This window comes from Pseudomonas sp. HPB0071, assembly GCF_000478505.2.
In the GTDB taxonomy this organism is placed as follows: domain Bacteria; phylum Pseudomonadota; class Gammaproteobacteria; order Pseudomonadales; family Pseudomonadaceae; genus Chryseomonas; species Chryseomonas luteola.
The window spans coordinates 2,645,287-2,760,629 of the sequence record NZ_KI517367.1; the positions used below are offsets into that span (position 1 = coordinate 2,645,287).

General features: G+C 55.9%; 96 protein-coding genes and 1 riboswitch (2 of these 97 only partly in view). Of the genes, 60 read left to right on the top strand and 36 right to left on the bottom strand.

Annotated elements, in window-relative coordinates:
• The 8 genes in view from tatC to ubiE are tightly spaced (at most 55 nt apart) and all read right to left on the bottom strand, a layout consistent with a single transcriptional unit that may run on beyond the window.
• Positions 1-683, bottom strand: partial view of a twin-arginine translocase subunit TatC gene (tatC, locus tag HMPREF1487_RS12475; RefSeq protein WP_010797011.1) — the 5' portion only. 109 nt of this gene lie to the left of the window's left edge; 683 of the gene's 792 nt are visible here — the first part of the coding sequence; the start codon lies at positions 681-683; the stop codon falls past the left edge of the window.
• Positions 680-1,081 (bottom strand): Sec-independent protein translocase protein TatB, encoded by a 402-nt coding sequence (gene tatB / locus HMPREF1487_RS12480; RefSeq protein WP_010797012.1) that lies wholly within the window; start codon positions 1,079-1,081, stop codon positions 680-682. Before tatB ends, tatC begins: the two co-directional genes overlap by 4 nt.
• A gap of 9 nt (positions 1,082-1,090) precedes the next feature.
• Positions 1,091-1,333: a twin-arginine translocase TatA/TatE family subunit gene (locus HMPREF1487_RS12485; RefSeq protein ID WP_010797013.1), complete on the bottom strand. Its 243-nt coding sequence runs from the start codon at positions 1,331-1,333 to the stop codon at positions 1,091-1,093.
• Positions 1,334-1,352: 19 nt separating this feature from the next.
• Entirely contained in the window at positions 1,353-1,685 is a 333-nt protein-coding gene (locus HMPREF1487_RS12490) for a phosphoribosyl-ATP diphosphatase (protein WP_010797014.1), read from the bottom strand.
• Positions 1,678-2,079, bottom strand: coding sequence for a phosphoribosyl-AMP cyclohydrolase (gene hisI, locus HMPREF1487_RS12495; protein ID WP_010797015.1), 402 nt, complete (start codon positions 2,077-2,079; stop codon positions 1,678-1,680). Before hisI ends, HMPREF1487_RS12490 begins: the two co-directional genes overlap by 8 nt.
• A gap of 55 nt (positions 2,080-2,134) precedes the next feature.
• Positions 2,135-3,733: a ubiquinone biosynthesis regulatory protein kinase UbiB gene (gene ubiB / locus HMPREF1487_RS12500; RefSeq protein WP_010797016.1), complete on the bottom strand. Its 1,599-nt coding sequence runs from the start codon at positions 3,731-3,733 to the stop codon at positions 2,135-2,137.
• 3 nt (positions 3,734-3,736) lie between these two features.
• On the bottom strand, positions 3,737-4,354 hold the full coding sequence (locus HMPREF1487_RS12505; protein ID WP_010797017.1) for a ubiquinone biosynthesis accessory factor UbiJ: 618 nt from the start codon (positions 4,352-4,354) through the stop codon (positions 3,737-3,739).
• On the bottom strand, positions 4,354-5,124 hold the full coding sequence (gene ubiE, locus HMPREF1487_RS12510; protein WP_010797018.1) for a bifunctional demethylmenaquinone methyltransferase/2-methoxy-6-polyprenyl-1,4-benzoquinol methylase UbiE: 771 nt from the start codon (positions 5,122-5,124) through the stop codon (positions 4,354-4,356). The genes HMPREF1487_RS12505 and ubiE overlap by 1 nt, the downstream gene beginning before the upstream one ends.
• 192 nt (positions 5,125-5,316) lie before the next feature.
• On the opposite strand from ubiE, the gene HMPREF1487_RS12515 reads away from it, so the two are divergent.
• Positions 5,317-5,595 carry a polyhydroxyalkanoic acid system family protein gene (locus HMPREF1487_RS12515; protein ID WP_010797019.1) on the top strand — a complete coding sequence of 93 codons (279 nt, stop codon included), beginning with the start codon at positions 5,317-5,319 and terminating at the stop codon, positions 5,593-5,595.
• Between the two features lie 3 nt (positions 5,596-5,598).
• Here the strand turns inward: HMPREF1487_RS12515 and HMPREF1487_RS12520 are convergent, their stop codons facing one another.
• From HMPREF1487_RS12520 to HMPREF1487_RS12545, 6 genes are all read right to left on the bottom strand, one after another.
• Positions 5,599-5,970, bottom strand: a complete 372-nt coding sequence (locus HMPREF1487_RS12520; RefSeq protein ID WP_010797020.1) for a gamma-butyrobetaine hydroxylase family protein — start codon at positions 5,968-5,970, stop codon at positions 5,599-5,601.
• Between the two features lie 63 nt (positions 5,971-6,033).
• Positions 6,034-7,377 (bottom strand): ATP-dependent protease ATPase subunit HslU, encoded by a 1,344-nt coding sequence (gene hslU / locus HMPREF1487_RS12525; RefSeq protein WP_010797021.1) that lies wholly within the window; start codon positions 7,375-7,377, stop codon positions 6,034-6,036.
• Positions 7,378-7,396: 19 nt separating this feature from the next.
• On the bottom strand, positions 7,397-7,924 hold the full coding sequence (gene hslV, locus HMPREF1487_RS12530) for an ATP-dependent protease subunit HslV (protein WP_010797022.1): 528 nt from the start codon (positions 7,922-7,924) through the stop codon (positions 7,397-7,399).
• Positions 7,925-8,010: 86 nt separating this feature from the next.
• Entirely contained in the window at positions 8,011-8,706 is a 696-nt protein-coding gene (locus HMPREF1487_RS12535) for an SPOR domain-containing protein (protein WP_010797023.1), read from the bottom strand.
• Between the two features lie 10 nt (positions 8,707-8,716).
• Complete coding sequence (gene argS, locus HMPREF1487_RS12540; RefSeq protein WP_010797024.1) at positions 8,717-10,456, bottom strand: arginine--tRNA ligase; 1,740 nt, start codon at positions 10,454-10,456, stop codon at positions 8,717-8,719.
• 129 nt (positions 10,457-10,585) lie between these two features.
• Positions 10,586-12,805, bottom strand: a complete 2,220-nt coding sequence (locus tag HMPREF1487_RS12545) for a primosomal protein N' (RefSeq protein ID WP_037030742.1) — start codon at positions 12,803-12,805, stop codon at positions 10,586-10,588.
• 161 nt (positions 12,806-12,966) lie between these two features.
• Between HMPREF1487_RS12545 and rpmE the strand changes: the two genes are divergently transcribed.
• Both rpmE and HMPREF1487_RS12560 read left to right on the top strand, forming a co-directional pair.
• Positions 12,967-13,185, top strand: a complete 219-nt coding sequence (rpmE, locus tag HMPREF1487_RS12550; RefSeq protein WP_010797026.1) for a 50S ribosomal protein L31 — start codon at positions 12,967-12,969, stop codon at positions 13,183-13,185.
• Between the two features lie 514 nt (positions 13,186-13,699).
• Positions 13,700-14,968 carry a malic enzyme-like NAD(P)-binding protein gene (locus HMPREF1487_RS12560; protein WP_010797028.1) on the top strand — a complete coding sequence of 423 codons (1,269 nt, stop codon included), beginning with the start codon at positions 13,700-13,702 and terminating at the stop codon, positions 14,966-14,968.
• Between the two features lie 47 nt (positions 14,969-15,015).
• Here HMPREF1487_RS12560 and HMPREF1487_RS12565 read toward each other — a convergent pair whose 3' ends face one another.
• Positions 15,016-17,442 (bottom strand): penicillin-binding protein 1A, encoded by a 2,427-nt coding sequence (locus HMPREF1487_RS12565; protein WP_010797029.1) that lies wholly within the window; start codon positions 17,440-17,442, stop codon positions 15,016-15,018.
• Positions 17,443-17,623: 181 nt separating this feature from the next.
• Between HMPREF1487_RS12565 and HMPREF1487_RS12570 the strand changes: the two genes are divergently transcribed.
• The 11 genes from HMPREF1487_RS12570 to hemE all read left to right on the top strand — a co-directional run bounded on the left by HMPREF1487_RS12570 (position 17,624) and on the right by hemE (position 33,231).
• Positions 17,624-18,688 carry a pilus assembly protein PilM gene (locus tag HMPREF1487_RS12570; protein ID WP_010797030.1) on the top strand — a complete coding sequence of 355 codons (1,065 nt, stop codon included), beginning with the start codon at positions 17,624-17,626 and terminating at the stop codon, positions 18,686-18,688.
• Positions 18,688-19,275, top strand: a complete 588-nt coding sequence (locus HMPREF1487_RS12575; RefSeq protein WP_010797031.1) for a PilN domain-containing protein — start codon at positions 18,688-18,690, stop codon at positions 19,273-19,275. The genes HMPREF1487_RS12570 and HMPREF1487_RS12575 overlap by 1 nt, the downstream gene beginning before the upstream one ends.
• Positions 19,272-19,895, top strand: a complete 624-nt coding sequence (gene pilO / locus HMPREF1487_RS12580) for a type 4a pilus biogenesis protein PilO (RefSeq protein ID WP_010797032.1) — start codon at positions 19,272-19,274, stop codon at positions 19,893-19,895. Before HMPREF1487_RS12575 ends, pilO begins: the two co-directional genes overlap by 4 nt.
• Positions 19,892-20,416 carry a type 4a pilus biogenesis lipoprotein PilP gene (pilP, locus tag HMPREF1487_RS12585; RefSeq protein ID WP_010797033.1) on the top strand — a complete coding sequence of 175 codons (525 nt, stop codon included), beginning with the start codon at positions 19,892-19,894 and terminating at the stop codon, positions 20,414-20,416. The genes pilO and pilP overlap by 4 nt, the downstream gene beginning before the upstream one ends.
• A 9-nt stretch (positions 20,417-20,425) precedes the next feature.
• A complete protein-coding gene (gene pilQ, locus HMPREF1487_RS12590; protein ID WP_010797034.1) occupies positions 20,426-22,552 on the top strand; it encodes a type IV pilus secretin PilQ in 2,127 nt (708 codons plus the stop codon).
• A gap of 5 nt (positions 22,553-22,557) precedes the next feature.
• On the top strand, positions 22,558-23,076 hold the full coding sequence (gene aroK / locus HMPREF1487_RS12595) for a shikimate kinase AroK (protein WP_037030744.1): 519 nt from the start codon (positions 22,558-22,560) through the stop codon (positions 23,074-23,076).
• Positions 23,077-23,125: 49 nt separating this feature from the next.
• Positions 23,126-24,229, top strand: coding sequence for a 3-dehydroquinate synthase (gene aroB, locus HMPREF1487_RS12600; RefSeq protein WP_010797036.1), 1,104 nt, complete (start codon positions 23,126-23,128; stop codon positions 24,227-24,229).
• Between the two features lie 10 nt (positions 24,230-24,239).
• The gene (locus tag HMPREF1487_RS12605) at positions 24,240-25,844 is read left to right on the top strand and encodes an SPOR domain-containing protein (protein WP_010797037.1); all 1,605 of its coding nucleotides are present in this window, start codon (positions 24,240-24,242) and stop codon (positions 25,842-25,844) included.
• A 214-nt stretch (positions 25,845-26,058) separates the two neighbouring features.
• The gene (gene gltB, locus HMPREF1487_RS12610) at positions 26,059-30,507 is read left to right on the top strand and encodes a glutamate synthase large subunit (RefSeq protein WP_010797038.1); all 4,449 of its coding nucleotides are present in this window, start codon (positions 26,059-26,061) and stop codon (positions 30,505-30,507) included.
• Positions 30,508-30,609: 102 nt separating this feature from the next.
• The gene (locus HMPREF1487_RS12615; RefSeq protein ID WP_010797039.1) at positions 30,610-32,028 is read left to right on the top strand and encodes an FAD-dependent oxidoreductase; all 1,419 of its coding nucleotides are present in this window, start codon (positions 30,610-30,612) and stop codon (positions 32,026-32,028) included.
• Positions 32,029-32,163: 135 nt separating this feature from the next.
• Positions 32,164-33,231 carry a uroporphyrinogen decarboxylase gene (hemE, locus tag HMPREF1487_RS12620; protein ID WP_010797040.1) on the top strand — a complete coding sequence of 356 codons (1,068 nt, stop codon included), beginning with the start codon at positions 32,164-32,166 and terminating at the stop codon, positions 33,229-33,231.
• Between the two features lie 54 nt (positions 33,232-33,285).
• On the opposite strand, the gene HMPREF1487_RS12625 is transcribed toward hemE, so the two are convergent.
• A complete protein-coding gene (locus tag HMPREF1487_RS12625) occupies positions 33,286-34,602 on the bottom strand; it encodes an MFS transporter (RefSeq protein ID WP_010797041.1) in 1,317 nt (438 codons plus the stop codon).
• Between the two features lie 160 nt (positions 34,603-34,762).
• On the opposite strand from HMPREF1487_RS12625, the gene HMPREF1487_RS12630 reads away from it, so the two are divergent.
• A complete protein-coding gene (locus tag HMPREF1487_RS12630) occupies positions 34,763-35,668 on the top strand; it encodes a LysR family transcriptional regulator (protein WP_010797042.1) in 906 nt (301 codons plus the stop codon).
• Here HMPREF1487_RS12630 and selO read toward each other — a convergent pair.
• From selO to HMPREF1487_RS12645, 3 genes are all read right to left on the bottom strand, one after another.
• Complete coding sequence (selO, locus tag HMPREF1487_RS12635) at positions 35,652-37,112, bottom strand: protein adenylyltransferase SelO (RefSeq protein WP_010797043.1); 1,461 nt, start codon at positions 37,110-37,112, stop codon at positions 35,652-35,654. The two genes, HMPREF1487_RS12630 and selO, sit on opposite strands and share 17 nt — an antisense overlap.
• Before the next feature lie 54 nt (positions 37,113-37,166).
• Positions 37,167-40,490: a mechanosensitive channel MscK gene (gene mscK / locus HMPREF1487_RS12640; RefSeq protein WP_010797044.1), complete on the bottom strand. Its 3,324-nt coding sequence runs from the start codon at positions 40,488-40,490 to the stop codon at positions 37,167-37,169.
• A gap of 93 nt (positions 40,491-40,583) precedes the next feature.
• A complete protein-coding gene (locus tag HMPREF1487_RS12645; RefSeq protein ID WP_010797045.1) occupies positions 40,584-42,320 on the bottom strand; it encodes a potassium/proton antiporter in 1,737 nt (578 codons plus the stop codon).
• A 154-nt stretch (positions 42,321-42,474) separates the two neighbouring features.
• Between HMPREF1487_RS12645 and HMPREF1487_RS12650 the strand changes: the two genes are divergently transcribed.
• The gene (locus HMPREF1487_RS12650; RefSeq protein ID WP_010797046.1) at positions 42,475-43,320 is read left to right on the top strand and encodes a 23S rRNA (adenine(2030)-N(6))-methyltransferase RlmJ; all 846 of its coding nucleotides are present in this window, start codon (positions 42,475-42,477) and stop codon (positions 43,318-43,320) included.
• 56 nt (positions 43,321-43,376) lie between these two features.
• On the opposite strand, the gene HMPREF1487_RS12655 is transcribed toward HMPREF1487_RS12650, so the two are convergent.
• The 3 genes from HMPREF1487_RS12655 to aceE form a co-directional block, all read right to left on the bottom strand.
• A complete protein-coding gene (locus tag HMPREF1487_RS12655) occupies positions 43,377-46,064 on the bottom strand; it encodes a putative bifunctional diguanylate cyclase/phosphodiesterase (protein WP_010797047.1) in 2,688 nt (895 codons plus the stop codon).
• A 349-nt stretch (positions 46,065-46,413) separates the two neighbouring features.
• Positions 46,414-48,408 (bottom strand): dihydrolipoyllysine-residue acetyltransferase, encoded by a 1,995-nt coding sequence (gene aceF, locus HMPREF1487_RS12660; RefSeq protein ID WP_010797048.1) that lies wholly within the window; start codon positions 48,406-48,408, stop codon positions 46,414-46,416.
• Positions 48,409-48,435: 27 nt separating this feature from the next.
• Positions 48,436-51,081 carry a pyruvate dehydrogenase (acetyl-transferring), homodimeric type gene (gene aceE, locus HMPREF1487_RS12665; RefSeq protein ID WP_010797049.1) on the bottom strand — a complete coding sequence of 882 codons (2,646 nt, stop codon included), beginning with the start codon at positions 51,079-51,081 and terminating at the stop codon, positions 48,436-48,438.
• A gap of 232 nt (positions 51,082-51,313) precedes the next feature.
• On the opposite strand from aceE, the gene glnE reads away from it, so the two are divergent.
• The 14 genes from glnE (at position 51,314) to HMPREF1487_RS12735 (ending at position 68,306) form a co-directional block, all read left to right on the top strand.
• Positions 51,314-54,283: a bifunctional [glutamate--ammonia ligase]-adenylyl-L-tyrosine phosphorylase/[glutamate--ammonia-ligase] adenylyltransferase gene (gene glnE, locus HMPREF1487_RS12670; protein WP_010797050.1), complete on the top strand. Its 2,970-nt coding sequence runs from the start codon at positions 51,314-51,316 to the stop codon at positions 54,281-54,283.
• A 13-nt stretch (positions 54,284-54,296) separates the two neighbouring features.
• Positions 54,297-55,220, top strand: coding sequence for a branched-chain amino acid transaminase (locus tag HMPREF1487_RS12675; protein ID WP_010797051.1), 924 nt, complete (start codon positions 54,297-54,299; stop codon positions 55,218-55,220).
• Between the two features lie 59 nt (positions 55,221-55,279).
• Positions 55,280-56,314 carry a lipopolysaccharide heptosyltransferase II gene (waaF, locus tag HMPREF1487_RS12680; RefSeq protein WP_010797052.1) on the top strand — a complete coding sequence of 345 codons (1,035 nt, stop codon included), beginning with the start codon at positions 55,280-55,282 and terminating at the stop codon, positions 56,312-56,314.
• On the top strand, positions 56,315-57,382 hold the full coding sequence (waaC, locus tag HMPREF1487_RS12685) for a lipopolysaccharide heptosyltransferase I (protein WP_010797053.1): 1,068 nt from the start codon (positions 56,315-56,317) through the stop codon (positions 57,380-57,382).
• 73 nt (positions 57,383-57,455) lie between these two features.
• A complete protein-coding gene (locus HMPREF1487_RS12690) occupies positions 57,456-58,577 on the top strand; it encodes a glycosyltransferase family 4 protein (protein WP_037030748.1) in 1,122 nt (373 codons plus the stop codon).
• Complete coding sequence (gene rfaP, locus HMPREF1487_RS12695) at positions 58,574-59,380, top strand: lipopolysaccharide core heptose(I) kinase RfaP (RefSeq protein WP_010797055.1); 807 nt, start codon at positions 58,574-58,576, stop codon at positions 59,378-59,380. Before HMPREF1487_RS12690 ends, rfaP begins: the two co-directional genes overlap by 4 nt.
• Complete coding sequence (locus tag HMPREF1487_RS12700; protein ID WP_010797056.1) at positions 59,380-60,111, top strand: lipopolysaccharide kinase InaA family protein; 732 nt, start codon at positions 59,380-59,382, stop codon at positions 60,109-60,111. Before rfaP ends, HMPREF1487_RS12700 begins: the two co-directional genes overlap by 1 nt.
• Positions 60,108-60,863 carry a lipopolysaccharide kinase InaA family protein gene (locus tag HMPREF1487_RS12705; protein ID WP_010797057.1) on the top strand — a complete coding sequence of 252 codons (756 nt, stop codon included), beginning with the start codon at positions 60,108-60,110 and terminating at the stop codon, positions 60,861-60,863. Before HMPREF1487_RS12700 ends, HMPREF1487_RS12705 begins: the two co-directional genes overlap by 4 nt.
• On the top strand, positions 60,860-62,311 hold the full coding sequence (locus HMPREF1487_RS12710) for a lipopolysaccharide kinase InaA family protein (protein ID WP_010797058.1): 1,452 nt from the start codon (positions 60,860-60,862) through the stop codon (positions 62,309-62,311). The genes HMPREF1487_RS12705 and HMPREF1487_RS12710 overlap by 4 nt, the downstream gene beginning before the upstream one ends.
• A 4-nt stretch (positions 62,312-62,315) precedes the next feature.
• Positions 62,316-64,073 (top strand): carbamoyltransferase family protein, encoded by a 1,758-nt coding sequence (locus tag HMPREF1487_RS12715; protein WP_010797059.1) that lies wholly within the window; start codon positions 62,316-62,318, stop codon positions 64,071-64,073.
• Entirely contained in the window at positions 64,057-65,208 is a 1,152-nt protein-coding gene (locus HMPREF1487_RS12720; RefSeq protein WP_010797060.1) for a glycosyltransferase, read from the top strand. Before HMPREF1487_RS12715 ends, HMPREF1487_RS12720 begins: the two co-directional genes overlap by 17 nt.
• Before the next feature lie 45 nt (positions 65,209-65,253).
• Positions 65,254-66,210, top strand: coding sequence for a glycosyltransferase family protein (locus HMPREF1487_RS12725; RefSeq protein ID WP_010797061.1), 957 nt, complete (start codon positions 65,254-65,256; stop codon positions 66,208-66,210).
• A 48-nt stretch (positions 66,211-66,258) separates the two neighbouring features.
• Positions 66,259-67,338, top strand: a complete 1,080-nt coding sequence (locus HMPREF1487_RS12730) for a hypothetical protein (protein ID WP_010797062.1) — start codon at positions 66,259-66,261, stop codon at positions 67,336-67,338.
• A 68-nt stretch (positions 67,339-67,406) separates the two neighbouring features.
• The gene (locus HMPREF1487_RS12735) at positions 67,407-68,306 is read left to right on the top strand and encodes a glycosyltransferase family 2 protein (RefSeq protein WP_010797063.1); all 900 of its coding nucleotides are present in this window, start codon (positions 67,407-67,409) and stop codon (positions 68,304-68,306) included.
• Here the strand turns inward: HMPREF1487_RS12735 and HMPREF1487_RS12740 are convergent.
• On the bottom strand, positions 68,303-69,514 hold the full coding sequence (locus HMPREF1487_RS12740; protein ID WP_010797064.1) for an O-antigen ligase family protein: 1,212 nt from the start codon (positions 69,512-69,514) through the stop codon (positions 68,303-68,305). The genes HMPREF1487_RS12735 and HMPREF1487_RS12740 overlap by 4 nt on opposite strands.
• Positions 69,511-70,170, bottom strand: a complete 660-nt coding sequence (locus HMPREF1487_RS12745) for a lipopolysaccharide kinase InaA family protein (RefSeq protein WP_010797065.1) — start codon at positions 70,168-70,170, stop codon at positions 69,511-69,513. The genes HMPREF1487_RS12740 and HMPREF1487_RS12745 overlap by 4 nt, the downstream gene beginning before the upstream one ends.
• Positions 70,171-70,416: 246 nt before the next feature.
• On the opposite strand from HMPREF1487_RS12745, the gene msbA reads away from it, so the two are divergent.
• Genes msbA through hldE form a run of 4 tightly spaced genes read left to right on the top strand, consistent with a single transcriptional unit; the run spans position 70,417 to position 76,067 of the window.
• A complete protein-coding gene (msbA, locus tag HMPREF1487_RS12750) occupies positions 70,417-72,246 on the top strand; it encodes a lipid A export permease/ATP-binding protein MsbA (protein ID WP_037029990.1) in 1,830 nt (609 codons plus the stop codon).
• Positions 72,243-73,142, top strand: a complete 900-nt coding sequence (locus tag HMPREF1487_RS12755) for a GNAT family N-acetyltransferase (protein WP_010797067.1) — start codon at positions 72,243-72,245, stop codon at positions 73,140-73,142. Before msbA ends, HMPREF1487_RS12755 begins: the two co-directional genes overlap by 4 nt.
• Positions 73,142-74,590, top strand: a complete 1,449-nt coding sequence (locus tag HMPREF1487_RS12760) for a PIG-L deacetylase family protein (protein WP_010797068.1) — start codon at positions 73,142-73,144, stop codon at positions 74,588-74,590. Before HMPREF1487_RS12755 ends, HMPREF1487_RS12760 begins: the two co-directional genes overlap by 1 nt.
• A gap of 49 nt (positions 74,591-74,639) precedes the next feature.
• On the top strand, positions 74,640-76,067 hold the full coding sequence (hldE, locus tag HMPREF1487_RS12765) for a bifunctional D-glycero-beta-D-manno-heptose-7-phosphate kinase/D-glycero-beta-D-manno-heptose 1-phosphate adenylyltransferase HldE (RefSeq protein ID WP_010797069.1): 1,428 nt from the start codon (positions 74,640-74,642) through the stop codon (positions 76,065-76,067).
• Between the two features lie 15 nt (positions 76,068-76,082).
• On the opposite strand, the gene HMPREF1487_RS12770 is transcribed toward hldE, so the two are convergent.
• The 4 genes from HMPREF1487_RS12770 to HMPREF1487_RS12785 form a co-directional block, all read right to left on the bottom strand.
• Positions 76,083-76,976: a hypothetical protein gene (locus HMPREF1487_RS12770; RefSeq protein WP_010797070.1), complete on the bottom strand. Its 894-nt coding sequence runs from the start codon at positions 76,974-76,976 to the stop codon at positions 76,083-76,085.
• A gap of 41 nt (positions 76,977-77,017) precedes the next feature.
• Complete coding sequence (locus tag HMPREF1487_RS12775; RefSeq protein WP_010797071.1) at positions 77,018-77,827, bottom strand: aldo/keto reductase; 810 nt, start codon at positions 77,825-77,827, stop codon at positions 77,018-77,020.
• Positions 77,824-78,999 (bottom strand): NAD(P)/FAD-dependent oxidoreductase, encoded by a 1,176-nt coding sequence (locus HMPREF1487_RS12780; RefSeq protein WP_010797072.1) that lies wholly within the window; start codon positions 78,997-78,999, stop codon positions 77,824-77,826. The genes HMPREF1487_RS12775 and HMPREF1487_RS12780 overlap by 4 nt, the downstream gene beginning before the upstream one ends.
• 66 nt (positions 79,000-79,065) lie before the next feature.
• Complete coding sequence (locus HMPREF1487_RS12785; RefSeq protein ID WP_010797073.1) at positions 79,066-79,398, bottom strand: DMT family transporter; 333 nt, start codon at positions 79,396-79,398, stop codon at positions 79,066-79,068.
• 83 nt (positions 79,399-79,481) lie between these two features.
• Here HMPREF1487_RS12785 and HMPREF1487_RS12790 point away from each other — a divergent pair, with 83 nt between their 5' ends.
• Entirely contained in the window at positions 79,482-80,366 is an 885-nt protein-coding gene (locus tag HMPREF1487_RS12790) for a LysR family transcriptional regulator (protein ID WP_010797074.1), read from the top strand.
• A gap of 69 nt (positions 80,367-80,435) precedes the next feature.
• Positions 80,436-81,713, top strand: a complete 1,278-nt coding sequence (waaA, locus tag HMPREF1487_RS12795) for a lipid IV(A) 3-deoxy-D-manno-octulosonic acid transferase (RefSeq protein WP_037030751.1) — start codon at positions 80,436-80,438, stop codon at positions 81,711-81,713.
• On the opposite strand, the gene HMPREF1487_RS12800 is transcribed toward waaA, so the two are convergent.
• On the bottom strand, positions 81,702-83,162 hold the full coding sequence (locus HMPREF1487_RS12800; RefSeq protein ID WP_010797076.1) for a TolC family outer membrane protein: 1,461 nt from the start codon (positions 83,160-83,162) through the stop codon (positions 81,702-81,704). The genes waaA and HMPREF1487_RS12800 overlap by 12 nt on opposite strands.
• Before the next feature lie 117 nt (positions 83,163-83,279).
• Positions 83,280-83,407, top strand: a riboswitch (TPP riboswitch).
• A gap of 82 nt (positions 83,408-83,489) precedes the next feature.
• Here HMPREF1487_RS12800 and thiC point away from each other — a divergent pair.
• On the top strand, positions 83,490-85,367 hold the full coding sequence (gene thiC, locus HMPREF1487_RS12805; RefSeq protein ID WP_010797077.1) for a phosphomethylpyrimidine synthase ThiC: 1,878 nt from the start codon (positions 83,490-83,492) through the stop codon (positions 85,365-85,367).
• 110 nt (positions 85,368-85,477) lie between these two features.
• The gene (gene cytX, locus HMPREF1487_RS12810) at positions 85,478-86,752 is read left to right on the top strand and encodes a putative hydroxymethylpyrimidine transporter CytX (protein ID WP_037029994.1); all 1,275 of its coding nucleotides are present in this window, start codon (positions 85,478-85,480) and stop codon (positions 86,750-86,752) included.
• A 41-nt stretch (positions 86,753-86,793) separates the two neighbouring features.
• On the opposite strand, the gene HMPREF1487_RS12815 is transcribed toward cytX, so the two are convergent.
• The gene (locus tag HMPREF1487_RS12815) at positions 86,794-87,543 is read right to left on the bottom strand and encodes an RsiV family protein (RefSeq protein ID WP_010797079.1); all 750 of its coding nucleotides are present in this window, start codon (positions 87,541-87,543) and stop codon (positions 86,794-86,796) included.
• A gap of 195 nt (positions 87,544-87,738) precedes the next feature.
• Here HMPREF1487_RS12815 and HMPREF1487_RS12820 point away from each other — a divergent pair, with 195 nt between their 5' ends.
• From HMPREF1487_RS12820 to HMPREF1487_RS12865, 10 genes are all read left to right on the top strand, one after another.
• The gene (locus HMPREF1487_RS12820) at positions 87,739-88,359 is read left to right on the top strand and encodes an NUDIX domain-containing protein (RefSeq protein ID WP_010797080.1); all 621 of its coding nucleotides are present in this window, start codon (positions 87,739-87,741) and stop codon (positions 88,357-88,359) included.
• Entirely contained in the window at positions 88,350-88,805 is a 456-nt protein-coding gene (locus HMPREF1487_RS12825; RefSeq protein ID WP_010797081.1) for a DUF1249 domain-containing protein, read from the top strand. Before HMPREF1487_RS12820 ends, HMPREF1487_RS12825 begins: the two co-directional genes overlap by 10 nt.
• A 280-nt stretch (positions 88,806-89,085) precedes the next feature.
• Positions 89,086-89,901: a 3',5'-cyclic-AMP phosphodiesterase gene (cpdA, locus tag HMPREF1487_RS12830; RefSeq protein WP_037029997.1), complete on the top strand. Its 816-nt coding sequence runs from the start codon at positions 89,086-89,088 to the stop codon at positions 89,899-89,901.
• Between the two features lie 68 nt (positions 89,902-89,969).
• Positions 89,970-90,578 carry a YqiA/YcfP family alpha/beta fold hydrolase gene (locus HMPREF1487_RS12835; RefSeq protein ID WP_010797083.1) on the top strand — a complete coding sequence of 203 codons (609 nt, stop codon included), beginning with the start codon at positions 89,970-89,972 and terminating at the stop codon, positions 90,576-90,578.
• Between the two features lie 5 nt (positions 90,579-90,583).
• The gene (gene parE / locus HMPREF1487_RS12840; RefSeq protein WP_010797084.1) at positions 90,584-92,482 is read left to right on the top strand and encodes a DNA topoisomerase IV subunit B; all 1,899 of its coding nucleotides are present in this window, start codon (positions 90,584-90,586) and stop codon (positions 92,480-92,482) included.
• Positions 92,483-92,496: 14 nt separating this feature from the next.
• Positions 92,497-93,468, top strand: coding sequence for an esterase-like activity of phytase family protein (locus HMPREF1487_RS12845; RefSeq protein WP_371106379.1), 972 nt, complete (start codon positions 92,497-92,499; stop codon positions 93,466-93,468).
• On the top strand, positions 93,465-93,992 hold the full coding sequence (locus HMPREF1487_RS12850) for a retropepsin-like aspartic protease family protein (RefSeq protein ID WP_037030000.1): 528 nt from the start codon (positions 93,465-93,467) through the stop codon (positions 93,990-93,992). Before HMPREF1487_RS12845 ends, HMPREF1487_RS12850 begins: the two co-directional genes overlap by 4 nt.
• Before the next feature lie 5 nt (positions 93,993-93,997).
• The gene (gene parC, locus HMPREF1487_RS12855) at positions 93,998-96,250 is read left to right on the top strand and encodes a DNA topoisomerase IV subunit A (protein ID WP_010797087.1); all 2,253 of its coding nucleotides are present in this window, start codon (positions 93,998-94,000) and stop codon (positions 96,248-96,250) included.
• Between the two features lie 104 nt (positions 96,251-96,354).
• Entirely contained in the window at positions 96,355-97,062 is a 708-nt protein-coding gene (locus HMPREF1487_RS12860; RefSeq protein ID WP_010797088.1) for a PqiC family protein, read from the top strand.
• Positions 97,063-97,146: 84 nt separating this feature from the next.
• Complete coding sequence (locus HMPREF1487_RS12865; RefSeq protein WP_010797089.1) at positions 97,147-97,725, top strand: LON peptidase substrate-binding domain-containing protein; 579 nt, start codon at positions 97,147-97,149, stop codon at positions 97,723-97,725.
• Between the two features lie 9 nt (positions 97,726-97,734).
• On the opposite strand, the gene HMPREF1487_RS12870 is transcribed toward HMPREF1487_RS12865, so the two are convergent.
• Complete coding sequence (locus HMPREF1487_RS12870) at positions 97,735-99,057, bottom strand: bifunctional DedA family/phosphatase PAP2 family protein (protein ID WP_010797090.1); 1,323 nt, start codon at positions 99,055-99,057, stop codon at positions 97,735-97,737.
• A gap of 241 nt (positions 99,058-99,298) precedes the next feature.
• Between HMPREF1487_RS12870 and HMPREF1487_RS12875 the strand changes: the two genes are divergently transcribed.
• The 12 genes from HMPREF1487_RS12875 to lipA all read left to right on the top strand — a co-directional run bounded on the left by HMPREF1487_RS12875 (position 99,299) and on the right by lipA (position 110,351).
• The gene (locus tag HMPREF1487_RS12875; protein ID WP_010797091.1) at positions 99,299-100,558 is read left to right on the top strand and encodes a glutamate-5-semialdehyde dehydrogenase; all 1,260 of its coding nucleotides are present in this window, start codon (positions 99,299-99,301) and stop codon (positions 100,556-100,558) included.
• Positions 100,558-101,202 (top strand): nicotinate-nucleotide adenylyltransferase, encoded by a 645-nt coding sequence (gene nadD / locus HMPREF1487_RS12880; protein WP_010797092.1) that lies wholly within the window; start codon positions 100,558-100,560, stop codon positions 101,200-101,202. Before HMPREF1487_RS12875 ends, nadD begins: the two co-directional genes overlap by 1 nt.
• A gap of 21 nt (positions 101,203-101,223) precedes the next feature.
• Positions 101,224-101,574: a ribosome silencing factor gene (rsfS, locus tag HMPREF1487_RS12885; RefSeq protein ID WP_010797093.1), complete on the top strand. Its 351-nt coding sequence runs from the start codon at positions 101,224-101,226 to the stop codon at positions 101,572-101,574.
• 8 nt (positions 101,575-101,582) lie between these two features.
• Positions 101,583-102,050 (top strand): 23S rRNA (pseudouridine(1915)-N(3))-methyltransferase RlmH, encoded by a 468-nt coding sequence (gene rlmH / locus HMPREF1487_RS12890; RefSeq protein ID WP_010797094.1) that lies wholly within the window; start codon positions 101,583-101,585, stop codon positions 102,048-102,050.
• An 18-nt stretch (positions 102,051-102,068) separates the two neighbouring features.
• Positions 102,069-103,958 carry a penicillin-binding protein 2 gene (gene mrdA, locus HMPREF1487_RS12895; RefSeq protein ID WP_010797095.1) on the top strand — a complete coding sequence of 630 codons (1,890 nt, stop codon included), beginning with the start codon at positions 102,069-102,071 and terminating at the stop codon, positions 103,956-103,958.
• Positions 103,959-103,996: 38 nt separating this feature from the next.
• Positions 103,997-105,100: a rod shape-determining protein RodA gene (gene rodA, locus HMPREF1487_RS12900; RefSeq protein WP_019364043.1), complete on the top strand. Its 1,104-nt coding sequence runs from the start codon at positions 103,997-103,999 to the stop codon at positions 105,098-105,100.
• A 17-nt stretch (positions 105,101-105,117) separates the two neighbouring features.
• Positions 105,118-106,137 (top strand): lytic murein transglycosylase B, encoded by a 1,020-nt coding sequence (gene mltB, locus HMPREF1487_RS12905; RefSeq protein ID WP_010797097.1) that lies wholly within the window; start codon positions 105,118-105,120, stop codon positions 106,135-106,137.
• The gene (locus tag HMPREF1487_RS12910) at positions 106,134-107,135 is read left to right on the top strand and encodes a septal ring lytic transglycosylase RlpA family protein (protein WP_010797098.1); all 1,002 of its coding nucleotides are present in this window, start codon (positions 106,134-106,136) and stop codon (positions 107,133-107,135) included. Before mltB ends, HMPREF1487_RS12910 begins: the two co-directional genes overlap by 4 nt.
• A gap of 70 nt (positions 107,136-107,205) precedes the next feature.
• Positions 107,206-108,366 carry a D-alanyl-D-alanine carboxypeptidase family protein gene (locus HMPREF1487_RS12915; protein WP_010797099.1) on the top strand — a complete coding sequence of 387 codons (1,161 nt, stop codon included), beginning with the start codon at positions 107,206-107,208 and terminating at the stop codon, positions 108,364-108,366.
• A 59-nt stretch (positions 108,367-108,425) separates the two neighbouring features.
• The gene (locus HMPREF1487_RS12920) at positions 108,426-108,704 is read left to right on the top strand and encodes a DUF493 domain-containing protein (protein ID WP_010797100.1); all 279 of its coding nucleotides are present in this window, start codon (positions 108,426-108,428) and stop codon (positions 108,702-108,704) included.
• Positions 108,704-109,345: a lipoyl(octanoyl) transferase LipB gene (gene lipB / locus HMPREF1487_RS12925; RefSeq protein ID WP_010797101.1), complete on the top strand. Its 642-nt coding sequence runs from the start codon at positions 108,704-108,706 to the stop codon at positions 109,343-109,345. Before HMPREF1487_RS12920 ends, lipB begins: the two co-directional genes overlap by 1 nt.
• A gap of 73 nt (positions 109,346-109,418) precedes the next feature.
• Positions 109,419-110,351: a lipoyl synthase gene (gene lipA, locus HMPREF1487_RS12930; protein ID WP_085985617.1), complete on the top strand. Its 933-nt coding sequence runs from the start codon at positions 109,419-109,421 to the stop codon at positions 110,349-110,351.
• Between the two features lie 47 nt (positions 110,352-110,398).
• Here lipA and HMPREF1487_RS12935 read toward each other — a convergent pair whose 3' ends face one another.
• The 5 genes from HMPREF1487_RS12935 to leuS form a co-directional block, all read right to left on the bottom strand.
• On the bottom strand, positions 110,399-111,718 hold the full coding sequence (locus HMPREF1487_RS12935; RefSeq protein ID WP_010797103.1) for a lytic murein transglycosylase: 1,320 nt from the start codon (positions 111,716-111,718) through the stop codon (positions 110,399-110,401).
• Between the two features lie 88 nt (positions 111,719-111,806).
• Positions 111,807-111,965 (bottom strand): alternative ribosome rescue factor ArfA, encoded by a 159-nt coding sequence (gene arfA / locus HMPREF1487_RS12940; RefSeq protein WP_010797104.1) that lies wholly within the window; start codon positions 111,963-111,965, stop codon positions 111,807-111,809.
• Between the two features lie 50 nt (positions 111,966-112,015).
• Complete coding sequence (gene holA / locus HMPREF1487_RS12945; RefSeq protein WP_010797105.1) at positions 112,016-113,074, bottom strand: DNA polymerase III subunit delta; 1,059 nt, start codon at positions 113,072-113,074, stop codon at positions 112,016-112,018.
• Between the two features lie 36 nt (positions 113,075-113,110).
• Positions 113,111-113,719 (bottom strand): LPS-assembly lipoprotein LptE, encoded by a 609-nt coding sequence (lptE, locus tag HMPREF1487_RS12950; RefSeq protein WP_010797106.1) that lies wholly within the window; start codon positions 113,717-113,719, stop codon positions 113,111-113,113.
• Between the two features lie 23 nt (positions 113,720-113,742).
• Positions 113,743-115,343, bottom strand: the 3' portion of a protein-coding gene (gene leuS, locus HMPREF1487_RS12955; protein WP_010797107.1) for a leucine--tRNA ligase. 1,006 nt of this gene lie beyond the right edge of the window; the window shows 1,601 of its 2,607 coding nt (coding positions 1,007-2,607); its start codon lies beyond the right edge, outside the window; it ends in the stop codon at positions 113,743-113,745.

Genomic DNA, 115,343 nt, shown 5'->3' on the forward strand with positions numbered 1-115,343 from the left:
ATGGGAATCGCCAGCATGGTCTGGGAAAGCACATCCGGTGGCGTCAGGATCATGCCTACTACGAAGCATCCGATAATGACGTACGGACGTACCTTCTTGAGGTAGGCCACATCGACGATACCGATCCAGATCAGCAGAACGGTTGCGACAGGGATTTCAAAGGCAGCGCCAAATGCAAAGAATAGCGTCAGTATGAAATCCAAGTAGCTGTTCAGGTCCGGCATCATCATGGCGCCTTCCGGCGTGATGCTTGAGAAAAAGTGGAAAATCAGCGGGAAGACCAGGAAATAGGCAAACGCCATTCCAGCGTAAAACAGCAAAATACTTGAAATCAGCAAGGGAAGCGCGACGCGCTTTTCATGCTTGTAAAGACCTGGCGCAATGAATCCCCAGACCTGATAAAGGATGACGGGCATGGCCAGAAAAAGGGAAACAATAAGCGTCAACTTGAAGGGCGCAAGGAACGGCGACGTGACGTCTGTCGAGATCATCGTGGCGCCTTCGGGCAGAAACCTGCGGATAGGTTCCGACGCGAAAGCGTAGATCTTCTGGGCGAAGTAGAACAGACAGGCGAAAATCAGGAACGTCGCCAGCACACAGCGCAGCAAGCGTGACCGCAGTTCAGTCAGGTGAGAGACCAGAGGCATTTCCTGGTCTTCATATTCAGGTTTTTTTTCGCTCATGGGGCTCGCGGTGGAGAAGGCTGATCCTTTGACTCGCTGGCGGGCGGAGTCACGTTACTGGGCGGAGCCGATTTGACGACAGGTAAGTCATCCTTGACGACAGATGAGTCATCGCTAGGCGGCGTAGGTGTTTCAGCCGACGGTGCTGGATTACCTGTCTCCTGGCGGGTCTTGTCGCGTTGCTCCCAGGACAAGAGATTCTCAGTGTGAAGCTGGCGCCGTATTTCGTCGGCACCAATTTCACGTTCCACCTCTTGCCGTATGTTATTGAAGCTACGCTTGAGACGACCGATCCACAGGCCTGCAGTGCGTGCAGCGCCTGGCAGGCGCTCTGGGCCTAAAACCAGCAAGGCGACCAGGCTTATCAGGGCTAACTCACTGAAGCTGATGCCAAACATAATAGGTACTCAATCCTTACGGGCGGGCTCTTCAACCTTGTGGTGTTGAGCGTCAATCGTATGGGGCTGATTGAGTGGAGGCTTCTGCTGATCTTGCGCAGGCTTCTCCTCTTCTTCCGTATTCATCGCCTTACGGAAGCCCTTGATCGACTCGCCTACATCGGTGCCTAGGGTTTTAAGGCGTTTGGTACCAAATACCAGTACCACAACGATCAGGATGACGATCCAGTGTTTCCAGTCAAAAATACCCATAACATTACCTCATCAAGAATCAGGATTCGGATCGAGCAGCTTTTTCAGCGTGTCCAGATAGCCCAAAGCGGCGATCCAATTCATCAAGCACTGCCTGCGGATGTTGGCCTAGCGCAGCCAGCATGACCATACTATGAAACCAGAGATCTGCTGTTTCATAGATAAGGTCCGTCGAGTCTCCATTGCTGGCCGCATCTTTGGCCGCCAGGATGGTTTCTATGGATTCTTCTCCTACCTTTTCAAGGATCTTGTTCAGCCCCTTGTGGTAAAGGCTGGCGACATAGGAGCTTTCAGGCGCTGCGCCCTTGCGGGATTCAAGCACCTCTGCAATTTTGTTTAGCGTATCACTCATGGCTATGACCTGGCGTGTATATCGCGTCGGGATCTTTCAGAACCGGATCAATCGTTTTCCAGGCTCCCTCTTCAAACCGACGATAAAAACAACTTTCACGTCCTGTGTGACAGGCAATACCACCTAACTGCTCAACTATGAGGATGACGACATCAGCATCGCAGTCCAGACGCAGCTCATGCAGCTTCTGTACATGACCCGAGTCCTCCCCCTTACGCCATAGCTTACGCCTTGAACGTGACCAATAGATGGCACGATTCTCAGCTACCGTCAAAGCGAGGGACTCACGGTTCATCCAGGCCATCATCAAGACGCGCCCGCTCTGATAATCCTGAGCGATTGCCGGTACGAGTCCGTCACTGTTCCAGTTGATTTCTTCAAGCCAGTCTTTCATGGTCTACCCGGCAAATTACACACATTATTAGTCTGACAGCGCTGGCACGACCTGCCTAGCCACGAATGACCAGATAGATGCCTGTTACCAGCATGATCCAGGCGGGCCAGCCTTCAGGCGTGGACTGAAATCCAGTCTGGAAGGCACCGCCAATCAGCAGGACTCCAAATAGCCGGGGCAACCAGGCGTTGTCTCGTCTTCCCCACGGGTTGGGTGGATCATTGCGATGGGGTTGGGTGATGCGCTCCAGTGTGTCACGGGTCATCTGGGCCAGGTGCGGGATCTGCTCGATCTGCTGCTGGATATTGCGTAGTACCTGGGTAGGTCCCATGCGCTGGCGCATCCAGCGCTCAAGATAGGGTTTGGCTGTCGCCCACAGGTCCAGGTCAGGATAAAGCTGGCGTCCAAGCCCTTCAATATTCAGAAGCGTTTTTTGAAGCAGTACCAGCTGAGGCTGAATCTCCATGTTGAACCGGCGTGCCACTTGGAACAGACGCAGTAGCAATTGGCCAAACGAAATATCTTTCAGTGGTTTTTCAAAAATCGGCTCGCACACAGTTCGAATCGCTGCTTCGAACTCGTTGACCTGTGTAGTTGCCGGCACCCAGCCTGAATCGATATGGAGCTGGGCCACCTTGCGGTAGTCGCGCTGAAAGAACGCCATCAAGTTTCTGGCCAGATAATTCTGATCCTCAGGTGTAAGGCTCCCGATGATGCCGCAGTCTACCGCGATGTATTTCGGATCCCAGGGGTGCGCCGTACTGACAAAGATATTGCCAGGATGCATGTCCGCGTGGAAAAAGCTGTCGCGAAACACCTGGGTAAAAAAGATCTCGACCCCTCGCTCGGCCAGGAGCTTGAAATCTGTGCCTTGGTCTCGCAGGGCATTCAGGTCAGTCACAGGGATGCCATAGATGCGCTCCATGACCAGTACCCGAGGGCGGCACCAGTCCCAGTAAACCTGCGGAACGTAAAGCAGAGAAGAGTCTTCGAAGTTTCTTCTGAGCTGACTGGAGTTGGCTGCTTCACGTAAGAGATCGAGCTCATCGTAGATGGTCTTCTCATAATCCGTGACGACTTCGACGGGGTGCAGACGGCGCGCTTCGGCCGAAACGCGTTCTGCCATACGTGCCAGCAGAAACAGCCAGGCCAGGTCTTGAGAAATAACAGGCTTCAGGCCTGGTCGCACGACCTTGACGACTACCTCTTCACCTGTTCGGAGCTGTGCTGCATGTACCTGAGCGACGGAAGCGGAGGCCAGCGGCGTGATATCGAAGCGGCTGAAAACCTGGGCAATGGGCGCGCCCAGTTGAGACTCGATCAGCGCAATGGCTTTCTCCCCAGGAAAGGGAGGAACCTTGTCCTGGAGAAACATAAGCTCATTGGCCACGTCTTCCGGTAAAAGATCGCGGCGCGTAGAAAGAATCTGGCCAAACTTGATGAAAACAGGGCCCAGACCTTCTAGCGCAAGGCGCAACCGAGCACCTCGGGACAGCGACTTGCGAGGGCGAGGCAACCAACGCCATGGCAGAAAGTAACCTGTCAGGCGTAAATACCAGGGCAGTGGAAGCGCATAAACCAGATCATCCAGGCGGTAGCGAACAACAACCAGGAAAATACGCAGCAGGCGTCGAAGGGCAGCAAACAGCTTCATTGGTTATTTATGTCTGCGTTGAGCAAGGCGGGCGATACGCGCCTCGAGACGATCTACAGTTAGACGCAAGGCATCGATTTCCGCAAAGCGAGCATCACCTTCCCGACGTCCAACCAGGGTGCGACTTTCTTCAGATAGCCAGTCAGACAGGCTTTGACGCAAACTCTCATGGCTTTGATCCGTCCACCCGCGCCCTTTTCGGACGAATTGTCCAAGCAGTGCAGCAGGCACTGGACCCAGCCAGCGAGAGAGCTCGTATTCCCAGTCCAGCTCCAGGCTCTGCAGGATATCGGATAGCTCTATCAGTGCTGCACTATCCCCCTCAAGCGTTACATCGGTGCTGTGCAAGATCGCTGTTTTGTTCTGACTCAAGGCCAGCTGAGCCAATCGAGACGCAGGTGCTTTCAGCGTGCAGTCGACTTCTGCTTCATGGTGGGCGGCAAAATGCAGACCATCATAGGCCGGAAGGATGAACAGCGTGAAACGGGGAGCCGCACAATCTATGGCAATGACCTTGCCTTGCAGGCGTGCAAGACGGCGGCCCGCCACAGCGTCCATTGCCAGTAAGGGATTCAGGCCGCGCTCCAGCGCAGCCAGTACGGCCTGGGTCAGTAGGATCATCAGGGTTTTATGCCACGGTGCAGGGCAACAATGCCACCTGTCATATTGTGGTAGGTCACGCGCTCAAATCCAGCGGTTTCCATCATGGCTTTAAGCGTGTCCTGATCAGGATGCATGCGAATCGACTCCGCCAGGTAACGGTAACTGGCCGAATCATTGGCGATCAGCTTGCCCATGAACGGCAGAAGGCTGAAGGAGTAAGCATCATAGGCCTTGGACAGGAGCTGGCTGGTCGGCTTGGAGAACTCCAGTACCAGAAGACGCCCGCCCGGCTTGAGTACGCGTAGCATGGATGCGATAGCGGCTTCCTTGTGGGTCACGTTACGCAATCCAAAGGCGATGGTCACACAATCAAAGTGATTATTTGGGAAGGGCAGCTTTTCAGCATCTGCCTGTACGAAGCTGACATTGTTGGCAATACCTTCGTCCATCAGGCGATCACGACCGACCTTTAGCATCGAGTCGTTGATATCTGCCAGCACGACCTCACCACGTGGGCCCACCAGGCGGGAAAACTGTTTAGTCAGGTCGCCTGTGCCGCCAGCAATATCCAGCACGCGGTTACCACTTCGAACCCCGGACAGTTCGATCGTGAAACGTTTCCACAAGCGATGAACGCCTGCAGACATCAAGTCATTCATCACGTCATATTTGGCTGCAACCGAGTGGAACACTTCGGCCACTTTTTGAGCTTTCTGACTTTCCGGCACACTCTGGTAGCCGAAATGAGTGACGGGATCGGCCTCCGGGCCCTTGCGCTGATCGCTCATGACGCTTCACCTGCATTTGAATAAGCAACCATTCTAGCAGTGCTGATGCGCTGAGATGTCCATTCTTGCCGGATAAAGTCATTAGAAAATAGGTATTCCATGAGATGGGTCATCCTGACTTGGTAGTTCTCGTGCTTTTCGTGCATGACAGCCCCCGCTATAGTCGCAGGCGAATTCGCTGGAGTACTTCCTATGTCCCAAATCAGTGTCGAACGTTCCCATTCACTAGGCCTTGAAACTGCGCGTGCCAAGGTGGGGGCGCTGGCCGAAAAGCTAACGCGTGATTACGGTGTGGAGTGCCGTTGGGAGGGTGATACGCTGCAATTTTCCCGTACAGGTGTTGATGGGCGTATCGAGGTAGGCGAAGACAAGGTGCGTGTCGACGCAACCTTGGGGTTCTTCTTCTCGGCCCTGAGCTCACAGATTGAGCATGAAATCGAGAAGAAGTTGGATAAAGCGCTACAGGCTTGAGCGTTATAGCATCAGTTTGACGACGGATACATCCGGATCTCTGGACTTGCCTTCCCGGGCCAGTGCAAACAAGTACTCGGCCCACATCTGCTCCTGATTGCGGCCGAGTTCATACAGGTATTCCCAAGTGAACAAGCCACTGTCGTGACCGTCATCGAACGTAATTTTCAATGCGTACTGACCGGCTGCCTCGATTTGGCTGATGCCTACGTTCTTCTTGCCAAATTGCAGGACGGGGTTGCCGTGACCCTGTACTTCTGCAGAGGGCGAGTGAACGCGCAGAAATTCAGCAGGCAGCGTAAAGGACTCGGTATCGTATTGAACGGTGAGGGTTTTGGATGCTTTGTGCAGCTGGATGGCCGTGGGCAAACGCATGGCAATAGGTCTCGCTGATAAGCTCGCAGCCTTGAGGCTGCGAGCGATAGGTTGTCGACGTCCTTACAGAATATAGCGCGACAGATCCTCATCCTGTGCCAACTCGCCCAGATGGCCGTTGACATAGGCAGCATCGATCCGAATAGGCTCGCCATTCTGCTGGCCTGCCAGATCAGCAGCGCTGAACGAGACTTCCTCCAGCAGTCGCTCCAATAGCGTATGCAGGCGGCGCGCACCAATATTTTCCGTCTTCTCATTGACCTGCCAGGCAATTTCCGCAATGCGGCTGATCCCTTCAGGCGTGAACTCGACGTCCAGGCCTTCAGTCTTGAGCAGCTCACGGTATTGCTCTGTCAGTGAAGCGTGCGGTTCAGTGAGAATGCGCTCGAAGTCCTGAGGTGTTAGGGCCTTGAGTTCTACACGGATTGGCAGACGTCCCTGAAGCTCAGGTACCAGATCGCTGGGCTTGGACAAGTGGAACGCGCCCGAGGCGATAAACAGGATGTGGTCGGTTTTGACCATACCTAGCTTGGTATTTACCGTGCAACCTTCGATCAGTGGCAGCAGATCGCGCTGTACGCCCTCGCGGGATACGTCAGCGCCACTGGTGTTGCCACGCTTGGCAACCTTGTCGATCTCGTCGATGAAGACGATACCGTTCTGCTCGACCGCTTCCAGGGCACGTGCCTTGAGTTCTTCCTCGTTGACCAGACGAGCAGCTTCCTCGTCACGGATCAGCTTGAAGGCTTCTTTAACCTTGAGCTTGCGAGCCTTCATCTTGCCTTTGTTCAGGCCGGAGAAGAGGTTTTGCAACTGGCTGGTCATTTCCTCCATGCCGGGCGGAGTCATGATCTCGATACCTGCTGGCGCTTCAGCCACTTCGATATCAATCTCCTTGTCATCCAGCTGGCCTTCACGCAGGCGCTTGCGGAAGAGTTGACGCGTGTTGGAGTCTTCGCTGCGAGTCGGCTCTTCACTGAAACCTACTGCACGTGCAGGCGGTAGCAGTGCATCAAGAATCCGCTCTTCGGCAGCATCTTCTGCACGATGACGGACTTTGACGATTTCCTGCTCACGCAGCATTTTAACGGCAGCATCAGCCAGATCGCGGATGATGGACTCAACGTCGCGGCCTACATAGCCCACTTCAGTGAACTTGGTGGCTTCTACCTTCAGGAAGGGTGCATTCGCCAGTTTGGCCAGTCGACGGGCGATCTCGGTTTTACCTACACCTGTCGGGCCAATCATCAGAATGTTCTTGGGAGTGACTTCAGCGCGCAGCTCCAGTGGAAGCTGCATGCGACGCCAGCGATTACGCAGAGCGATGGCTACGGCGCGCTTTGCATCATCCTGGCCAATGATATGGCGATTAAGTTCGTGAACGATTTCACGTGGAGTCATAGACATGTCGTTATTCCGGCCGGACTCAGGAAGCGTCCAGCTCCTCAATAGTCAGGTTACGGTTAGTGAAGACACAAATGTCTCCCGCAATGTTCAACGCAGTCTCGGCAATTTCTCGAGCACTCAGCTCGGTATGCGTGAGCAGGGCACGAGCGGCCGCTTGTGCATAGGGGCCACCGGAGCCCATGGCAATCAGGCCTTCTTCTGGTTCGACGACATCGCCGTTACCGGTAATGATCAGCGAGGCATCCTTGTTGGCTACTGCCAGCATGGCTTCCAGGCGGCGAAGTGCACGATCGGTACGCCAGTCTTTGGCCAGTTCTACCGCGGCACGGACCAGATGGCCCTGATGTTTGTCGAGTTGCTGCTCGAAGCGCTCGAACAGAGTGAACGCATCCGCGGTGCCGCCGGCGAAACCTGCCAGCACCTGGCCGTGGTAAAGGCGACGGACTTTACGTGCGTTACCCTTCATGACGGTATTACCCAGGGATACCTGGCCATCGCCGCCAATGACGACTTTGCCGTTGCGACGCACTGAAACGATAGTGGTCAAGGGTGTTCTCCTGCTATGCCTTAAGCGATTGCCGGAGATATGGGGACGGCCTTCCAAGGCTTCAAGCCTTTTCCGGCCGCCATGTGTCATCGACCTTGGCGTTGCTGGAGCAGCAGGTTCTTGAAACCGTTGCTGGCCAGCTGGCTCTGGGCTTGGGTCAGTTGGTTGCGATCTCTGAAGGGACCGACCAGGACACGATACCATGTGTCATCCTTGACCTTGCCTGACTCTACCCGCACATCCTGACCAATCAGGATGATCTGCGCTCTCACCCGATCAGCGTCAGCCTGTGTTCTAAACGAGCCTGCCTGGAGGAAGAACAGCGTCACAGGTGGCTGTGCTGCTGTCTTGGGCTGTTGAGCAGGTGTCTGCGTAGCAGCCTGCGCAGGTGTCTGAGCTTGCTGTGGCGAGCCTGCAGGCAGCTGAGCTGTCGTCGCAGGCGACGTTTCAGGCTTGGGCGGAGTAGGGGTTGGGCTCGTCTGCGGCACGGCGTCCGGAGGCACGATTACTTCGGACTCCGGTAGCAGTGTGTAGAAGTCATACTTGGGCTTGACCGGGGTTGGCGTAGTAGGAGCCTCCTGCTTGGTCTTGGACGCAACTTGTGCCTCCTCACCCTTGGAGCGACGAACGGCATCGTTGCCCGGCTCAAGCTTCATCAGAAAGACCACGAAGCCACCAATGGCAAGACCTGAAGCCAACCATACCCAACCGGGAATAGGCTGCTTCTTGGCGGCTGGCTGATTTCGGCTTGCGCCTCGTTTAGGTGCTGCTTTCTTTGCCATATACGTCCGTTTACATACGTTCCAGTGTATTCAGGCCTAGCAGTTCGAGACCTTGTTTGAGGGTGCGTCCGGTCAGGGCGGCCAGGCGTAGGCGGCTTTGCCGTTGAGCAGGATCTTCTGCGCTGAGAATGGGGCAGTTTTCGTAAAAGCTGGAGAAGAGACCGGCAATGTCGTAGAGATAGGCGCATAGAAGATGCGGCACCCCTTTCTCCGCTACCGAATTCAGGGTTTCGCCAAACTGGGCCAGACGAGCACCCAGATCTTGCTCCTGAGGAGCTTCCAGGCGAATCTGGCCTTCGACCTCATCGTATCCCTGGCCAAGCTTGCGAAAGATACTGGCGACGCGGGTATAGGCGTAGAGCAGATAGGGTGCCGTATTGCCTTCAAAGCTGAGCATCAGCTCGAAATTGAAGCTGTAGTCACTTGTTCTGTGCTTGGACAGATCTGCGTATTTGACGGCGCCGATACCCACTGCGCGAGCAATTTCACGCAGCTCGGTTTCTTCCAGGGAGGGGTTTTTTTCCTTGACCAAGGTGTAGGCGCGCTCTTCTGCCTCATCAAGCAGGTCGATCAGCTTGACCGTGCCGCCGTCGCGCGTCTTGAAAGGGCGGCCATCTGCACCATTCATGGTCCCGAACCCCATATGTTCAAGACTCATGGATGGGGCAACGAAACCAGCCAGACGAGCAACTTCAAAGGCCATCTGGAAGTGCAATGCTTGGCGCTGGTCGACAAAGTAAAGGACTCGATCGGCATTCAGAACCTGGCTACGGTAGCGCATGGCTGCCAGATCGGTCGTGGCGTACAGGTAGCCGCCTCCTGCCTTCTGCACGATCACCGGAAGTGGATTGCCTTCCGCATTCTTGAACTCTTCAAGGAAAACGCAGCGGGCGCCATCGCTTTCGGTAAGCAGGCCCTTGGCATCGAGTTCGGTCACGATACCAGGTAGCTCGCTGTTGTAGGCGCTCTCTCCTTTTACGTCCGCAGGCGTGAGTTTGACGTTCAGGCGGTCATAGACCTTCTGGCAGTGACTCAGGGAGATCTCATTGAAGCGGTGCCATAGTTTCAGGCAGGCTTCATCGCCCGCTTGCAGCTTGACGACCAGCTCGCGAGCGCGATCGGCAAATTCAGGAGACTCATCGAAGCGCTTCTTAGCGGCTCGATAAAATGTTTCCAGGTCGGAAAGCTCGCTTTCAGCTGCCGCAGGCTGTTCTTCAAGATAGGCGAGAAGCATGCCGAACTGGGTTCCCCAGTCGCCGACATGATTTTGCCGGATAACATCATCCCCTAGAAATTCGAGTACACGTGCAACGGCGTCACCAATGATGGTGGAGCGCAGGTGACCCACATGCATTTCCTTGGCCAGGTTGGGAGAGGAGAGGTCTACAACAACCCGCTGTTTGGGCGCGGACTTCTGAATGGCCAGATGCGTATCAGCCAGCGCAGCATCCAGGCGCTGGGCCAGTTGTTCGTGATTCTGGAAGAAGTTCAAAAAACCTGGGCCCGCAATTTGCACCTGGCTGACGCTCGAGTCGGCAGGCAGGGCTGCAATCAGTTTTTCTGCAAGGTCACGGGGCTTCATGCCGGCAGGTTTTGCCAGCATCATGGCGATATTGCTCGCAAAGTCGCCGTGACTTTTGTCCTTGGTATTTTCGACCTGGATGGTCGGCGTCAGACCATCTGGCAAGATGCCTTCGGCAGTAAGGCGCTCCAAGGCGTTCTGAATAAGCTGTCGAATAGTGTCTTTCATGATCGTCTGGCCTTTGGCTCGCGCCTGGGCGCGTAATGAAAACCCTGCATTATCCGCAGGCTAGGATCACTTGCCAACGTGTAGACGTCATTGAGGCCTGCGGAGCCCGAAATTAAGGTGAAAAAAGTCCTAATAAAGATCTATGGGATCAACGTCCAGTGACCAACGCACCTGCCTTCCGGCTGGCAGACTTTCCAGACGTAAGACCCAGCTGGTCAGTAACCGGTGAAGCGGGGCCCGGAGTGATGCTTGTAATAAAAGCTGTGCACGAAAGCGGCCCGCCCGACGCTCCATGGGCGCGGGGATAGGACCGAGAAGCTCAATATGGGGCAAGTCCAGCTCTGCTGCCAGCTGATCGGCTTCAGCATAGGCCAGCTCTAGGAATTCTTCTGCCTGTCCAGGCTTGTAAGCTTCGGCACGTAACAGCGCCAGGTGAGTAAACGGGGGAAGGCCAGCTGCACGACGTTCTGCCAGGGCTTGCTGGGCGAAGGCCACGTACCCTTGCTCGGTTAGCTGTACCAGCAAGGGATGATCCGCCAGATGAGTCTGAATCAACACTTGGCCCTGTACCTCTGCACGGCCTGAGCGACCGGCTACCTGAACCACTTGTTGGGCCATGCGCTCGCTGGCACGAAAATCTGCTGAAAAGAGGCCCCCATCGGCATCCAGAATGGCTACCAGCGTGACGCGGGGGAAATGATGCCCCTTGGCCAGCATTTGTGTTCCTACCAGGATGCAGGGCTCGCCGCGCTGAATGATGGAGAAGATATTGGCCATGGCATCCTTGCGCATGGTGCTATCCCGATCGATACGCAACACTGGAAATTGCGGGAAGAGAATCCGAAGCCGCTCTTCCGCACGCTCCGTACCTGCACCCAATGGGCGTAGATCCAGCTTGCCGCAGGCAGGACAGTGTTGTGACGGGCGTTGACGATGATCGCAATGGTGACAACGCAGCTCGCCTGACCGCTGGTGAATGGTCATACGGGCATCGCAGCGTGGACACTGGGCGATCCAGCCGCAGTCATGACACAGCAGCGTAGGCGCAAAGCCACGGCGATTTAAAAAGACCAGGACCTGTTGGCCCTTGCTCAGCGTGTCGCCAATCGCTTGCGCCAATGGCTGTGAGAGACCTGAATCAAGAGGGCGGCTCCTGACATCCAGGCGCTGAAACTTTGGGGCAGTAGCACTGCCGGCACGCTGAGTGAGGCGAAGCAGGCCATAGCGACCGATTTCAGCGTTATGAAGACTTTCCAAGGAAGGAGTAGCGGAGCCTAGAAGCAGCGGGACTCTTTCAAGCCGAGCCCTGACGACAGCTAGGTCGCGGGCATGGTAGCGCAAGCCTTCCTGCTGTTTATAAGACGCATCGTGCTCTTCATCGACAATGATAAGGCCTGGGTTTTTCAGCGGAGTGAAAAGGGCGGAGCGTGTTCCTATGACGATATCGACATCGCCGTCGCGTGCAGCCAACCAGGCGTCCGTGCGCTCCCGGTCGGTAAGCGCCGAGTGGATCAGCACGATACGGGCATTGAAGCGTTTCTCGAAGCGGGACAGTGTTTGTGGTCCCAGGTTGATTTCCGGGATCAGGACCAAGGCCTGCCGTCCTGTTTCGAGTGTCCGGCGTATGAGCTGAAGATAAACCTCGGTTTTGCCGCTTCCCGTCACACCATCCAATAAAAAGCAGTGAAAGCTACCAAGTCTCGCTTTGACCGCTTCGTAGGCAATACGCTGCTCGTGGTTGAATGGGAGTTCTGCTTGTGCCAGCCAGGCGCCGTGATGTTTGGCTGGCATGATTTGGCGGGACTCGACATCGACCAGTCCCTTTGCCTGCAAGGTATCGAGTGCATCCTTGGCAAGGCCGAGCTGGCTGAGCAATTCATGGGCAACGCCATGTGGGTGCTGTTTGACGACTTTCAAGGCTTCGCGCTGGCGTGGCGCTCGTACCAGGCGTGGGTCCGATACATCAGCTTCAGGCCTGGCTATCCAGAACCGCTGGACCCGCCGCTCGGCAGGGTCGCCCTGTCGCAGGAGTCCTGGCAGGGCACACGTAAAGGTATCGCCCAGGCTGTGCTGGTAATACTGGGCTGTCCACTTGCAAAGCTCGATCAGGCTGGCCGGCATTGGGGGGGTGGTATCCAACAGCGCAATGGCGGGCTTTAGTTTATCTCGCGGAACATCGGTTTCGGACACGATCTGCACCAGAATGCCCACGATCTCCCTGCGCCCAAAGGGTACGCGTAGCCGAACACCTGGGATCAGTTCCGAGGCGTCGACGCCGGCTGGCGCTCGGTAGTCGAATAGCCGGCGTAAAGGAGAGGGCAGCGCAAGGCGCAGCAGGACTTCAGACACGTCTGGACTCGGAGGCAAAAAGAGGCAGATATTAGCAGACCATTGGTAGACGTAACGGCTTGCATCGTCGTAAGCCTCTGTTATGATGCGCGGCCTATTATCCGTGCGGTATTCGGCAATGACGCCGGGTGGCGGCACGGCACGAACTCGAGGATTTCGTAATGAAAGCCGATATTCATCCTACGTATACTAATATCGAAGCAAGCTGCAGCTGTGGCAATGTCATCAAGACGCGCTCCACACTGGCTAAGAACATCAACCTGGACGTGTGCTCTGAATGCCACCCGTTCTATACAGGTAAGCAGAAGGTGCTGGATGCAGGTGGTCGTATCGATCGCTTCAAGCAGCGCTTCGGTGTTTTCGGTACTGCTCAGAAGTAATACGTTTGATCGCTCATGTCGTACCTGAGCGATCGACCAAAAGGCGTCCATATGGACGCCTTTTTTATTGCCTTGCAAAAGACGAATTGTATCGTCAAGGTCGGCTGTGACATTGGGGCAGGTGTCAAATCCGCATTGATGACGCATAATCAGTTCACGAGCTTGGCTCACCCATCCCGTAGCCGCTCTGCAACCTCACACAATGAGAACATGTACGCGATAGGGCATTGTCGCAGTCAGGTTTGAAATGCTGGCTGTTACCCTTGCAATGCGCTGCTGGCAGAACAAACCGTTCACGCCTGTTATCGATGTTCCGATCTACCTGAGCCTGTCTTGCAAAGCACGTTTAGCCTCAAGGCGGTTCGTCTCGTTACATGTGGATGAAGGCTACACAGGATTGGCCTAAAGTCGTATACAACAGCTATTGACTATTGGGGCCATTGCTTGTGGGGCGTAATCTTCTTGCGTATCCTCCATCCACTTTTGACCCAACACGCCATAGCGGATACTTATAATGTCTGACTTGAAAACAGCCGCTCTCGAATACCATGCTCAACCCCGTCCAGGTAAGTTGAGCGTTGAACTGACCAAGCCTACCGCTACCGCTCGTGATCTATCTCTGGCTTACAGCCCGGGTGTAGCAGAGCCTGTCCGCGAAATCGCTCGTGATGCCGAGCTCGCCTACCAGTACACCGGTAAAGGTAACCTGGTTGCTGTGATCTCTGACGGTACAGCCATCCTTGGTCTGGGTAATCTGGGACCATTGGCGTCAAAGCCGGTTATGGAAGGCAAGGGTGTCCTGTTCAAGCGCTTTGCCGGTATCGACGTGTTCGATATCGAAGTCGATGCCGAAAGTCCACAGGCGTTCATTGATACCGTAAAACGCATTTCCATTACCTTCGGTGGTATCAACCTGGAAGACATCAAAGCGCCTGAGTGCTTCGAGATCGAAAAGGCTCTGATCGAGCAGTGCAATATTCCGGTTTTCCATGATGATCAGCACGGTACGGCTATCGTGACTGCGGCTGGTATGCTGAACGCGCTGGAAATTGCTGGCAAGAGTATAGAAGACGCTAAGATCGTTTGTCTGGGGGCAGGTGCGGCAGCCATTTCCTGCATGAAGCTGCTAATTAGCATGGGCGCCAAGGTCGAAAATATCTTCATGCTGGATCGTCAGGGTGTGATCCATTCTGGTCGTACCGATCTCAACCAGTACAAGGCTATCTTTGCGACCGAGACTGACAAGCGTACCTTGTCTGACGCGCTGGATGGCGCTGATGTGTTCGTTGGTCTGTCTGGTGCGAACCTGCTGAGCGCTAAGGATTTGCAGCGCATGGCGCCGAATCCCATCGTATTCGCCTGCTCTAACCCGGATCCGGAGATCAAGCCGGAATTGGCTCATGAAACCCGTTCAGATGTCATTATGGCCACTGGCCGTTCCGACTATCCGAACCAGGTGAACAACGTGTTGGGTTTCCCCTTCATTTTCCGAGGTGCACTGGATGTGCGGGCTACGGTTATCAATGAGGAAATGAAGATTGCAGCGGCTCATGCGCTACGGGATCTTGCCAAGCTTCCAGTACCGAAGGAAGTATGTGAGGCCTATGGTGTTGATGAGTTGAGCTTTGGCCGTGGATATATCATTCCAAAGCCTATGGATCCTCGTCTGATCACAGTGGTCTCCGATGCAGTCGCCAAAGCGGCTATCGAGTCGGGCGTAGCGACCCGTGCATACCCGGCACACTATCCGCTCAAGTCGGTTAGTGACGTTTTTAGTCACTAACCAGGACAATAAAAAACCCCCGCTTAGGCGGGGTTTTTTATTGTCCTTTAGAACAGGTCCATTGGGGCAGACTCATCGGACGGAAGTGGCGTGCCAGGCGAGCTGCCTGGGCCTAGCTCATCCATAGGCGGCGGTGTGTCTTCATTCTTGAACAGCTCGAAGTACGCGTCAGGGGTACCAGGCGGAGCCGCTCGGCCACTGACAGGATCAATGCGCAGGGTGGCAATTCCCGGTGGTTCCGCTGGCAGGTGGTCGGGTTTGCCTTCCAAAGCACTGCCCATGTACTGCATCCAGATGGGAAGTGCCACATTACCGCCAAACTCATGACGACCCAGCGTGTCTGGCTGATCAAAGCCTACCCATACCGTAGTAACGTAATCAGCGTTATAGCCGGAGAACCATGTGTCTTTTGAGTCGTTTGTCGTTCCGGTTTTACCTGCTAAGTCCCCGCGCTTCAGCTCAAGCGCTCGACGACCCGTGCCGCGCTTGATCACATCCTGCAGCATGCTAGTCATGATATAGGCGTTACGCGGATCAATGATTTGCGGTGCAATGGCAGGTGTCTGACTCATCGTGCCGTCGGCGTTGGTTACGCTGGCAGGTGTTACCTGAACATTCTCCGGGGCAGCTGCCGCAGTATTTGCGTTCTGCGGAACACGTGGCGGATTAGCCTGATAAAGCAGTTGTCCGTCGCGACTCTCAACCTTCGAGATAATGTAAGAGTTGACCTTGTAGCCGCCGTTTGCAAAAGCTGTCCAGCCATTGGCAATTTCCATTGGCGTAAGGCCGGGTGTACCCAACGCCAACGAAAGGTTGCGTGGCAGAAGGTCTTTTTCAAAGCCGAAGCGGGTTACATAGTTAATCGCATAATCGATACCAATGGCTTGTAGAAGGCGAATGGAGACCAGGTTGCGCGAGCGATACAGTGCCTCACGCAGGCGTATAGGGCCCAAGAAGGTGTTCGTATCGTTCTTGGGACGCCACGCCTCGTCCATGCTGCTGTCCATAAACACGATAGGCGCGTCATTAACGAGCGAGGCTGCGGTATAGCCTTTATCCAGGGCGGCACTGTAAATGAATGGCTTGAAGCTCGAGCCCGGCTGACGACGAGCCTGGGTGGCGCGATTGTAGTTGCTTTGCTCGAACGAGAACCCACCCACCAAGGCCTGAATGGCACCGTCTTGTGGATCAAGCGATACCAGCGCGCTTTGGGCCTTGGGGACCTGAACAAATCGCAAGCTGCCATCTTCTTGACGCAGAATACGAATCAGGTCACCTACTTTGACGACATCGCCAGGCGCATTCGGTTTAGGCCCCATGCTGTTGGCACTAATATAAGGGCGAGCCCATTTCATATTTTCCCAGGCTACAGCTTCTTCCTTGTCGTTTGCTGTCAGGACCAATATGCCGCTTTTTTCGGTCTGGGTGACGATGGCTGGCTCCAATCCTCCAACAGTACGATGGGATTGCAGCAGGTTTAACCATTCACTGCGCGACTTGTTCGGATAATGCGCTTCAGCTCCACGATAGCCGTGGCGCTGGTCATAGTCGATCAAGCCGTTGCGCACGGCGGCATTGGCAACGTTCTGCAGGTGGCTATCGATAGTCGTCGTAACCTTATAACCCTCTGTATAGGCATCGCTACCATACCGTCCGACCATTTCCGCTCGAGCCATCTCAGCGACATAGGGCGCTGCGAGCTCCGGTACGGCGACGTGATGGTAGGCGTCGATAGGTTCAGCCACGGCCGTTTCGTAGGCGCGCTGATCGATATAACCCAGCTTTAGCATCCGCTCGAGAATCCAGTTTCGTCTCTCCTTGCTGCGCTCGGGGTTTACGATCGGGTTATAGCGTGACGGTGCTTTTGGCAGGCCGGCAATCATCGCTTTCTGCGCTAGCGTCAGCTCATTGATTGATTTGCCGTAGTACACCTGTGCAGCGGCCTCGATTCCATAGGCGCGGTTGCCTAGATAGATCTTGTTGACATAGAGCTGCAGAATTTCATCCTTTGTAAGCTGGCGCTCAATTTGCAAGGCCAACAGTATCTCGGTGAATTTACGTGAAAAACTGCGTTCGCTGGTCAGGAAATAGTTCTTGGCCACCTGCATGGTGATGGTGCTGCCGCCGGTCTGAATGTGACCTGTTTTGACCAATTGTGCTACGGCACGCATCAGACTTTTAACGTCTACACCGTAGTGGTTGGCAAAATTGTCGTCCTCAGCCGAAAGCAGCGCATGGATGAAATCTGGAGGGATTTCGGAGAAACGTAAAGGCGAGCGCCGCATTTCTCCAAATTCGGCGATCAGCTTTCCATCTGCGCTGTAAATGCGAAGGGGGATCTGCAACTGCACGTTCCGCAGGGCATCTACCGAGGGTAGGCTCGGGCTAAGGTAGAGGAAGGCGCCGCTAAGCCCAAGAAAGACGCTGCAGACGATGCCAAGACAAGACCACCAGATAAATTTTAACAAACGCATTGGATATGGCTTTTTCAGCTATAAAGAAGTGAATCTGGCAACAATTTTGCGAGCCAAGAAGTAGGCGCATTATAGGCAGTTTTTGGGACAGATCGCCATTTGCGCGTATGTCAAGTCTGCCAGCTAATGCCGATGAATACGAATCGCCCAATGCGTGGCGAATACAGATAGGGAAACTGTTGTGCTAGGGCTATTCAAAAAGAAGACGAATACGCTACTGGGAATCGATATCAGCTCAACGTCTGTCAAGTTGCTTGAGCTGAGTCGTGCTGGTGGACGGTATAGGGTCGAAGCCTATGCCGTTGAGCCGTTGCCGCCGAACGCCGTGGTGGAAAAGAACATTGCCGAGCTTGAAGGCGTAGGGCAAGCGCTGGGCCGGGTTCTGGCCAAGGCTCGAACGAATGCTCGAAATGCAGCAGTGGCGGTAGCGGGTTCGGCTGTTATTGCAAAGACCATCGAAATGGATGCGGGTCTTTCGGATGACGAGCTTGAAAACCAGATCAAGCTTGAGGCGGATCAGTATATTCCTTATCCCCTTGAGGAAGTGGCGATTGACTTCGAGGTTCAAGGCCAGTCGGCGCGTAATCCAGGCCGTGTTGAAGTTCTCCTTGCGGCATGTCGCAAGGAGAACGTTGAAGTTCGTGAGGCCGCGTTAGCGTTGGCCGGGCTTTCCGCCAGGGTTATTGATGTAGAAGCTTATGCTCTTGAGCGTGCTTATACGCTAATGGCCGGGCAGCTAGGCGGTAATGTCGATGAATTGACGGTTGCGATTGTTGATATTGGCGCCACGATGACTACCCTTAGCGTTCTGCATAATGGCCGTACCATTTATACGCGCGAGCAGCTCTTTGGCGGACGTCAGCTGACCGAGGAAATCCAGCGTCGTTACGGGCTGTCCATCGAAGAAGCCGGTCTTGCCAAAAAGCAGGGCGGTCTGCCTGATGATTATCAGGTCGAAGTGTTGACCCCTTTTCGGGATGCGGTTGTCCAGCAGGTTGCTCGCTCGCTGCAATTCTTCTTTGCAGCCGGACAATACAACGATGTGGACTATATCTTGCTTGCAGGAGGAACCGCGTCAATTTCCGGCCTGGATCGGCTGATCCAACAGAAAATTGGCACTCCGACCCTAGTTGCTAATCCGTTTGCTGATATGACGCTAAATAGCAAAGTCAATGCAAGTGCTCTGGCCAGCGACGCTCCGGCGCTCATGATTGCCTGCGGTCTGGCTATGAGGAGCTTCGACTGATGGCCCATATTAACCTATTACCTTGGCGTGAACAGCTAAGGGAAGAGCGCAAGAAGCGCTTTCTGGTGGTTATTGGCGGGATGTTTGTCCTGTCGGCCGCAATCATCTTTCTAGGTGATAAGTACTTTACCTCTGCAATTGAGAACCAGGACGCCCGTAATGCCTATATACAAGGCGAAATTGCCGTTCTGGACTCTCGCATCAAGGAAATCAGTGAACTGAAAACACGCAGACAGCAGCTCCTTGAGCGAATGAAGATCATTCAGGACTTGCAGGGCAACAGGCCTGTCATTGGCCATGTGTTTGATCAATTGGTGCGCACGTTGCCGGATGGCGTGTATTTCACTGGTCTTAAGATGCAGGGCGATACCATTTCCATTGTTGGTGAAGCGGAGTCCAACAACCGTGTTTCCAACCTTATGCGTAACTTCGAAAATTCCGAATGGCTGGCTTCGCCTAATCTGACAGAGGTCAAGGCGCTGACGTCAGGTGCAGTTGACCAGAACAATGCCTTCCAAATGACGGTAAAACAGACAAAGCCGGCTGTGCCAACGCCTGCGGTGCCCGCACAAGGAGGTAAGTCATGAGTTTGGCCGATACTCTGGCAAGCCTTCGCAAGATCGATCTGAATGATCTTGATATGGATAACCTGGGTGCATGGCCCCCAGCAGCCAAGGTGATTACCTGCATTCTGATTGTCGCTGTGGTGCTGGCGCTAGGCTATAACTTCTATCTGAAGGACATGCAGACAGAGCTGGAAAGCAAGCAGGCTCAGGAAGAAACCCTCAAGCAGCAGTTTGGGAGCAAGGCATTTCAAGCCGCTAACCTGGATGCCTACAAGGTTCAGATGACTGAAATGGAGGAGTCATTTGGTGCCATGCTGCGTCAGTTGCCCAGCGATACAGAGGTACCTGCACTGCTCGAAGATATTACGCGTACCGGGTTGAAAAGCGGTCTTGAGTTCGAGCAGATTCGTTTGCTTCCTGAAAACGTACAGCAGTTCTACGTTGAGTTGCCCATCCAGATTACGGTGGTGGGGAGCTATCACGATCTGGCGACATTTGTCAGCAGTGCCTCAAGCCTGCCGCGTATCGTGACGTTGCATGATTTCGATATCAGCCGTGTATCGCCTGACAGCGGAGCGCAGCTGCGAATGAACATTCTGGCCAAGACGTATCGCTATAACGACAAGGGATTGCACCAATGAGAGCCCGAATTCTGATGTGTGGGCTTTTGCTTGCTGCGCTGTCAGGGTGCGGTGGCGGGGATGATGTGTCCGATCTTCAAAGTTATATGGATGAAGTTCGGGCAAGGCCGAAGGGGAGTATAGAGCCATTGCCCCAGTTTCAGCCTTATGAGCCATTTGCTTATGGCGCGGCTGATATGCGCAGCCCATTCCAGCCACCTATAAAAATTGATTTAACGGCGAAGCAAAGAGGATCAAAGAACATCAAGCCTGATGAAACCAGGCCGAAACAATTTCTGGAAGGCTTCAATATTGAAACCTTCCAGATGGTGGGCACGCTTTCCAATGCATCAGGTCGTTTTGCCTTGATCAAGGGAGCTGGAGGAGTTCACCGCGTCAAGGTGGGTGATTATCTGGGTAGAAACGATGGGCGTATCGTTTCTATTACCGAAAGTCAGATTGATGTGATTGAGATCGTTCCTGATGGAGAGGGCGGCTGGCTCGAAAGACCCCGTACTCTTTCGCTAATAGAGAGTTCTTAAGGACGGGGCATGATGTTGCACAAAACTATTCTACAAAGGGTCTCAGGGAAGAGCGCCCTCACGCTGGCCATACTCTTGAGCGGAATCTGTCCCTCTTTGCTGCTGGCGGCAGATCTCAAGGCCTTGAACGTGGCCTCTTTGCCGGGCGACAGAGTCGAACTCAAACTATCGTTCGATCAGCCAGTAACAGCCCCCAAGGGCTATACCATTGAGCAACCTGCGCGCATCGCTTTGGATCTGCCTGGCGTTAATAACAAGCTAGGCGTTCGCAACAAGGAGTTGGGATCGGGGAATGCCAGAAGCGTTACCGTAGTCGAGGCGGGTGACCGCACGCGTCTTATCGTGAATCTGACTGCATTGGCGCCTTACTCGACCCGCGTTCAGGGTAACGACCTGTTCGTTGTCATTGGCGGCGACCAGGCTGCTCGCACGACTAGTGCTTCTGTCCCGGCACCATCCTTGCCGCGCTCCGGTGCTGCGCAAGCCCCAGCGCCTGCAACCAACCCTGCCGGCCGTGTCTTTTCCAGCGTGCCGAGATTGGCTGGGAAAGCCATCAGGAATATCGACTTCAAGCGAGGTGATGACGGAGAAGGTAACGTTATCATTGACCTTTCAGAAACAGGTATCAGCCCTGACATACAGGAGCAGGGTGGAAAGATTCGTCTTAACTTCGGCAAGACGCAGCTCCCTGATGCTCTACGTGTTCGGCTTGACGTCAAAGACTTTGCTACGCCAGTACAGTTTGTAAACGCCTCAAGTCAGGCTGGTGACACGGTCATTACAATTGAGCCTACAGGCGTATATGACTATCTGGCCTACCAGACAGATAACAAGCTGACCATTAGCGTCAAGCCACTGACTGCCAAGGAAAAGGAACAGCGTGCCGCTGAGCGTTTCACCTATACCGGTGAAAAATTGTCTTTGAATTTCCAAGATATCGATGTTCGCTCGGTCCTTCAGTTAATTGCTGACTTCACCGGTTTGAACCTGGTGGCCAGTGACACTGTACAAGGCAACATCACGCTGCGCCTGCAGAACGTGCCGTGGGATCAAGCGCTTGACCTTGTTCTGAAAACCAAGGGACTCGACAAGCGACAAATAGGCAACGTGCTGTTGATTGCGCCAGCGGATGAGATTGCGGCGCGTGAGCGCCAGGAATTGGAGTCACAAAAGCAGATTCAGGAGCTGGCGCCGCTACGCAGAGAGCTGATCCAGGTTAATTACGCCAAGGCTGCCGATATGGCCAAGCTGTTCCAGTCGGTTACTAAGGCTGATGCCGGACAAAGCGAGCGTGGCTCTATCACTGTCGATGATCGAACCAATAGCATCATTGCTTACCAGACCCAAGATCGCCTGGATGAGCTAAGACGAATTGTCTCTCAGCTCGATATTCCGGTTCGTCAGGTGATGATCGAGGCGAGGATCGTTGAGGCAAACGTCAACTACAACAAACAGCTAGGTGTTAACTGGTCAGGTTCTCGGTCTGGCAATGGCAACTTTACTATCAGTGGAGGCGCTGGCTCTACTACTGGGACGTCTTCACCTTTTGTAGATTTGGGTGTAGGTAGTGCAACGTCCGGTATTGGGATCGGGTTCTTGACGGGCAGTACTACTTTGGATCTTCAGTTGTCTGCCATGGAGGCTACTGGTAATGGTGAGATAGTCTCTCAACCCAAGGTAGTAACGTCTGATAAAGAAACAGCAAAAATCTTGCGTGGTACCGAGATTCCTTATCAGGAGGCCAGTTCGAGCGGTGCAACAAGTACCTCCTTTAAGGAAGCGGCGCTTTCGTTAGAGGTAACGCCTCAGATCACGCCTGATAATCGAATTATCATGGAAGTTAAGGTGAATAAGGATGCACCTGACTATCAGAATCGCCTGGATAATGGCGCTCCGCCTATTTCAAAAAACGAGGTGAATGCCAAAGTACTAGTGGCTGATGGTGAAACTATCGTAATCGGGGGCGTTTTCTCGAATACTCAAAGCAAGTCGACGAGTAAAGTACCTTTATTGGGCGATGTTCCCTATGTCGGTCGCCTATTTAGACGCGACTCGGTTACGGATGAAAAAGTAGAGCTGCTTGTCTTCCTCACTCCGCGTATCATGAACAACCAAGCTATTGCCGTTGGTCGTTGATTGAAGTGCTGAATGTGTTTCTCGTGGGTCCGATGGGTGCTGGTAAAAGCACCATCGGACGCCTGCTCGCTAAAGAGCTCCATCTCCCGTTCAAAGACGCTGACAGAGAAATCGAGCAGCGGACCGGAGCTAATATTCCCTGGATTTTTGATGTTGAGGGGGAGCAGGGCTTTCGTGAGCGGGAACGCCTGGTTCTGGAGGACCTTTGTAAATCATCAGGGCTGGTGCTTGCTACCGGAGGCGGCTCGGTACTGCATGAAGATAACAGGCGCATCCTGAAAGCAAGCGGGCATGTGATCTATTTACATGCCTCCGTCGAGCAGCAGATCGAAAGAACGGCCCGTGATCGGAACCGCCCCCTTTTGCAGACGCCCGATCCTGCACAGGTCTTGCGTAATCTGATGGCTGTTCGCGATCCGCTCTACCGTGAGATAGCGGCCACCATCATAGAAACGGACGAGCGGCCCCCTCGACTGGTCGTTCAGCAAATACTTGAGCGTTTAAAAGCACTCATCCCTCGTTAAAGGCTCTGGCGTTCTGCGTTATCCTAGCGGCCTTTCATTGGGGGGATTTATGCGAACACTAAACGTCAATTTGGGCGAGCGTAGTTATCCCATCTTCATAGGTCAGGACGTGCTGTCCCAGCAGCAGTACATTCTGCCCTACATAAAAGGCCGAAAGGTCGCCGTCGTTACCAACGAGACGGTAGCGCCTCTTTATTTGGAAAAGCTCAAAGCCACACTGCAGGGTAAAGAAGTAACCGCTGTCGTGCTGCCTGATGGAGAGCGCTATAAGACATGGGAAGTTCTACAAAAAATCTTTGATGCCTTGCTTGAAGACAAACATGACCGTGCCACCACTATCATTGCCCTGGGCGGGGGTGTGATCGGTGACATGGCAGGGTTTGCAGCCGCATGTTATCAACGGGGCGTTGATTTCATTCAGGTTCCAACCACTCTGTTGTCACAGGTGGATTCCTCCGTGGGGGGTAAAACCGGAATCAATCATCCGCTTGGCAAGAATATGGTAGGCGCGTTCTATCAACCCAAGGCTGTAGTGATCGATACCTCCAGCCTTGTTACGCTACCTGAACGTGAGCTGTCAGCTGGGCTTGCTGAAGTCATCAAGTATGGATTGATCTGCGATGAGCCTTTCCTGGTAAGGCTGGAAGAAAGCATCGATCAATTACGCTTGCTGGATCAATCCAAGCTGAGCGAGGCTATAGAGCGCTCCTGTGCAGCGAAGGCTGATGTGGTTGGCGCGGATGAGCGGGAGTCCGGCATTCGAGCCACGCTGAACTTGGGGCATACGTTTGGGCATGCAATCGAGGCGCACCAGGGGTATGGCTCATGGCTGCATGGTGAGGCGGTTGCTGCCGGTACGGCGATGGCGCTGGAAATGTCTTGTCGTCTGGGTTGGCTGAGCCGTGATGATCAGATTCGAGCCCTACGGTTATTCAAGCGTGCGGGGCTTCCTGTCGTTCCTCCTGCTAGCATGTCGCCTGACGATTTCATGAAATACATGGCGGTTGATAAAAAGGTTCTGGATGGCCAGTTGCGCCTTGTGCTGCTCAAGCGGTTGGGCGAGGCCGTGGTAACCAGTGATTTCCCTTATGACACCCTCAAGCAGACGCTAAGTGCCGATTATCAGGCTTTGGCGGAACAGCTCGGAGATTGAAAGAAGTCTTATGTCCAGTCTGCATGCCGACGAGGCCTTCCTCGGCCATTACGAATTTACTCACGATCCTTTTGCGCCACGCGTGCCAGGATTCAAGTTTTATCCTGCCCAGCGCAAAACGGTTCTCGGGCAGTTACATCATCTTGCTCGCTATAGCCATCTTCTGCTTGCGGTAACAGGGCCTGCCGGAAGCGGGAAAACCTTGCTGAGACAGGCGCTTGTTGCCAGTACCAAAAAGGATGCGGTCCATAATGTTGTCGTGTCGGCACGTGAGGTGCAGGACAAGAACACACTATTGCGCAAGTTAAGTCAGGGATTGGGCACGCCTCAAGCGAGCATCGAAGCGGTGCTATCTCAGGTTGGTCAAGTGACATTGACTGGCCAGGAAGTCTATTTTCTGGTCGACGATGCCCATGAGTTGGATGATGACGCACTGGAAGCCCTGTTGGCATTGGCAGAAGGTGATGAGAAGAATCGCCCTCATGTATTCCTGTTTGGGGACGCCGAGCTGACAGGTAAGCTGGAAAGCCTTGCGCAAGGCGAGGAGCGCTACCACGCCATCGAGCTTTTGCCTTATACCGAAGAGGAAACTCAAGGGTATCTGGCGCAGCGCCTGGAAGGTGCTGGCCAAAGTATTGATATTTTTACGCCAGAGCAGATCGAGACCATTCACCAGACCTCCGGTGGATGGCCGGGGGAGATCAACGAAGCTGCGCGAGACGTGTTGATCAGCGGCATGCTGAGTCAGCGTGGCGGTGGTGGTAGCAAATTCAAGGGTGGTCAACAGCTATTGGCTAACCTGCCTCGCAAGCACCTGATCATTGTGGCAGTCATCGCTGTCGGTGTCTTGGCGGCGTTGCTCATGAAGGGTAATGATTCATCGCCCAAGATGGCCTCGACTGACGGGACCGAACAATCCCAAGGGGATGGCAAGTCGGGAACGGCAATTAAGTTCGATGGTTCTTCCCAGCCTTTGCCGTTGCCTTTGGTCGGTGAGGCCCAGCCCGTCATCCGTGAGCCGCTGGCTCAGGCAGCAGGGCAGGAGGAGTCTGAAGGCAATGGCGTGAGCGGCTCTATTCAGTCTGGCGAAGACGATTTTTCCTCAACGCCACCTGAGATGCCTTCTGCCCAGGCGCCTGTCAGTGTAACGGCTCCAACGCGTCCCCTGGCGCCGGCCGCAACACCTGCTCCAGCCGAGCCTGTACATACAACACCCAGACAGGTTGCTTCTGCGCCGGTCAAGCCTGAAGTCAAGGTTGAGCCCAAGCCTGCGCCGGCAAAGCCTGCAGCTCAGGAAACACCCAAGACAGCTCAGGGCAATGGCGGTGGCTGGTACAGCACTCAGGGTGGAACGCACTATGCGCTTCAGGTGTTAGGAACCAGCTCTGAAAGCAGTGCGCAAGCCTTTATTCAGCAGCAAAGCGATAGCGCCAATTATCGTTATTTCAAAAAGCAGTACCAAGGTAAGGCGCTTTATGTTGTGACCTATGGTAGTTTCGCTAACCGTGCGGCAGCTGAGGCAGCTGTGAAACAATTGCCTGCCAAGGTTCAGTCGGCCAAGCCATGGCCTCGCACGTTTGCCAGCATCCAGCAGGATATCGCTTCAACGCGATAATTCTTTAGACAGCGCCCATGTTGCATATATCATTTTGCGACATGGGCGTATTTCATTTTTAGGACTCTAAGATTCAGGATCGCGACAAAAACTTTGTCTTGTTCTGATATCCGGTATACAATGTCATCCCTTTGCCTGCCGTAAAAGTAGCGTGCCCAAGCGCCTGGCAGTGACAAGTGGATTGACTAGAAATAGATTGCCGGTGAGAGTTCCCATGAAAGCAGGCCTGTACAATCCTGAAACGTTCAAGGATAACTGCGGCTTCGGCCTGATTGCCCATATGCAGGGCCAGGCGAGTCACCATTTGCTGCAAACGGCCATCGAGGCCCTGACCTGCATGACGCATCGCGGCGGTATCAATGCAGACGGCAAAACCGGCGACGGTTGCGGTCTGTTGATACAAAAGCCCGACGCGTTCCTTCGCGCTGTCGCTTTAGAAACATTCGGCGTTGAGCTACCCGCCCAATACGCCGTTGGCATGGTTTTCCTCAATCAGGACGACCAAAAGGCCGATGTGGCCAGAAACCACATGAATTCCGAATTTGCTGCTGCTGGCCTTACCGTGGTCGGGTGGCGCAAGGTTCCCGTGGATACCTCTGTATTAGGACCTTTGGCGCTTGAGCGCCTACCTAAGATCGAGCAGGTATTCATTAGCGGCGAAGGTCTCGATGATCAGCAGTTCGCCGTAAAGTTATTCACATCCCGCCGCCGTTCTTCGGTATTGAACAAGAACGATGCGGAGCATTATGTCTGCAGTTTGTCCAGTAAGGTCATCATCTATAAAGGCTTGATGATGCCAGCAGATCTGGCTGCGTTTTTCCCTGACCTCGGCGATGAACGTCTGCAAACTGCCATTTGCGTGTTCCATCAGCGTTTCTCGACCAACACGCTGCCCAAGTGGCCGTTGGCGCAGCCGTTCCGCTACCTGGCGCACAATGGCGAGATCAATACCATCACGGGCAACCGTAACTGGGCCCGAGCGCGGCGTACCAAGTTCGTCAATGAGCTGCTTCCTGATCTGGATAGCCTGGGTGATTTGGTCAATACCGTAGGGTCCGACTCCTCAAGCATGGATAACATGCTCGAATTGCTGGTGACCGGCGGAATGGACCTGTTCCGTGCCGTGCGCATGATCATTCCGCCAGCCTGGCAGAACGTCGAAACGATGGACTCAGGGCTTCGCGCATTCTATGAATTCAACTCCATGCACATGGAGCCATGGGATGGTCCGGCTGGAGTTGTATTGACAGACGGGCGCTATGCCGTCTGCCTGCTTGATCGCAACGGCTTGCGTCCTGCCCGCTGGGTGACAACCAAGAATGGCTATATCACCCTGGCCTCGGAAGTGGGTGTCTGGGATTACGAGCCCAGTGATGTGATTGCCAAGGGACGTGTCGGTCCGGGTCAGATCCTTGCGGTCGATACCGAAACCGGACAGGTGCTTGAGGCAGATGATATCGATAACCGTCTGAAATCACGCCATCCTTACAAGCAGTGGCTGCGCAAGAATGCCCTGCGTATTCAGGCTACATTGGACGATAAGGATCATGGATCGCCTTTCTACGATTCGGATCGTCTGCGTCAGTACATGAAAATGTTCCAGGTCACGTTCGAAGAACGCGATCAAGTGCTGCGTCCATTGGCCGAGCAGGGGCAGGAAGCCGTCGGTTCCATGGGTGACGATACGCCGATGGCCGTGCTGTCCAAGCGTATCCGTTCGAACTATGACTACTTCCGTCAGCAGTTTGCGCAGGTGACCAACCCGCCTATCGACCCGCTGCGTGAAGCCATTGTCATGTCGCTCGAGACTTGTCTAGGTGCCGAGCGCAACGTGTTCGAGGAGACGGCCGAACATGCCAACCGCGCAATCCTAAGTTCGCCGGTTATATCGCCCGCCAAGTGGCGTACCCTGATGACGCTGGAGCGTCCCGGGTTTGATCGTTTCGTCATTGATCTCAACTATGATGAAAGCGTGGGGCTGGAAGCGGCGGTACGAAATATTGCCGATCAGGCCGAGGAAGCGGTTCGTGCAGGAAAAGTCCTGATTGTACTGTCGGACCGTGCAATCGAGCCGGGCAAGCTGCCTGTGCATGCGTCCCTGGCAGTAGGTGCTGTTCATCACCGCCTGGTGCACACTGGCTTGCGCACCGACTGCAACATCCTGGTTGAAACCGCAACTGCCCGCGATCCTCATCACTTTGCGGTACTGATTGGTTTTGGCGCGACAGCGGTTTATCCCTTCCTGGCCTATGAGGTATTGGGTGACCTGATCCGTACGGGCGAAGTCCTGGGTGATCTTTATGAGGTCTTCAAGTACTACCGCAAGGGAATTACCAAAGGGCTGCTGAAAATCCTGTCCAAGATGGGCATTTCCACTGTGGCTTCCTACCGTGGCGCCCAGTTGTTTGAGGCGGTTGGTTTGTCCAGTGAGGTGACGGATCTATGCTTCCCGGGCGTCACTAGCCGCATACAGGGCGCCCGCTTTGCCGACATTGAGGTCGAGCAGAAGCTGCTGGCGAACGAAGCCTGGAGCAACCGTAAGCCGATCCAGCAGGGCGGCTTGCTGAAGTATGTCTACGGTGGTGAATATCACGCGTATAACCCGGATGTTGTCAATCTGCTCCAGGCAGCTGTTCAGCAAGGCGACTATGCACGGTTCCGTGAGTATTCCGCCCTGGTTGACCAGCGTCCCGTAGCCATGATTCGTGACCTGCTCAAGGTTAAGGTCAGCGACACGCCGCTGGCGCTTGAAGAAGTCGAGCCGCTGGAAAGCATTTTCAAGCGTTTCGATGCCGCCGGTATCTCGCTCGGTGCCCTGTCTCCAGAGGCGCATGAGGCACTGGCCGAGGCAATGAACCGCTTGGGCGGCCGCTCTAACTCGGGTGAGGGCGGTGAAGACCCGGCGCGTTACGGCACGCTGAAAAGCTCCAAGATTAAGCAAGTAGCCACGGGACGTTTCGGTGTAACACCAGAATACCTGGTCAATGCCGAAGTCCTGCAAATCAAGGTGGCCCAGGGCGCCAAGCCGGGCGAAGGTGGCCAGTTGCCGGGCGGCAAGGTGAATGGCCTGATCGCTCAGTTGCGCTATGCCGTACCGGGCGTAACCCTGATTTCCCCTCCGCCCCATCACGATATCTACTCGATTGAGGACTTGGCCCAGCTGATCTTTGATCTCAAGCAGGTCAATCCAAAGGCGCTGGTGTCCGTTAAACTGGTATCGGAGCCTGGCGTTGGTACGGTAGCGGCCGGTGTCGCCAAGGCTTATGCCGATCTGATTACCATCTCCGGCTATGACGGTGGTACAGGTGCATCACCAGTAACGTCCATCAAGTACGCGGGCAGTCCTTGGGAGTTGGGACTGGCCGAGGCGCATCAGACATTGCGTGGCAATGACCTGCGTGGAAAGGTTCGCGTACAGACCGATGGCGGTCTCAAAACCGGCCTCGACGTGATCAAGGCGGCGATTCTAGGTGCAGAAAGCTTTGGCTTTGGTACCGCGCCGATGATTGCATTGGGTTGTAAGTACCTGCGTATCTGTCACCTGAACAACTGCGCTACCGGCGTGGCGACCCAGAACGATAAGCTGCGCAAGAACCATTTCATCGGTACCGTTGAGATGGTGACCAACTTCTTCACCTTTGTGGCAGAAGAAACACGCGAGTGGCTGGCGCGCCTGGGTGTAAGAAGCTTGGGTGAGTTGATCGGCCGTACCGATCTGTTAGAGATCCTGCCTGGCGAAACGGCCAAGCAGCACAACCTGGATTTGACACCACTTCTGGGTAGCGACCATATTCCGGCAGACAAGCCCCAGCACTGCCTTGTTGAGAAGAACCCGCCATTTGACCAGGGTCTCCTGGCTGAGGAAATGGTCCGCCTGGCCCAGTCAGCTATCGAAGGTAAGACGGGCGGTGAGTTCAGTCTGAAGGTAAGCAACTGTGACCGCTCCATTGGCGCACGTGTATCCGGTGAGATTGCTCGTCAGCATGGCAACCAGGGTATGACGTCGGCGCCTATCACGTTCCGCTTTACAGGAACGGCAGGGCAGAGCTTTGGCGTATGGAATGCCGGTGGCCTGAACCTCTATCTTGAGGGTGACGCCAACGATTATGTGGGCAAGGGTATGACAGGCGGCAAGCTGGTCATCACTCCGCCCAAGGGTAGCGCCTTCAAAAGTCAGGAGTCGGCCATCATTGGTAACACCTGCTTGTACGGTGCCACGGGTGGCAAACTGTTTGCGGCGGGTACCGCGGGCGAGCGATTTGGTGTTCGTAACTCTGGTGCCCATGCGGTCGTCGAGGGAACCGGTGATCACTGCTGCGAATATATGACCGGTGGCTTCATCTGCGTTCTGGGCAAGACGGGTTACAACTTCGGCTCCGGTATGACAGGCGGCTTCGCCTACGTGCTGGACATGGATAACAGCTTTGTTGACCGTGTTAACCATGAACTCGTGGAAATTCAGCGTATCAGCAACGAGGCCATGGAGGCTTATCGCAGTCACCTGAGCCGCGTGCTGACCGAGTACGCCGAGGAAACGAGCAGTGAGTGGGGACACTATCTGCTCGAAAACCTGGATGATTATTTCCGCAAGTTCTGGTTGGTGAAGCCCAAGGCTGCCAGCCTGGCCTCACTGCTATCCACTACTCGGGCAAATCCGCAGTAATGCTATAGGCAACCAGCGCCTGACACTTTGTCAGGCGCTGGTTGCGACCGTGAGTTTTCCTGCAGCAGCGAGACTGAACGCTGCCGTGATGAGGTTTAGGTAATGGCTGAACGTCTGAATAACGACTTCCAGTTCATAGAGGTCGTCCGCAAGGACCCGAAGAAGAAACTCCTGCGTCAGCGCAAGAAAGAATTCGTTGAGATTTACGATCCGTTTAAGCCGCAGCAGGCATCTGAGCAGGCGCACCGCTGCCTGGGATGCGGCAACCCTTACTGCGAGTGGAAGTGCCCGGTTCACAACTACATACCAAACTGGCTGAAGCTGGTTTCGGAAGGCAATATCCTGGCTGCAGCCGAGCTGGTCCATCAGACCAATACGCTGCCCGAAGTTTGTGGTCGTGTGTGTCCGCAGGACCGCTTGTGTGAAGGCGCGTGTACCCTGAACGATGGTTTCGGTGCCGTTACTATCGGTTCGGTAGAGAAATATATCGCTGATACCGCTTTTGCCATGGGTTGGCGGCCGGATATGTCCAAGGTGGTGCCAACCGGCAAGCGGGTTGCCATCATTGGTGCAGGTCCTGCAGGTCTTGGCTGCGCCGATATTCTAGTCCGCAACGGCGTTACGCCTGTTGTATTCGACAAGAATCCGGAAATTGGCGGTCTGGTAACGTTTGGCATTCCCGAATTCAAGCTTGAGAAAAGCGTGATGGCGCGCCGCCGCGAGGTCTTTACCGGTATGGGGATAGAGTTCCGCCTCAATACCGAGATAGGCAAGGACATCACAGTGGAGCAGCTGCTTGAGGAATACGATGCGCTCTTCATGGGGATGGGAACTTATACCTACATGAAAGGCGGTTTCCCTGGCGAAGATTTGCCAGGTGTGCACGATGCCCTGGATTTTCTGGTGGCTAACGTCAACCGTAACCTGGGCTTCGAGAAGTCTGCTGACGAGTTTGTCGATATGAAAGGCAAGCGCGTTGTGGTTCTGGGCGGCGGTGATACCGCGATGGATTGCAACCGCACCTCGATTCGCCAGGGTGCCAAGAGCGTAACCTGTGCTTACCGTCGCGATGCCGAGAACATGCCGGGCTCGCGTCGTGAGGTGAAGAATGCCAAGGAGGAGGGTGTTAAGTTCCTCTTCAATCGCCAGCCGATTGCGATCATTGGTGAAGACAAGGTGGAAGGCGTCAAGGTTGTCGAGACGCGTCTGGGCGAGCCGGATGCCCGGGGCCGTCGCAGTCCTGAACCGATTCCGGGATCCGAAGAGATCCTGCCGGCAGATGCGGTAGTCATCGCTTTCGGTTTCCGCCCAAGCCCCGCAGAGTGGTTCGAGCAACATACGATTGCAATGGATAATCAGGGCCGTGTAGTCGCTCCTTCTGTCGGTCAGTTCAAGCATCAAACCAGCAACCCCAAGATTTTTGCGGGCGGCGATATGGTGCGAGGTTCGGATCTGGTGGTGACTGCAGTATTCGAAGGTCGTACTGCAGCTGAAGGTATCCTGGATTACCTGGGCGTTTGAAGCACCAGCCATAAGCTGCTTTGCAGTTCAAGGGCAAAGCGGTTAAGGGCTCGATAGATAAAAGGCACGGATCTCTCCGTGCCTTTTATTTTTGTGTCTGAGAAAATGACAGTACTTTCTTGACGGATATTTTCCATGACTGCTTTGAAGAACGACCGTTTTCTCCGTGCCTTGCTCAAGCAACCCGTCGATGTGACGCCCGTCTGGATGATGCGGCAGGCCGGTCGTTATCTCCCGGAGTATCGCGCTACGCGTGGCCGTGCCGGTGACTTCATGAGTCTGTGCATGAACCCTGAGTTGGCCTGCGAAGTCACACTGCAGCCGCTCGAGCGTTATCCGCTGGATGCCGCCATCCTCTTTTCAGACATTCTGACCATCCCGGACGCCATGGGATTAGGCCTCTATTTCGAGACAGGTGAGGGGCCCCGCTTCAAGAAGCGTATTGAGTCCGCTGCGGATATCGAAGCCTTACCGGTACCGGACCCGGAAGCGGATCTGGGCTATGTCATGAATGCGGTCCGCACCATTCGCCGTGAGCTCAATGGGCGTGTGCCTCTGATCGGATTCTCAGGAAGCCCTTGGACGTTGGCGACTTACATGGTCGAAGGAGGCTCATCCAAGGACTTTCGGCGTAGCAAGGCGATGCTTTATGACAATCCGCAAGCCATGCACAACCTGCTCGATAAACTGGCCCGCTCGGTAACCGCCTATCTGAATGGTCAGATTCAGGCAGGTGCCCAGGCGGTACAGATCTTTGATACATGGGGAGGCAATCTGTCTTCGGCGGCTTATCAGGAGTTTTCTCTCGCCTACATGCGCAGGATTGTTGATGGCCTGATTCGTGAGCGTGAAGGCCGCAAGATTCCTGTCATCCTGTTTACCAAGAATGGCGGTCTTTGGTTGGAGAGCATGGCGGCCTCTGGCGCAGACGCATTGGGACTGGATTGGACATGCGACATTGGCGATGCCCGTAGCCGTGTAGGTGACAAGGTGGCGCTACAAGGCAATATGGACCCAGCGGTACTGTATGCCAAGCCTGACGCGATCCGTTCAGAGGTAGCGCGAATTCTGGCTTGCTACGGTAAAGGCTCCGGACATGTTTTCAATCTGGGGCACGGAATCACGCCGGAGGTAGACCCTGCGCATGCAGGTGCCTTCATCGAAGCTGTTCATGAGCTCTCGGCGTTTTATCACGAGGCATAAGGCGGTCGACAAAGACCGGGCCATGCGCCCGATCCATTAAAAAGGCAAAGCCGCTCATCGAGCGGCTTTAACATTCAAGGGGAGGGCTGGCAGGCGAGCCAGGTGTAACGCAACAGCCAGTGCTCCGACCAGGAGTGTGGCGATGAACAGTCCGACACCATTCCATCCCGCTTCGTGCCAGAACACGCCGCCTAATGTTCCTGCGATGCTTGAGCCCACGTAGTAGCAGAACAGGTAAAGCGACGAAGCTTGTCCCTTTGCTTGCCGAGCACGGCGACCGATCCAGCTGCTGGCGACCGAATGAGCCCCGAAAAAGCCAAAGGTAAACAGCAGCATGCCCACCAGAACCAACGGCAGGGGGGTGAACAGTGTCAGCACCACGCCACCCAGCATCAGAAGAATCACCGCCCAAAAGACGCGGCGGCGACCAAGTTTATCCGCTAATGAGCCTACTTGGGCCGAGCTGTAGATACCCGACAGGTAGACGACTGACAAGACGCCCACAACGGCTTGACTGAGATGATAAGGCTCACCTAACAGGCGATAGCCAATATAATTAAACAACGTGACAAAGGCGCCCATTAACAGAAAGCCCTCGAGAAAGAGCCAAGGTAGCCCAGCGTCTCGAAAGTGTTGGGTAAAGCCATTGACCAGTGTGCGAGGCTTCAGGGGAGTCGGGCGGAAGTGACGTGACTCCGGCAAACGCCGCCAGAATACGATAGCGGCAATCAGCGCCAGACTGCCCAGGATTGCTAGAGCAATCCGCCAAGAGACAAAGTCCACCAAAACGCCGCTGATGACGCGCCCACTCATCCCACCCAGCGCGTTGCCGCTGATATACAGCCCCATGGATAGGCCGATGTGCTGGGGATGGATTTCCTCAGACAGATAGGTCATGGCAACGGCGGCCAGGCCGGATAGCGATAGACCAACCAATGCCCGCGTGACGAGAACACCTTCCCAGGTGGGCATGATGGCGCTGAGTAGCGTAAAGAAAGCGGCGGCGAAGAGTGAGACCACCATGACCGGCTTGCGGCCGATGGCATCTGAAATAGGACCTGTAACCAGTAGCCCGACCGCCATGAGCCCAGTTGATACGGAGAGCACGAGGCTGCTTTTGGCCGCCGTTATACCAAAGGCTTCGGAAAAAATGGGCATCATGGGCTGTACACAGTACAGCAGGGCAAACGTGGCGAAGCCGCCACAGAAAAGTGCAAGGGCTGTATGGATGAACTGGCGAGTGCCTTTCTCAATGTACAAATCGGCATCTTCTACTACCTGGTTGGCAGCTTCACGTGCTGCCTGAATAGGCGCAGGTTCTTCTTCAGGCTGGGCATGCTCGTGACGAGCAGGTAAAGCAGACTTACTCACGTTAAACCTCAAAATCTGGACGAACGAAAGGACGGCGCAGCGAAAGCGCTGCACAATCTGAAATTTATTATTGGTTACTGAAAGAATAAGAGCTGATCTTTATTCTTTCCAATATATTATTCGACCGGTTTGATATGTATTAAATATCAATCGAGGCGCTATGGAATTAAGACATTTACGGTACTTTGTAGCCGTCGCAGATGAGTTGCATTTTGGTCGAGCGGCTGAACTCCTGGGTATTTCACAGCCACCACTGAGTCAGCAGATACAAGCCTTGGAAGAGGAGCTGGGGGCACGCCTGTTTGAGCGCACGAACCGTCGTGTTGCATTGACTGAGGCTGGCCGGCTCTTTCTGGATGAGGCTCGGCAGGTGTTGGCGCAGGTAGATAAGGCCACCGACATTGCACGGCGAGCGCAACGCGGAGAGTTGGGTGAGTTACAAGTGGGTTTTACGGTCTCCGCGCCCTTTATTGCTACCGTGCCACGTTCTATTTTCAATTTTCGCCAGCGTTTTCCGGCGGTACATCTGGCCTTGCAGGAAATGAGCAGCCGAGAGCAGACCGAGGCGCTGATGGATCGCAAGCTTCAGGTAGGACTGATCCGGCCTATTACCATGTCGGATGCGCTGGTCTCGATAGAGCTGTTTCGAGAGCCCCTCGTCGCTGTGATGCGGGCGGACCATCCCTTGGCCCTACAAACCCACGAAAGCATTGCTATCAAACAGTTGGCCGAGGAACCCTTTGTTTACTTTCCTCGTACCTACGGTACAGGTCTATATGACCAATTGATCAGCTTGTCTCAACAAGCTGGATTCAGCCCGCGAATCGTTCAGGAAGCTCGAGAAACTACGATCATTATTGGACTGGTGGCGGCCGGATTAGGTGTTTCGGTTTTGCCAGCAACCTACCGGCGAATGCATATCGAAGGTGTTGTCTACAGAACCCTGGTGGACGAGGGCGCCACCTCCGCATTGTGGCTTATTCACCGTCGTGACGAGCGCTCATCACTTGCACGTGCGTTCATTGAGTTGTTGACGCAAGGCGCCGGTATTATGAAGAGCAGCTGATTTCCAGATGTTTGCCCCAATCCGGTGGGCGTTGAGCGAATCGGTCGTTGCCCGGTTGCTCTTCAAAGGGCCGGGTCAGAACCTTATGAAGCTGGCGAACTTCTTCATAATTACCCGCCTCAGCCTGCTCGATCGCCTGTTGGGCCAGATAGTTACGCAGTACATAGAGTGGATTGACTGCGTGCATGCGCTCCTGGCGTGCCGGTTGATCGCCGCCTTCCTGCTCGGTGCGGCTCAGGTACTGGCGACTCCACTCATCAAATCCAGCCAAATCTACAAAGTCGTTTCGAAGAGCCGCAATCGCCTGCTCCGGAACCTCATCGCCCAGACGTCGGAAGAAGAGTGAGTAGTCAACGGCGCTGCCTTGCATCAGGCTGAGCAGCCGCTCAATCAGCTCCTTATCCGCCGCTTGCTCTGTCATAAGGCCGAGTCGACGTCGCATCAATGCCTGGTAATGCGCCTCATAAAGCGGCAAAAATAATTCGAGTATTCCTTTCAGCGTTTCGACAGGCACCCTCGGCGTCAACGCCTGCGCCAGTGCCGCCAGGTTCCAGTGCGCAATGGGGACCTGATTGCTGTAGGAGTATCGGCCACTGTAGTCAGAGTGGTTACAGATAAAATGCGCGTCAAAGTCATCCAGGAAGGCATAAGGGCCGAAATCGAATGTAATGCCGAGAATAGACATGTTGTCTGTGTTCATCACGCCGTGGCAAAAGCCGTAAGCCTGCCAGTAGGCGATCAGCTCGGCGTTGCGCTCGACGACTTCACGGAAAAAAGCCGCATAAGGATCAGGTTGCTCCAGGCATTTTGGGTAGTGCGCCTCAAGCACATGCTGGCCAAGCTTTTCCAACAAATCATTGCGCTGCGTATAGTAGAAGTATTCGAAATGCCCGAAGCGTATATGGCTTTGGGCAAGCCGTAGCAGCATGGCGCCGGTTTCGACTCGTTCGCGTATGACCTCTGTAGTGGAGCCGGTCACACACAGCGCGCGGCTTGAAGGGATACCCAGTGCATAAAGTGCTTCTGAGGCCAGAAACTCTCGAATGGACGAGCGTAAGACTGCACGTCCGTCTCCCATTCTTGAGTAGGGTGTCATGCCGGCACCCTTGAGGTGAAGATCCCAGTGCTCTCCCTTGTCGTTTATGACCTCGCCAAGCAAAAGGCCGCGGCCATCACCCAGGCGAGGATTGTAGGAGCCGAACTGATGCCCCGAATAAACCATGGCGCGTGAGTCGGCTGTATCCCAGAGCTTGTGCCCGGAAAAGATTTCCGTGAATTCCGGTCGTTGCGCCTCGGCAACATCCAGATCCAGCAGTGCCATGGCGGCCTCCGAGACGACCACCAACTTTGGATTTTCAATAGGCTTGGGTTGGATGGCCGTCGAAAAATCATCGCCCAGACGGGCAAAGCGGTTATCGAACTCAAGCGCTTCAAGGGTTTTCACGGCACTCTCCGGACTGCAAATGTATTTATCTAGACAGCGTAAAACGTGCCCTGATCATTCCTTCTGTCCAGAGTAGGTCGGAGAAGGCACTTCATCCTTGCTCAAGGTGCGCTCAGATCCTTCCCTATTCTTTACAGACACTTCCAGCTGGCGAAAGGCGATCTCTATATTGTTCTCCCTGAACAGTCGCTCGATGCTGCGGTTGATTTCATCAGTAGCAAAGCCGCGATCGCCCAACTCCCGCACGTGAACGCGTAACTCATGATTCAGTGTGTTCTCACCAAACGCCTGTAGCAGGACCATTGGTTCTGGATCATGCAAAACCCTGGGGTTGTCGTAGGCGGCCTTATAGAGCAGCTCGCGTACTTTTTCCAGATCGGAGCCGTTGGCCACATTAACCAGCAGCGTGATACGCGTCATGGTGTCTGTTAGCGTCCAGTTGATGAGCTGACTCGTCACGAACGTCTTGTTGGGCACAATGACGGATTTGTTGTCAGCATCGGTGATATGGGTCGCCCGAATCTGAATGCGTTTGACTGTGCCTGTAACATTACCGATGGTAATCAGGTCGCCGATTCGAACAGGGCGTTCGAACAGAATGATCAGGCCGGAAATGAAGTTACCGAATATCTCCTGAAGGCCAAAACCCAAACCAACCGAGAGGGCCGCTGCCAGCCACTGGAGTTTGTCCCAGCTAACGCCCAGCGTGGAGAGCGAACTGATAACACCCACGCTGATGATGACATAGGACAATAGCGTCGTGGTTGCATACGCGGTCCCTTGAGCCAGGCTCAGGCGGGAAAGTACCACAACCTCAAGCAGGCCGGGCAGGTTGCGTGCCAGTGCAAAGGTGAGGCCTGCAAAGATGACCGCTTTGATGACGTCTCGCAGGGTAATCGGCATCATGGTTGCCGACTCACCCGTACCGCTGCTGTACTGGTAAAGCGTGACGTTATCCAGGTATGAGAAGACTGCCACCACGTCCACCCAGACCCAATACAGTACTCCCAGGAAGCCTAACCATAGGGCAAGGCGGATTAGACGTAAGGACTGTTGATTGACCTGCTCCATATCCAGCGCAGGCTCTTCTATGGCTTCACCGGTTTCACCTGCCTCCTGCATGCTCTGTCGCTTGGCCAGGGCGCGATGATAGGCGAGGCGCCTTGCGGCCACGCTTAAGCCCCGCGAGAAGGCGGCTTCGAGAATGACCCAGCAGAGCAGCAGATACAGCGTATCGATAAGCCGGTCGGTCAGTTTCAGTGAGGTGTAGTAGTAGCCTAGGCAAACAGCCAGGAACAGTCCGGCCGGAATGGCGGTAATGATTAGTCCAAACATCAGCCGGAAGAAGGGCAGACGTTCTCGAGCCGCCGTGTTAAGCAAGGAGCGACCCAGCATCCAAGACATGCTGGCATAGCAGATCAGAACAATAAGAATACCCAGTACGTCTTCAGACAGGCTTGTCAGCTGACGTTGGGCAATGGCTGCTACGGCCATTAATGCCAAGGCCAAAAGGCCTAGACGCCTGACCAGGCGGCGCATGGAATCTACTTGCGCGCGTGACCAGCGGAAATGGGTCTCTGCAACACCTCCACCTTCCAGTAGGCGGTAAACGGTATAGAACACCAGCCAGCCGGCGGCCATCTCCATAAGCGCTGCGCCAATGGATGCGTTCACGCCCCGTTTGTCGCCCTCAAGGGCGACGCCGATCAAACCTAGCGACAGGCTGACAGGAAGAGTCAGCAGCACGGTCAGAAGGATCGCGAGCGGCGTGTGTAGCTGGCTGTCACGTTGGAAGTGCCCAATGCCCTTGTTCAAGGCATTGAGTTTTTCGTAAAGATACCGACGCTTCCACAGCAGCGTTGCAATAGCAAGAATGAGAGGCAGAAACAGCCAGGGGCGTTCGGCCAGACCGGCTGACAATTCGCCTGCACTGGCGCGCCAGGGCACATTTGCAATCTGTTCGACCAGCGACTTGGGCGCATCCTTGAGCCAGCCCCAATCCAGCGGGCGATTGCTGGGAATCCAGAACATCTGCTCATCAAGCGTTGAGCGGAGACTTTCGCTGGTTGCTAATAGCTGCTGCTGGTTTAGCTGAAGCGTGATTGACTCACTTAACAACGCACTTAGTTCGGTACTTAGGCGATCCTGCAGGTCCGCTCGAGTTCTGATCAGCTCCAGTAGCTTCTTGCGAAGCTCAGGTGTCGTCTGCTCGGGTGGCATCTGAGCCATGACCTTGTCCAAGTAATCCCAAGGGTTGGCGATTTGCGTGCGCTGCTGGTTCAAGTCGAACTGGTATAGACGTATATCGGCAATCTCGTCCGTCAGTCCCTTGGTTGCCTCAACCGTTGGCAGGGAGGCCCGCTGTTGATAGAGCAGTTTGGAAAGCAGCAGGCTGCCTTTCAGGACATTGATCTGCTGCTGCATGGTCTCGCCGGTCTGCTTGAGCTGATCAAGTCGCTGCTTGATTTCAAGATTGTTTCGAGTGAGCTCATTCAGGCGATCCGTCGCACGCAAGAGGTAGTCGGAAAGCTTGAGGTTAAGATTTGTTTCGCTGGTCAGGACATCGTTACTACCTGCTGTCTTCTGCGATTCACGAGACAGGGCGGCAAAGGTTTCCTCTGACTGCTGGCGACGTTTGCTGCTGATGAGGGCTTGCAGATCGAGACTTTCTTTCTCGATCAGTTTGACACGCTCCGTGTAGAGTTCACGTTGAATGGTGCCAAGATCTTGCAGCGTGCTGTTGCCCGAAAGTTCCTGCTTGCGCAGTTGAATCAGTGCGTTGCGTTCCGCCTGTTCGGCTAATAGCTGATTGCGACGTTCAGGCGTAATGGGCTTACCGCTTTCCTTGCCACTCTTGAGAATGTCGGCAATGGTCTGTACCCGCATTTGCGCATTGCTGATTTCGACCTGGGCACGCTCGGGTCGTGTTTGCGATGTGATGACCAGTGTATTGGCATCATTCAGGGCGTTCTGCCAGTCGTTGAGCTGTGAGTTGCGCTGGCTTTGAAGATTCTCCAACTCCTGGGGACTGGCGTTGGCATAGCGTTGGGTAACCGGGGGCTTGTCCTGCTCGGTCTGGAGCTTGGCCAGGTCCTTCTGAGCATCCTTGATCAGCTGCGGTGCTTGTGTGATCTTGCGTTTTACATCCGCTAGGCCCTGCTCATGCTGATCCCTCTGGTCCAGTAGCTGCAGCGTATTTTTCAGAATGTCCTGAACGGTCTGCTGATCGGAGGCAGAAAGCTTCCGGTCCGCCAACGTGTCCAGGCTATGCTGAATCTGCTTGGCATCAGGCAGGTTGGATTCTTGTGAATAAGCGAGCGGAAAGTTGAGACAAAAGCCCAACAACACGATCTTGAGCAGAATACGCAAGGCGAGCATGATCACATCTTGGCAGCAGGAAAGGCGAGGAGGTTAAATCCCCGCCTTTGCTGACGCAACCGCTCTTGTCGGTCGAGCCGACTACCGCACGAATCAGAGGAAAAGAGCAGGCCCTGAACGGCCCTCTGGGAACTTGACCCCAATTTTTCTCACACGATTGCCTTCAAGCGAAGCGACTGTCCAGGTCAGACCGCTCCATTCGATCTGGTCGCCAATGACTGGCTCGCCACCAATGCGCTGGGTAATAAAGCTTCCCAACGTCTGCTCCCCATCCAGCTCGCCAAGGTTAAGACCATACAGCGAGGCCACCGCCTTAAGCTCTGCGTTGGCTTCCAGTACGAAATCACCAAAGAAGCGTTGGCCTCGCTCCGGCGCCTGACTGAACAGCTTGCCCAGGGCGGGGAGATCATGTTCATGACCAATGACACACAGGATATCGCCTGCCTCCAGCTTGGTACTGCCGGAAGGGTGCAGGAGTTGCTCCCCGCGAAACAGCGCCGCGATACGTGTATTAGGCGGCATTTTCAACTCGCGAAGCGCCGCGCCAATACACCATTTCTCCTTGCCCAGGCGGTAGACGAAAAGCTCCCACTCACTGGTGGGATGCACCTGCAGGCCAGAGCGCGAGAACGGGGCGGGTTCGGGCGGTACAGTGACGCGTAGCCACTTTGCCGCGAGTGGGAGGCTTGAACCTTGTAGCAGCAGCGAAACCAGAACGATAAAGAAGGCTACGTTAAAAAACAGTTGAGCCTGGGGCAGCCCTGCCATCATAGGGAAGACAGCCAGAATGATGGGTACCGCTCCGCGTAAACCTACCCATGAAATGAATAACTTTTCGCGGCCGTGGAAAGCCTTGAAGGGAAGCAGACCCACGAAGACTGAAAGGGGACGTGCGATCACGATCATCCAGAGAGCCAGACCCAGGGCAGGTAGGGCAATGGGAAGCAGGTTGTGCGGCTCTACTAGAAGTCCCAGCACCAGGAACATACCGATTTGCGCCAGCCAGGCCATACCATCCAGCATATGTAACATGCCATGGCGGCTCCGAATTGGTCGATTGCCCATGACCAGACCCGCCAGATACACCGCCAGGATGCCACTGCCATGGGCTGCGTTGGTAATGGCGAAAATGAATAGACCACCACTGACTGCCAGTAGCGGATAGAGCCCATCTGCCAGCTGCATACGGTTGATAAGTTGAAGCAGCAACCAGCCGCCACCCAGTCCGAGCAGGCTGCCAATGGCAAATTCGCGAACGAAGTTCCAGACGAGCCCCCAGCTGAAGCCCGTTTGACCGCTGGCCAGAAGCTCAATCAGCGTGACGGTGAGAAAAACCGCCATGGGATCATTGCTGCCTGACTCGATTTCAAGGGTTGCGGTGACACGCTCATTGAGCCCGCGTCCGCCCAGTAGTGAAAACACCGCGGCAGCATCGGTTGAGCCGACAATAGCGCCGATCAGCAGCCCTTGCAGCAGGCTCAGGTCAAGAAGCCACGCCGCCATGGCGCCCGTTAACCCGGCAGTGATCATTACACCCACGGTTGCCAGGGACAATGCTGGCCAGAGCGCCACCCGGAAACTGGATACGCGTGTACGCATACCACCGTCCAGCAGAATGATCGCCAGGGCAAGGTTACCTACCAGGTAGGCGAGGGGGTAGTTGTTGAAATTGATATGACCAGGGCCGTCTACGCCTGCCAGCATCCCGACTGCAAGAAAAATCACAAGAATGGGAATGCCCAGGCGTGAGGAAAGCGAGCTGACCAGAATGGAGAGACCGACCAGGACCGCGCCAATCAAAAATAGGCTATTGATTGTGACGGCATCCAAATCGAAACTCCTGCATAGTGGGTAGGCGCGATGCGCTGGATTCTTGATTTAACCTGTTGATTCGGCAAGCTGTCAAAATTAATGCCAGATTCTTTTGAGCCATGCGACGAACAGGGGACTTCCAGTACACTGCGCGCCTTCACAGGAGCGAATCATGAATTACCGACACGCCTTCCATGCCGGAAACCATGCCGATGTGCTGAAGCACTTTGTACTGTCTCGCGTATTGATGTTGCTGGGGCGCAAGGAAACACCCTACGCCTATCTGGACACACATTCGGGCATAGGGCTTTACGATCTGCTGGGAGATCAGGCTAGCCGTACCGGTGAATGGCAAGGTGGAATAGGCCGACTCTGGGAGGCGAAAGACCTCCCTGATCCGCTTGTCGCTTACAAGGAGGCTGTCGCTGCTCTTAATAGTGATGGGGCGTTGCGCTTCTACCCGGGGTCACCCGAAATCGCTCGGCGCTTTTCCCGTCCCCAGGATCGTTTGCACTTGAATGAGCTGCATCCTGAAGATGCTCTGCTGCTCAAGGAAAACATGGGGCAAGAAAGACGGATCGCTGTTCATCATCGGGACGGCTGGCTGTTACCCAAAGCACTGCTGCCCGTGCAGGAGAAACGCGCTGTGCTCTTGATCGATCCGCCTTTTGAAAAGGTGGACGAGTTTGAGCGGTGTTCAATGGCATTAAAGGAAAGCATTGCCCGTATGCGGCAGATCGTGACCGCTATCTGGTATCCCATCAAGGACCAGCGTCAGCTCAAGCGGTTTTATCAGGATCTGCAAAAAAGTAATGCGCCCAAACTTTTGCGAGCCGAGCTTTGGGTGCATCCCACCGACAATCCGGTGGGACTCAATGGCTCTGGTATGGTGATTTCCAATCCTCCGTGGGGATTGGAGGACGAGCTTAGAAGCGTCTTGCCCTGGCTTGCCAAACAATTGGGACAAAGCCAGCCTGGCTGGAAGCTGGACTGGCTGATCGAGGAAAAAAGCACCTGATGTAGCCGGGGTTGGCTACCTTCTTCGATTCCAAGGCCTTACAACAGGCGGCGCGACTAGATCTTGTTGAGGTTCAGATAGCGACGAAGGCTATCAAGCAGCTCGTTACCAGGAATGGGGCGGTCAAACAGATAACCCTGGCCTACGTCGCAATGATGGCGACGTAGAAAGCTCAGCTGTTGCGTCGTTTCGATACCTTCAGCCACAACTTTGAGTCGCAGGTTATGGGCCATGGCCACTACGGCCGACGTGATCTCCATATCGTCCTGATTGGCCGGAATATCCTTGATAAAGCTTCGGTCGATCTTGATGACATCGATCGGGAATTTCTTGAGGTAGCTGAGTGAAGAATAGCCTGTGCCGAAATCGTCCATGGCCAAGCTGAGCCCGATTTGCTTCATTTCCTCTAGCTGCTGGCGTGTCTCATCGGTTGCATCCAGGAGCAGGCTTTCGGTCAGTTCAAGTTCAAGGCGATGAGGAGGGAGGCGCTCTTCAATCAGAATGCTTCTGATTGAGCTGACAAGCTCCTGATCAGTGAACTGCTTGGGAGAAAGGTTGATCGCCATCTGCAAATGGCCCAGACCAGCGGCATCCAGCGCCTTGATTTGCCTGCAGGCTTCCCGAATGACCCATTTACCAATCGGGATGATCAGGCCGGTCTCTTCCGCCACGCTGATGAACTGATCGGGTCGTATCATGCCCCGTTCGGGGTGATTCCAGCGCAACAGCGCTTCAAGCCCCAACAGTTGGGCACTTTTGAGGCAGATCTTTGGCTGGTAATGAACTTCCAGCTCGTTGAGCTCGAGGGCTCGTCGAAGGTTATTCTGCATGAACAGCTTGTGACTGGCTTCGGTCACCAGCGATTGTGTATAGACCTGTACCCGGTTTCCGCCGCTAGCCTTGGCCTTGTGCAACGCCAGGCCGGCATGCTTCATGAGTGTCTGCGAGTCCTTGCCGTGATCAGGGGTGACGGTCAGACCAATCGAGCAACTGACCAGCGTTGGCTGGCTTTCAACATAAATGGGCTTTTCGAGCATGCTTAGCAGTGCGCTCGCAACATCCAACCCTTCCTGGGCATCCATCTGCTCAAGCAGCACGGCGAACTCATTGCTGGCGATCCGCGCGATCAGCGTACTTTGCCCCAGTGAGCTTTGCAGGCGCCTGGCCAGGCTGACCAGCAGGTTATCGCCGGCTTCATGGCCAAGGCTGTCATTGATGCGCTTGAAATGATCGATATCGATCAGCATCAGGCAGTTATGGATGTCTTCCCGTCCTGCCAGGCGCTTTTCCAGGCGATCGATGAAATAGTGACGGTTGGCCAGCCCTGTCAGGCTGTCACGATAGGCCAGCTTTTCCATGTTTTGCTGGGTCAGCTTTGCCTGCGTGATGTCCTCGAAGATACCAATGTAGTGGGTCAGCTCACCGTTATCTGAGTAGACTTTGGAGAGCGAAAGATGACCCCAGTAGGAGATCTGGTCCTTGCGCTGGCAGCGAAGCTCGCCTTGCCAGCTGTTCTGTTTTTCCAGAGCTGCATAGGCGTCAGGCAGGAGTTCTGACCAGTTGGTCAATGCCGGTAGCTCACTGATGGGCTGACCGCAGACTTCTTCGGCAGTGTACTGGGTAATGGTTGTAAAGCTGGGGTTGATGTATTCGATCTCTCCTTTGCGATTGACCAGCAGAAAAGCATTGGCGCTCTGCTCAACCGCCCGTTGGAACAGATGCAGGGCATGGGTGGCACTGCGGCGCTCCTGGCTATCAAGCACTTTGGCGTACTGATCGGCCAGTTCGCAGGCAAACGCAATTTCATCATTCTGCCAGATTCTGGGCTGGCCGGTTTGCTCAAGGCGAAGGATGCCTAATACCCGGCCATCTACACGTATGCAGATATCCAGAAGCGAGCGAATGTCATGGGCGAGCAGATACGGCTTGGTCCATTCGCGTGTACGAGGATCATGTTGAGCATCCTGCGCATCGATTGATCGGGCCTTATGAAGCGCCTCCACATACGCTGGAAAATCATCCAATGACCACGAGGAGACAGACGACGTATTAGGAGATTCGCCATGAATGTAGACAGAGCGTAAATGGTTTTCGCCCACCTGCCACACACTGGCTCGTTTCACGCTACAGGTTTCACTGGCTGCACGAGTGATCAGTTGGGCCGCTTCCTGAAGCGGGTCGCTGGAGCTGTAGGCGTGTTGTGTCAATTCAAGCAAAAGATTGCGGTGTGCTCTTACCCGATCAACACGAGCTTGTTCCTGTACGCAGGACTGCTCAAGAAGATCCAGCGAGGCTTTAAGATCCCTGTTTTGCGCCATCAGCGTAGTAGTCAGTCGCTCGGCCTCTGAAGCCAGCTCCACAGGAATCAGGTAGCCGTGCAGGATTTCACGACCATGGCGGGAGATTGCCTCGCCAATTTCAACCATTGACGTCGCGCCTGCCGGTGCGTGCAGGGTATAGCGAATGACGTAATGGCGGCGCTTGAGCAATTGCTGCTGTATGGCATCGTGCAGGTGATAGCGTGCCGCAGGCTCCATGAGGCTGGCGTAAGGCGACTCGAGAAGCGAGCAAAGCTCATAGGCAGGCAGCCCCAGACTTTTTTCACATGCCTGGTCTAGATCCAGCAGCGCCCAGCTGGGCTCATTGAGCCGCTCGAAGCGCAACATCCCCAGCTGTGCGGGCACAGGCGGCTGCGTAGCAACCTCGGCCACTGAGAGACTGGCAGCATCAGGATGAATCTTCATGCGGCGGTTCGCTTCCAACGGCCCTTGATAAGGGGCGCGTACTTATGGGTTATGCCAAGTCGACTTAACGAAAGGGCGTACAGTAAGCCAATCCGGTTTTATTTGCAGTGACTGTCTTCTGGATTCCGCCAGAACGAGGCACCCATAAGTCCTTTCAGGGAGCAAGGGTGCATCAAGCCAACCACACTGACAAGCGTCTCGATAAAACAGACAGCAGCTTTCTACTAAGAAGCTTTATCGATCCAGCAAGTCAAATTCTTTAAAAAAAACCCTGCCGGGGTGGCAGGGTTTCAGATGACCGAGCATTTCATCGGCCAGACGGTTGCCGGCAGAGGCCGGCATCGTCTCTTTACAGCAGCAGGCCGCGAATCTCAGCCAGCAGATCGCCCAGGCGCTTGGTGAAGCGGGCCGCAGCAGCGCCATTGATCACGCGGTGATCATAGGAGAGCGAAAGCGGCAGCATCAGGCGCGGCTGGAAGGCCTTGCCGTCCCATACCGGTTGCATGGTGGCCTTGGATACTCCCAGGATCGCCACTTCCGGTGCGTTGACGATCGGCGTGAAGCCGGTGCCGCCAATGTGGCCGAGGCTGGAGATCGTGAAGCAGGCACCCTGCATGTCGTCGCCGGAAAGCTTCTTGTTGCGTGCTTTCTCAGCCAGTTGAGCGGCTTCGGCAGCCAGCTGCAGAAGACTCTTCTGATCGACGTTGCGAATGACAGGTACCAGCAGCCCATCCGGCGTGTCCACGGCAAAGCCAATGTGCACGTATTTCTTGCGGATAATGGCCTTGCCACTGGGTGCGAGCGAGGCATTGAAGTCCGGCAGCTCTTTGAGCACATGGGCGCAGGCCTTGAGCAGGAACGGCAGAATGGTCAGCTTGACGCCCGCTTTTTCTGCCACAGCCTTCTGACCCACACGGAAGGCTTCAAGATCAGTGACATCAGACTGATCGAACTGCGTTACGTGAGGCACGTTCAGCCAGCTGCGATGCAGATTGGCAGCACCTACCTGCATCAGGCGTGTCATCGGAACTTCTTCGATTTCGCCAAACTTGCTGAAGTCCACGGTCGGGACCGGAGGAATCCCGGCGCCACCGGTAGCTGCCGCTGCGGCCGGAGCAGATTTGCTCTTTTGCAGCTGATCCTTTACGTACGACTGGACGTCTTCCTTGAGAATACGTCCCTTCGGGCCGGTTGGCGTCACTTCGCTCAGCTCGACGCCGAACTCGCGTGCCAGCATCCGTACAGCCGGGCCAGCATGCACTTTCTTGCCAGGCTGGCCGGTGGGCGTGGGCGCTTGCGGTGCCTTGGCCGGCGCTGGGCTTGGACTCGCCTGCTTTTGTGCCGGAGCTGCGTTTTGCTGAGCCGGTGCAGGCTTCTCAGCCTTTTTCTTCGGTGCTGCGCCTTGAACCTTCAAGGTCAGGATCAGATCGCCAGTTTTGGCCTGGTCACCTACCTTGATGGAAACGCTTTCCACCACGCCCGCCTTGGGCGCCGGGATTTCCATGCTGGCCTTGTCGGATTCCAGGGTAATCAGCGACTGGTCCGCTTCTACCGTGTCACCCGCTTTGACCATCACTTCGATCACATTGGCGCTACCGGTCGAGCCGATGTCAGGCACCTTGATCTCTTCAGTGCTCTCGCCAGCAGGCTCTTCGTCGGCCGTCTCGTGCAATTCAGGCTCGGCTGCCTGCACGGCAGGCTTGTCACTGGTGGATTGAGCCGGTGCAGAGGAAGCGTTGCCGCTTCCCTTGAGTACCAGAATCAGGTCACCTGTACCTACTTCATCACCCACCTTGACGGCGATACTTTCAATCACGCCGGCAGCAGGTGAGGGGATCTCCATGCTGGCCTTGTCAGACTCCAGGGTAATCAAGGTCTGCTCGGCTTCGATACGATCACCAACCTTGACCGGAAGCTCGATAATGTTGGCCTTGCCACTGGTGCCGATATCCGGCACATGGATTTCCTGAGCAGTGCCTGTTCCAGCTTGGTCGTCTTCCTTGGCAGACGCGGACGGGTCCTCGTCGCCTGGAGGCGTCGGCATTTCAACTTCTTCGTCAGCAGAGCCGGCCGCAACTGCCATGGGCTCGGCTGCATCGGTTTCACCCGATGCGCCATCTTCCATGTCCAGCAGCAGGTCGCCGGTTTTCAGCGTATCGCCCAGCTTGACGTGCAGCGCAGCGATCTTGCCGGCTTTCGGGGCCGGGATCTCCATGCTGGCCTTGTCGGATTCGAGCACGACGAGGCTTTGTTCAGCCTCGACGGTGTCGCCCACCTTGACCAGAATTTCGATGATCTCGCCTTCGCCACTGCCGATATCAGGTACGCGAATGGTTTCACTCACAATAATTTCTCCTTTTCACCGTCGGCATCAGCAATCAAGCGGGTTGCGCTTGAGCGGATCGATACCGAACTTGGTGATGGCATCCGCTACGACCTGACGCTCGATAGCGCCACGATCGGCCAGGGCTTGCAGAGCAGCCAGGGCGACCCAGTGGCGATCCACTTCGAAGAAGTGACGCAGTTTTTTGCGCGAGTCGCTGCGGCCGAAACCGTCAGTGCCCAGCACTTGGTATTCCTTGGATGGAACCCACTGGCGAACCTGGTCGGCGAACAGCTTCATGTAGTCGGTAGAGGCAATGACCGGGCCTTCACGTCCTTCCAGACACTGCTGGATATAGGCCTTGCGGGGCTCCTCCAGCGGATGCAGGCGGTTCCAGTGATCAACTGCCAGGCCATCACGGCGCAGCTCGTTGAAGCTGGTGACGCTCCAGATGTCTGCACCGATACCCAGTTCGCGCAGTAGGGCTTTTGCTTCGCGAACCTCACGCAGGATGGTGCCCGAGCCCAGAAGCTGAACGCGATGCTTGAAATCGCCGGTTTCTTCTTCCAGGAGATACATACCCTTGATGATGCCTTCCTCGGCACCTTCAGGCAGCGCGGGCTGCTGGTAGTTCTCGTTCATGACCGTGATGTAGAAGAACACGTTCTTCTGCTCTTCGGTCATCTGGCGAATGCCTTCGCGAATGATGACCGCCAGCTCGTAGGCATAGGTGGGGTCGTACGTGCGGCAGTTCGGAATGGTTGCTGCCAGGATATGGCTGTGACCGTCTTCGTGCTGCAGACCTTCACCGTTCAGCGTAGTACGACCGGCAGTACCACCAATCAGGAAGCCACGCACCTGGCTATCACCAGCGGCCCAGGCCAAATCGCCGATACGCTGGAAGCCGAACATCGAATAGTAGATGTAGAACGGCAGCATCGGCTGGTTGTAAGTGCTGTAGGACGTACCGGCTGCAATGAAGGAGCTCATGGCGCCTGCTTCGTTGATGCCTTCCTCGAGGATCTGGCCTTTCTTGTCCTCGCGGTAGAACATCACCTGATCCTTGTCGACAGGCTCGTAGAGCTGACCGACGGAGGAGTAAATGCCAAGCTGACGGAACATGCCTTCCATACCAAAGGTACGGGCTTCGTCCGGGATGATCGGGACGATGCGGCTGCCCAGATCCTTGTCCTTGACCAGCTGGGACAGGATGCGTACGAAGGCCATGGTGGTGGAGATCTCGCGATCGCCAGAGCCGTCCAGGATAGCTTTCAGCGTATCCAGCGGTGGTGTCGGAATGCTGATGCTGGTAGTACGACGCTGCGGTACCGAGCCGCCCAGCGCTTCGCGACGCTTGCGCAGGTACTTCATTTCCGGGCTGTCTTCGGCAGGACGGAAGAAGGGCAGGTCGGCCAGCTGATCATCGTTCAGCGGAATGTCGAAGCGGTCGCGGAATTTCTTCAGGCTCTCCACATCGATCTTCTTGGTGTTGTGGGCGATGTTCTTCGCTTCACCCGCACCGGTGCCATAACCCTTGATGGTCTTGGCAAGAATGACCGTCGGCTGACCCTTGTGGTTGACCGCCTGATGGTAGGCTGCATACACCTTATACGGATCATGACCGCCGCGGTTGAGCTTCCAGATGTCCTCATCGGACATGTCCTCAACCATCTTCAGCAGCTCAGGGTTGGCGCCGAAGAAGTGCTTACGAACGAACGCGCCGTCCTTAGCCTTGTAGTTCTGGTATTCACCGTCGATGGCTTCATCCATGCGCTGCTGCATGAGGCCGTTTTCGTCACGGGCGAACAGGGGATCCCAGAGGCGACCCCAGATAACCTTGTTCACGTTCCACTGGGCGCCGCGGAAGACGCCTTCCAGTTCCTGGATGATCTTCGCGTTACCACGAACCGGACCGTCCAGGCGCTGCAGGTTGCAGTTGATCACGAAGATCAGGTTGTCCAGCTTTTCACGACCTGCCAGAGAGATGGCGCCCAGGGTCTCTGGCTCGTCAGTCTCGCCGTCACCGATAAAGCACCAGACCTTCTGCTTGCCGGCCGGGATGAAGCCGCGGTCTTCCAGGTACTTCATGAAGCGTGCCTGATAGATTGCCGTGATCGGACCTAGACCCATGGATACGGTCGGGAACTGCCAGAAATCGGGCATCAGGTGCGGGTGCGGATAGCTCGACAGACCGTTGCCATCTACTTCCTGGCGGAAGTTGTTCATCTGGTCTTCGGTCAGGCGGCCCTCAAGGAAGGCACGTGCGTAAACGCCAGGAGAAGCGTGGCCCTGGTAATACACCAGGTCGCCGCCATGCTCTTCGGTTGGCGCTTTGAAGAAGTAGTTAAAACCAATGTCGTATAGCGTAGCGGACGAAGCAAAGGTAGAAATGTGGCCGCCAAGGTCCGGGTCGCGGAGGTTGGTACGAACCACCATGGCCAACGCATTCCAGCGTACCAGCGAGCGAATCCGCCGCTCCATGAAGAGGTCGCCCGGCATCTGGACTTCTTTGGTAACCGGGATCGTGTTGCGATACGGGGTGGTGATCGCGTAGGGAAGCTGTGTACCTGTCCGAGTGGCCAGCTCACCCATACGGGTCAGCAGATAATGAGCTCGGTCTTCACCTTCGCAGTCTAGTACGGACTCCAGGGCGTCCAGCCATTCCTGGGTTTCGACGGGATCAAGGTCTTGCATGGCTTGCTCCAGGGCGGAAAGGCTTCCAGAATCGGTTGCCTCGGTATCGCCGCCATCCTCTTGGGGGCAGCGTGAATTCTTGGATTATGACCGGGTGGTTCCCGGCCGGCGTGTAGTTTTACTACAAAACGGCGGTCGTTTCAGCTGCTCAGGTCAATGTCCGTTATAAAACAACGACAAATTGTCGTGCGGTTTGACCTTCTCCTCAGCCGTTGACTCCACAGGATAGACCATGAGCCTGCCTTCTCTCACTGCTATTCCTGATTCACTTGCCGAACCTGTAAGGTGTGCGCAGGCACGCCTCATGGAGGCATTGAACGCACAGCCTGAACGTTTGCAATATTTTTCAGCATGGCCGCCAGCGCGGCGCAGCGACCTGTCACGGGTGATAGCGGCCAGCGAGTTTGTCGCTGAGCAGATTCAGCGCGATCCGGCATTAATGCTGGATCTGGCAGACGAGGGCCTATTCGAGCGATCGCTGCCAGCCGGCACTATTCACCAACAACTGACCGACTGTCTAGCCGGATGTTCGGATGAAAACCAACTCGGACAGCGCTTACGCCGCTTTCGGCTGCGGCACCAGGTTCGCATTATCTGGCGCGATCTGACACGTCAGGCCGACCTGCTCGAGACGTGCCGTGACCTGACCGAACTGGCCGATGCCTGTATCGATGAGGCCTACCAATGGCTGTACAAGGACCAATGCCGTCAATCCGGGGTCCCGACGGGGCATCGGACTGGAGAGCCGCAGCATATGGTTATCTTGGGGATGGGCAAGCTGGGAGCGGGCGAGCTTAACCTTTCGTCCGATATCGATCTCATTTTTGCCTACCCCGAGGGTGGCGAGACAGTAGGGGCGCGTCGTGCACTGGACAATCAACAGTTCTTCATTCGCCTAGGCCAACGGCTTATCAAGGCCCTTGATACGATTACCGTAGATGGCTTTGTCTTCAGGGTTGATATGCGCTTGCGTCCCTATGGCTCGTCAGGCGCGCTGGCGCTGAGCTTTTCGGCCATGGAGCAGTATTACCAGGACCAGGGTCGGGACTGGGAACGTTACGCCATGATCAAGGCGCGCGTTGTGGGAGGCGATCAGCAGGCCGGAGCGCAGCTGCTCAGCATGTTGCGCCCCTTCGTCTACCGGCGTTACCTGGACTTCTCGGCGATTGAAGCGCTGCGCAACATGAAGCAACTGATCCAGCAGGAGGTCAGGCGCCGTGGGATGGATGACAACATCAAGCTGGGCGCAGGCGGCATTCGAGAGGTGGAATTTATTGCACAGGCCTATCAGCTGATTCATGGCGGACGGGAGCTAAGCCTGCAGCAGCGCCCATTGCTGGTAATCCTGAGCGTACTGAAGGATCTGGGCTATCTTCCCGCCGAGGCAGCCGAGGAGATGCGAGAGGCATACTGCTTTCTCCGCTACGTGGAACATGCGCTACAGGCGATTGGAGACCGACAAACACAGAAATTGCCTGACAGCGAGCTGGATCGTGAGCGGGTAGCTTTCATGATGGGCTTCGATAGCTGGACTGCTTTTTTAAGCCGGCTGACCCATTGGCGCACCCGTATCAACTGGCATTTTCAGCAGGTTATTGCTGACCCGGACGAGGGAGCGGACAGTCAGTCAGAAATTGGGCAGGAGTGGCTACCCCTCTGGGAAGGCAGCCTTGAGGATGCAGCAGCTATCCAGCAGTTGAAGGAAGCAGGCTTGAGCAGTCCTGAGTCAGCCTGGTCACGGTTGTGTGCGCTACGCAGCAGCAGTCAGGTTCGGACCATGCAGCGAATGGGGCGGGAACGGTTGGATGCCTTTATGCCTCGGCTGTTGACTCAGATTGTTTCTCATGACGAGCCCGACCAAGCCCTGGATCGCGTTCTACCATTGATCGAGGCCGTCGCCAGACGCTCGGCATACTTAGTGCTGCTCACCGAAAACCCCGGAGCACTGGAGCGTCTGCTCCAGCTCTGCAGTGCAAGTGTATGGATTGCAGAGCAAATCACGCGTTTCCCCGCCTTGCTGGATGAGTTGCTTAACGAGGGCCGCTTGTATCGCCCACCTCAAAAGCCTGAGCTGGTCGCGGAGCTGCGGGAGCGGATGGCACGCATCCCTGAGGATGATCTGGAGCAGCAGATGGAAATGCTCCGGCATTTCAAGCGCGCTCATGGACTGCGAGTGGCAGCGTCCGAGATTGCAGGCACGCTAGCCTTGATGAAGGTCAGTGATTACCTGACCTGGATGGCGGAGGCGATTCTTGATCAAGTGCTTGAGCTGGCCTGGCGACAGATGGTTCAGCGCCATGGCCGTCCGCAACGTGCCGATGGGTCGCCATGTGATCCGGACTTCGTGATCGTAGGCTACGGCAAGGTGGGCGGTATTGAGTTAGGGCACGGTTCCGACCTTGATCTTGTCTTCATTCACGATGGTGATCCGTTAGCCGAGACGGATGGCGGCAAGCCTATTGATGGTGCTCAGTTCTATACACGTCTCGGTCAGCGCATCATCCACTTCCTGACCACATCGACCACCGCCGGAACGCTGTATGAAGTCGACATGCGCCTAAGGCCTTCTGGTGCTGCCGGGCTTCTGGTCAGTACGATCAAGGCGTTCGAGCAGTACCAGCAGAACGAGGCCTGGACTTGGGAGCACCAAGCATTGGTGCGGGCGCGGGTGCTGGCCGGCTGTCCAGTCGTCACGGCACGGTTCGAGGCTGTACGGGCTGCTGTCCTGAGCCGGCGCCGCGATGAGGTTACACTGCGCCGTGAGGTCGGTGAGATGCGGATGAAGATGCGGGAAAACCTGGGAACCAAGGCTACCTCCGGTGGATCGTCGCCGATTGCCTTCGAGGCAGGCAGGGCATTTGACCTCAAGCAGGATGCAGGCGGTATCGTCGATATTGAATTTATGGTGCAATATGCGGTTCTTGTCTGGTCCTGGCAGCATCCTGATCTGCTGCGCTTCACCGACAATATCCGCATTCTGGAAGAACTGGAGCGGGCTGGATTGATCTCGAGTCCAGATGTCCATCTGTTGCAAGAGGCTTACAAAGCCTACCGTGCTGCCGCACACCGCCAAGCCCTGCAGAAGCAGGCAGGCGTAGTGGATGGCAGCCTCTTCCATGACGAGCGACACGGCGTCATGCGGATCTGGAAGTCGCTTGCGCTCGACCCACTCGCTGCGCAGCAGTACGAATCGAATTCTTGAGGAGCTGCAAATTATGTCGATGTCCGATCGTGACGGTGTGATCTGGTATGACGGTGAAATGGTGCCGTGGCGCGATGCGACCACCCATGTTCTGACCCATACGCTGCATTATGGAATGGGTGTGTTCGAAGGCGTTCGCGCTTACAACACCCCTCAGGGCACAGCAATCTTCCGTCTACAGGCGCACACGGATCGTCTGTTCGACTCCGCCCACATCATGGGCATGAAGATGCCTTTCACCAAAGACGAGATCAACGAAGCGCACCGTGCGGTGATTCGTGATAATAACCTTGAAAGCGCCTATCTGCGTCCGATGGTGTTCTACGGATCGGAAGGCATGGGACTGCGTGCGACCGGTCTGAAGGTGCATGTGATCGTGGCTGCCTGGCACTGGGGCGCCTACATGGGTGAGGAGGCGCTGGAACAGGGCATCAAGGTACGTACCAGCTCCTATACCCGTCACCACGTGAACATCTCCATGACCCGTGCAAAGGCCAACGGACACTACATCAACTCGATGCTGGCACTGCAGGAAGCCATTTCCGGCGGTGCAGACGAGGCCCTACTGCTGGATCCGGAAGGTTATGTGGCTGAAGGCTCCGGTGAGAATATCTTCATCATCAAGGACAATGTCATCTACACGCCTGAAGTAACGGCATGCCTCAACGGCATCACCCGTAACACCGTGCTGACACTGGCCAAGGAGCATGGCTACGCATTGGTTGAAAAGCGTATTACGCGTGACGAAGTCTATATTGCGGATGAAGCATTCTTTACTGGTACTGCCGCTGAAGTGACCCCCATCCGTGAAGTCGATGGACGCACCATCGGAGCCGGCCGCCGTGGTCCGGTGACCGAAACGCTGCAAAAGGCCTACTTCGATCTGGTCACCGGCAAGACTGATAGCCATGCCGAGTGGCGTACCGCAGTGAAATAAGCCGCACGTACAAGGCTCATGGTAGATACTATGAGCCTTGTACGTTGTAGCGTGAGCCTATGAGAATTCTGATAATCGGTCCTTCCTGGGTCGGCGACATGGTGATGGCGCAGACGCTGTTCAAGAGTCTGCAGGCGCTTCATCCCGGTTGTGCCATTGATGTGCTGGCGCCTGATTGGAGCCGTCCTCTGCTTGAGCGGATGCCCGAAGTACGCTCGGCGCTGAGTTTTCCGCTTGGGCATGGTGCTTTTGAGCTGGCAACGCGTCGGCGTATCGGTCGTAGTCTGCGCGGTCAGTACGATCAGGCCATTCTGCTGCCAAATTCGCTCAAGTCGGCCCTGGTTCCCTATTTTGCGGGCATTCCCAAGCGCACCGGCTGGCGCGGCGAGATGCGTTTCGGCCTGCTCAATGACATACGAACACTGGATAAGGCGCGCTACCCGCTGATGATTGAGCGCTTTATCGCACTGGCCTATCCGCCTGGGGCTGAGTTGCCCAAGCCTTATCCACATCCCCAACTGCGAATCGAGTCTGCCAGCCGCGACGCGGCACTTGGCAAGTTTGGCCTGGAGCTGGACAGGCCGGTGTTGGCGTTATGTCCAGGTGCCGAGTTTGGTGAATCCAAGCGCTGGCCAGCGGCTCACTACGCTGAGGTGGCCAATGTAAAGATCAGGGCAGGGTGGCAGGTCTGGCTGTTCGGCTCGCAAAAGGATAATGCAGGCTGCGAGGAAATCCGCGAGCGGTTGATTCCAGGCCTGCGCGAAGAGGTCATGAACCTGGCGGGTCAGACGGCACTGGCCGAGGCTATCGACCTTATGTCCTGCGCGTCGGCAGTAGTCAGCAACGATTCTGGCCTCATGCATGTCGCCGCCGCACTGGATCGCCCACTGGTGGCGGTCTATGGATCGACGTCCCCAGGTTTTACACCACCCCTGGCCGAAGAGGTTGAGGTCGTACGGTTGGGTATTGAGTGCAGCCCGTGTTTTGATCGGACCTGTCGATTCGGACACTACAACTGCATGCGTCTTCTGGAGCCTGCTGCCGTGCTGCGTGCACTGGATCAACTGGTTGCTGATCCTGTCGAGGTGGAATAAGTGCGGGTGCTTTTGATCAAGACATCGTCATTGGGCGATGTGATTCATACGTTGCCGGCTCTGACGGATGCCAGTCGCGCGTTTCCGGGAATCCGCTTCGACTGGGTTGTTGAAGAAGGCTTTGCCGAGATTCCATCCTGGCACCCAGCGGTGTCTCAAGTCATTCCTGTAGCGATTCGCCGGTGGCGTAAAAACCTTTTCCAGACACTGAAAAACGGAGAGTGGTCGCGCTTTAAGGAGCGTCTGCGAGATACTCACTACGATGTGGTGATCGATGCCCAGGGGCTTCTGAAAAGTGCATGGTTGACTCGGTACGTCAAAGCGCCGGTGGTGGGGCTTTCGCGCGAGTCGATTCGCGAGCCGCTCGCAAGCCGGTTTTATGACCGAACCTGCCAGGTTGCCTGGGGGCAGCATGCCGTCGAACGACTCAGGCAACTGTTTGCTCAGGCCCTGAGCTATCCCTTGCCAGAGTCCACTGGCGATTACGGCCTGGATCGCACACGTCTTGCCGAGCCCCAGGCAAGCGGACCTTATGTATTGTTTCTGCATGGAACGACCTGGGCGACCAAGCACTGGCCGGAGCGCTATTGGCGTGAGCTGGCTGAAGCGGCTCGGCAGCTCGGAGTGCTGGTAAGCTTACCGTGGGGAAATGATGTCGAGCGAGAAAGAGCAGAACGTATCGCCTCGGGACTTGAACATGTGTCAGTTCTCCCCAAGATGTCATTGGCTGGGGTGTCCCGCGTACTGGCTGGCGCCAGCGCTTGCGTGGCAGTCGATACAGGACTGGGGCATCTGGCTGCTGCGCTGGATGTGCCGACACTGTCACTGTTCGGGCCGACCGATGCCAGACTGACGGGTGCCTATGGTCGTTCCCAGGTGCACCTCACCAGCGACTGGGTCTGTGCGCCTTGCCTGCAGAAGCAGTGTACCTACGCTCCCACTGAGGACGACCGGAGACTGTTTGATATTTCCGAAGAACAGCCCTTGTGCTTCTCGCGTGTCAATCCGGCACGGGTTTTCGCCTCTCTGGAAGCGATGCTGTCCAGCAAAGGACAGCGTTTGTGCTGAGTTATCATGGTTCGACAGGTTTGAACATCATCACCTGCCACGGTGATCCGCTATTTTTTATGGGCATATGCTGATGCGTCTGGCTTTTGTTCTTTACAAATACTTTCCCTTCGGGGGGCTACAGCGTGACTTCATGCGCATTGCCCAGGAGTGCCAGCGTCGTGGTCACTCCATTCGTGTCTATACGTTGATCTGGGAGGGTCCTGTACCTGACGGATTCGACGTGCGCGTTGGATCGGCCAAGGCGCTGTTCAACCACAAGCGCAATGAAAAGTTTACAGCCTGGTTCCAGCGCGATCTGACCAATGATCCAGTGGATCGCATCATTGGCTTCAACAAGATGCCTGGTCTGGACGTGTATTACGCGGCCGATCCCTGCTTTGAGGAAAAGGCGCAGACACTGCGTAACCCGCTGTACCGCAAGTGGAGTCGCTATCGTCATTTTGCCGAGTACGAGCGGGCCGTGTTTGCGCCCGAGTCCAAGACCCAGGTTCTGATGATCTCGGAGGTCCAGCAGCCGTTCTTCGTCAAGCACTACGGGACGCCTGCCGAGCGTTTTCATCTGCTTCCGCCTGGTATCGCAGCAGACCGCCGCGCACCGCCCAATGCCGAAGAAATACGCAAGGCGTTTCGCCAGGAGTTCGGTCTGGACGCTACGTCACTGCTGGTTGTGCAGATCGGTTCGGGCTTTAAGACCAAGGGGCTGGATCGCTCTCTGCGAGCAGTCGCCTCGCTTCCCAAGGCACTCAAGAAACGGGTGCGCCTGATTGTTATCGGGCAGGACGATCCCAAGCCGTTTCTGTTGCAGACCAAGGCGCTGGGCATTTCCGATCAGGTGGATATCCTCAAGGGACGCAGCGATATCCCGCGTTTTCTTTTGGGGGCGGATCTGTTGATTCACCCAGCTTATAACGAGAACACGGGAACGGTACTGCTGGAGGCATTGGTGGCCGGTTTGCCTGTGCTGGTGACCGATGTCTGTGGCTATGCTCACTACATCACGGACGCCGACTGCGGCCGGGTAGTGCCTAGCCCATTTGAGCAGGAGCAGCTCAATACCCTGTTGGCCGACATGCTAAGCGATGATTCGCAGCGCACTGCATGGTCCCGTAATGCCCTCGCTTATGCCGAGACTGCCGATCTGTACAGCATGCCCGAGCGGGCGGCTGATGTCATTCTGGAGCCGCGCTTGTGAAGCTTGTGCTTGAAGAGCCTTTTCGCTCCCTGTGGGCGGGTCGCGATGCCTTTGAAGCGGTAGAAGCGCTTCAGGGAGAAGTTTTTCGGGAGTTGGAAGGGCGACGTACCCTGCGTACCGAAGTCAATGGCAAGGGGTATTTCGTCAAAATCCATCGAGGGATTGGATGGGGTGAAATTGCCAAAAACTTGTTGCAGTTGAAACAGCCGGTACTGGGTGCGGGGCAGGAGTGGCAGGCTTTGCAGCGCCTGCATGAGGCTGGTGTGCCTACCATGAACGCCGTGGCTTTTGGTGAGCGAGGCAGTAACCCGGCCGAGCAGCACTCTTTCATTATCACGGAGGAATTGGCACCTACCGTCAGCCTGGAAGACTACACGCTGGCTTGGCCTGTTCAGCCTCCCAAGGCGAGTACCAAATGGGCTCTGATCGATGAGGTGGCCAAGATGACAGGCACGATGCACCGTGCAGGGGTCAACCATCGAGACTGCTACATCTGTCACTTTCTATTGCATACCGATCGGCCCGTTGAGCCGGGTACATTGAGGCTGTCACTCATCGACCTGCATCGCGCTCATACGCGAGACCAGGTGCCTAGACGCTGGCGCGACAAGGACCTGGCTGGTCTGTATTTCTCTGCACTGGGTATCGGGCTGACTCAGCGGGATTTCCTGAGGTTTCTTCGTGTGTATTTTCAGCGGCCATTGCGGCAGATTCTGCGAGAAGAGGCCGCGCTCCTGCAGCGATTGCAGCGCAAGGCCGAACGGCTCTACGAACGCAAGCAGCGTTACGGAGACAGGCTCTGATGGCCCAGTGGCGTATTGATCCCTCTGTAGAGCATATAGCGGAGTTTGCCAGTCTTGAACGGGTATTCACCTTGCAAGGCGAGCATTTGACCAATGACCCTCTGTCTGAAGTGATACGTGTCACTTATGAGGGGATTCGTTATTACGTTAAGCGCTATACCGGCGCAGGCAAGGGCCTGCGTCGGTATATGGGCCGTCCTCGCGTCAAGTCTGAGTGGCAAAATCTTAAACGCTTTGCCAGATGGGGTATTCCAACAGCGCCTGTCGTGGCCTGGGGACTTGAGCGCTCAGGCGGACAATTTACCCGCGGCGCCATGATAACTCGTGAAATTCCCCAGACCGATGACCTGGCTGTCATGGCCAATCACGATGATCCGCGCTTGAGTGATCCGGCCTGGGTCGATCAGTTGAGCCTGCAGTTAGCACGTGCTACTCGCACCATGCATGACCATCACTTCGCTCATAATGATTTGAAGTGGCGCAATCTGCTGGTTGATCAAGCCGGTACGCTGTACCTCATCGATTGTCCGGCAGGGGCCTTTTGGTTTGGTTCCTGGCTCAGGCGACGCATCATCAAGGATTTGGCCTGCCTGGATAAGGTCGCTAAATACAAGCTTTCACGTACGCAGCGGCTGCGATTCTACTTGCGTTACAAGGGGCGGCAGCGGCTAAGAGACTCCGACAAGGAGCGAATCGTACATGTATTGAATTATTTCAAGGGGCGCGAATGAGCGATTTCCTGTCTGCCAAAGATGCCGCCATACTAGAGCGGCACGGGCTCTCAACGTTCGAAGCGCTCTGGTCGCTTCAGCTGGAGGCGGTCGACGAGCCTAACGCCAGGCGTGGCGGCTGGAGCACCGTCTACCGGCTCGATCTCGACGAGGCGTCCTATTTCCTCAAGCGTCAAAGCAATTACCTGACGCATGACCTGCTTCACCCCCTGGGAGAGCCCACCTTTGCTCGGGAGTTTCGTAACATCCAGCGTTACAGCACGCTCGGTATTCCGGCACTGGAAGCTTCGTTCTTTGGCGAGCGCAAGGTAGGGAATGAACGGCAGGCCATTCTGCTGACGCGAGCATTGGATGGATGGCGGGATCTGGATAGCTGGCTGGCCGAATGGCCAGAGCTACCCGAGCGGACACGCCATACGCTCCTGGCGGCTATAGGCGTACTTGCCAGAACCCTGCATGCAGCGGGGCGTATTCATGGCTGTTTTTATCCCAAGCACATCTTTCTTCAGGAGCAGGAAAGCGGGTTTCTAACGCGCCTAATTGACCTTGAAAAAACACGCCTGTTGCTATTAGGGCGTAAGGACAGGGTTAAGGACCTGGAGCCGTTACTAAGGCGCGCACCGGTCTGGAGCGAGGCGGAAGTCCGGCTGTTCCTGGCGGCTTATCTACAGATGGCGCCTGATAGCCGTGAAGTCGATACTTGGTTACGCAAGCTCAGCGTGCGTCGTCGCAGCAAGGAAACGCGTCCATGAAACTGGATGAGCTAGCCCGGTCTGGGCGAGCCCCAGCGCTGCCCGTTCAGATTGAATTGCCTGAGGGCTCGCTGACTCTGATATCACTCCTGCGCGTGTTACCTGGACAACGCTATGTAGGTGAGGCTCGGTGGCAGGGCCGCTCGGTGCTGGCCAAGCTGTTTGTAGGCGCTCGCTCGGAGCGACACTATACGCGTGAGCGTGAAGGTTGCCGTTTACTGATCGACAACCAGCTGACAACGCCGGCTGTTGTGGCTGAAGGCTTCGAGGCCGACAAGGGCGGCTGGTTGCTGTTTGAGTTTCTGGAGAACGCAGTGAGCCTGGATGCCTTGTGGCGAAGGGTCGATCAGGAACCTCCTCTTTCTGATAGTCAGCAGGACGTCTTGGGGATGTCGCTGGCTGCCATTGGCGAGTTACATGCCAAGGGTCTCTGGCAGGACGACTTGCATCTGGACAACCTTCTTCAACAGGACGGGAACATCTACGTTATAGATGGGGCTGACATTCACGCCGAGTCCCAGGGAAAGCCCCTTCCTCAAAAGCAGGTTATGCAAAACCTAGGCGTCTTTTTCGGACAGCTGCCTGCCCGGTTTGACGCCTATATCGAAGAGTTGCTGGTGCATTACCTGCTGGTGAATGGCGAGCATGCCCTGAGACCGGAAGCGATCCAGCAGGAAGCGATCCGCATTCGCACATGGCGCCTAAAAGACTTTCTGGAAAAAGCCGGACGAGATTGCAGCCTGTTCAAAGTGAGCCGATCCAGTGAAGGCATCCTGGCCATGCGCCGGGACAGCGAGGCGGTGGTGGAACCGCTGTTGGCCGATCCAGACCGTTTCATTGCCCAGGGACACCGCTACAAGGATGGCGGCGCCGCCACGGTGGCGCGTGTGGAGCATGCTGGGAATATTTATATTCTGAAGCGCTATAACATCAAGGGCTTTGGGCATTGGTTGACGCGCTTTTGGCGGCCCAGCCGCGCCTGGCATAGCTGGATCCAGGGGAATCGCCTGCGCTTTCTGGGCATCGACACGCCTAAACCCTTAGGCGTAATGGAAAAGCGCTGGCTAGGTTTGCGCCGGCGTGCCTACCTGATTACCGATTATGCGTCAGGGCAGGATATACTGGCGCGCTTTGAGCCGTACCGGGATAGCGCCCCACCTGAGCAAGACTTGGCCGCGCTGGATGTTCTTTTTGAGGGACTGATTCGCGAACGAATCAGTCATGGCGATTTAAAAGGGAATAATGTGCTCTGGAATGGCAATCACTGGTCGTTGATCGACCTGGATGCCATGACTCAGCACACGAGCCAGCAGCAATTTGAGAAAGCCTTTGCACGAGATCGTGAGCGCTTTCTGCGGAACTGGCCCAAGAGCAGTGCCCTGTACCGGCTGCTTGATGAACGCATTCCATCCCTGCCTGGGCGCAGGGATGATTACTCTAGAGGTTGAACCTGTGGCATTGACGATTCTGGGCCTGTCCGGCGCCCTGAGCCATGATCCTTCCGCTGCACTTTATATCGACGGCAAGTTGATCGCGGCGGCTGAAGAAGAGCGCTTCGTGCGTGACAAGCATGCCAAGAACCGCATGCCCTATGAGTCGGCCAAATTCTGCCTGGAGCAGGCCGGTATCAAGCCAAAGGATGTGGATGTCGTAGCTATTCCATTTGCGCCGATCAGCCTGTTTGGCGAGGCTCGCTGGCATTATGCCAAGCGCTATGCCTATGCTCCTGACCGCGCGCTGGATGCCATTCTCTTTGGTAATCGCCGCTACAAGCGCTACCACAAGCGCATCCAGTGGTGCCTGCAGCAGTTGGGCTTTGATTTGAAAAAAATCAAGATCGAGCCTGTCGAGCATCACCTGGCCCATGCCTCCAGTGCCTACCATTGCTCCGGTTTTACTGAAAAGACCGCCATTCTAGGCATTGATGGCAAGGGTGAGTACGCGACTACCTTTTTTGGCTATGGCGAGAACGGTAGGATCCACAAAATCAAGGAGTTCTATGATCCGGACTCCCTGGGTGGGCTCTACGGTGCGATTACTGAATTCCTCGGCTTTGAAATGCTTGATGGCGAATTCAAGGTCATGGGGATGGCACCCTATGGCGACGCAAGCAAGTATGATTTCTCCAGGCTGGCGAAATTCGAGAACGGCGAGCTGATCATCAATACCGATTACGCTAACGTCATCGGCTTCCGTCGCTATAAAGAAAAGGGCAAGGGCTACTACTTCTCGCCCAAGCTGATCGAGTGGCTTGGCCCGAAGCGGGAAGGGGATATCGCCGATGATCCCTATATTCATTATGCAGCCAGCATGCAAGCGCTCTTCGAAAAGCTGGCGCTGGAGATGATGGATTACTACCTGGGCGATATCATCAAGGAAGCCGGCAAGATTGCCTTTGCTGGCGGCTGCGCCTTGAACGTCAAGCTCAACCAGAAGATTATTGCGCGTCCAGAGGTCAAGGAGCTGTTCGTTCAGCCGGCGTCTGGTGATGCAGGAACGGCAGTCGGTGCGGCAGCCTACGTATCGCACCAGCGCGGTGTGCCGGTCGAGAAAATGGAACACGTCTACCTCGGGCCGTCCTATAGTAACGAGGACGTAATTGCCGCCTGTGCCCGTCACCCTAATGCACCCAAGTGGCGCAAGCTCGACGACGTCCCCCAGCGTATCGCTAAAATCATGGTGGACGGCAATCCGGTGGCCTGGTTCCAGGGCCGCATGGAGTTCGGCCCGCGTGCGCTGGGCGGCCGTTCCATCATTGGCTGCCCGAGCGTTCCGGGTGTGGCCGACCGTATCAATGAGCAGATCAAGTTTCGCGAACGGTGGAGACCTTTCTGCCCTTCGATGCTCGACACCGTGGCACATGAGATGCTCAAAGTCGACCATCCTTCACCCTTCATGACGTTTACCTTTGAGGTCAACGAAGAGTGGAAAAACCGTGTAGGCGAGGTTGTCCATGAGGACGGTACTTCCCGCGCCCAGGTGCTGGAGCGTCGACACAATCCACGCTGGTATGACCTGATGAAGGAGCTGGAAAACCTGACGGGCAACGGCGTTTCGTTGAACACCTCATTGAATCGTCGTGGTGAGCCGATGATCTGCTCACCGACTGATGCGCTCGATATGTTCTACGGATCGGATTTGCAATACCTGATCATGGAAGACATCCTCGTAGTCAAAGACGGTGCGGATGCCTATGACTCGATCAGCTGAACCAAGGGTTTTACAATTTTGCCATGGCTATGATGGTCCCTTTCTGGATTGTGCCCGGCAATACGCAAGCCTGTTCAAGGGAACAGGCTATCGGGTCACGACAGTCTTTCTGACCGGCGCTGCCGATGCCGAGGTTGCCACCCAGTGCGCCTCGGATGAGGTGCTGTTCATGGAGTACAGCTCCAAGGATATTCGTGGATTGAAGCTTGGTGCTATCCGTGCACTGCGAGAGATTGTTCGCTCCAGAGGCATACGGTTCATCATTGCCCATCGCTTCAAGCCGATCTGGATTGCCTGCCTGGCTACCAAACTACCTGTCATCGGCGTCCATCACGCCTTTGGAGATTACGATCGCTTGGGGCGTAGGCTCTTCGCCAATGCCATGAGCAAACGGCTAAGACTTCTGGCGGTTTCCGATGCCGTTCGTGATGAGCTCCGACAGCGTTTGACCAAATGGCCAGCCGATTACATTGAAACGCTATACAACCGTATCGATGTTGCTGCGATACAGGGCCAGGTACTACATGGTGAGCAGGCGCGAGAGGCTTTGAAGTTACCTCAGGATGCCTGGATTGTAGGAAACGTAGGGCGGCTGCATCCGGACAAGGATCAAGCCACTCTACTAAAGGGCTTTGCCCAAGCGCTTCCTTCTCTCCCCGCACACGCTCTGCTGGCTATTGTGGGGAAGGGCCGACTGGAGGAAGAACTCAAAGACCTGGCTCGTGAACTTGCTATTGCTGATCGTGTAGTGTTTCTGGGGCAGGTAGCCGATGCGCGATGCTATTTCAAGGCCTTCGATGCGTTTGCATTGAGCTCCGATCACGAACCCTTTGGGATGGTACTGCTGGAAGCCATGGCGGCAGGCGTACCCATTATTGCAACCGCTTGTGGCGGCGCACGTGAAATCATCGATGGTGTCGGTTTGCTATTCCCTCTGCGGGATACCGAAGCGCTGAGTGGCGGGTTGATGCACTTATCACGCCTAAGTCCAAGTCAGCAGAGTGCGTGTGTTCAGCATATGCGGGAGCGGTTGGATGATCGTTTCAGTGACGAAGCGGGTAGGGCTGCTTTCTGGCGTTTGCCTATGATCAGGCAGCTTTCAAAAGATATAGAACTGGCTGCAATACACTCATGATGTGTTCTCTGTTTATCGCCAACAGTCATTGACCGGCGCTCTCGTATGAAAGTATTGATGCTTGTACAAAAAGAGCAGCGTGTCATCCTGGATGCGCTATACCAGGCTATAGCCGAGCAGTGCGACTGTGATCTACGGTGGTTGGACAGTGAGGAGCAAGCCAACCTCAAGCGCTACTTCCGTGAGCATGTCGATCTGGCGCGCTATGAGCGGGTAGTTCTTTTTCTGCGCTTCAAAAAACAACTCAAGCAAGTCGGTTTTATCCGGACTTTGCCCAACCTTGTCGAACTGGAGCATGACGCCTACCAGAACTATATTCGCTGTAAGTACACCGGCAAGTTCAGCGCGTATTACCGGCGGATGCCCTGGGTCCGGGTACTTTGCTCGGGTGCTGGCGTGACCCAACGCTTGCAACAGGAAAATGTAGATGCTGTCTTTGCTCCCAAAGGCTATGACGCAGCAGGACTCTGGAATATGGGTGTGCCCAGGGACATTGAGCTCGGTTTTGTCGGAAGTCTTAAAAGCGTTGCCTATAGTGGACGTAAACAGCTTTTGGAAGAGCTGGGTAAGGTTGAACCGCTCACCGTTACGCGTACTGAGTCAGGCGATGAATACCGAGAAATGCTGAATCGCATCCGGTTCTTCGTCAGTGCTGATGTAGGTATGGGTGAATACATGATCAAGAACTTCGAAGCCATGGCGTGTGGCTGTGTTCTGTTCGCTTACGATCAGGGGAGCGTAGAAAACAATGCGCTTGGTTTCGTCGACATGCAGAATGTTGTGCTGTATTCATCCGTTGATGAGCTCAGACAAAAGCTTGCCTTGCTTAGACAAAACGCCGAGCTTGCCGAGCGTATTGCCCAAGAGGGTCAGGCTCTCGCACAAACCCATTACAGTTTTCAGGCCTTAGGCAGGCATATTGTCAAAGCTTTGGAAGCTCCGTTGCGTGAACGGCAGCCAGCTAACTGGCGCGATCGCTGGCTACCTTGGTTTCAACGCTGAACCGGCGTTCTGCTTCTAGATTTGCGGGTACAGTAATTGGAGCCCTCTATGTCCTCATTCTTCGAGCCCAACCGCTTGGTATACCTGGCGTTCGGCTCAGAAACCTATCATCAGGAAGCTTTTTTCAGCATCGTCAGTGCATTGTCTCGCCTTGATAAAACGAACCTGTCGAAGCTGGCAATTCATGTATACAGTGATCGTGAATTCATCTATGACGAGCTGCCTGTTACCGTCCATATCATTTCAGCAGAGCAGTTGGCTGAGTGGGCGCGTCCTATCGATTATCACTTCCGTGCCAAACATGTATTGCTGAGACAAGTGCTGGATACAAGCGAGAAAGCCATCTTAATCGATACAGACACCTTTTTTCGTCAATCTCCACAGGCATTGTTTGATCGTGTTGCGCCAGGAGCGTTGCTCTGTAACGCCATCGGTCCCTGCTTTGGCGAGGATCGGTCAGGGTTGCTTTACCAGACATTGGCAAGTCCACTGCAGCAGGAGGGGCTGGCCGATGATGACATGCCTATGACCAACTCGGGCGTTATAGGATTATGCCGTTCCGACGCTGACTTGCTGGATCATTCGATTTTTCTAATGGACCATTACCGAGCCCAGTCTCCTAAGGCATACACGCTAGAGGAGTTCATGCTGGCAGTGGCCGCGCGTAAGAAGCAGCTCCGACTGGCTGAGTGTACCGACATCATTCATCACTACTGGAGCCGCAAGCGGCTTTTTCGCGCTAAGGTTTGCGCTTGGTATGCCAAACACAGGAGTGATCCGCTTGGCCAGGCTGCGCTAGCAGATATCGATAATGTCTCGGATAAGTTACCGCGCCCGCCTGGTTTGCAGCGATTGCTCTATAAAATCCGAACCTCATATCTGAAGCCTGAGCAACGGCAGTTCGCACGTGAATTGCTTTACGGCTGCTATCCTTACTCCAATGAATTTGACCGTGCTTGCGGACCTGCCTGGTGGGAAAAGGCATTTGAAAACGCATGTGAGCGCTCTCGAATAGAAGTACCGCAGGACATGCTTTGGAAGTGGCTTGATGAGCCGGCCTTATGCAAGGCTGTTGGCGAAAAAAACCTATCGAAGATCAAAAAGCATCTGAGTAGGGTGAATAAATAAACAATGCGCTTTCTTGGCTTTGAGGGAGGCTCAAGAAACAAGGCGCTTTGAATACGGAGCTATCAGCTATGAGCAGTCAGGAAGGGCTATCAGAGGAAAACTGTCCGTTAGTGACAGTCATTATCGCATCCTACAACCATGCCCCATATATAGAGGCAAGCATTCTTAGCGTCCTCAAGCAGAGCTATCCTCATATTGAGCTCTTAGTGATTGATGACGGTTCTACGGACGATAGCGTTCAAAGAATTTTGCGTCTGCAAAAAGAGTACGGATTTGATTTCAGGCAGCAGCAAAACATCGGACTTAGCCGTACGCTAAACGGTGCGATTGAGCGGGCTTCTGGCGGCTTGATTGTTCCTTTTGGGTCGGATGATATCATGCTGCCCCAGCGCATCGAGCAACAGGTTACGTACATCAAAGATAAGCCCGAGGTGGGAATCTGTGCCGCTAATATCGACCTGATTGACGCGCACGGGCAACTCTATCCAGAAAAGCAGCAGAAGCATCGATATTTACCGTTCAGAAGGCTTAATTTCGAAGACCTTTTCTTGGATCTCAAGCCAGGCCCAATGGCTGCTACGCTCATGTTTCGCCGGGAAGCATTATTGAGAGTGGGCTGTTTCGACCCTAGCATCCGTCTTGAAGATCTCTATATCACGCTCAAAATTACGCAGGCGGGATATTACATTGATATTCTGGATGAGGTGCTTGCGCTTTATCGAAAGCATGAAAGCAATACATACAAGAATTTGCCGTTCATGGTCGAGAATGTACTGAAAACTTATGAGCGATTCAGTGATCATCCTGCTTATGGGCAGGTTAAAACGCAATTCCTGAATTCCATGTTTCTCAAGGCATCCAGCCGAAACAAGCCATTGGCCAGGGCGCTGCTACGAGACATTCCCATTCAGGCCTGGACACGCAAGACGGTGCGTGGCCTTTTGCGGCTGATGGTTCCAACTCACTAGACTTCATTCACTGCCTGAGGCTTTCGGGCAGTGAGGTGATAAATGACGGCTACGTTAAGTAAAGCCAGCGGGATCCATACTAGAAACCAGTGCTCCTTGGGGCGAGAAAGAAAAGAGCTTCCTTCTGTCATACCTGCCGCCAAGCCAAATACTACAAGCGTGCCGGTGATGAGTACGGCAGGCTCACGGCGTAAACGCCAGCCTTGTACCAGCGCAGTTAGATAAAGCACCATCCACAACGCAAGGCCGGTCAGGCCAGTTTGATACATGACGCCAAGGCTCAGGTTATGTGGATCCGCCAACATATGACCTACTTCTGGCAAGTCAATACGCATGGCTGCATCGAAGCCGTGCCCGAGCCAGAAGTCCTGCTGAATTTGCCGCCAGGCATCAGCCCATATGGCGGGCCGGAAAGAGGCTCCGCGCTGGGTGACTAGGCTTGGGTCAATCAATATCAGTCCAACAAATCCTATAATGACGCTGCCGACGATAAAAAGCGTTCGCCGGTTGGGATGTGCGAAACTGAGCCAGAGCATACTCATCGCAAGCGCAAACAAGGGAGTCCGCGAGCCCGTACAAAGAATCAACAAAAGTACCACTGCAAGGGCGGGCAGCGTGATCCAGGAGCTTATGCGTATCTTGGAGCACCAAGTGGCCAGCCAGAAGGCTGCGTAGAAGCCATAAATGTGAGTTGTCAGTAGCGGATTATAAAGCGCTCCATAACCTTCAAGACGGCCATGCGCGCCCTCTTTAACGTACCAAAGTAATGTCAGTAGGGCGCTAAGCGAAGCCAGTACGGCGCCCAGGAGCGTGGTTTTTATCATAAGGTCTGGGTAATGCCTTGCCATCAGGGCTGTGGCGAGAAGCATCATGAGCACATAGAGCGGGTACTTGATCAACGACAGATCACCGCTGTTGGGCGACCAAGCCAGACTGAGCGACACATAGAGTGCAAAAAGCACATACGCCCGTAGCAATGGGCTTTGGAATAGTTGACGCAACTGAGAAGGAGTCAACGAAACGGCTACCAATGTCGGGAAAGCCAGAAAAACATAGAACAACTTGTGATAAAGCGAGCGATCGCCAATCCAGAACATGCCTGTCAAAAGTGCTAGCCAGCCCACGGGCAGTACGAAGCGGACAATCCAGAGAGAAAGTTTCTCAGTACGAGGTAGTGGCGCTACGGTTCCTGATACATGAGAAGTCACTGGAAGAACTCTCTGGGCAGGTTTAACTGATGTCTGAGGGTCTTGCGTGTAAAAACGATGGATGAGTGAGCCAGATAGGCATTGAAAAAGGCTCGGCCATCATCCGTCATCAACCAAGCCCTGTCGTTTTCATAGCGCAACAGATGGTTAAAATTGCGTAGTCGCAAACGCTGTGACAATGAGCGTGACTGGCAGCGCAGGTCGGCTATATCGATCAGGCCCAATTCATATGCTGGCGTCTGAACAATGTTGCCTAGGTGGAGCGAGCGGAAATAAACACCTTGCTCATGTAACAAGGCTACAAAGCGACCCAGTTCGGTTTTGAGCTTTTCTGGCTCATCATTATTGAATAGCTGTCGGATCGTTTGTCCAGGTAATGGTGAATAGTGAACGATATCCCGCTCGATCGCGGCGACGCGATATACCTCGATAATGGTAGGCGTTTGAATATGACGTCGCTGCAACTGGCTGGCATTGTCTGCAAACCGTTGTGCGTAGGGATAAAACGCAGCTGAAGTCAGTAACCGCTTGCGCCTGAATAGCTTAAGGAAGCTGCCATCGGTCAGTTGCAACACCTTGTCACCGTACTGGTCCGCTTCTATGACGTGCGCCGCCTCGCGGAGTTTCAGGTAGTCTATTTTTTCAAGCTGTTGCATGTTGCTTCCGTCAAATCTGGGACGTGCATCTTAACTCATCTTCTAGTGATGCCTAGCCGCAATGAAGGTAAGGAAATCGCAAGAAGTCCAAGAGGCTGGGTCATGTAAGGTATTGGTATCTCATGCCAATACTATCGATCTTATTACGTACCGATGCTCCTATTTGGAGTACTACCATGTTCGTTTCTGATATGCAGAGTTGGACGTGATAATATCGGCCGTTTACTCAAGACAGTTATTTCAATCATGCAGACGACTCCTACGTCCCCGCGTGCAGAGCATTCAAGTCTCAAAATCTATCTGCGCCTCTTGGGCTATGTGCGTCCCTACATCGGACAATTTGCCCTCAGTATCGTAGGCTTTCTGATCTTTGCCTCGACTCAGCCCATGCTGGCCGGAATTCTCAAATATTTCGTCGATGGCCTGAACAACCCGAACGCGTCGATGTTTCCTGGCTGGCCTGTTATCGGCGAGCTGCATCTGCTGCAGGCTGTTCCGCTTCTCATTATCTTGATTGCTGCCTGGCAGGGCATCGGCTCGTTTCTGGGCAACTATTTTATTGCAAAGGTTTCGCTGGGGTTGGTTCACGATCTCCGTGTGGCACTGTTCAATCATCTGTTGATACTGCCCAACCGGTATTTCGATGCGAATAACTCTGGTCACCTGATCTCTCGTATCACCTTTAACGTCACCATGGTGACTGGCGCAGCGACTGATGCGATCAAGGTGGTGATCCGAGAGGGAATGACGGTGGTGTTCCTGTTCGCATCTCTGCTATGGATGAACTGGAAATTGACCCTCGTGATGCTGGCTATCCTGCCTATTATTGCCATGATGGTGACATCCGCCAGTCGCAAGTTTCGCAAGCAGAGCAAGAAAATCCAGTCGGCCATGGGAGATGTTACCCATGTAACGTCCGAGGCCATTCAGGGCTACCGCGTGGTTCGCAGCTTTGGTGGTGAGGCGTACGAGCGTAAGCGGTTCTTCGAGGCCAGCGAAAGCAATACTCAAAAGCAGCTGACCATGAACAGAACCGGTGCGGTTTATACGCCGATGTTGCAGCTGCTGATCTATACCGCCATGGCCGCCTTGATGTTCCTGGTGCTTTATCTTCGTGGTGATTCATCGGCCGGTGATCTGGTCGCCTACATCACCATGGCGGGACTGCTGCCCAAACCCATTCGGCAGTTATCCGAAGTGAGCTCGACGATCCAGCGCGGTGTCGCAGGTGCCGAAAGCATTTTCGAGCAGTTGGATGAAGTCCCGGAAGTAGACGAAGGAACTGAAGAGCGAGCTCGAGCGCAAGGGCGTCTGGAAGTCAGGAATCTGAACTTCACCTATCCCGGTACCGAAAAGCCGGTTCTGGACGATATCTCGTTCGTGGCGGAACCTGGACAGATGGTGGCGCTGGTAGGACGCTCGGGCAGCGGAAAGTCGACACTGGCCAACCTGATTCCCCGTTTCTATCAGCACACGCAGGGCCAGATTCTGCTGGATGATCTGGACATCCAGCGTTATCGGTTGCCCAATCTGCGTCGGCACATTGCTCTAGTGACACAGCAGGTCACGCTGTTCAACGACACGGTCACCAATAATATTGCTTATGGTGATTTGGCTGGTGCGCCATTCGAGCAGGTGCTCGAAGCTGCCAAGGCCGCCTATGCCGACGAATTCATCCAGCGTTTGCCTGAGGGTTATGAAACACTGGTCGGTGAGAACGGTGTACTGCTTTCGGGCGGTCAGCGTCAGCGTCTGGCCATTGCACGGGCGCTTTTGAAGAATGCGCCCCTGCTGATCCTGGATGAAGCCACCTCTGCATTGGATACCGAATCCGAGCGGCATATCCAGGCGGCGCTGGACAGGGTTATGACTGGCCGAACCACATTGGTGATTGCGCACCGGCTGAGCACCATTGAAAAGGCCGATCTGATTCTAGTCATGGATCAGGGGCGTATCGTGGAACGTGGTACGCATGCCGAGCTATTGGCGCAGAATGGCTATTATGCCCGCCTGCATAACAGTCAGGTTGAAAAAGGCGCAACGACACTCGATGAAGAAGGCACACACGTTTCATGATGGGGTTGTTTAGGGCGTGGCGTGAGCGGGGCTGGGTTGAGATTGATGCGCCAGCCTATGCCCGGGCGTGGCAAACATGGGGAGGCAGTGTTGCCACCCATCCAGAGATCGTTGCACGCCTGTCTGATCTGGTTGGGCTTCCGGTCCGCTATCTGGGATGGCCAGCCAGCGGCGAGCTGCAGATGGCGGTAGCGTGCTGGGATGGGCACATTGCGCTGTCTCGCGATGTGCTCAAGCGCAAGGGTAGACGTGATTACTTCGACCTGGGGAACGCAGAAATCATTCTGCCAGCTCAGGAGAATGCTCAGGCTCCGCTGCGCCAGAAGGCCCGGTATTTATCTTCGCTAAGTGCCGCGCATGTCTCGACCGCACGTCAGCAAAAAGAATGTCTGGCAATTGCACGTGCGCCGGAGGCGCTTTCAAAGAAGTTTCGTTACAACCAGCGCCGTGAATTGCGTCTGCTGGAAGAGGCGGGTGGGCAGGTTCGGCCTGTCAGTGACTTTACACCAGCAGAACTGGCAGCGTTCTATGCCGATCTGTTCGAGCGCCGCTGGGCCTTCGAGGTACCTGCCAAAGCTCATCTGGCTGACGTCTTCTCTCTGTTACGCGAATTCATGATGGGTTCCGTCATCTTTCTGGACGATGCTCCAGCTGCCATTCAGGTGCTTTACCGTGTCGAATCCCCTCGGTGGATCAGTGTTGAATACGTTAATGGTGGTGTGGCGCCGGAGAGCCGGGATTTCAGTCCGGGCAGTGTACTGAGCTTCCTCAATACCCAGGCGGCCTGGGAGGAGGCTCGTGCGCTAGGCAAGGACCTGCGCTTTTCGTTTGGCCGTGCGGATCGTGAGTACAAGGATCGCTGGTGCAACCGAGTGCCGGTCCACGAGGTGACGTGATGAGTGCGCGTAAACAAAGGTTACTCAAGCGGCACCGGCGCCATAAGCGGATCGCACTAGGTATCATTGCGTTGTTTCTGCTTGCTCTGCTCGGTGCTGCGTTTGTACAGGTGCTGCCTTGGTGGCTGGTACCTCTTGCGATAGTGGCTGCCTGGATTGTTCATGAGGCCTGGTTCGCGGATCATCTGTTCTATGCGCCACATGATGATTACCGGTATGACTTTCCTGAGAGCAGTGTACGCCTGCCGGTTGAGATCACGGACAACGTCTTGACGTTGAAAGGGTATGAGCTTTCAGATGAGTTGCAATCCCTGGTATTGGAATGCGAAATCAAGGCAGGCTTTTTAGGCCGCTTGTTCGACCCTTATGTTGTGATTCGCGCTGGTAGCCAGGAGGATCGTCAGGATTTCGAGCGGGGCGTGCAAGGTCGCCGCTACCTTAACCTGTCAGGCTTTTCCGAGGCCTTGCGTGAAGGGCGAGTATCTGTCCGGGGCCGTTTTTGCCGGGTCGTTGGTTCTGTGACACTGCATGGGTTTTCCAACCCAGATTATGCCTCCAAACGTGTAATGGTAATTGCGCCCCATGCGGACGATGCGGAGTTGGCCGCGTTCGGCCTTTACAGTGGTTGTGCCGAGGCTTCGATTGTTACCTTGACGCAAGGAGAGATCGAGGCCGAGTACTATGAGCGACTTGGCCTCAGTACTGCTGAAGCAGCCAGGCTCAAAGGACGCTTGCGGACATGGGACAGCCTGGCTGTACCGCTATGGGGCGGTGTACCCATGACGCGTTGCGTTCAGCTGGGCTATTTTTGCCTTCAGCTACCGGCCATGCATGCTGCGCCAGAGCAGGCGTTTGGCTCACGCGAGTCAGGTGATGTAGATATTCGTCCGGTACGGCGCTTTAATCCATTGCGTCTTCCGGGTGACACGGACGGACAACCCTCCTGGAATAACCTGGTTGCCGACCTGGTTGCGCTCATCGAACATTTTCAGCCGGAAGTGATGGTGTTTCCCCATCCCCAGCTGGACCCTCATGCGGACCATGTTCAGGCAGCCCAGGCGGTAGAGGAGGCCGTCCAGTTCAGTAGCTGGAAGCCAGATACGGCGTTGCTTTATGCGAACCACCTGCACGACAACGACCGCTGGCCGATGGGACCGTCGGGTAACGGTATCGCATTGCCGCCGGCCATCGAGCCTTTGCCGATGCTACCTGTCTGGAGTCCAGTGTTGAGTGCGCAGACTCAGCTCGATAAGGCCATGGCGCTGGGCATGCAGCATGATCTGCTTGTTCCGCCACCACTCAAGAAACGTTTGCGCCGACTGCTTCAGTCTGTTTTGACAGGGCGTCGATGGCCAGTGACGGGAGAGGACGAATTCTTTCGTAAAGCTGTTCGCCGTCATGAGCTGTTTTTCGTAAAAGATCTGAGGCATGGGCCGCTCGGGGACTGATTTAACCCTGTGGTATCATCGCCGCCGTTTTGACGTTTGGAGTCTTTCCATGAAGCTGACCATGCCCCGTTTTGATCAAGCCCCCGTGCTCGTGGTCGGCGATGTCATGCTCGATCGTTATTGGCATGGTGCAACGTCGCGAATCTCGCCCGAGGCGCCTGTGCCTGTCGTACGGGTTGATCAGAATGAAGATCGCCCCGGTGGTGCTGCCAACGTGGCGCTCAATATTGCTGCCTTGGGGGCACCGGCTTATCTGGTCGGTGTAACAGGCCAGGACGAGGCCGCCGACGCATTGGCTGACAGCCTGAAGGCCGCCAAGGTCGAGGCACGTTTTCAGCGTATTGCCGGACAGCCGACTATCGTCAAGCTGCGGATCATGAGCCGTCACCAGCAACTACTGCGTGTCGATTTTGAAGAATCATTCAAGACCGATACCCAAGCGTTGGCAGCAGATACGCGCTCCATGCTGGCAGGTGTAAAGGTGCTGGTCCTTTCCGACTACGGCAAAGGTGCGCTCAGAAACCATCAGGACCTGATCCAGCTGGCCCGTGCTCGTAACATTCCGGTACTGGCAGATCCCAAGGGCAAGGATTTTTCGATCTACCGGGGCGCCAGCCTGATTACGCCCAACCTGAGCGAATTCGAGGCGATTGTAGGACCTTGCACCGACGAAGCTGACCTGGTCGCCAAAGGCTGCAAACTGATCGCTGACCTGGAGCTGGGGGCACTGCTGGTAACCCGTGGTGAAAACGGGATGACGCTGTTGCGGCCTGACCAGCAGCCGTTCCATCTACCTGCTCGTGCTCGGGAAGTCTTCGATGTAACCGGCGCGGGCGATACCGTTATTTCGACTCTGGCGGCCGCGCTGGCTGCGGGCGAGGAGCTGCACAATGCGGTCGCTCTGGCGAACCTTGCTGCAGGTATTGTAGTGGGTAAGCTGGGCACTGCTGCAATCAGCGCTCCGGAGCTTCGCCGTGCTGTGCAACGAGAGGAAGGCTCGGAGCGAGGGGTATTGGCTCTGGAGCAGTTGCAGGTTGCTATTGAGGATGCACGTGCCCATGGCGAGAAAATCGTTTTCACCAATGGCTGTTTCGATATCCTCCATGCTGGTCATGTGGCTTATCTTGAGCAGGCACGTGCACTGGGTGACCGCCTGATTGTAGCGGTGAATGATGACGCATCCGTTACCCGCCTGAAGGGGCCGGGCCGCCCTATCAATACCGTCGATCGTCGAATGGCGGTGTTGGCCGGCCTGGGCGCAGTGGATTGGGTCATTCCTTTCAGCGAAAGCACACCCGAGGAGCTGCTCAAGCAGGTAAAGCCCGATGTGCTGGTAAAGGGCGGAGATTACAAGAGCGTCGATGAGGTAGTAGGAGCACCCCTGGTTCAAGCCTATGGTGGTGAAGTAAAGGTACTGGGCGTCGTCGAAAACAGTTCAACCACCGCAATTGTTGAGCGAATTCGCGGAAGCTCCTGATACAAACGGCGTCCGTCAGGACGCCTTCTCCTTGACTGTGCCCAGGCGGCTCAGCCAATCCTGCCAGCGTACCCGTTCTTCATGCACGAGCCAGCCGCGCTGTTCGGCAAAGCTTTCCGAGAGCCAGAGGCCTCGGGTGCTTACAGGCTGGCGTTGCCCCTCGTGTAAGGTAAACAGCTCGCCGGTAGGACGACCCTGATCCACTGCCAGCAGATAAATATCCGGGCGGCGCCTGTCCAGGCGTGCGATGAGCTGCCCATCCTCCACCTTGTCATCCACATGGAAAAGACTGGGCGTGCGGATATCCTTGGGTAGCTCCATCTGCATGTCATAGACCAGCTGCAGCGATGCGGTAGGTGTATGCACGTAAGCGCGTGGCCGCTCGATCAGCGCCAAACTGCCGCACTGGACAGGACGTGCGGCCCCAGTACGAGGGGTGAGGGTGAAATGGCCGTTTTCCCGGTACTTCAGTGCACCCTCGTAAGGCGTAGGCAACCAGGTATCGGTAAAACGGCCCTGTAGCCAACCGTCCGAGGTTTCAAACAGGCACTCTTCAGCCACTTCTTGAACGGCCGTAAGCAGTGGAAGGTTAAGCTCATGGGCAGGTACGTAACCAGATATCAGTTTCAGTACGGTATCGCCACGATCGACCCGCTTCTGACGGACCAACAGCCAATGATCATGCCCTTGCCAGTTCAGCGTGATCCTGACCGAAACGCCCAGGTTTGCCAGCTCAAGTGAAAAGCGTTGTTCATCTTCGACGACAATCGGACGGCGGCGCTCCAGCACCTCGTTGAAATTCAGGGGTTGGCCCAAGGCCTGGTAAACCAGCTTTTCCGGGCTGCCTTCAACCAGCAGCGGCAGGGTCTTGAATGCCTTGGGGTTCTGACGCGCAATGAGTTGAGGCATGGCAGACTCCTGAAATTGTTATCATGGATGCCCCGTGCGCGTTAACGTCTGGACTCGATCACGCTAGCAGCGACACGGACATTATGCGACAGGTGCAACGGATTGATGGTTCCGATGATAGCGCTGGCCACTCCTGGATGACCAAGTACCAGTTCAAAACTGGCCTGGACGGGGTCCACGCCACTCCCAAGACAGACATGTCCGCTGGCCAGCGCCTTTTTGATGAGAATCGCCTTGCCAATAGCGGTCGCATGGTCGATGACCGGCCGCTCGCTCTGCTCGTTGAGGTTGTACGTCACCATGGCGCAATCGCCTTTGTCGAGCGCCAGCAGGCCACCCTCTACTGTCTTGCCGGAAAGGCCGAAAGCGCGAATGGAGCCCTCGCGCTTGAGCGTCTCCAGGGTCGTGTAGACATCTGATTGCTCCAGAATATCGAGATCGTGTCCGTTGGAGTGTACGAGTACCAAGTCAATGCAGTTGGTCCCCAATCGCCTCAGGCTGCGCTCGACGGAAAACCGAGTGTGCTGAGCACTGAAGTCGTGTCGTGATTGGCCGGACTCGAACTCTTCTCCCACTTTGCTGACGATAACCCAATTGTCGCGCTGCCCCTTGAGCAGCTTGCCCAGGCGCTCTTCGCTATGACCATAGGCGGGCGCGGTATCGATGAGGTTGATACCCAGCTCATGGGCAAGGGCCAGCAGGTCAGCGGCTTTACGGTCATCAGGAATCGTGAAGCCATTGGGATATTTCACACCCTGATCGCGGCCCAGCTTCACGGTACCAAGCCCCAGTGGTGAAACCATGAGTCCGGTCGCGCCCAGGGGGCGGTAGTAATCGTGCAAGGTTTTCATGGCAACAGCGTCTCCCAAACTGGGATACCCATCGGTGGCATAGGGTGCGGAGGAAGGGCGGGGTGCGTACCGGGGCGAATACCTTCTCGCTCAAGGACCGCAAAGACTCGATCAGAAAAATCAGGCGCCAGGGCCAGTTTGGTTGGCCAGCCGACCAGTAGATGGCCGTGTTCCGCCACAAAGGCATTATCTGGACGGGCCATGCTGGACTGCGCCGGCTCTGCACGGTCTACCCGCAAGGTGGCCCACCGCGCCTGGGAGAGGTCTATCCAGGGCAGCAGCTTTTCCAGCTCATGACGAGCCACTGCAATCTGCTCGTCTTCTGAACGTGCTACACCTTCGGCTTCAGCCAGTTCACCTCCCAAGTACCAGACCCATTGCCCGTCAGCTGAGGGGTGTGTGGTCACTGTAATACGGGGCTTCGAACCGCCGCCCAGGCAGTGGGCATAGAGTGGTTTGAGTGTAGGCGCCTTGACCAGCACCATATGCAATGGGCGGCGCTGCATGGCCGGTTGCTCAAGGCCCAGGTCACGTAGCAGGGCTTCGGTGCCTCCGCCTGAGCTCAGTACTACTCGCTGAGCGCGGATAGGCTGGCCGTCCACGATCAGCCCCACCAGTTGCCCATCCTCAAGGATGGGGTCAAGGCGTTGTCCTTTCATCACGCTGTCACCTGCCAGCTCTGCCAGACGCGCAATGAGGCTCGGCACATCCAATACCAGCTCTGCCAAGCGATAGGCCTTGCCCTTGAAGGCACGATCCTGCAGGGCAGGAGGCAGGTCCGATCCCTTGACGGGCTCGACTCGACCGCGAACGGCCTTGCTTGCAAAAAAGCTGGTGAGGTTGCCGGCGAGCGTGCCGGGAGACCAGAGATAATGTGCTTCCGAAAGGATGCGGACACCCTGCAGATCCAGCTCGCCCGTCCCTGCCAGGCTGTCGCGCCAGCGGCGAGGCATTTCGGCAATGGCCTCCGAAGCACCTGTCAGCGCGCCGTGCAGGGCATATTTAGCACCGCCATGGATAATGCCCTGGGACTTCATGCTTTGCCCGCCCCCTAGGGTGCCCGACTCGATCAGGGTTGTGGCAAAACCCGCTCGGCGTAGACGGGCGTTCAGCCACAGGCCGGCAATGCCTCCGCCGACGATCAGAATATCGGTGCTCAGTGCTGGGCTCATGTGCAGGACTCTTTCAAAAACAGGCGTGCAGTATAACGTGAGGCGGTTGCAGACGTAGGTCTCAGGTCAATGTCCTGTACTCTTTGAAAACAGTTGAATGACGATAACGCCCAGGATGATAAGGCTCATGCCCAGTATGGCGGCCAGATCAAGTGTCTGCTTGTAGATGACGGCAGCCGCTATGCTGACCAACACGATTCCCATGCCTGACCAGATGGCATAGGCAATACCGACCGGAATAATCTTGACTACCTGAGAAAGAAGCCCAATGGCAACGGCGTAGCCAACGATAACCAGCACCAGCGGGAGCGGTTTGTTGAAGCCATCCAAAGCCTTCATTGCGGTTGTCGCAACGATTTCAGCCGCGATGGCAATAGCCAGATAAATGTAGCCGATCATAAGAAGCATCCTGATTGAAAACGCCAGTCTAGTTTTTCTTGTGATGGGATAAAGTGATTACCTATCTGTAATGGAGATAGGTTATGCAGTGGAGCCTTGATCAGGTTCGTCTGTTTGTGAGTGTGGCCGAGACGTGTTCGTTCTCTGCAGCGGCTCGTCGGTTGGGGCGCGCCCAGTCAGCTATCAGTAGCTCAATTGCCTTGCTGGAAGCAGACCTTGGCGTCCTGCTGTTCGAGCGCAGTAGCGGACGACAGCCTCGCCTGACCGAGTCGGGACGGGCGCTGCTTGATGAGGCGCGGGAAATTCTGAGGCATTGTGAGCGCCTCGAAAGTCGGGCGCTGGGGCTGACCCAAGGCGAGGAAACTCGCTTGCGCTTGGCCCATGACGAAGCGATGCCGTATCAGCCTATTGTCAACAGCCTTGAGACCTTGGCAGCGGCCTATCCTTTTCTGGATGTGCAGCTTGCCAGTGGCGCCCAAGGAGAGGTTGCGCGAAAGCTGCTTGATCGCCGAGCTGACCTTGGGCTCATGTTTCATCATGAGCACATGCCTGATGCCTTGGAGCGCAGGCGGCTTAGTCTGGTGGAGATGGTCACGGTATGTGGGGCAGGTCATCCTTTGGCTCGCCATGCTCGCATCACGCGTCAGCAACTGGCTCAGCACCGGCAGATTCTCATTGCGCCTTATCAGAGCGGTTACCCGGGCGGGGAGCCGATCAGTCCGCATGTCTGGCGAGCCGACAGTTTCTATGTGACAGCAGAGTTGGTCATGCGTGACATCGGTTGGGCCTGGCTGCCTCGTCATGTGGCCCGCTATCCTACTTACTTGAATCACTTGGTGGAGCTGGCCAGTGACTGGACGCCACCTCCGCTGGTAGTTGAGCTGGTCTGGCGGCGTGACGAGCCCCAGGGGCCTGCGGCGCGCTGGTTGGGTGAGCACTTTGCCGAGCAGCTGCAAGCCATTGGTTAAGGCCGTCCTAGGATCAACAGAGGGCTTTGCCATCGCCTTTCCATGCAAAGCGGGCTAAGCTCCGCCGCCATGAACAGAATTCTCTATAGCCTGCTTTTCTATATTGCCCTTCCTTTCATTGCCGTGCGCTTAGTGCTCCGCTCGTGCAAAGCGCCGCTCTATCGTCAGCGCATGGGGGAGCGGTTTTCCCTTGGCCTTCCGCCCATGCGGCCTGGTGGCCTTTGGATACATGCGGTTTCAGTGGGAGAAAGTATTGCCGCTGCGCCAATGGTACGGGCTCTGATCGAACGGCATCCCGATTTGCCCGTCACGGTAACTTGTATGACGCCTACCGGTTCAGAGCGAATTCGGGCGCTGTTTGGTGACCAGGTCCAGCATTGTTATCTACCTTATGATGTGCCCTGTGCAGTCGCACGATTTCTGGATCATGTACGTCCGACGCTAGCTGTCATCATGGAGACCGAGCTCTGGCCCAACTATATCCATCAGTGCTCCCGTCGAGGGATTCCGGTAGCACTGGCCAATGCCCGTCTGTCTGCACGATCGGCAAAAGGATATGGTCGTCTGGAGGGTGTCACGCGCCCCATGCTGTCATCCATGGACTGGATCGCGGTCCAGACATCGGCGGAGGCCGAGCGGTTTACCTCGCTTGGGGCCCGGCCTGAGTGTGTCACTGTGACAGGATCCATCAAATTCGACCTGAGTATCGATCCGGCGCTGATTAGTCGTGCAGAGGTGTTGCGAGAAGCCTGGGGACATCGCCCTGTCTGGATTGCAGCCAGTACCCATGCCGGCGAGGACGAGATTCTTCTGGCGGCCCATACGCGGTTACGCCAGCACTTGCCTGACGCGCTGATGATACTGGTGCCGCGTCATCCTGAGCGTTTCGATGATGTTTACAAGCATTGTCAGCAAAGCCAGTTGAGCACTGCGCGCCGCTCGAAGGACGAGCCGGTTGCTCACGACACGGCCGTTTACCTAGGCGATACGATGGGCGAGTTGCTCTTCTTATATGCCGCAGCGGATGTCGCTTTTGTAGGAGGTAGCCTGATCGAGCGGGGCGGGCATAATCTTCTGGAGCCGGCAGCCCTGGGTAAGCCGGTTCTTTCCGGACCGCATGTATTTAACTTTCTGGACATCGCGGCGCAACTGCGCGATGCGCAGGCCTTGCGTGATGTAAGGAGCGCCGAGGATATTGCTGAGGCGCTCCAGCTGCTGCTGATGGATGAGCATGTAGCCGGCCAGATGCGGCAGGGCGGACTGGCTGTACTCAAAGCCAACCAGGGCGCCTTGCAGCGCCTGCTGGATGGGCTGGATCGGTTGATCAGGCATTCGTCAGGGTCTTAACGAGGGCCGCTGCGTCATACTGATGGGTTTGGCCAGATCCGGAGGCAGGAAGTCACGGTCCGGATCGTAGTCAGGTTTCAAATAGCGCGACAGCTCAAGCAGGTCGTTCGGGCTCAGAATGCCGGCTGACTGCTTCAGGCGCAGGTTATCCAGGATATAGTCATAGCGAGCATTGTTGTATTCACGAACGGCGTTATAGAGCTGGCGCTGTATGTCGAGTACATCAACGATACTGCGTGTGCCTACTTGATAAGCAATCTGGGTCGCTTCGAGCGCGCGCTGGCTGGACGCAATGTTCTGCTTGCGTGCCGCGATCTGTTCGACATCGGTGTTGATGGCACGATGATAATTGCGCGTATTTTGCACCACTTCACGGCGCATGCTCTCGCGCTGCTGCTCGCTCTGGTCCAGCCGCTGATAGGCTTCGCGTACCTGGGAGCTGGTCAGCCCGCCGGTATAAAGGGGAACATTGATCTGCACGCCCACGCTGCGCTGGCTGACAGGGCTGTCGAAAATATCGACACCCGGATTGGGCAGGTTGAAAGCGTCATTGTCGCCGCGCTGGTAGCGTGCCACCGCATCCACGGTGGGTAGGTGTCCGGCCTTGCGCTGGCGCAAGATTTCCTGCGCCGTGTCTACGGCTGAGTTGGAGGCCAGCAGTTGGAGGTTCTGCGCCACGGCGCGATCGACCCAGGCCTTGGCGTCGTTGGGCATGGGCGGCAGGATCGGCAGATCGTGGCGAATACCTTCGAGCGCGTTGTACTCCCGGTTGGTCAGACGGGCCAGCCCTTGGAAGGCGTCTTGCACATTACGCGAAGCCAAAGAGCTGTTGGCCTTGGCTGTGTCATAACTGGCCTGGGCCTGGAGTACATCAGTTTCGTCCGTCAGCCCCACCTTGAACCGCTCCCGGGTCTGGTCGAGCTGGCGGAAGAGGGCTGCCTCCTCAGCCCTGGCAGTCGCCAGGGCATCCTGGGCACGCAAGGCGCTGAAGTAGCCCTCCGCCGTTTGCAGGATCAGGTTCTGCTGGGCGGCTGAAAACTGGTACTCGGCCTGTTCCGTACCGGCCTTGGCTGCCTGGAGTTGAAACCAACGATCTGCCCGGAACAGCGGCTGGCTGAGGTTGGCCTGGATCATCTGACTGCTGCGATCACTCTTATATCGCCCCTCCGCAATCCCTAAGGTGTCGTTCTGTTTTAGCCCCAGACTCATATGGGTGTCATTGACTTGAGCGCCCAAGCTGAGCTGCGGCAGCAGGCCTGCGCGGGCTTGCGGAATGGCCTCGCGCTGCGCGGCAAGGCCGGCACGCTCAGCTGCCAAATCGGAGTTATTGTTGAGGGCTTCCTGGTAAACCGCGACCAGTCCGTTCTGTGTAGTAGCCGACTCTGCTGGCTGAGCCATAACCAGGCTGCAGGCACAGCTCAGGGTTGAAAAGAGAACGATACGCAGCATGTGAGGTCCTGGCATAGCTTTCCATGTTGTAGGGCGAGTGTAGCCGTATCGGCCATACGAGAGAAAATATGCTGTGAAGTTTCCTGGCGGGTAACGCATTCTGTGTTTACACTGCAGACGTTCTTGTCGGGGTGCGTCATACGAAGCGCTGAGATCGGGTAGTCCCGGATCCCGTTGAACCTGATCGGGCTAGACTCGTCGCGTGCGACGTGCCAACCCGCGTAGGGAACAAGAGGTCTGTTCGCTCGAACAGACCACCTTGCAGGCATCCGCCTGTTCCTGTGTATCAGGTTCTTCCCCGGCACCGTGCCTACCAGGAGAGCCTCGATGAACAAGCAGAATAATGTCACCGATTTTACCCAGGTTGATCGACAGTCCACTCAGCCATTCCCTAACTCCCGAAAAGTCTACCTGACCGGCTCTCGGCCGGATCTTCGAGTACCCGTTCGTGAGATCAGTCTGGCTGACACACCGACCGCCTTTGGCGGAGAGAAGAATGCGCCGGTGTTTGTCTACGATACCTCAGGCCCCTATACCGACCCTGATGTACGCATTGATCTGCGCAAGGGACTACCGGATGTTCGCTCGCGCTGGATCGATGAGCGTGGTGATACCGAGATTCTACCGGGGCTTTCCTCTGAGTTCGGGCGTGCTCGCCTGGATGACTCTGCGCTCGATACCTTGCGTTTTGCACATGTCCGAACACCTCGCCGGGCCAAGGCCGGGCATAACGTCAGCCAGATGCATTACGCCAGGAAAGGCATCATCACGCCGGAAATGGAATATATCGCCATTCGCGAGAGCATGAAGCTTCAAGAGGCTCGGGAGGCGGGTCTTTTGACGCAGCAACACGGCGGACAAAGCTTTGGTGCTGCTATTCCAAAAGAGATTACTGCGGAGTTCGTCCGGGACGAAGTGGCCCGTGGCCGCGCCATCATCCCTGCAAACATCAACCATATTGAACTGGAGCCGATGATCATCGGCCGCAACTTCCTGGTGAAGATCAACGGCAATATCGGTAACAGTGCGCTGGGGTCCTCAATCGAGGAAGAGGTGGAAAAACTGACCTGGGGCATCCGCTGGGGCGCTGATACGGTGATGGACCTGTCTACCGGTAAGCATATTCACGAGACGCGTGAGTGGATCCTGCGTAACAGTCCGGTCCCGATCGGGACGGTTCCGATCTATCAGGCGCTGGAAAAAGTCGGTGGTGTAGCCGAGGACCTGACTTGGGAGATCTTCCGCGACACGCTTATCGAGCAGGCCGAACAGGGAGTGGACTACTTCACCATTCATGCGGGGGTACTGTTGCGCTACGTGCCGCTGACGGCCAAGCGCGTGACCGGTATCGTTTCGCGCGGCGGTTCCATCATGGCCAAGTGGTGTCTGGCGCATCACCAGGAGAACTTCCTGTATACGCATTTCGAAGAAATCTGCGAAATTATGAAGGCCTATGACGTCAGCTTCTCCCTGGGGGATGGCCTGCGGCCGGGCTCTATTGCGGATGCCAATGATGCCGCCCAGTTTGGTGAGCTGGAGACGTTGGGCGAGCTGACCAAGCTGGCCTGGAAGCATGACGTCCAGTGCATGATCGAAGGTCCGGGCCATGTGCCGATGCAGCTGATCAAGGAAAACATGGACAAGCAGCTCGAATGCTGCGACGAGGCGCCGTTCTACACGCTTGGCCCCCTGACCACGGACATCGCCCCTGGCTATGACCACATTACCTCTGGTATCGGCGCCGCCATGATCGGTTGGTTCGGCTGTGCCATGCTGTGCTATGTCACGCCCAAGGAACACCTGGGCTTGCCCAACAAGGATGATGTCAAAACCGGCATCATCACTTATAAGATCGCTGCCCACGCCGCTGACCTCGCCAAGGGTCATCCTGGCGCCCAGATCCGCGATAACGCACTAAGCAAGGCACGCTTCGAATTTCGCTGGGAAGACCAGTTCAACCTGGGCCTGGACCCGGACACAGCGCGTGCTTTCCACGACGAGACCCTGCCCAAGGACTCTGCCAAGGTAGCGCACTTCTGTTCAATGTGCGGGCCCAAGTTCTGCTCCATGAAGATTACTCAGGAAGTGCGTGATTACGCCAAGGAGAATGGGTTGACCGATGAGCAAAGAGCCATCGAAGCCGGGTTTCAGGAGCAGGCAGCACGGTTCAAGGAAGAGGGAAGTGTGATTTACAAGCAAGTTTAACGCGCGGGTTGTTGTGTAGTGCTAAGCCGCGTCCCTGGGCGCGGCTTCTTGTTATGTTCCGGGCGACTCAAAAAGTGCGCCTGTCCCGTTGACTACCCGAGATATCGTTTATCGTGAGTACGACCAGCACCTATTCACCCGACATCGTGGTGCCTGACGCACGCCGTGTATTAGGCGGACGTGATTTCTTTTCCCTGTGGTTTTCGCTCAGCGTCGGGCTCATGGTGGTTCAGACCGGGGCGCTTCTGGCTCCCGGACTTGGCCTTGCCCAAGGCTGGCTTACGATTCTATGTGGTTCGGTTGCCGGCTCACTGCTCCTGGCCGTTGTTGGGACCATCGGGAGCCGCACCGGCCTTTCAGCCATGTCGGCGCTCAAGCTGAACCTTGGGCGCTACGGTGCGGTAGTTCCTGCCGTACTGAACATCCTGCAGCTGGTAGGATGGGGCAGCTTCGAGCTGGTGGTTATGAGAGATGCAGCCCTTCTCCTAACGGACCGTTACCTGGGGGCGGGTGGCTGGCTAGCCAATCCGGTCTTCTGGACGCTGATATTCGGCGTACTGGTAACGATTCTGGCGGTCGCCGGTCCGCTTACCTTCGTTCGCCGCATTCTGCGTCGCTGGGGTATTTGGCTGCTCCTGGCCGCCTGCATTTGGCTGACCTGGAATTTCTTCTCCAAGGCAGATCTGGCTGCGCTGTGGGCGCGTCCTGGTGATGGATCACTGAATTTTGCAGCCGGATTCGATATTGCTATCGCCATGCCGCTGTCCTGGTTACCACTGATTGCCGACTATGCTCGGTTTGGCCGCGGGCAGGCTGGCGTGTTTGGCGGCACGGCCATTGGTTACTGCCTGGGCAACTTCTGGCTGATGGGACTGGGTGTGGCCTATACCCTGGCTTTCGCCGATGCAAGCCAGACCAATGCTCTGTTACTGGCCCTGGCGGGCGCAGGCGTAGGCATACCCCTGCTGCTGATCCTGCTAGATGAGTCGGAAAATACATTTGCGGCTATTCATTCAGCTGCCGTGTCTTCCGGCATTTTGGTTCGGCTCAAGGTCGAGCATCTGTCACTGGCTTTCGGCGTGCTGTGTACACTCATCGCGTGGCAGGTTGCCCTGGCTGAATACGAGCACTTTCTACTGCTCATCGGGTCGGTATTCGCCCCACTCTTTGGCGTGGTACTAGTCGACCATTTTATCCTTCGTACCCAGCACGCCGATCATGTAGCCATGACGACGCTGCGCTGGGACACCCTCATCGCCTGGGGCTGCGGTGTAGCGATCTATCATCTGCTTGCTGCTTTCTGGCCCGTACTGGGGGCAACCCTGCCGGCGCTGATCCTGGCGGGTCTACTTCAGTTGGTGCTGGGGAGACTGATTGCACGGTAGGAGTCGGTAGCCTGGCGATTCGCATCGCCAGGCTAGCAGGCTTACAGCGCGCGGCGGCCTGGAAAGTATTCAGGGCGCACGATGCCGTTCAGCTTGGGATAGGGAATCTTGATAAGCGGATGGCCCATGGAGTAGGGCGCAATGCTGGTGACATCATACTTCAGCGTGACGGCACCGAAATCCAGTGCAATGTTGGATGTCTTGACGAAGGGCCATTCTTTCTCGAAGGCACCGTCGTCCTTGAGTCCGTTGGCTATCAGCCATGCCTGGTGGGCGGTTTTGGCTACATCCCAGAAAGCCTGTTCCTGTCCTGGCACCAGGATGTCCTGAAGCCTCAGGACTTTCTTTTGCTGACGATCATAATTGATGATGCTGCGGCCCGGCTGGCCGTGGGCACCGCCTGTGTCCAGATAGGATGACAGCTCGACAATCACCAGCCCGTCATGCTGCTCGCGTATGTTGGCCTGCAGGTAACTGCTCCAGCGCGGCTGCGCATTGCGCAGGAAGTCCTGCTCGTAAGCGTCCAGCGACTGTGCTACCGGGGCTCCCGGTTCCGGTCGGGTTTCCTCAAGCAAGGCTTGCTCGATGATCGCATTAAGGTGTTCATCGTCGAACTTCAGCGTATCGACATTGACGAAGGGGCAGTCAGCATTGGCGCAGCCCGCCGGACGGTGCTCCCACGCCACACGCTTGGGCTTGAGCGGTTCGTTCAGGTCAGGCTTGAAAAAGCTTTGGCAGGCACTCAATAAAACGGCCGCGCTGGCGATAACGAGTAGTTTGGACAGTCGCATGGGGCTCCTTGGTAGGTAGAGGGGCTGTGCTCAGGATGTGCTTCGAGTGCATCCGGTGCAATGAGTTCGGCATCAAACCGTTCAGTCATCCGCATATCTTCCTGTCTTCCGGGCGGTACTGCCAAGGGGCTGCATCCTTCAAGCGGTCACGCTAGGATGGCGCGATTGTCACGACTGAAGTCCGGAGAGGCTTAGATGAGCGAAAACGTAAAGTCAGCCCCAGGCGACTTCGAAATTGAGCGCCGCGAAGAGTGTTTCAAAGGGTTTTATCGCGTAGACCGTCTATATTTACGGCATCGGTTGTTTTCCGGCGAAATGGGTCGCCGGTTGGATCGGGAGCTTTTTGTTCGGCACGATGCGGTCTGCGTACTGCCCTACGATCCCAAGCGGGATAAGGTAGTGCTGGTAGAGCAGTTCAGGGTTGGGGCCATCGATAAAAGTGATAATCCGTGGCTGCTTGAGCCGATAGCCGGGCTGATCGACAAGAGCCATGAGGTGCCCGAAGAGGTCGCTCATCGCGAAGCGCAAGAAGAGGCTGGTCTGGCCTTGCAATCGCTATGGCCCATCTCCACTTACTTCCCCTCTCCAGGTGGCAGTGACGAGCTGGTGCATCTCTTCCTGGCCCGTGTGGACAGCGACGAGGCTGGCGGTGTGCACGGCTTGCCTGAAGAAGGGGAAGATATTCGTGTTCACGTCATGCCTTTCGAGGATGCGCTGGACGCCGTCAAGAATGGAAAAATCAATAACGCAGCGGCAATGATTGCCTTGCAATGGCTGGCGCTCAATCGCGCCGAGGTACGTGGTTTATGGGTTTGAAAGGGCGGGATCGCTACCGAGTTGACTTGCCGGGGCTGCAGGCCACGTGCGAGTCCAACTATCTGCGACTGATGCAGCTTCTTCCCAAGATGCGCGAGGCACTGATTTCCCGTCGTGTGGCGCTTTCGCAGGGAGAAAAGCTGTTGGGCATACTGGCCTTGGAAGTGACCGAGGCGTGTCCATATACAACAACACTGCAGGTCAGCCAGGAGCTTGGGCTTCCCTGGTTGCCTGTGCCCAGGCTTGAAGTGCGTGTGTACCATGATGCACGCATGGCAGAGGTCATCAGCGCGGGGCCGACCCGCCGGCTACAGGCAATCTATCCGTATCCGAACGAGCTGATGAACCATCCTGACGAAAAGACGCAGCTGAATTTGTTTCTAGGCGAATGGTTGAGCCACTGCATGGCATGCGGACACGAGTCCGAACCTGTCCTGCAACGCTGATTACCGCTTTGTCCTCCGGCGCGCGTGTCTCGCCGCCATAGAAACTCCCAGCCACGGATCGATACGCAAATAATGGCTTTGTGCTAGCATTTGATTTGATGCTGCCACCGTCGCCTGCTGCCATAAAACGACCTTTTGTCGCTGCGTGATGTAATAGCTTGTTAAACAGGGGTCGGCATACAGTTCATCGGTTACAAGTGTGAACTGTGCACCATCTGTTAGGTGCGCTTACATGCACTCTCTACACTTTGATTTGTTGTAGACGCCGCGATTCAAGGAGATGGCTTTGGCTACGTCGCCAGATTTCCTCGCTGCACCGCTTGTGGTCCAGCTTACCGATAGTCACCTGTTTTCCTCTCCCGAGGGGCGCCTGTTGGGGTTGGATACCCGCTATAGCCTGGAACAGGTTGTAGAGCGCGTACGAGCCGAGCAGCCGACGATAGACCTGATATTGGCCAGCGGAGACCTGGCACAGGAAAGTACGCCCGAGGCCTACCAGTCCTTCAAGGAGCTTACGGCTTGCCTTGATGCGCCTGCCCGCTGGTTGCCGGGCAACCATGACAAGGTCAAGGTGATGCAGACCTTCTGTGCCGGAACAGACCTCATGGACCCCGTGCTCGATATGGGGCAGTGGCGGCTGATCATGCTGGATTCGACCATTAATGGTGCCGTGCCCGGGCGGTTCGACCAGGAGCAGCTCGAGCTGCTCGAAAAGGCACTGAGCGAAGCACCGGATCGACACGTGCTGGTGTCTTTCCATCACCACCCTGTTCAGGTGGGCTGCCAGTGGATGGAGCCGTTAGGGGTTCTCAATCCTGAGGCGCTTTTTGAAGTGCTGGATCGGTATTCGCAGGTGCGCGTCATTCTCTGGGGCCATATCCATCAGGAATTCGATCAGATACGTAACGGCGTACGCCTGTTGGCATCACCGTCAACAGGGCTGCAGTTCGAGCCGAACAGCGTTGATTTCAAAGTGGGCATGCAAGCCCCAGGCTACCGCTGGCTCAGGCTATTACCGGACGGTACGATTGAAACCGGCATCTCGCGGGTAGAAGGTGTGGATTTCAATGTGGATTTCCAGGGCAGTGGTTATTAACCGATAGGCCTTCAAGAGCAGCCAAAAAAAGGTTAATATAGTACTGGTTATTTATACAGGATTAACCAGTGCCTTCTGTACTGTATATCCACGGCTTCAATAGCTCATCGGCTTCCCTCAAAGCCCGCCAGCTCCATGCCTGCATGCAGCGGCTCGGCCTGCAGGGGTGCGTTCGCGCGCCTGATCTTCATTATGACCCTGTTATTGCCATGTCTCAGCTTGAGACATCTCTGGCTGCTTTGGGCCAGCCTTTACTGGTCGGCAGTTCATTAGGCGGCTACTATGCCACCGTTCTTGCCGAGCGTTATGGCCTGAAGGCTCTACTGGTTAATCCGGCAGTGCGCCCCTGGCGTTTGATCGATGCTTATCGGGGGCCGCAGAAAAACTATTACAGCGGTGAGGAGTGGGTATTGACGGACGCTCACGTTGACGCGCTGGCGGCGCTCGATGTGGGCGCGCCTCAGGATCCTTCCCGCTACCAGGTGTGGCTGCAGACGGCTGACGAGACGCTCGACTATCGCGACGCCCAGGCGCTTTATCAGGGATGTGCATTGCGCATCGAAGCGGGTGGAGACCATGGTTTCCAGAACTTCGCTGAAAAGCTGCCTTCGCTATTGTCCTTTGCCGGTTTCTCGCCTGTCTTGTGGCATGGCATCGATTTTTCGACTTTCAAATAGAGATTATGGCCCAGCAAAACGCCTATACCGCAGAAGCTATCGAGGTCCTGTCCGGACTGGATCCGGTGCGCAAGCGCCCGGGCATGTACACCGACACGACTCGTCCCAATCACCTGGCGCAGGAAGTGATCGACAACAGTGTCGACGAGGCGCTGGCCGGTCATGCCCGTAGTGTGCAGGTCATCCTTCATGAGGATAACTCCCTGGAAGTGCTCGATGACGGCCGTGGTATGCCGGTCGACATCCATCCGGAAGAAGGCGTTTCAGGCGTCGAATTGATCCTGACCAAGCTGCACGCCGGCGGTAAGTTTTCCAACAAGAACTACCAATTCTCCGGTGGCTTGCACGGGGTGGGTATTTCTGTAGTGAATGCGCTGTCCACCCGTGTCGAGATCAAGGTCAAGCGTGATGGCAGCGAGTATGCCATGGCATTTGCCGATGGCTTCAAGGCGAGTGAGCTGGCCGTAGTGGGCAGTGTCGGCAAGCGCAACACCGGCACCAGCGTTCATTTCTGGCCTGACCCCAAATACTTCGACTCGCCAAAGTTTTCTGTCAGCCGGTTGAAGCATATTCTCAAGGCAAAGGCCGTTCTCTGCCCTGGCCTTGCGGTCAGTTTCGAGGACAAGGCCAGCGGTGAGCGTATCGAGTGGCATTATGAAGATGGCCTACGCTCCTATCTGGTTGATGCGGTAGGTGACGCCTTACGCCTGCCGGAGGCTCCGTTCTTCGGCAGCCTGGCGTCAGACAAGGAAGCCGTCGACTGGGCGCTCTTGTGGTTGCCTGAAGGCGGTGAGTCGGTTCAGGAAAGCTACGTCAACCTAATCCCTACTGCCCAGGGTGGAACGCACGTCAATGGTCTGCGTCAGGGGCTGCTCGACGCCATTCGTGAGTTCTGCGAGTTTCGCAATCTTTTGCCGCGTGGTCTCAAGCTTGCGCCCGAGGATATCTGGGAGCGCATCGCCTTCGTCCTGTCGATGAAGATGCAGGAGCCTCAGTTCTCTGGTCAGACCAAGGAGCGTCTCTCCTCGCGTGAGGCTTCGGCGTTCGTCTCGGGCGTCGTTAAGGATGCCTTCAGCCTTTGGCTTAATGCCAACCCAGAGCTGGGCCTGCAAGTGGCAGAACTGGCCATCAATAATGCCGGGCGTCGCCTGAAGGCTGGCAAGAAGGTTGAGCGTAAGAAGATCACTCAAGGCCCCGCACTGCCCGGTAAGCTCGCGGACTGCGTAGGTCAGGAGCCGCTGCGCTGTGAGCTGTTCCTGGTTGAGGGGGACTCGGCAGGCGGTAGCGCCAAGCAGGCTCGCAATAAGGAGTTTCAGGCGATCATGCCGTTGCGCGGCAAGATCCTGAACACTTGGGAAGTCGACGGTGGTGAGGTTCTGGGTAGCCAGGAGGTTCATGACATCGCGGTTGCGATTGGCGTGGACCCCGGTGCTGCGGACCTTTCCCAGCTACGGTACGGTAAAATCTGCATCCTGGCGGATGCCGACTCTGACGGTCTGCATATCGCCACGCTGCTGTGTGCCCTGTTTGTGCGCCACTTCCGACCGTTGGTGGAGGCCGGGCATGTCTATGTCGCCATGCCTCCCCTGTATCGGATTGACCTGGGTAAGGAGGTCTACTATGCGCTGGATGAGGCCGAGCGAGACGGTATCCTTGATCGCCTTGCGGCCGAGAAGAAGCGTGGCAAGCCACAGGTGACCCGATTCAAGGGGCTGGGTGAGATGAACCCGCTTCAGTTGCGTGAGACCACGATGGATCCCAATACGCGACGGCTGGTGCAGCTTACCCTCGAGGACACCCCTGGGACGCTCGAAATCATGGATATGCTGTTGGCAAAAAAACGCTCTGGGGATCGTAAGAGCTGGCTGGAGAGCAAGGGGAACCTGGCTGAGGTGCTTGTTTGAGTAAGCATTGGCGCCTGTGGACTCTGTTAATACTGCTAGATCTCGGTCTGCAGCAGGCCAGGGCAGCAGAAGAGCTGCGCCTGGAAGCAGAATATCCTGTGGAAGGGATGCGAGGCGGCAATCTGTCCGGCCTGGCACTGTGCAAGGGTGAATTCTGGACGGTATCGGATCGCGACGATGACCAATATTATCGTCTGGACTCGAGCGGCGAGATCTGGAAGGCCGAAGCTCATCCGATTTCGGCGGGCCCTCCGCCTTCAGCAGGGCTGCCTTGGAACCTTCGCCTGTTTGTCCGCCTTGCAGAGTACAAGCGAGGCGGGACGATCGATCTTGAGGGCATCACCTGTGATGAGGCGGGTAACCGTTATCTGGTCAGCGAAGGATACGCGGCAGTATTGCTCGATCCTGTGCAGGGTGGTCAGTCCTGGCTGAAGCTGCCTTGGAACCTGATGTCACAGGCAAACCGTCATGGCCTGCTTACACACTTCAATTCCATTTATGAAGGTATCTCTGTAAGCCCGGATGGCCAGCAGATCTGGCTGGCAGCAGAGCGGCAGCGCCGCGGAATCCTGACGCTGTTCAAGCAGGGCGATAAGTGGGTCTGCCATGGTAGCTGCGTCATGTTTGCCGAGGGCGGGACCACACCGATTCCGCCTGCGCTGGGTAAACGCGGCCCGCTACCTGTCGACTTTTCCGACATGGTCTATTACCACGGAAAGCTCTTTACCCTGGAACGTGCGGCTCATCAACTCTGTCGTCGTAGCGCTGAGTCGGGTATTGCCGAACGCTGTTGGTCATTCGCTAAAACACTGCTGGCCCCTGTTCGGCATTACCGGCAGAACTGGGGATTGGCCGAGGCGCTATGGATAGACGAGCGAGGCGCCTGGATTGGCCTGGATACCGGTGATCTGGCGCGCGAGGATGGTGACAAGCGGCCTTACGTTCTGCATTACGCTGCACCCGCCGCGGGCTGGGACGCACCGTGAGTCATCAGACGGCAGGCCAGCGTGCCGGACGCGTCATGCTCTTTCTTGCGTGGGGGGCAGGGCTATGGCTCTTGGCGCACTGGTTTGGCGGCCTTGAGCTGCAGCGGCAGAACCCTAATCAGGTGCCTGTTTCCCAGCACGGCGATGGCTATATCGAGGTTAGTCTGGCCGGTAATGGTGCAGGACACTTTCTGGCCAACGGATCGCTGAATGGCAAGGACGTCACCTTTGTAGTCGATACGGGAGCAACTGATGTTGCCCTGTCAGCTGAGCTGGCGGCCACGCTGAAACTGCCCCATGGCGGCCCTGTTCTGTTGAGCACAGCCAATGGTCGGGCCGAAGGCTGGCGTACCCGTATCAATGAGCTTCGATTGGGCGATATCGTGCTGCACGACGTACGTGCGCTGGTTGCGCCCAATATCGATGGTGATCAGGTGCTGCTTGGTATGAGCGCCCTGCGCCAACTTGAATTCACCCAGCGCGGCGGCACCTTGCTGCTGCGCCAGTATACGAAACAAGAGTAAACCGCATGAGCGACTCTCTCGATCTGAGTATGGACGGTGTAGAACGCCGTTCGCTGGCCGATTTTACCGAGCAGGCGTACCTGAATTATTCCATGTACGTCATCATGGACCGAGCCCTTCCTCATATCGGCGACGGTTTGAAGCCTGTGCAGCGGCGCATCATTTATGCGATGAGCGAGCTTGGCCTGAGCGCCGATGCCAAGCACAAAAAGTCAGCCCGTACCGTAGGCGATGTGCTGGGTAAGTACCATCCGCATGGCGACAGTGCCTGCTACGAGGCCATGGTGCTCATGGCGCAGCCATTCTCCTACCGGTATCCACTGGTTGATGGCCAAGGCAACTGGGGCGCCCCTGACGATCCCAAGTCGTTTGCCGCCATGCGTTATACCGAGGCGCGGCTGTCCCGCTATTCCGAAGTCCTGCTGACTGAGCTGGGGCAGGGTACTGTGGATTGGGTGCCCAATTTCGACGGCACCATGGATGAGCCCGCGGTATTGCCTGCTCGGCTGCCCAATCTGTTGCTCAACGGCACGACCGGTATCGCCGTAGGGATGGCTACCGATATTCCTCCCCATAACCTTCGGGAGGTCGCCGCCGCGTGTATCCGTCTGCTGGATGAGCCGCAGTCAACGGTTACTCAGTTGACCGAGCATGTACCAGGTCCGGATTTTCCGACCGAGGCAGAGATCGTCACCCCACGTGCGGATCTTCTGAAGCTTTACGAGACAGGTCGCGGCTCCGTACGCATGCGTGCCGTATACCGCAAGGAAGATGGCGAGGTTGTCATCACAGCGCTGCCGCATCAGGTGTCGGGCGCCAAGGTGCTGGAACAGATCGCTGCCCAGATGCAAGCCAAAAAGTTGCCGATGGTCGCTGACCTGCGTGACGAATCCGACCATGAAAATCCGACCCGTATTGTTGTGGTGCCACGCTCCAATCGGGTCGACCTCGACGAGCTGATGCAGCATCTGTTTGCCACAACCGATCTGGAGTCCAGCTATCGCGTAAACCTCAACGTGATCGGGTTGGATGGCAAGCCGCAGGTCAAGAACCTTCGGCAGGTATTGGGTGAGTGGCTGACGTACCGTATCGGCACTGTACGCCGTCGCCTGCAGTTCCGTCTGGACAAGGTCGAGCGCCGCTTGCATCTGCTCGAAGGTTTGATGATCGCCTTCCTCAATCTGGACGAAGTGATTCATATCATCCGTACCGAGGAGCAGCCCAAGGCTGTGCTGATGGCTCGTTTCGGGTTGAGCGAGACCCAGGCTGACTACATCCTCGATACCCGGCTGCGTCAGCTGGCGCGCCTGGAGGAAATGAAGATCAAGAGCGAGCAGGACGAACTCCTCAAAGAGCAAAAGCGACTTCAAGGGCTATTGGGCAGCGACAAGAAGCTACGCAAGCTGGTGCGCGATGAGCTGATCCAGGATGCCGAGGCGTATGGCGATGAGCGGCGTTCACCGATTGTCGAGCGTGCGGAAGCGCGCGCGTTGTCTGAAACCGAACTTATGCCTACTGAGCCGGTAACGGTTGTCCTGTCTGAAAAGGGATGGGTTCGCAGCGCCAAAGGGCACGACATCGATGCCACCGGCCTTTCCTACAAGGCGGGAGATGGATTCAAGGCCGCGGCGCCAGGGCGATCCAATCAGTTTGCCGTCTTTATCGACTCCACAGGGCGAAGCTATTCACTGGCTGCACATTCGCTGCCTTCTGCGCGGGGACAAGGTGAGCCCTTGACGGGGCGTCTTACGCCGCCGCCGGGCGCTACGTTCGAAACGGTACTTCTGCCGGATGACGGGCAGCTGTATGTCATGGCATCCGATGCAGGATATGGGTTCGTTGTCAAAGGCGAAGATCTGCAGGCCAAGAACAAGGCGGGCAAGGCCTTGATTAACTTGCCGGCGGGGGCGCAGGTCATGGTGCCTAAGGTGGTTCGCAATGCTGAGCAGGATCTGCTTGCAGCAGTTACGACTGAAGGGCGTCTGCTGGTCTTCAATGTGTCTGATCTGCCTCAGCTGGCCAAGGGTAAAGGCAACAAGATCATTGGGATTCCCGGTGATAAGGTCGCCAGTCGTGAGGAGTACATGGTGGGCTTTGCCATCGTACCGCCAGGTGGTCAGCTGGTGTTGCAGGCAGGCAAGCGGACCCTGTCCCTCAAGGGCGATGACCTTGAGCATTACAGAGGTGAGCGCGGGCGTCGCGGCAACAAACTGCCACGCGGTTTCCAGCGTGTTGATGCCTTGGATGTCGAGATTTGATCGGATTGGCTGGAAGACGGCGTAAAATTCTAGGATGATTCGCCGTCTGTTTTCGTCCGACGTAATCGGTTTCAGCCAGGACGTGGCTCGACAGTAGGTACTCAATGAAGCGAACGTGTTTGATGGCATTGCTTGCAGCTACCATGACCTTGGGTCTGGGCGGCTGCGCTAGCCTATATCCGGCTCATTATTATCAGCTGGACAGCGGGACGGCTTCGGTCCCCAAAACCAGGGCCGGCACCGCCGTGCAAATTCGCAGCCTGAACATTGCCAATTATCTGCAGCACGACACCCTGCTGCAGCGGCACCCCGATGGTTCCTTATCGGACAGCAAGGCGCGCTGGGCAGGCTCTCTCACTGATGATATGCAGCATGTACTGCTCCGTCAGATGGCGTGGCGTCTCAACAGTAACAGGATCGTGATAGGAGATGCCCCCGAAGGGTACAAACCTGAGATCATGGTTGAACTGGAGATTTCTCGCCTGGACTCCGGCCCGAAGCAGTCTGCTGTGCTCGATGCACGCTGGCATCTGCTGGATAGTAATGAAAAGCTCAGGGGCAGTCGGATGGTTCACCTTGAGGAGAATCACAACGGAACAGAAGCAGATCAGGTCAGAGCCCAGAGCCTTCTGTTGCAGCAGCTGGCCAAGCAGCTATCCGGTGCGGTCACTGCGGCTGAGCAGGCTTCCAGGAAGGCCGCCAAGTCATCTTCCAGGCAGTCCAGGACACAAGTGGCTCAAGAAGTTGAGGCACCTGCAAAGCTTCCCAAGATCATTCCCATTCGTACGGGTGCGGAAGTTTATCGCTTCTAAATGTGACGTTTTTCGGGTCCGCCATTGCACGTGGCGGACTTAAAGGCGTCAATAGGCAATCCTGACGATAGATCGAGATGCCTTATGAAGCTTCCCTTGTTTCCCCTGTCGACCACACTTTTTCCAGGCTGCCCCTTGGATCTGCAGCTGTTCGAGCCTCGCTACCTCGACATGATCAGTCGCTGTCTCAAGCAGAACATCGGTTTTGGTGTGGTGACTATCCTTGAAGGAGAGGAAGTGGGTGCTGCACCAACCCGTCTAGGAGGCTTCGGTTGTGAAGCGGTAGTCAGGGACTGGCAGCAGCAGTCCAATGGGTTGCTGGGCGTCAGGGTCGAGGGTGTACGGCGGTTTCGACTGTTGGATACCGAAGTTCAGGATGATCAGCTGACTATAGGTATGGTTGAATGGTTGGACGAGCCGGCCGAGCGCCCTTTGAGCGATCAGCATGATGACTTGGCGGCCCTGTTGCAGGCATTGGCCGAGCATCCTATGGTGGCTGCGCTGGACCTGGATGGGACGGCCAGTGGGCAGCGCGAATTGGGTTACCAGCTAGGATACCTGCTGCCTTTTACGCCTGATCAGAAAAACGAGCTGCTTTCGCTCGACGATCCAGGTGAGCGCCTGGATCGCCTTCATGAACTGCTGTCCAGCCTGCAGGAGTGAGGTGGGCTATTACGTAGCAGGCATATAGCGTTCTATGGCAACCGGCAAGGCCCAGGCGGCTGCAAAGGTGAAGACCGCGAGTATGATTGGAATGAATATCCACCAGAAGCGAAGCGTCAGCGGCTGAAGCCTTGCCTGCCGTTGCATGACAGCCAGACTCAGGGCGCAGAAACTGCCCGCCAACAGTGCTCCTGCCAGGACATCGGTGGGCCAATGCACGCCTAGGTAGACACGCGTTGTGGCAATCGTGAGAGCGGGCAGGGCGGCTACGGCTAGCCATGTCAGTCTCACTCGCGGGGATTGGCCGCGCGAGACAAGAATACCCAGGGTCAGGAAGAAGGCAAACGATGCCGAGCTATGTCCGCTAGGCAAACTATAGGTTGTCAGTGGTTCGGCCAGGATGTCTGGACGCGCTCGCGCCAGCAGGTTTTTCAGTGTGCCGTTGGCTACCGCAGTTCCCAGCAATGAGCCCAGGGAAAAGAACATACCGCGCCACTGGCGCATCGCTCCCAGCAGCGCGATCAGAATGATTGCCGCAACCAATTGGGTTCGGAAGTCGCCCAGGCGGGTAATGATGACCGCAACACTGTTCAGGTAGGGCTGCCGGTGCTCCTGAACGAGGGTCATGATGCCTTCATCCAGCGAACGCAAATGCTGCCAGCCCAGTAACAAGGCAAGCAGAAGCACAAAGGTCAGCACAGCAATCATGAGGGTCGAGCCGCTGCGCTCGCGCAAGGTGGCATGCATGATGAATACAAGCAAAACGGCTGCACTGCCGGCTATGATTCCGGCTTGGGGCCAGAAGTCAGGCGGCAGAGGAAGGCGAAAGGCCGCACCGGTCATCCAGCCCGGGAGCAGGTATACAACCGACCAGCCTGCCGCGGCGATGAGGCTGACGACCGTAAAGCGGATGACAGGCATGTCCAGCATTCCGGCAATCATGGGCAGCATGGGCCTCAGCGGCCCAATGAAGCGGCCTATCAACAAGCTGGTAATGCCGTTGCGCTGGAAAAAGGTCTCCGCTGACGAAATCCATTCTGGATGGGTGCGCAGCCCGGGAAGGCTCCGGATATTCTGATGGAAGCGTCTGCCCAGATAATACGAGGCGGCATCCCCCAGCAGACCACCCAGGTAGCCCAGGATAAGAGTCTCGCTAAGACCCAGCACACCGCTGCCTGCCAGTACGCTGATGCCAAACAGGGCAAAGGTGCCAGGCACCAGTAGGCCTGCCAGTGCGAGGCACTCGAGAAAGGCCGTGATGAATACGGCAGCTCCCAACCAATGGGGATGCGCACTTAACCAGGCATTCAGGTCGGCAAGAAAGGCTGTCATGAGAGAGAGGGTAGGTCCTTTGCTATAACGCGTTTTCGACTAATCTGGCGATGAGCGGTTCAGTAGGCGTTATGTGGAACAGGAACCGGTTCGCCGTCTCGATAATACCCAGGCGCTTCCGTTTCGGGTCCAGGGCTGAAGCGTTAAAGCTTTGCAATCTATGACGGCTGCATGTCATGACTGTCCGTCTTGGGTTTACCCCGGTATAATTGTTTAATTTTCAGCCAAACTCATTTTTGCCATGACCGAGTCCGTGCACGATTATATGACCCGCTTGGGCCGTGCGGCCCGTGAAGCTTCGCGCCTTTTGGCCAGAGCTTCGACTGCACAGAAGAACAAGGCGCTTCTATCTGTTGCAGATGCGCTGGATCGTGCGCGACCGTTACTGGTTGAGGCCAATGAGAGAGATCTGGCTGCAAGTCGCGTAGCAGGACTCGACTCAGCACTGCTGGATCGTCTGGCGCTGACCCCAGCGCGTATCGATGGCATGATCACTGGATTACGTCAGGTCGCAGCTCTGCCGGATCCTGTGGGTGCTATCCGTGATATGAGCTGTCGCCCTTCAGGTATCCAGATCGGTAAGATGCGTGTCCCGTTGGGTGTCATTGGCATCATTTACGAGTCACGTCCCAATGTGACCATCGATGCGGCCAGCCTGTGTCTGAAGTCCGGTAACGCCACAATTCTGCGAGGTGGCTCCGAAGCCATTCACTCCAATCGGGCCATTGCGCTGTGCATCCAGGAAGAGCTTGCTTCGGCAGGACTGCCGGCAGCAGCGGTTCAGGTTGTCGAGACAACGGATCGTGCTGCGGTTGGTGCCCTGATCACCATGCCCGAATATGTAGATGTGATCGTTCCCCGGGGCGGTAAAGGACTGATTGAGCGAGTCAGTCAGGATGCTCGGGTTCCTGTGATCAAGCATCTGGATGGTATCTGCCACGTTTATGTGGACGAGCATGCCGATGTGGAAAAGGCGCATCGCATTGCACTCAATGCCAAGTGCTATCGCTATGGTATCTGCGGGGCGATGGAAACCCTTCTGGTGCAAGCCGCAGTTGCCAATGCCTTTTTGCCGAACATGGCTGCCTCGTTGCGGGAAAAGGGCGTGGAACTCAGGGGATGTGAGCGCACGCGTGATATCATCAATGCCGTCCCTGCTCATGATGCGGACTGGAGTACTGAATATCTGGCTCCTGTTCTGTCAATCAAGGTAGTGGCCGACATCGAAGAGGCTATTACACATATCAACCATTATGGCTCGCATCACACCGATTCCATTGTAACGGAGCACTTGGGTCGTTCGCGGCAGTTCCTGGCGGAAGTGGATTCAAGTTCCGTGATGGTCAATGCGCCCACATGCTTTGCCGACGGGTTTGAATATGGACTCGGCGCAGAAATCGGAATTTCGACCGACAAGCTGCATGCCCGCGGACCGGTAGGGCTGGAAGGTCTTACCAGCGAAAAGTATATCGTCCTTGGTGACGGGCAAGTTCGTTCTTGATGGTCACACGTATCGGATTGTTCGGCGGCACTTTCGATCCGATTCACATCGGCCATTTGCGCAGTGCGCTGGAAGTGGCCGAACAGCTAGGGCTCGATGAGTTGCGGCTGATTCCCGGGGCGCGTCCACCTCATCGTAACGCTCCGCAGGTTTCGGCTCAGCAGCGGTTGGAAATGGTCAGGTTGGCTGTTGAAGGTGTCGAGTATTTGCGTGTGGATGATATTGAGTTTCGACGTGAACGCCCCTCCTATACGATCGAAACGCTTGAAGCGCTGCGCCGGGATATGGGGCCACATGTGCAGCTTTTACTGATGTTGGGCTGGGACGCCTTCTGTGGATTGCCAGGATGGCATCGATGGACTGAACTCCTGGATCATTGCCACATTCTGGTCCTGCAGCGTCCCGATGCGGACAGCGAGCCACCCCAGGCACTCTGTGATCTGATCGCTGCGCGTACGCAGTCTGATCCCCAGGCGCTTTCCGGGCCAGCGGGGCAGATCACCTACATCTGGCAGACGCCCCTGGCGGTATCTGCCACTCAAATACGGGGCCTGCTTGCTGCAGGGAAGTCGGTACGTTTCCTCGTGCCGGACGCGGTAATGAACTATATCGAAACGCACGGCCTGTACCGTGCTACGACTTGAATATGAGGTTTATACGTAGTTATGCAAAGTGAACAACTCGTTCAGCTCGCGGTTGACGCGCTGGAAGACATGAAAGCCCAAGACATTACCGTGCTGGATGTGCGCGACAAGACCAGCGTGACGGATGTCATGGTTATCGCCAGCGGCACCTCGAGCCGTCATGTGAAATCACTGGCGGATAACGTTGTGGAAAAGGTCAAGAAGAACGGCGTCCAGCCCTTGGGTAGTGAAGGGTTGGAAGCAGGTGAATGGGCACTGCTGGATCTGGGTGACGTTGTGGTGCACGTCATGTTGCCGGCTACCCGTGAATTCTATGATCTGGAGCGCCTCTGGCGCGGTGCAGAGCAAAGTCGCGCAGCCCATGGCGAGTAAGTGATACCGTGCGTGTGCGATTGATTGCTGTCGGCTCGCGCATGCCGCGTTGGGTCGAAGAAGGCTGGCAAGAGTACGTCAAGCGTCTCCCGCCTGAACTGCCTCTGGAACTGGTGGAAATTCCACTTAATACCCGAGGCAAGAATGCTGATGTGGCCAGACTTATCCGTCAGGAAGGTGAAGCCATGTTGGCAAAGGTTCAGCCTGGAGAGCGTATAGTAACGTTGGAGGTGGGCGGTCGACCGTGGAGCACGGAGCAACTGGCCGAAACACTTTCCCGCTGGCGACTTGATGCCCGTAACGTCAATCTCATGGTCGGTGGCCCGGAAGGGCTCGCGCCGGAGGTCATGGCGCGCAGTGAGCAGCGTTGGTCATTGTCACCCTTGACCTTGCCTCACCCGCTTGTACGTATTCTGGTCGGCGAGCAGATTTATCGAGCCTGGACGCTTTTGGCTGGGCACCCTTACCACAAGTAATCTCGTTTCCACTCGTCGATGCCGCAACCGATTCGTCTCAAGGACCACGAAAAAGACGCTCGCCAGGTCCGTTCGCGCGTGTTCATCGGCATGGCCGTGATTGCGTTTTTGTCGTGCCTGCTGGTAGCGCGTATGTACTACCTGCAGGTTATGCAGTACGACTATCACTCTACGCTTTCTGAAAACAACCGCGTGCATGTTCAGCCGATTCCGCCGACGCGGGGGCTGATCTATGACCGAAACGGGGTCATTCTGGCGGATAACAGACCCAGCTTTAGCCTGACCGTGACACGTGAGCGGGCAGGTGACTGGAAGAAGACCCTCGACACGGTTGTTGAGGTGCTGGGGCTGCAACCCGAGGACAAGGAGCTTTTCGAAAAGCGAATGAAGCAGGGGCGGCGGCCTTTCGAGCCGGTTCCCATCCTGTTTGAGCTGACTGAAGACCAGATTGCCCGTATTGCAGTCAACCAGTTCAGATTGCCGGGCGTCGATGTCGCTGCCCAATTGGTACGGCATTATCCTCTGGGTGAGCACTTTGCGCATTCGGTTGGATATGTCGGCCGTATCAACGAGCAAGAGCTGAAAAAGCTGGACCCGGTCAACTACAGCGGTACCCACCATATCGGCAAGACCGGCATCGAACGGTTCTATGAAAGCGAGCTTCATGGACAAGTAGGGTATGAAGAAGTCGAAACCAATGCGCGGGGGCGCGTGCTGCGTGTTCTGAATCGTACCGATCCAAAGCCTGGAAAGGATATCGTTCTGACGCTGGATGCCAACCTGCAGGCCGCTGCGGAGAAGGCTCTGGGAGGACGACGTGGAGCCATAGTCGCTATCCAGCCACGTACTGGGGAAGTGCTGGCCATGGTCAGTCAGCCCAGCTATGACCCCAATCTGTTCGTGGCCGGCATCAGTTTCAAGGACTATGCAGAGCTTCGTGACTCTATTGACCGGCCACTGTATAACCGCGTCTTGCGCGGTTTATACCCGCCAGGCTCCACCATCAAGCCTGCTGTAGCACTGTCTGGGTTGGATGCCGGTGTGGTGACACCCAGTACCCGGGTATTTGACCCGGGCTATTACCAGCTGCCCAATTACGATCACAAATATCGCAACTGGAACCACAGTGGTGATGGATGGGTGGATCTCGAAACCGCCATCATGCGTTCCAATGACACCTATTTCTATGATCTTGCCCACAAGATCGGCATTGATCGGCTGCATGATTACCTGAGCCGTTTTGGCGTTGGGCAGCGGGTCTCGCTGGATATGTTCGAGGAGGCCTCGGGCCTGATGCCCTCTCGGGAGTGGAAACGTGTCACGCGCCGTCAGGTGTGGTTCCCCGGTGAGACGCTGATCCTGGGAATTGGCCAGGGCTATATGCAGACAACGCCTTTGCAATTGGCTCAGGTCACCAGCCTCATTGCTACCCACGGTAAGTGGATTCGCCCGCGTTTGGCCAAGACCATTGAGAATCAAAAGCCCGTTGATCCAAACCCGATGCCGGATATCCTGCTCAAGGACCCTGCGAACTGGGAGCGCGTCACTCAGGGCATGGAGGCGGTAGTTCATGCCGCACGTGGTACGGCGCACAAGATGGGCGCTACTGCCGCTTACAGAATCGCAGGCAAGAGCGGTACTGCACAGGTGGTCGCGATTCGCCAGAACGAGCGTTACAACTCCGCCGCGCTCAAGGAACGCCACCGTGACCATGCGCTGTTCGTAGGGTTTGCACCAGCTGACAACCCGCAGATAGCCATCTCCGTTATGGTTGAAAACGGCGAATCCGGCAGCGGGATTGCTGCTCCCGTACTTAAGGAAGTGGCTGATGCCTGGCTGCTGGATGAAAACGGTAAGCTTAAGGCTGAATACGCCAAACCGGTTGTTGCGGAGTCAACCAAGCCATGAACACTAACTTCGACCGGACGATACCCGAAGGCGACGTCATGCGCCGCCGCTCCACCCTGCTGCAGCGGATGCACATTGATGGCCCATTGCTGTTGATATTGCTCATGCTCGGGGCTGTCGGTCTGTTTGTACTCTACTCAGCAAGCGGTAAAAGCTGGGACTTGGTGATCAAACAGGGCACATCGTTCGGGCTGGGTCTGGTGGCCATGATCGTGATTGCACAATTCGAGCCACGCTTCATGGCTCGCTGGGTGCCGTTGGGTTATCTCATTGGGGTGGCACTACTGGTGGTCGTGGATGTCATGGGCCATAACGCCATGGGGGCTACCCGCTGGATCAATATTCCGGGAGTCATACGTTTTCAGCCATCCGAATTCATGAAGCTGCTCATGCCCATGATGGTGGCCTGGTATCTGTCCAAGCGCAGCCTTCCCCCCAGCTTCAAGCATATTGTTGTCAGCCTGATCACAATCGGCATCCCCTTTGTGTTGATCCTTGATCAACCGGACCTTGGGACCGCCATGCTCATTCTCGCTTCGGGTGGCTTCGTCCTGTTCGTCGGAGGTATGCAGTGGCGCTGGCTTATCGGTGCAGTGGCGGCGGCGGCACCGGTTGCGGTAGCCATGTGGTTTTTCGTCATGCACGATTATCAGAAGCGGCGAGTACTAACGTTTTTGGATCCTGAAATGGACCCCCTAGGGTCTGGATGGAACATCATTCAGTCGAAAGCGGCCATTGGATCAGGTGGCGTATTTGGCAAAGGTTGGCTTCTGGGAACGCAATCTCATCTGGATTTTTTGCCCGAAAGCCATACGGACTTTATCATTGCCGTCCTCGGAGAAGAGTTCGGCATGGTCGGCGTATGTCTGCTGCTGTGCTTGTATCTGCTGCTGATAGGGCGAGGGCTGACGATTACCATCCAGGCGCAAACATTGTTTGGCAAGCTATTGGCTGGTAGCGTGACGATGACATTTTTCGTTTATGTCTTCGTCAATATTGGCATGGTCAGCGGTTTGCTGCCCGTGGTTGGAGTGCCGTTACCGTTTATCAGCTATGGCGGTACGTCCGTAGTGACGTTGCTGTGCGGTTTTGGAGTTTTGATGGCGATCCACACACATCGGAAGTGGATCGCCCAATCGTGATTTAAGTGAAGGACGCAATGCTGACACCGTTTGGATGGATGGGCCGCTGCCTTCAGTGCTTCGGTCTGCTGGGAGCGATAGGGATTACGGGCGCCGCAACGGCCGGCGACTATGATGATTCGCCTCAGGTTGCCAGCTTCATCAACGAGATGACGCGCAACTATGGCTTTGCCGGACAGCAGTTAAAGGAGCTGTTCGGTGAAGTCGAGCGCAAGCAGAGCATTCTCGATGCCATTTCTCGTCCTGCGGAGCGAGTAAAGCCATGGAGCGAGTACCGCCCTATCTTCGTAACCGACAAGCGAATCGATCAGGGCGTCACGTTCTGGAACGAAAATGCCGAGTCGCTGGCGAAGGCTGAGCGGGAATATGGCGTTCCGCCTCAATTCATCGTTGCCATCATTGGCGTCGAAACCTTCTATGGTCGAAACAAGGGCAACTACCGGGTGCTGGATGCGCTGTCGACGCTGGCCTTTGATTACCCTCAGCGAGCGCCATTCTTCAGAGATCAGCTGCGTGAATTCCTGCTTTTGAGTCGTGAGCAACAGTTCGATCCGCTCAGCTTGACCGGCTCTTATGCCGGTGCCATGGGCCTTCCGCAGTTCATGCCAGGCAGTTTCCGTGCCTACGCTGTAGATTTCGATAACAGTGGCCATATCGATATCTGGAACGACAAGGCCGATGCCATCGGCAGCGTCGCCAGCTATTTCAAACGCCACGGCTGGACTGCGGGTGGCAGCGTGGCGGTGCGCGCTCAGGTACGTGGCGATAAAGTGGAACAGGGTGTTGTTCAGGGTATCGAACCGGTTAAAAGCGTGGCAGAGTTGCGTGCGCTGGGCTGGAATCCATCCGAGCCGTTAAGAGATGACCTGCGTGTCACCTCATTCCGGCTGGACGGTGAGGCAGGTCGTGAATACTGGATGGGACTGCCCAATTTCTATGCAATCACACGCTACAACCGTAGCGTCATGTATGCCATGGCTGTAAATCAGCTGGCGGAGGCTATTGCTGAGCGTCATACGCATGGGGCGTCGCAATGAGTTATTTTAATCGCGGTTTGACCGCCGCAACCTGTCTTGCCCTGGCAGGGCTAGTGGCAAGTTGCTCAAGCCCATCCCCAAAAAGTCCGACCACCTATGGGGCCAATGCAAGTGCTGGTAGTTACTCACGCCCGCATAAGGACGGTGCTCCTTGGTGGGATGTGGATGTTTCACGTATTCCTGATGCCGTTCCGATGCCCAACTACGGGCCTATCAAGAACAACCCCTACACGGTGCTGGGCAAGACCTATTTCCCGCTGAACGATGCTACGAGCTATCGTGTCACCGGGACTGCCTCCTGGTATGGCACCAAGTTTCATGGTCAGGCCACGGCGAACGGCGAGACCTATGACCTCTATGGAATGACTGCCGCTCACAAGACCCTGCCGCTACCCAGCTACGTTCGTGTAACCAACCTGGATAATGGCAAAAGTGTTATTGTTCGGGTCAATGATCGTGGTCCGTTCTATTCAGATCGTGTGATTGACCTGTCTTTTGCGGCTGCCAAGAAGCTTGGTTATGCCGAGACAGGAACGGCCCATGTGCGTGTCGAGGGTATCGATCCGGCACAATGGTGGGCTCAGCAAGGCCGCCCGATGCCAATGGTGCTGGCGCAGCCGCAACGTGCGCCTGCCGCTCCGACACCTGTAAAACCACAGACAGTGGCTACGGTTGAAACCTATAATCCGCCTCCGCAACAGCATGCCGCGCCGGTTGTGCCGCTTGAGATCGACTCAAAAAAAAACGCTTCTGCACAAGCCGGTGGGCTGTATCTCCAGGTGGGCGCCTTCGCCAACCCGGACGCTGCGGAGCTCCTGAAGGACAAACTCAGCGAGCTGACAGCTGCCCCGGTCTTTATCAGCTCGGTCGTGCGCAACCAGCAGACTCTGCACCGCGTGAGACTCGGGCCGATCGGCACGCAGGGTGAGGCCAGTCAGCTGCAAAATACCGTGCGTCTTGCCAATCTGGGGCAAGCCTCGCTGGTACGTCCGGATTAGGAGCAAGGACGCTCTGTGTATATGCCCTCTGGGCTTGTTTAATTAGTCTGCTTAACCATTAGAGAGTCGGATGAACATCACCACCTTAGCTCAACGCGTCTTTTTGCTCGTTCTGCTCATCGCTGCGCCAGCCGCCTGGGCGGCCGAGCCGATGATTCCTTCGCCCCCGCAGCTTGCTGCCAAGTCCTGGGTTCTCATGGATGCGAGCAGTGGCCAGATCATCACGGAATATAATTCCGACCAGCGCCTGCCTCCAGCCAGTCTGACCAAGTTGATGACTGCCTACATCGCGACCTTGGAGATCCAGCGTGGCCGTATCAAGGAAAGCGATATGGTCAATGTGAGCGAGCATGCCTGGCGTACCGGTGGTTCCCGGATGTTCATTCAGGTGGGCAATCAGGTTTCGGTTAGCGATTTGCTCCACGGCATCATTATCCAGTCAGGCAACGACGCGAGCGTGGCCATGTCTGAGCATATTGCTGGCAGTGAAGACGCGTTCGCCGACATGATGAACACCACGGCGCAGCGTCTGGGTATGAGCAATACCCATTACATGAATGCTACGGGTCTGCCTAACCCGGACCATTACTCTTCTGCCCATGACATTGCCAAACTGTCTCGTGCAATCATCTATGAAGAGCCGACTCACTATGCCATTTACTCCCAGAAGGAATTCTTCTGGAATAACATCAAGCAGCCTAACCGCAATCTGCTGCTATGGCGTGACAAGACCGTTGACGGTCTGAAGACCGGCCACACTGATGAAGCAGGCTATTGCCTGGCCGCCTCTGCTGTCCGTGACGGTATGCGCTTGATCGCGGTGGTATTCGGTACGAACAGTGAGCAGGCCCGTGCAGCCGAAACCCAGAAGCTTCTAACCTATGGTTTCCGTTTCTTCGAAACCCAGTCCTTCTACAAGAAGGGTGTAGAGCTTGCGCGTGCGCCGGTCTGGAAAGGCACCGAGCATGAGGTTTCAGCGGGTCTGGCAGACGACCTGACCATGACGCTGCCCCGCGGTCAGCTGAAAAAGCTGAAAGCTGAAATTGTTATGAACCCGCAGATCACTGCACCGATTGCCAAGGGTCAGCCTATTGGTAAGGTGGAAGTGAAGCTGGATGACAAGGTCATGCACACAGCTGACCTGGTAGCCTTGCAGCCGGTCGAAGAGGGTGGTTTCTTCCGTAAGTTGTGGGATAGCATTCGTCTATTCTTCTACGGATTGTTCAACTGATCTCAAGACGCCCGCTTTAGCGGGCGTCTCTACCTTCGGGCCCCAGACCTGCGAATGCCATGACTGATACCGACACTCAAGCTCCAAAAATTGAATTTCCTTGCGATAACTATCCGATCAAGGTGATCGGTGATGCCGGAGACGGTTTTACTGATCTGGTAGTTGAAATCATTCAGCGCCACGCACCGGATCTGGACGTTACGACGCTGGTAACGCGTGATAGCCGTAACGGCCGCTTTCTGTCAGTACAGGTCCTGATCCGTGCTACCGGTGTCGAGCAGTTGCAATCGATCCATTCGGACCTGCGCACCACTGGCCGCGTCCATATGGTGCTGTAATGGATAAGACGCTCGGCTTCCGAGAGCTGGGCCTGGTCTCCTATGAGCCGACCTGGCAGGCCATGCGGCGCTTTACTGACGAGCGCAATCCTTCGGCGCTGGACGAGGTCTGGTTGCTACAGCATCCCGCCGTATTCACCCAAGGGCAGGCAGGCAAGGCCGAGCATCTGCTCAATGCCGGTGAAATTCCTGTCATACAGGTCGATAGAGGCGGCCAAGTAACGTACCATGGTCCGGGACAACTGATTGCCTATCTGCTTCTGGATGTCAGGCGATTGGGGTTGGGGGTTCGTGAGCTTGTATCCCGAATCGAGCAAAGCCTGGTTGGCGTGCTGGCCAGCTACGGGGTCGAGTCGTATGCAAAGCCTGATGCCCCTGGTGTTTATGTCAAGGGTGCAAAGATCGCATCCCTTGGCTTGCGTATCCGTAACGGACGCTCCTTCCATGGTCTGGCCTTGAATGTCGACATGGACTTGGCGCCGTTCCGTCGAATCAACCCCTGCGGTTATGCCGGCCTGGCCATGACCCAGCTACGCGATCATGCCGGGCCGATCGAATTTGCCGAGGTGACCCAGCGGCTGCGTGAGCAGCTCGTGTCACAGCTTGGCTATGCTGACCAGATCACCCTGGAAAAGAGCTGACATGACAACAGTGCAAGACAGTGTGAACGTCGAGACGCCCATCGCTGAAGCGCCTGCGCGCAAGAAAGTTGAAATGGGCGTCAAACTGCGTGGTGCAGAAAAGGTTGCCCGCATCCCGGTCAAAATCATCCCGACCGAAGAGCTGCCACGTAAACCTGACTGGATTCGCGTACGAATTCCAGTGACGCCAGAAGTGGAGCGCATCAAGCAGCTGCTTCGCAAGCATAAGCTGCATAGCGTCTGTGAAGAGGCCTCTTGCCCCAACCTGGGTGAATGCTTCTCTGGCGGTACAGCTACATTCATGATCATGGGCGACATCTGTACACGTCGTTGCCCCTTCTGTGACGTGGGGCATGGCCGTCCGAAGCCTCTGGATGTCGATGAGCCACGAAATCTGGCTGTCGCGATTGCCGACCTTCGTCTGAAGTATGTCGTCATTACATCGGTAGATCGTGATGACCTGCGAGACGGCGGCGCTCAGCATTTTGCCGACTGTCTGCGGGAGATCCGCCAGCTGTCTCCCGGCATCCAGCTGGAAACATTGGTACCTGACTACCGTGGCCGTATGGATATCGCGCTGGATATTACCGCTACCGAGCCGCCGGATGTCTTCAACCACAACCTGGAAACGGTGCCGCGCCTGTACAAGTCATCTCGTCCGGGCTCCGATTTCGAGTGGTCGCTGGACCTGCTGCAGAAGTTCAAGCAGCGTGTACCACACGTCCCCACCAAATCAGGCCTGATGCTGGGGCTTGGCGAGACAGACGATGAGGTCATTGAAGTCATGAAGCGCATGCGCGAGCATGACATCGACATGCTGACCCTGGGCCAGTATTTACAGCCTTCTCGTAATCACTTGCCGGTACAGCGCTTTGTTCATCCGGATACCTTCGCCTGGTTTGCCGAGGAAGGCGAAAAGATGGGCTTCAAGAATGTGGCATCCGGCCCGCTGGTTCGCTCCTCCTATCATGCCGACCAGCAAGCTCATGGCAGCAAGATCTCCTGATCGAACGGCAATAAAAAAGGCGCTTTAAGCGCCTTTTTTATTGCCTGTCAGGAACGTAAACGAGCCAGCAGGGATGGGGTAGGGTAGCCGTCTGCTGGCCAGCCAAGTGTCTGCTGGAACGCTCGTATGGCTTTGCGGGTATTGGCACCTATGATGCCGTCAGCAGCACCAGGCGTAAAACCTCGGTCTGCCAGGCGCTGCTGAAGTTCGACTCGCTCGCTGCGGCTGAGTGGAACGTCCTCAAGCGGCCAAGCTGCGCTGACTTTCCCGGCGCCCTTATAGCTATCTGATAGAAGCCCCACGGCTAGCGCATAGGATGATGAGTTGTTATATCGAAGAATGGTCCGGAAATTGTTGAAGACCAAAAAGGCTGGCCCTCGATGTCCCGCTGGAAGCAGTAGAGAAGCCTGCTCCATGGAGTACGCAGGGGAGAGGGGCGTCGTTGCGCCTTGAACACCCATGGCCTGCCAATCTGACAAGGGCTTGCGGATGTCCATGTCTGCTTGAGCATAATCGAAGCCCTGCGGCAGGCGAACTTCAAAACCCCATGGCTTTCCGTCCTGCCAACCGGAGGCTTTCAGATAGTTGGCCGTTGAGGCCAATGCATCAGCATTGGAGCCCCAGATATCCCGACGACCGTCACCATCAAAGTCGACGGCATGTTCATTGTAGGTCGTTGGAATGAACTGCGTTTGACCCATGGCACCAGCCCAGGAGCCAATCATGCGCTCAGGCGTAATATCGCCATTTTGGATGATGGTCAGTGCGGCCAGCAGTTGCGCCTGCGCGAAGGCGGGGCGCCGTCCCTCATAAGCCAGGGTTGCCAAAGAACGAATAACGCTCTTGGTGCCCATGTTGTTGCCATAGTTGCTTTCGATACCCCAGAAGGCCACAAGGCGTTCTGGCTCGATGCCGTAACGTGCCTCGAGTTGCGCCAGAAGGCTCGAATATTGGGTTAGTAGCTTCTGGCCGTTTGCAATGCGCTGCTGGGAAACTGCAGACGACAGGTATTCCCACACAGGACGGGTAAATTCGGGTTGGCTGCGGTCCGCTGTAATCACGGCATCGTCAGGAGTCACGCCTGCGAAAGCCTGATTGAAGGTTGCGGTAGTAATACCGGCCGCTTGAGCGTCCTGCCGGAAGCGGTCTCGCCATTGCTCGAAGCTTTCCTGAGGAGCAGGCTCAGGCGTCGTATTGGCGGAGCGGCTTTGTGAGGCAGAGGTAGGTGCGTTCGTGACGGCTGGCGTGGCCGTTTCGCTCTGCGTCTGTGTTTGTGCACAGGCAGCAATGACCCCTGTGATCAATGTCGCCAGAGTGCCTGCGATAAGGCTGCCGTGTTTCAGCCTGCGTTTTTTCCCGTGTTGCATGAATCTCCACCGGGTGCGTCAACAGACTCGTCACCATAACATGCCTGAATCGAGGCGTCTTCGTTTGGAGAAGGGAGTACGGATGGAATTATGCGGCTACCAATAAAAAAGCCTTCCCATCATCGATTGGGAAGGCTTCACGGCGATAACTGCCTTTGCCTTTTTTGGGCTTTTCCTGTCGACAGCGAAACAGGGGCTGGGCAATAGTGGATTTGGCCTTGTTGGGCCTTCGCTGTTTTTTGGTCATGAGAGTACTCGGTCTGAATGCGCGTTTGCGCGAAGACCGGCATCTTACGATTATCGTGAGAATGTATCCAGAGCGGCAGAAGGCAAGGAGAAGCGTTGACCCGCCAACAGCAAGGTCAACTGGCGCAGGGTTGTCCAGGTATCACCCGGGGCCTGGCCCTTGATCTGCGCATCCACAAGCTGGGCATCCAGCAATAGGCGACTCAGTTTGGCCGTGGAGTGTCGTTGCAGGGCGCGGCTTATAAGTGGACGTCTTTTCTCCCAGACCGGGGGCTTTGCCTGCGCAAACGCGCGGTCAAGTGGTATACCCTGTTCCTGCTGTTGCGCAAGGTTGGCCAGTTGCCGCAGCTCTCGGGCCAGTGCCCACAGGATCACTGGCGGCTCGACACCCTCGCCGCGAAGGCCCTCCAGAATACGTAACGCGTGATTGGCCTCCCCTGCTAGAACCGCATCGATGAGGCCAAAAACGTCGAAGCGGGCACTATCACCAACGCTTGCCTGTACAGTGGCGACATCAATTTGGTTGCCTTCGGCCAAGAGCTTGAGTTTTTCAATTTCCTGGGCGGCTGCAAGCAGGTTGCCTTCTACCCGGACGGCAATCAGTTCGACCGCTTCCTGCGAGGCGGCCAGACCTGCCTGGGAAAGGCGTTGGCGGATCCATTGAGGCAGTTGATGAACATCGATGGGCCAGATCTGAATGAACAGAACGTCAGCATGTTCAATCAGGGCCTTGGCCCATTTGGTCTTTTGGGCGCTGCCATCCAGCTTGGGCAGGCTAATGAGCAGCAATGTATCTTCAGCAGGGCGCGATAGGTAGCGTAGTAGCGCTTCGGCACCTTTGTCACCAGGCTTGCCGTTTGGAATGCGTAATTCGATCAGACGCTTCTGGGCAAACAGAGACAGGCTTGCCCCTGCTTCGTAAAGCAGGCTCCAGTCAAAGTTATTTTCTACGTTGAACACCTGACGTTCATCAAACCCCTGGCTTTTCGCCGAGGCTCGAATGGCATCGGTTGCCTCCTGGCAAAGCAGGGGTTCGTCGCCGCTGACTATATAAATTGGCGCCAGCTGTCCTTGCAGGTGCTTGGCGAGTTGAGCAGGGTTCAGTTTCATAGGATAAAAATACGGGGCCGTAAGGCCCCGTAGTCGTCAGCGGGTGGGTATTTCGATCGGAGATTGTTGTGGCGGCATGTTCTGCTGCGCTGCGCGTGCGGCCTCGGCCTCGGCACGCGCTCGTGCGTCAGCCTCGCTTTGCAACTTGTCGAGCCGCTGGGGCGTAATGGTCTGCAGGCGCGAAGCCAGCTGGCGGACCAGTTCTGCACGCATTTCCCGACGCAGCTGCTGAGCCTGTTGCTCGGAGCCGATGATGTTATTTTCATCCGTCACGTAGTAACGCTGCGTTTCCAGGTCATCATGCAGCAGCACGGCATCGTTGCGGCCACGAATTTCATAGGGCAGCTTGGTCGTCAGCTCGATTTCAGCACTACGTGCGCCCGCGGTATAGCTCGCAGTGCGTTGCGTCTGCTGCTCACCTGCCAGGTACAACGTATAGGTCGCGCCCGGGTTGACGTTTACATGATTGCTTTCAAGCATGGTTCTTACCTGCTTGACCGTTTCACCGTAGCTGTCACGGGCGGAAAGACTCAGCTCACGCAGCGACAGTTCGGTGTCGCCTGTACCTCGCAGCTGAAAACCACAAGCACTTAACAACACGGTCATTCCAATCGCCGCAAGGCAGGGAAAGCTCCGTTTCATCATGATCTTTTTCACTCCGTTCAGCCTCAATTGGCGACGATATTGACCAGCTTGCCAGGAACAACAATTACTTTGCGGATTGTCAGTCCCTCAGTAAAGCGCAGAACATTTTCGTTCGTACGGGCAGCAGCCTCGATGTCTTCACGGCTGGCTTGGGCTGCGACCTCAATGTGGCCACGCAACTTGCCGTTTACCTGAATCACGATCTGCAGGGTGTCCTGTACCAGGGCGCTTTCATCCACGCTTGGCCAGCGGGCATCGATAACGGCATCGGCATGCCCCAACTCATTCCACAATGCATGGCAGATATGGGGCGTAATCGGTGCCAGTAGCAACGCGACGGTTTCCAGACCTTCCTGCATCAACGCGCGGTCCTGCTCGGTGGTCTGCGGCGCTTTTTCCAGCACATTCATCAATGTCATCACAGCTGCAATGGCAGTGTTGAACTTGTGGTTCTGTCCAATATCCTGGCTGGCCTGCTTGATCGCAAGGTGAATGGCGCGACGGACTTCCTTCTGCTCGTTTGTCAGCATTGCCACATCCAGAGCAGAGGTAAGGCCCTGGCTGGTATGTGCCTGGGCGAGACGCCAGACGCGACGCAGGAAGCGGCTACCGCCCTCAACGCCGGAGTCGGACCACTCGAGGCTCATGTCCGGAGGGGAGGCAAACATCATGAACAGTCGGCATGTGTCGGCGCCGTACTGATCGATCATGGCCTGCGGGTCCACTCCGTTGTTCTTTGATTTGGACATCTTTTCAGTGCCGCCGATTTCTACCGGCAGACCGTCTGTCTTCAGCTTGGCACCAATAACCTTGGCCTTGGCGTCACGCTCGACTTCCACGTCAGCCGGGTTGAACCAGTCCTTACCGCCTTTTTCATCCATGCGGTAATAGGTTTCAGCGACTACCATGCCCTGGGTCAGCAGGTTCTTGAACGGCTCATCGGAGGAGAGAAGCCCCTCGTCACGCATCAATTTATGGAAGAAGCGTGCATAGAGCAGGTGAAGAATCGCGTGCTCGATACCGCCAATATATTGGTCGACGGACAGCCAGTAGTTGGCAGCATCCTTATCGACCATACCGCCTTCAAACTTGGGCGATGCGTAGCGGGCGAAGTACCAGGACGACTCGACAAACGTGTCCATGGTGTCGGTTTCGCGCTTGGCAGCGCTGCCGCATTTGGGGCAGGAGCACTCGTAGAACTCCGGCATTTTGGCCAGAGGAGAGCCTGCACCGTCTGGAATCACATCTTCTGGCAGAACGACCGGCAGTTGATCTTCCGGAACGGGAACATCACCACAGCTATTGCAGTGGATGATCGGGATCGGGCAGCCCCAGTAACGCTGACGGCTGATGCCCCAGTCGCGCAGGCGGAATTGAGTGCGCGGCTCGCCCAGACCTTTGGTCTGCAAGGTCGCAGCGATGGCTTCAAACGCCGCATTGAAGTCAAGGCCGTCATATTCGCCGGAGTTGATCAGCGTGCCGTGCTCGCCATAGGCAGCCTGCCAGGGAGCAGGGGTCTCGTCACCAGCGCTGGTACGTACGACCGGCTTGATGGGCAGATTGTATTTGGTCGCGAATTCAAAATCGCGCTCGTCGTGTGCCGGAACGGCCATGACCGCACCTT

Bases quoted from the DNA above. Each gene is read 5' to 3' on its own strand.
- HMPREF1487_RS12520 (WP_010797020.1), bottom strand. From the start codon at position 5,970: ATGCGTTTGCCCACGGCCATCCAGCTGCACAAAGCATCCAAAACCCTC.
- rodA (WP_019364043.1), top strand. From the start codon at position 103,997: ATGCGCCGCCGCTCCACCCTGCTGCAGCGGATGCACATTGATGGCCCA.
- HMPREF1487_RS12870 (WP_010797090.1), bottom strand. From the start codon at position 99,057: ATGACAGCCTTTCTTGCCGACCTGAATGCCTGGTTAAGTGCGCATCCC.
- HMPREF1487_RS12615 (WP_010797039.1), top strand. From the start codon at position 30,610: ATGGCTGAACGTCTGAATAACGACTTCCAGTTCATAGAGGTCGTCCGC.
- HMPREF1487_RS12875 (WP_010797091.1), top strand. From the start codon at position 99,299: ATGACCGAGTCCGTGCACGATTATATGACCCGCTTGGGCCGTGCGGCC.
- HMPREF1487_RS12485 (WP_010797013.1), bottom strand. From the start codon at position 1,333: ATGGGTATTTTTGACTGGAAACACTGGATCGTCATCCTGATCGTTGTG.
- waaA (WP_037030751.1), top strand. From the start codon at position 80,436: ATGAACAGAATTCTCTATAGCCTGCTTTTCTATATTGCCCTTCCTTTC.
- holA (WP_010797105.1), bottom strand. From the start codon at position 113,074: ATGAAACTGAACCCTGCTCAACTCGCCAAGCACCTGCAAGGACAGCTG.
- HMPREF1487_RS12720 (WP_010797060.1), top strand. From the start codon at position 64,057: ATGACTCGATCAGCTGAACCAAGGGTTTTACAATTTTGCCATGGCTAT.
- HMPREF1487_RS12860 (WP_010797088.1), top strand. From the start codon at position 96,355: ATGAAGCGAACGTGTTTGATGGCATTGCTTGCAGCTACCATGACCTTG.
- mltB (WP_010797097.1), top strand. From the start codon at position 105,118: ATGCTGACACCGTTTGGATGGATGGGCCGCTGCCTTCAGTGCTTCGGT.
- aroB (WP_010797036.1), top strand. From the start codon at position 23,126: ATGCGAACACTAAACGTCAATTTGGGCGAGCGTAGTTATCCCATCTTC.
- HMPREF1487_RS12825 (WP_010797081.1), top strand. From the start codon at position 88,350: ATGGGTTTGAAAGGGCGGGATCGCTACCGAGTTGACTTGCCGGGGCTG.
- HMPREF1487_RS12755 (WP_010797067.1), top strand. From the start codon at position 72,243: ATGATGGGGTTGTTTAGGGCGTGGCGTGAGCGGGGCTGGGTTGAGATT.
- HMPREF1487_RS12605 (WP_010797037.1), top strand. From the start codon at position 24,240: ATGTCCAGTCTGCATGCCGACGAGGCCTTCCTCGGCCATTACGAATTT.
- HMPREF1487_RS12675 (WP_010797051.1), top strand. From the start codon at position 54,297: ATGTCGATGTCCGATCGTGACGGTGTGATCTGGTATGACGGTGAAATG.
- aceE (WP_010797049.1), bottom strand. From the start codon at position 51,081: ATGCAAGACCTTGATCCCGTCGAAACCCAGGAATGGCTGGACGCCCTG.
- pilQ (WP_010797034.1), top strand. From the start codon at position 20,426: ATGATGTTGCACAAAACTATTCTACAAAGGGTCTCAGGGAAGAGCGCC.
- lipB (WP_010797101.1), top strand. From the start codon at position 108,704: ATGGATAAGACGCTCGGCTTCCGAGAGCTGGGCCTGGTCTCCTATGAG.
- HMPREF1487_RS12920 (WP_010797100.1), top strand. From the start codon at position 108,426: ATGACTGATACCGACACTCAAGCTCCAAAAATTGAATTTCCTTGCGAT.
- HMPREF1487_RS12745 (WP_010797065.1), bottom strand. From the start codon at position 70,170: ATGCAACAGCTTGAAAAAATAGACTACCTGAAACTCCGCGAGGCGGCG.
- rsfS (WP_010797093.1), top strand. From the start codon at position 101,224: ATGCAAAGTGAACAACTCGTTCAGCTCGCGGTTGACGCGCTGGAAGAC.
- HMPREF1487_RS12575 (WP_010797031.1), top strand. From the start codon at position 18,688: ATGGCCCATATTAACCTATTACCTTGGCGTGAACAGCTAAGGGAAGAG.
- HMPREF1487_RS12565 (WP_010797029.1), bottom strand. From the start codon at position 17,442: ATGCGTTTGTTAAAATTTATCTGGTGGTCTTGTCTTGGCATCGTCTGC.
- HMPREF1487_RS12515 (WP_010797019.1), top strand. From the start codon at position 5,317: ATGTCCCAAATCAGTGTCGAACGTTCCCATTCACTAGGCCTTGAAACT.
- rpmE (WP_010797026.1), top strand. From the start codon at position 12,967: ATGAAAGCCGATATTCATCCTACGTATACTAATATCGAAGCAAGCTGC.
- lipA (WP_085985617.1), top strand. From the start codon at position 109,419: ATGGGCGTCAAACTGCGTGGTGCAGAAAAGGTTGCCCGCATCCCGGTC.
- ubiE (WP_010797018.1), bottom strand. From the start codon at position 5,124: ATGAGCGATCAGCGCAAGGGCCCGGAGGCCGATCCCGTCACTCATTTC.
- argS (WP_010797024.1), bottom strand. From the start codon at position 10,456: ATGAAAGACACTATTCGACAGCTTATTCAGAACGCCTTGGAGCGCCTT.
- HMPREF1487_RS12915 (WP_010797099.1), top strand. From the start codon at position 107,206: ATGAACATCACCACCTTAGCTCAACGCGTCTTTTTGCTCGTTCTGCTC.
- HMPREF1487_RS12785 (WP_010797073.1), bottom strand. From the start codon at position 79,398: ATGATCGGCTACATTTATCTGGCTATTGCCATCGCGGCTGAAATCGTT.
- mrdA (WP_010797095.1), top strand. From the start codon at position 102,069: ATGCCGCAACCGATTCGTCTCAAGGACCACGAAAAAGACGCTCGCCAG.
- tatB (WP_010797012.1), bottom strand. From the start codon at position 1,081: ATGTTTGGCATCAGCTTCAGTGAGTTAGCCCTGATAAGCCTGGTCGCC.
- lptE (WP_010797106.1), bottom strand. From the start codon at position 113,719: ATGATGAAACGGAGCTTTCCCTGCCTTGCGGCGATTGGAATGACCGTG.
- waaF (WP_010797052.1), top strand. From the start codon at position 55,280: ATGAGAATTCTGATAATCGGTCCTTCCTGGGTCGGCGACATGGTGATG.
- mscK (WP_010797044.1), bottom strand. From the start codon at position 40,490: ATGCTCGCCTTGCGTATTCTGCTCAAGATCGTGTTGTTGGGCTTTTGT.
- HMPREF1487_RS12560 (WP_010797028.1), top strand. From the start codon at position 13,700: ATGTCTGACTTGAAAACAGCCGCTCTCGAATACCATGCTCAACCCCGT.
- HMPREF1487_RS12760 (WP_010797068.1), top strand. From the start codon at position 73,142: ATGAGTGCGCGTAAACAAAGGTTACTCAAGCGGCACCGGCGCCATAAG.
- parC (WP_010797087.1), top strand. From the start codon at position 93,998: ATGAGCGACTCTCTCGATCTGAGTATGGACGGTGTAGAACGCCGTTCG.
- glnE (WP_010797050.1), top strand. From the start codon at position 51,314: ATGAGCCTGCCTTCTCTCACTGCTATTCCTGATTCACTTGCCGAACCT.
- thiC (WP_010797077.1), top strand. From the start codon at position 83,490: ATGAACAAGCAGAATAATGTCACCGATTTTACCCAGGTTGATCGACAG.
- parE (WP_010797084.1), top strand. From the start codon at position 90,584: ATGGCCCAGCAAAACGCCTATACCGCAGAAGCTATCGAGGTCCTGTCC.
- ubiB (WP_010797016.1), bottom strand. From the start codon at position 3,733: ATGAAGCTGTTTGCTGCCCTTCGACGCCTGCTGCGTATTTTCCTGGTT.
- HMPREF1487_RS12700 (WP_010797056.1), top strand. From the start codon at position 59,380: ATGGCCCAGTGGCGTATTGATCCCTCTGTAGAGCATATAGCGGAGTTT.
- hslU (WP_010797021.1), bottom strand. From the start codon at position 7,377: ATGTCTATGACTCCACGTGAAATCGTTCACGAACTTAATCGCCATATC.
- HMPREF1487_RS12735 (WP_010797063.1), top strand. From the start codon at position 67,407: ATGAGCAGTCAGGAAGGGCTATCAGAGGAAAACTGTCCGTTAGTGACA.
- gltB (WP_010797038.1), top strand. From the start codon at position 26,059: ATGAAAGCAGGCCTGTACAATCCTGAAACGTTCAAGGATAACTGCGGC.
- hisI (WP_010797015.1), bottom strand. From the start codon at position 2,079: ATGAAAGACTGGCTTGAAGAAATCAACTGGAACAGTGACGGACTCGTA.
- HMPREF1487_RS12710 (WP_010797058.1), top strand. From the start codon at position 60,860: ATGAAACTGGATGAGCTAGCCCGGTCTGGGCGAGCCCCAGCGCTGCCC.
- msbA (WP_037029990.1), top strand. From the start codon at position 70,417: ATGCAGACGACTCCTACGTCCCCGCGTGCAGAGCATTCAAGTCTCAAA.
- HMPREF1487_RS12815 (WP_010797079.1), bottom strand. From the start codon at position 87,543: ATGCGACTGTCCAAACTACTCGTTATCGCCAGCGCGGCCGTTTTATTG.
- HMPREF1487_RS12490 (WP_010797014.1), bottom strand. From the start codon at position 1,685: ATGAGTGATACGCTAAACAAAATTGCAGAGGTGCTTGAATCCCGCAAG.
- HMPREF1487_RS12790 (WP_010797074.1), top strand. From the start codon at position 79,482: ATGCAGTGGAGCCTTGATCAGGTTCGTCTGTTTGTGAGTGTGGCCGAG.
- HMPREF1487_RS12535 (WP_010797023.1), bottom strand. From the start codon at position 8,706: ATGGCAAAGAAAGCAGCACCTAAACGAGGCGCAAGCCGAAATCAGCCA.
- hldE (WP_010797069.1), top strand. From the start codon at position 74,640: ATGAAGCTGACCATGCCCCGTTTTGATCAAGCCCCCGTGCTCGTGGTC.
- arfA (WP_010797104.1), bottom strand. From the start codon at position 111,965: ATGACCAAAAAACAGCGAAGGCCCAACAAGGCCAAATCCACTATTGCC.
- HMPREF1487_RS12630 (WP_010797042.1), top strand. From the start codon at position 34,763: ATGGAATTAAGACATTTACGGTACTTTGTAGCCGTCGCAGATGAGTTG.
- HMPREF1487_RS12705 (WP_010797057.1), top strand. From the start codon at position 60,108: ATGAGCGATTTCCTGTCTGCCAAAGATGCCGCCATACTAGAGCGGCAC.
- nadD (WP_010797092.1), top strand. From the start codon at position 100,558: ATGGTCACACGTATCGGATTGTTCGGCGGCACTTTCGATCCGATTCAC.
- pilP (WP_010797033.1), top strand. From the start codon at position 19,892: ATGAGAGCCCGAATTCTGATGTGTGGGCTTTTGCTTGCTGCGCTGTCA.
- HMPREF1487_RS12650 (WP_010797046.1), top strand. From the start codon at position 42,475: ATGAATTACCGACACGCCTTCCATGCCGGAAACCATGCCGATGTGCTG.
- HMPREF1487_RS12910 (WP_010797098.1), top strand. From the start codon at position 106,134: ATGAGTTATTTTAATCGCGGTTTGACCGCCGCAACCTGTCTTGCCCTG.
- HMPREF1487_RS12935 (WP_010797103.1), bottom strand. From the start codon at position 111,718: ATGCAACACGGGAAAAAACGCAGGCTGAAACACGGCAGCCTTATCGCA.
- HMPREF1487_RS12505 (WP_010797017.1), bottom strand. From the start codon at position 4,354: ATGATCCTACTGACCCAGGCCGTACTGGCTGCGCTGGAGCGCGGCCTG.
- HMPREF1487_RS12770 (WP_010797070.1), bottom strand. From the start codon at position 76,976: ATGCCTCAACTCATTGCGCGTCAGAACCCCAAGGCATTCAAGACCCTG.
- HMPREF1487_RS12780 (WP_010797072.1), bottom strand. From the start codon at position 78,999: ATGAGCCCAGCACTGAGCACCGATATTCTGATCGTCGGCGGAGGCATT.
- hemE (WP_010797040.1), top strand. From the start codon at position 32,164: ATGACTGCTTTGAAGAACGACCGTTTTCTCCGTGCCTTGCTCAAGCAA.
- HMPREF1487_RS12800 (WP_010797076.1), bottom strand. From the start codon at position 83,162: ATGCTGCGTATCGTTCTCTTTTCAACCCTGAGCTGTGCCTGCAGCCTG.
- HMPREF1487_RS12690 (WP_037030748.1), top strand. From the start codon at position 57,456: ATGCGTCTGGCTTTTGTTCTTTACAAATACTTTCCCTTCGGGGGGCTA.
- HMPREF1487_RS12725 (WP_010797061.1), top strand. From the start codon at position 65,254: ATGAAAGTATTGATGCTTGTACAAAAAGAGCAGCGTGTCATCCTGGAT.
- HMPREF1487_RS12820 (WP_010797080.1), top strand. From the start codon at position 87,739: ATGAGCGAAAACGTAAAGTCAGCCCCAGGCGACTTCGAAATTGAGCGC.
- HMPREF1487_RS12655 (WP_010797047.1), bottom strand. From the start codon at position 46,064: ATGAAGATTCATCCTGATGCTGCCAGTCTCTCAGTGGCCGAGGTTGCT.
- HMPREF1487_RS12865 (WP_010797089.1), top strand. From the start codon at position 97,147: ATGAAGCTTCCCTTGTTTCCCCTGTCGACCACACTTTTTCCAGGCTGC.
- HMPREF1487_RS12730 (WP_010797062.1), top strand. From the start codon at position 66,259: ATGTCCTCATTCTTCGAGCCCAACCGCTTGGTATACCTGGCGTTCGGC.
- cpdA (WP_037029997.1), top strand. From the start codon at position 89,086: ATGGCTTTGGCTACGTCGCCAGATTTCCTCGCTGCACCGCTTGTGGTC.
- HMPREF1487_RS12775 (WP_010797071.1), bottom strand. From the start codon at position 77,827: ATGAAAACCTTGCACGATTACTACCGCCCCCTGGGCGCGACCGGACTC.
- pilO (WP_010797032.1), top strand. From the start codon at position 19,272: ATGAGTTTGGCCGATACTCTGGCAAGCCTTCGCAAGATCGATCTGAAT.